This is a genomic window from Candidatus Hydrogenedentota bacterium, assembly GCA_035450225.1.
Classification (GTDB): Bacteria; Hydrogenedentota; Hydrogenedentia; order Hydrogenedentales; family SLHB01; genus DSVR01.
In genome coordinates, this window is record DAOTMJ010000015.1 from 1 (window position 1) to 95785 (window position 95785).

Annotated in this window: 55 protein-coding genes and 1 pseudogene; 36 read left to right on the plus strand and 20 right to left on the minus strand. The window is 59.6% G+C overall.

From position 1 onward, the window contains the following. Positions 1–61 precede the first annotated feature (61 nt). From P5540_10080 to P5540_10145, 14 genes are all read left to right on the plus strand, one after another. Positions 62–610, plus strand: coding sequence for a gamma-glutamylcyclotransferase (locus P5540_10080; protein ID HRT65163.1), 549 nt, complete (start codon positions 62–64; stop codon positions 608–610). A gap of 99 nt (positions 611–709) precedes the next feature. Beyond that, positions 710–922 (plus strand): helix-turn-helix domain-containing protein, encoded by a 213-nt coding sequence (locus P5540_10085; protein ID HRT65164.1) that lies wholly within the window; start codon positions 710–712, stop codon positions 920–922. Next, entirely contained in the window at positions 919–4431 is a 3513-nt protein-coding gene (locus P5540_10090; protein HRT65165.1) for a helicase-related protein, read from the plus strand. Before P5540_10085 ends, P5540_10090 begins: the two co-directional genes overlap by 4 nt. Then, positions 4428–5762, plus strand: a complete 1335-nt coding sequence (locus P5540_10095; protein ID HRT65166.1) for a PDDEXK nuclease domain-containing protein — start codon at positions 4428–4430, stop codon at positions 5760–5762. The genes P5540_10090 and P5540_10095 overlap by 4 nt, the downstream gene beginning before the upstream one ends. Then, complete coding sequence (locus tag P5540_10100; protein HRT65167.1) at positions 5759–6628, plus strand: hypothetical protein; 870 nt, start codon at positions 5759–5761, stop codon at positions 6626–6628. The genes P5540_10095 and P5540_10100 overlap by 4 nt, the downstream gene beginning before the upstream one ends. Next, positions 6625–10164, plus strand: coding sequence for a DUF1156 domain-containing protein (locus P5540_10105; protein HRT65168.1), 3540 nt, complete (start codon positions 6625–6627; stop codon positions 10162–10164). The genes P5540_10100 and P5540_10105 overlap by 4 nt, the downstream gene beginning before the upstream one ends. Next, positions 10161–10631, plus strand: a complete 471-nt coding sequence (locus P5540_10110; protein ID HRT65169.1) for a PIN domain protein — start codon at positions 10161–10163, stop codon at positions 10629–10631. The genes P5540_10105 and P5540_10110 overlap by 4 nt, the downstream gene beginning before the upstream one ends. Then, positions 10615–10875 carry a hypothetical protein gene (locus tag P5540_10115; GenBank protein ID HRT65170.1) on the plus strand — a complete coding sequence of 87 codons (261 nt, stop codon included), beginning with the start codon at positions 10615–10617 and terminating at the stop codon, positions 10873–10875. Before P5540_10110 ends, P5540_10115 begins: the two co-directional genes overlap by 17 nt. Before the next feature lie 108 nt (positions 10876–10983). Continuing rightward, entirely contained in the window at positions 10984–13842 is a 2859-nt protein-coding gene (locus P5540_10120; GenBank protein HRT65171.1) for a DUF499 domain-containing protein, read from the plus strand. Positions 13843–13845: 3 nt separating this feature from the next. Continuing rightward, the gene (locus P5540_10125) at positions 13846–14976 is read left to right on the plus strand and encodes a DUF4338 domain-containing protein (GenBank protein ID HRT65172.1); all 1131 of its coding nucleotides are present in this window, start codon (positions 13846–13848) and stop codon (positions 14974–14976) included. A gap of 23 nt (positions 14977–14999) precedes the next feature. Next, positions 15000–16127 (plus strand): DNA double-strand break repair nuclease NurA, encoded by a 1128-nt coding sequence (locus P5540_10130; GenBank protein ID HRT65173.1) that lies wholly within the window; start codon positions 15000–15002, stop codon positions 16125–16127. Further along, a complete protein-coding gene (locus P5540_10135) occupies positions 16124–17914 on the plus strand; it encodes a DUF87 domain-containing protein (protein ID HRT65174.1) in 1791 nt (596 codons plus the stop codon). Before P5540_10130 ends, P5540_10135 begins: the two co-directional genes overlap by 4 nt. Before the next feature lie 331 nt (positions 17915–18245). Then, on the plus strand, positions 18246–19787 hold the full coding sequence (locus tag P5540_10140; protein HRT65175.1) for an O-antigen ligase family protein: 1542 nt from the start codon (positions 18246–18248) through the stop codon (positions 19785–19787). 353 nt (positions 19788–20140) lie between these two features. Next, positions 20141–22141, plus strand: coding sequence for a two-component regulator propeller domain-containing protein (locus P5540_10145; protein ID HRT65176.1), 2001 nt, complete (start codon positions 20141–20143; stop codon positions 22139–22141). Between the two features lie 172 nt (positions 22142–22313). Here P5540_10145 and P5540_10150 read toward each other — a convergent pair whose 3' ends face one another. The 4 genes from P5540_10150 to P5540_10165 form a co-directional block, all read right to left on the minus strand. Next, entirely contained in the window at positions 22314–22565 is a 252-nt protein-coding gene (locus P5540_10150) for a DUF4143 domain-containing protein (GenBank protein HRT65177.1), read from the minus strand. A 147-nt stretch (positions 22566–22712) separates the two neighbouring features. Beyond that, the gene (locus P5540_10155) at positions 22713–25031 is read right to left on the minus strand and encodes a carbohydrate-binding protein (protein HRT65178.1); all 2319 of its coding nucleotides are present in this window, start codon (positions 25029–25031) and stop codon (positions 22713–22715) included. 29 nt (positions 25032–25060) lie between these two features. Further along, positions 25061–26323: a uroporphyrinogen decarboxylase family protein gene (locus tag P5540_10160; protein ID HRT65179.1), complete on the minus strand. Its 1263-nt coding sequence runs from the start codon at positions 26321–26323 to the stop codon at positions 25061–25063. 107 nt (positions 26324–26430) lie between these two features. Beyond that, positions 26431–27822: a sugar porter family MFS transporter gene (locus P5540_10165; GenBank protein HRT65180.1), complete on the minus strand. Its 1392-nt coding sequence runs from the start codon at positions 27820–27822 to the stop codon at positions 26431–26433. 475 nt (positions 27823–28297) lie between these two features. Here P5540_10165 and P5540_10170 point away from each other — a divergent pair, with 475 nt between their 5' ends. After that, complete coding sequence (locus P5540_10170) at positions 28298–30682, plus strand: sodium-translocating pyrophosphatase (protein HRT65181.1); 2385 nt, start codon at positions 28298–28300, stop codon at positions 30680–30682. A gap of 190 nt (positions 30683–30872) precedes the next feature. After that, positions 30873–31976 (plus strand): GNAT family N-acetyltransferase, encoded by a 1104-nt coding sequence (locus tag P5540_10175; GenBank protein HRT65182.1) that lies wholly within the window; start codon positions 30873–30875, stop codon positions 31974–31976. Positions 31977–32079: 103 nt separating this feature from the next. Here the strand turns inward: P5540_10175 and P5540_10180 are convergent, their stop codons facing one another. After that, positions 32080–34449: a glycoside hydrolase family 127 protein gene (locus P5540_10180; GenBank protein ID HRT65183.1), complete on the minus strand. Its 2370-nt coding sequence runs from the start codon at positions 34447–34449 to the stop codon at positions 32080–32082. Positions 34450–34954: 505 nt separating this feature from the next. Between P5540_10180 and P5540_10185 the strand changes: the two genes are divergently transcribed. The 3 genes from P5540_10185 (at position 34955) to P5540_10195 (ending at position 45868) form a co-directional block, all read left to right on the plus strand. Beyond that, positions 34955–43090, plus strand: a complete 8136-nt coding sequence (locus tag P5540_10185; GenBank protein HRT65184.1) for a carboxypeptidase regulatory-like domain-containing protein — start codon at positions 34955–34957, stop codon at positions 43088–43090. Between the two features lie 129 nt (positions 43091–43219). Next, the gene (locus P5540_10190) at positions 43220–44314 is read left to right on the plus strand and encodes an alpha/beta hydrolase (GenBank protein ID HRT65185.1); all 1095 of its coding nucleotides are present in this window, start codon (positions 43220–43222) and stop codon (positions 44312–44314) included. A gap of 129 nt (positions 44315–44443) precedes the next feature. Continuing rightward, entirely contained in the window at positions 44444–45868 is a 1425-nt protein-coding gene (locus P5540_10195) for an amidohydrolase family protein (protein HRT65186.1), read from the plus strand. Positions 45869–45936: 68 nt separating this feature from the next. Here P5540_10195 and P5540_10200 read toward each other — a convergent pair whose 3' ends face one another. The 3 genes from P5540_10200 to P5540_10210 all read right to left on the minus strand — a co-directional run bounded on the left by P5540_10200 (position 45937) and on the right by P5540_10210 (position 49753). Then, positions 45937–47208, minus strand: a complete 1272-nt coding sequence (locus tag P5540_10200) for an HD domain-containing protein (GenBank protein ID HRT65187.1) — start codon at positions 47206–47208, stop codon at positions 45937–45939. 115 nt (positions 47209–47323) lie between these two features. Continuing rightward, on the minus strand, positions 47324–47902 hold the full coding sequence (locus tag P5540_10205) for a YkgJ family cysteine cluster protein (protein HRT65188.1): 579 nt from the start codon (positions 47900–47902) through the stop codon (positions 47324–47326). A 60-nt stretch (positions 47903–47962) separates the two neighbouring features. Beyond that, positions 47963–49753 carry a pentapeptide repeat-containing protein gene (locus tag P5540_10210; GenBank protein ID HRT65189.1) on the minus strand — a complete coding sequence of 597 codons (1791 nt, stop codon included), beginning with the start codon at positions 49751–49753 and terminating at the stop codon, positions 47963–47965. Between the two features lie 136 nt (positions 49754–49889). On the opposite strand from P5540_10210, the gene aroA reads away from it, so the two are divergent. The 4 genes and pseudogenes from aroA (at position 49890) to P5540_10230 (ending at position 54253) form a co-directional block, all read left to right on the plus strand. Next, positions 49890–51164, plus strand: a complete 1275-nt coding sequence (gene aroA / locus P5540_10215; GenBank protein HRT65190.1) for a 3-phosphoshikimate 1-carboxyvinyltransferase — start codon at positions 49890–49892, stop codon at positions 51162–51164. 105 nt (positions 51165–51269) lie between these two features. Further along, positions 51270–51743 (plus strand): annotated as a pseudogene (locus P5540_10220) (shikimate kinase). 42 nt (positions 51744–51785) lie between these two features. After that, on the plus strand, positions 51786–52883 hold the full coding sequence (gene aroC, locus P5540_10225) for a chorismate synthase (GenBank protein ID HRT65191.1): 1098 nt from the start codon (positions 51786–51788) through the stop codon (positions 52881–52883). A gap of 47 nt (positions 52884–52930) precedes the next feature. Beyond that, positions 52931–54253 (plus strand): chorismate synthase, encoded by a 1323-nt coding sequence (locus tag P5540_10230; GenBank protein ID HRT65192.1) that lies wholly within the window; start codon positions 52931–52933, stop codon positions 54251–54253. Positions 54254–54318: 65 nt separating this feature from the next. On the opposite strand, the gene P5540_10235 is transcribed toward P5540_10230, so the two are convergent. The 5 genes from P5540_10235 to P5540_10255 all read right to left on the minus strand — a co-directional run bounded on the left by P5540_10235 (position 54319) and on the right by P5540_10255 (position 64568). Next, a complete protein-coding gene (locus P5540_10235) occupies positions 54319–54879 on the minus strand; it encodes a LemA family protein (GenBank protein HRT65193.1) in 561 nt (186 codons plus the stop codon). A 35-nt stretch (positions 54880–54914) separates the two neighbouring features. Next, complete coding sequence (locus P5540_10240) at positions 54915–55631, minus strand: hypothetical protein (GenBank protein HRT65194.1); 717 nt, start codon at positions 55629–55631, stop codon at positions 54915–54917. A 141-nt stretch (positions 55632–55772) separates the two neighbouring features. Then, a complete protein-coding gene (locus tag P5540_10245; GenBank protein HRT65195.1) occupies positions 55773–59069 on the minus strand; it encodes a BadF/BadG/BcrA/BcrD ATPase family protein in 3297 nt (1098 codons plus the stop codon). A gap of 43 nt (positions 59070–59112) precedes the next feature. Next, the gene (locus tag P5540_10250; GenBank protein HRT65196.1) at positions 59113–62808 is read right to left on the minus strand and encodes an ankyrin repeat domain-containing protein; all 3696 of its coding nucleotides are present in this window, start codon (positions 62806–62808) and stop codon (positions 59113–59115) included. A gap of 5 nt (positions 62809–62813) precedes the next feature. After that, positions 62814–64568: an activator of (R)-2-hydroxyglutaryl-CoA dehydratase gene (locus tag P5540_10255; GenBank protein ID HRT65197.1), complete on the minus strand. Its 1755-nt coding sequence runs from the start codon at positions 64566–64568 to the stop codon at positions 62814–62816. A 545-nt stretch (positions 64569–65113) separates the two neighbouring features. Between P5540_10255 and P5540_10260 the strand changes: the two genes are divergently transcribed. From P5540_10260 to P5540_10290, 7 genes are all read left to right on the plus strand, one after another. Next, entirely contained in the window at positions 65114–66334 is a 1221-nt protein-coding gene (locus tag P5540_10260; GenBank protein ID HRT65198.1) for a Gfo/Idh/MocA family oxidoreductase, read from the plus strand. Positions 66335–66387: 53 nt separating this feature from the next. After that, on the plus strand, positions 66388–68715 hold the full coding sequence (locus tag P5540_10265; GenBank protein ID HRT65199.1) for an acetate/propionate family kinase: 2328 nt from the start codon (positions 66388–66390) through the stop codon (positions 68713–68715). Between the two features lie 130 nt (positions 68716–68845). Further along, positions 68846–70066: a nucleoside permease gene (locus P5540_10270; protein ID HRT65200.1), complete on the plus strand. Its 1221-nt coding sequence runs from the start codon at positions 68846–68848 to the stop codon at positions 70064–70066. Positions 70067–70227: 161 nt separating this feature from the next. Beyond that, the gene (locus P5540_10275; GenBank protein ID HRT65201.1) at positions 70228–71043 is read left to right on the plus strand and encodes a sugar phosphate isomerase/epimerase family protein; all 816 of its coding nucleotides are present in this window, start codon (positions 70228–70230) and stop codon (positions 71041–71043) included. Positions 71044–71156: 113 nt separating this feature from the next. Further along, positions 71157–72134, plus strand: a complete 978-nt coding sequence (locus P5540_10280; GenBank protein HRT65202.1) for a Gfo/Idh/MocA family oxidoreductase — start codon at positions 71157–71159, stop codon at positions 72132–72134. Between the two features lie 13 nt (positions 72135–72147). After that, positions 72148–73128, plus strand: a complete 981-nt coding sequence (locus P5540_10285) for a Gfo/Idh/MocA family oxidoreductase (protein ID HRT65203.1) — start codon at positions 72148–72150, stop codon at positions 73126–73128. A 25-nt stretch (positions 73129–73153) separates the two neighbouring features. Next, a complete protein-coding gene (locus P5540_10290; GenBank protein HRT65204.1) occupies positions 73154–73333 on the plus strand; it encodes a hypothetical protein in 180 nt (59 codons plus the stop codon). Positions 73334–73463: 130 nt separating this feature from the next. Here P5540_10290 and clpX read toward each other — a convergent pair whose 3' ends face one another. Beyond that, complete coding sequence (clpX, locus tag P5540_10295; protein HRT65205.1) at positions 73464–74735, minus strand: ATP-dependent Clp protease ATP-binding subunit ClpX; 1272 nt, start codon at positions 74733–74735, stop codon at positions 73464–73466. A 476-nt stretch (positions 74736–75211) separates the two neighbouring features. Here clpX and P5540_10300 point away from each other — a divergent pair, with 476 nt between their 5' ends. Continuing rightward, positions 75212–76204 carry a thymidylate synthase gene (locus P5540_10300; protein HRT65206.1) on the plus strand — a complete coding sequence of 331 codons (993 nt, stop codon included), beginning with the start codon at positions 75212–75214 and terminating at the stop codon, positions 76202–76204. A gap of 70 nt (positions 76205–76274) precedes the next feature. Here P5540_10300 and P5540_10305 read toward each other — a convergent pair whose 3' ends face one another. Next, positions 76275–77357 (minus strand): glycosyltransferase family 2 protein, encoded by a 1083-nt coding sequence (locus P5540_10305; protein HRT65207.1) that lies wholly within the window; start codon positions 77355–77357, stop codon positions 76275–76277. Positions 77358–77480: 123 nt separating this feature from the next. Continuing rightward, the gene (locus tag P5540_10310) at positions 77481–79829 is read right to left on the minus strand and encodes a glycosyltransferase family 39 protein (GenBank protein ID HRT65208.1); all 2349 of its coding nucleotides are present in this window, start codon (positions 79827–79829) and stop codon (positions 77481–77483) included. Positions 79830–80081: 252 nt separating this feature from the next. Here P5540_10310 and P5540_10315 point away from each other — a divergent pair, with 252 nt between their 5' ends. The 5 genes from P5540_10315 (at position 80082) to P5540_10335 (ending at position 89566) form a co-directional block, all read left to right on the plus strand. Next, entirely contained in the window at positions 80082–83660 is a 3579-nt protein-coding gene (locus P5540_10315; protein ID HRT65209.1) for a hypothetical protein, read from the plus strand. Positions 83661–83738: 78 nt separating this feature from the next. Continuing rightward, a complete protein-coding gene (locus tag P5540_10320) occupies positions 83739–84575 on the plus strand; it encodes an endonuclease/exonuclease/phosphatase family protein (GenBank protein HRT65210.1) in 837 nt (278 codons plus the stop codon). Further along, positions 84572–87133: a cation-translocating P-type ATPase gene (locus P5540_10325; GenBank protein ID HRT65211.1), complete on the plus strand. Its 2562-nt coding sequence runs from the start codon at positions 84572–84574 to the stop codon at positions 87131–87133. The genes P5540_10320 and P5540_10325 overlap by 4 nt, the downstream gene beginning before the upstream one ends. 25 nt (positions 87134–87158) lie before the next feature. After that, positions 87159–87923: a phosphatase PAP2-related protein gene (locus P5540_10330; GenBank protein HRT65212.1), complete on the plus strand. Its 765-nt coding sequence runs from the start codon at positions 87159–87161 to the stop codon at positions 87921–87923. Further along, positions 87923–89566 carry a galactokinase family protein gene (locus P5540_10335; GenBank protein HRT65213.1) on the plus strand — a complete coding sequence of 548 codons (1644 nt, stop codon included), beginning with the start codon at positions 87923–87925 and terminating at the stop codon, positions 89564–89566. Before P5540_10330 ends, P5540_10335 begins: the two co-directional genes overlap by 1 nt. Positions 89567–89625: 59 nt before the next feature. Here P5540_10335 and P5540_10340 read toward each other — a convergent pair whose 3' ends face one another. The 4 genes from P5540_10340 to P5540_10355 form a co-directional block, all read right to left on the minus strand. After that, a complete protein-coding gene (locus P5540_10340) occupies positions 89626–91335 on the minus strand; it encodes a sulfatase-like hydrolase/transferase (protein ID HRT65214.1) in 1710 nt (569 codons plus the stop codon). Beyond that, positions 91332–93155 (minus strand): aldehyde ferredoxin oxidoreductase family protein, encoded by a 1824-nt coding sequence (locus tag P5540_10345; protein HRT65215.1) that lies wholly within the window; start codon positions 93153–93155, stop codon positions 91332–91334. Before P5540_10345 ends, P5540_10340 begins: the two co-directional genes overlap by 4 nt. Further along, complete coding sequence (locus P5540_10350) at positions 93152–93685, minus strand: 4Fe-4S dicluster domain-containing protein (GenBank protein ID HRT65216.1); 534 nt, start codon at positions 93683–93685, stop codon at positions 93152–93154. Before P5540_10350 ends, P5540_10345 begins: the two co-directional genes overlap by 4 nt. A 210-nt stretch (positions 93686–93895) precedes the next feature. Continuing rightward, complete coding sequence (locus tag P5540_10355; protein ID HRT65217.1) at positions 93896–95674, minus strand: DUF4091 domain-containing protein; 1779 nt, start codon at positions 95672–95674, stop codon at positions 93896–93898. Between the last annotated feature and the right edge of the window lie 111 nt (positions 95675–95785).

Here is a 95785-nt window from a genome sequence, read left to right on the forward strand (position 1 = left end):
TCGCGGGTGACTTTTCGTTCACGCCGCAGGCAAGGGTCAGGGAACCGCAGGAGACTGAGCAATGACGAACCAGGACGGCGCGAAGCCGAACACGCCAGGCCTATTGCGGGTTCTGGTCTACGGCACGCTGAAGCGCGGCATGTGGAACCATGAGCGGTTCTGCGCCGGGGCGGTCTCCATCGAGGAGGCCGTGGTGCGCGGGCGGCTTTACGAGATAGACTGCGGGCTGCCGGTGCTGCAGGTGCCAGGGGCGGATATCCTCGCCCACGGATCCGCCGACCCGTGTGCCGACGTGGCGGCACAGACGCGCTTCGAAGCGGGGTCGGCCCAACACCCCGACCAGGGCACCAAAGGCCGCACACGGCGCGGCTGGGGGCTTGTTCGCGGGGAACTCATGACCTTCGACGACCCCGAGGAACGCCTCCCGCGCTTGGACCGCTTGGAGGGCTACCGCCCCGGTAGTCCCAGCCTCTACAACCGAGTCTTGGTGTCAGTCTTCTCGGACGGCGCACCTGCGGCAGCATGGGCCTATGTTGGCGGGGAAGATTTCGACAAAATGCCGCTTCGTCTGCTCTGCGTCCCCTCCTGGAGTGCAGGCCGCCCTTCCTGAAACCGCTGGTAGCAATCAATTGACATTGCTCATAACTCGCGGATATTCTCTTTGCCGTAATACTTGACTCGTGGCCAAGGGAAAACGAGGGAACGCTTGATGGACGAAAGCCCAGAGACAATCATGACCCTTGATGAGGTCGTTGCGTACTTGAGGTTGCCGAAGTCCACGGTCTATAGGCTCGTTCAGTCCGGAAAGATCCCCGGCCAGAAGGCGGGGCGCCAATGGCGCTTTCACAGGGACGCGATTGACGCTTGGCTGAGTGCGGGACCTGCGAAGAAGCCCAAGGTTGTACGCGGAAAGCACAGATGAATACGGAAGCCGCATTTCCTCTCGGACAACGGATAAGCCTGCCGGGACATTTTCCCGAGCCGGTGGTGCTGGAGTCTGTGCGGTCTCTCGGTTCGGGATACGAGTGCCGAGTACGTTTGTCGGACGGCACGCCGGATGAAGCCATCCTATCGGAACAGGAAGCGCAAGCCCTCTTCGGGCAGTCAGAGGAACGGGCTTCCAGAGTCACCACGAATGACCCCGAAAGAACACGCCTTCTGATTGAGTCCGCTCGTATTCGCCTTGCATACGCCCACGACCGTCAGTTTGCCGTCAGTCTATCGGGCATTCGCACCTTGCCGCACCAAATAGAAGCGGTCTACCTCAAGATGCTGCCGCAACCTCGGCTCCGTTTCCTGCTTGCCGACGATCCCGGCGCGGGCAAGACCATCATGGCCGGGCTGCTCATCAAGGAACTGAAGTTGCGCCAGGCTATCGAACGCATCCTGATACTCTGCCCGGCCCCGCTCACCATCCAGTGGCAGGACGAATTGCTGCGATGGTTTGGCGAGCCGTTCGACATGATCTTCGCTGCCGTGGACCAGCAGCAACTGGTCAACCCGTGGCAGCGGTCAACGCAGGTCGTAGCCTCGCTTGACTACGCCAAGCAGGACGATGTCCGCGAGAGAATCTGGCAACAGCGCTGGGACATGGTGGTCATCGACGAGGCCCACAAGTGCAGCGCCTACACCAAACACTCTTCCTCGCGCGGCGATGAAGCGGAGAAGACGAAGCGCTATCAGCTTGCTGAACGCTTGGCCGCGCAGGCCGATCACTTGCTCCTGTTGACCGCCACCCCGCACCACGGTGACGACGACCGCTTCGCCCATTTCGTCCGTCTCATTGATCCCGACCTGTTCCCCGAACCGCACCGCGTGCCCAACCGGGCCGGAGAAATCCGTCGTGAGATCCTTCGCCTGGGACCCGAATGCCCGTGGGCGTTGCGTCGCCTGAAGGAAGACCTGAAGGACATGAACGGGCGGCGGCTGTTCCCCGACCGGCGCGCGCATACGGTCACATTCCTTCTGAACCACGATGAATACGACCTGTACAAAGAGGTCACCGCCTTCATCAACCGCTTTCTGCCGCAAGCGTCAGGACGGAAGAAGGCGAGCGTGGCTTTGGCTCGCACCGTGTTGCAGCGGCGTCTCGCCAGTTCGACCTATGCCATTTGCGAGTCGATCCGCAGGCGTCTGGAACGCCAACAGGCGCTTCTCAAGGAGTTGGAGGACTTGTCACCCAGCCAGCGGGCCAAGCGTCTGGCCTATCTTCAGGGCTGTATCGCAGATGCCGAGCAAGACGAGGATGATCTCGACGACGACGAGCGCGATCAGCTTGTGGATGAGGTGACGGCCGCAGTCGAGCTCGATCAGTTGCGCGCCGAAATCGCGGCCCTCCAAGATCTGTATGCTCAAACCAAGCGCGTGCGTGACTCCGCCCGCGACTCGAAACTCGCCGCGCTCAAGGAATGCCTGGAAAAGGCGGAGTTCAATGAATTGTCCGACGGGCGCGGAAAGTTGCTCATCTTCACCGAGCATCGCGACACACTTACGTACCTCTCCGACCACCTGAAGCGCTGGGGCTACTCCATCTGCAACATTCACGGCGGCATGAATCCGCATGAACGCAAGCGCGCCCAGGAGCAATTCCGCACGGCTTGCCAGATCTGTGTCGCCACGGAAGCAGCGGGCGAAGGCATCAACCTCCAGTTCTGCCACCTCATGATCAACTACGACCTGCCGTGGAATCCCACGCGCCTCGAACAGCGCCTGGGCCGCATCCATCGAATCGGGCAGGAACGCGAGGTGGATGCGTTCAACTTCGTGGCCAGCGATTCCGAGGAGGGCCAGCCGATCATCGAGGGCCGCATCCTCCAGCGGCTGTTGCTGAAGTTGGAACAGATGCGCGCCGTGTTGGCAGACCGGGTCTTTGACGTGATCGGCGAGGTTCTGTCCCTCAACGATGTCAACCTGCCGGAAATGCTGCGTGAAGTTGCCCACGACCCGCGACGACTGGACGAATACCTCGACAAGATCGAACGGATCGACCCGGCCCGGCTGCAGCAATACGAGATCGCCACCGGCATCGCCCTTGCGCGCGCTAACGTGGACTTCTCTTCCTTTCAGCGCGCCAACGCGGAATCCGAAGAACGCCGGCTGATGCCCAAGTATGTCGAGAAGCACTTCATTGAAGCCGCGCGAGAGGTCGGCCTGCGAGTCGAACCGCGTGCGGATGGCCTCTGGCGCATTGAGCACGTTCTCTCCGACCTCCGCTCCGAGCGCCTAAATGCCGTGCGCCGACTCGGCAAGGCCGAATCCGTCTACCGGAAGGTCACCTTCCACAAAGAGCATCTGGACCTCGACCAACACATAGACGCTGTCCTTTTAGGTCCCGGCCATCCTCTTTACGCGGCTGTGGATGAGCGCCTCAACGAGGTGCTGGCCGGACTTGTTGGCGGCGTTGCGGTGTACGTGGACCCGGTGGCGGTCGCGCCCTATCGCCTCCATTTCTTCGAGATGTCCATTCGAGGACAGAAGGTCAACGGCGACATAGATACACTCTTTGCCGAAGTGGTCGCAATCAAAGAAGACCCGAACGCACCCGCTGCCGAGCATTTCGCTGTTGTTCCAGCGGACAGCCTATTGGACCTCCCCGCACACCCGCATCCGCCTGTTGACATGGATTCGCTGGACTCTAGCGCGGCGGCCGATTTCCTCAAGATCACCTATCAGATGGAAGTGCGGACGCGGTGCCAAGTGGAACGACAGCATTTTGTGCAAGTTTGCCGCGACTATCTCGAACGCTCATTCGATGCCCGCGTTCGCGCCGCGCAGGACCGCGTGATGAACCTGCGCGCTCGCGAGGCGGGTTCACCAGAGGTTGCCATCGCTCGTCAACGGGCCGAGAATGATCTCGCTGATCTGCAACGCACGCGTAAGGAGCGCATGGAGGGTTTGCAACGGCTCGATCTCGCCCGCCATGGCCCTGTGCGCCACATCGCGACAGCATTGGTGTTCCCGCCGGGCGCGGACGCGTGCGAGTTGATGCTCGACGAGGCCGACCCCGAGATACGGCGTCGTTCTGAATTGGCGGCGGAAGATGTGGTTATTGCTTACGAACAGGCTCGCGGCTGGGAGTGTGAGCGAGTCGGACATCTCAAGATCGGCTTCGACATCCGCAGCCTTGGCCCCGCCGACCCGCAGACCGGATACCGGGATCCGGTCACCGGACTTCGCCGCATTGAGGTTAAGGGGCGCCAGCGCGGAATGCCCATCCGCCTGACCACCAACGAATGGTACAAGGCCGCCCAACTCGGCGATTCCTACTGGCTCTACGTGGTCTGGGACCCGCTGAACAACCCGGACCCCGAACCGGTCCGCATTCAGAATCCCGTCAAGCACCTCGACCACGCCAAAAAGGAAGTTGTGGCGGCGCGGTACTTCGACATTCCGGCACAGGCCGTCGAGCAAGCGGCGAGGGAGAATCCATGACGAACAAGGTCAGGAAACGCGATACCGGCCCGGACGCTTACAATTCGGTCCTTGTCGATGTCTCCACCGTCATCGAGGCCGCCAGACGGTCGGCGGCCCGTTCGGTGAACTGCATGATGACGGCCGCATACTGGCTCATTGGGCGGCGGATCGTCGAGTTCGAGCAGGCCGGAGCAGCGCGAGCAGAATATGGCGAAGAACTCATTGAACGCTTGGCCGCCGATTTGACTGCTCGATATGGACGCGGTTTTTCGGTCCGAAACGTCTGGCTGATGAAAGCATTTTATCTCTCATGGCAGATTCTGCAGATCCCGTCTGCAGAATCTGAACACCTAGGAATTCTGCAGACAGTGTCTGCACAATTGCCTCCGGACGTGGCAGGCGCGCTGAGAGAGCCGATCTTCCAGACGGCGTCTGGAATTTCCGCGACAGTGTCGCGGATTTCTCAGGACGTTCGCGTTCCTGAGATTCGCCCGACAGTGTCTGGCGAATTAAAAGAGCAGACACTGTCTGCCAAATTCGACCTGGCTGGCCTTGCGTCATGTTTCCCCCTCCCGTGGTCGGCCTATGTACGCTTGCTCAGCGTCAAGAACGAACTCGCCCGCAAGTTCTATGAGACCGAAGCCCTGCGCAACGGCTGGTCGGTCCGCCAACTCGACCGGCAGATTGACGCCCAGTTTTACGAACGGACAGCCCTCTCCCGCAACAAGGCGGCCATGCTGCGCAAGGGCGAGAAGCCGCTTCCCGAAGACCGCGTGACCCCTGAAGAGGCAATAAAGGATCCGTTCATTCTCGAGTTCCTTGGCCTCAAGGATGAGTACTCTGAAAACGACCTTGAAGAAGCGCTCATCCGCCACCTCGAAGCGTTTCTCCTGGAACTCGGGGACGACTTCTGCTTCGTCGGTCGGCAGAAACGTCTGCGTATCGGCGATGAGTGGTACAAGGTGGACCTGCTCTTCTTCCATCGTCGCCTGCGGTGTCTAGTCGTCATTGACTTGAAAATAGGCAAGTTTACCCATGCCGACGCCGGCCAGATGCATCTTTACCTCAACTACGCCCGGGAGCACTGGGTGCGCGAGGGCGAAAACCCACCGGTAGGCCTCATCCTTTGCGCCCGGAAGGACGAGGCCGTCGCGCGCTACGCTCTCGAAGGGCTTCCAAACAAGGTCATGGCGTCAGAGTATCGCACCGCCCTTCCGGACGAAAAGGAACTCACCGCCGAAATCGAACGAACCCAAGCCCTGCTGCAAGAACGCAAGAGACTGGCCGTCCCTATGAAGCGTGGCCGGCAGAAGCCGCAAGGGGACAGAAAGGGGACAAAAGAGACATGAGCGCGCAAGAGACCTCAGCCACGCTCAACTCCAAGGCAATCGCGGCGATCAGGCGTCTCGTTGACGCATATTCGTCAAGGGACGAGTTGAAACAATTCCTCTTGGATGCCGGAGCGAACGCGAATCGTGTTCTTGCCATCCAAGTGACGGGCAGTATGAAATCGCCCTGCTATAAGTCCAAGTCAACGATAATGAACGAGGGGTTCGACACAATCTACCAGGATTTCGACAAAGCGGAAGCAGACGGAATCCTGCTGGAACTCGTTCGCGTGGTGTTCAGTCGCAAAGCGGTGCAAGATGATGACAGGGCATCGCTTGAACAGGCCTTGCAGGAAAGCGGCGTGGCGCTCAGCGAGATCTTGGAGGCCGGCGGCGCGCACGACTACGTGCGGAGTGCGGAAACCACGATGGAATCGGCGAATCTTCAGGAAGCCCGCGAATTACTTGGCAAAGCGGTGTTGCGCATGAGCACCGATCCCCCCGGCGCCATCACGGCGGCCGTCTCCGCCGCCGAATCAGTGTGCCGCGAGGCATTGTCCAGACTCGGTATCGCCGAGCCAAACACAAAACAGCTGCCCAACTATCTGGTCGAATTACGCCGACAGACGAATCTTGAGGACTTGGCGACCGTGGCCAATATTGGCGACAGAGCCATCAAGGCATTCTCAAGCCTCGCGGAGAATGCGTATCAGGCTGCTCATGAGACAGGAGATCGACATGCACACGGAGATCGGGCAACGGCCACCCCGCCACTGGTTGCGGACATGCTGATAACAAGCGCATGTTCGGTCGCCGTAGTGTTGGCAGGTGCTTTGCGCCGAAACGAAATCGCGTTGAGAAATCCGACCGGGGGCCAGTTGCCATGATAGATGACAAGCGCCTGATTGAGGACTACCTGCCGATTGAGGCGATTAGCGCGGAGGCGTCGCGGGAGAAGAGCGTCCGGAAGGGGCATATCTCGACGCTGCATCTGTGGTGGGCGCGGCGGCCGCTGGTGGCGTGCCGGGCGGCGGTGTACGGGGCGCTGGTGCCCGCGTCGCAGTTTGTGCCGGAGAATGGACCGGACAACAAGAAGCAAAGTCTGGGCCGGGCGAATGCGGCGAAGTTCGTCGAACGGCTGTGCAAGTATCCCGGTGATCCGCGCGTGATCGCCGAGGCCCAGCGGCATATCCTGGATGCGCATGCGGACCGCCTGACAGCGGAACTTGCTGACGCGCGGGCCAGAGGTCAGTGGCCGGGCTGGGTCGAGGAGTTCAAGTGGCCGAAGGAGAACGCCCAGGTGACGCGCGAGGACATCGAAGCAGGCCGCGCGCCGCGTCCCCGCGTGCTCGATCCCTTTGCGGGCGGCGGGGCCATTCCGCTCGAAGCGCTCCGGCTCGGCTGCGAGGCGTATGCCAATGACCTGAATCCTGTTGCCCACATCATCGAATTGTGTACGCTGGTCTATCCGCAGAAGTACGGCAAGCCCGACCCCAATGTGCGCGGAATGACCGGCCCGAAGAACGCCAAAGGCGAGACGACCTGGGGCGGCTTGGCCGAGGAAGTCCGCTACTGGGGCAATTGGGTGCTTGAAAAGGTTAGGGCGGAAATCGGCGACCTGTATCCGCCCTTGCCGGATGATGATTTCTGGAATGTGGGCCAGGCTGCCAGCCTGGCTCCCTCTCAGCCTGAATTCTTCTCTCTTCACCAAGGTGTTGCCAAGACCCGCCGCAAACTCCCCCACTGGGAAAAGGAAGGCGCCTGCTACTTCATCACCTACCGTGTCGGTAGCGGCATCACCCTCTCCCCTGACGCCCGCACCATTGTCCTTGACAACCTCAAGCACTGGTCCGGCCAAAGATACGACCTCTGGCAGGCAGTTGTCATGCCGGACCACGTCCATGCCTTGTTGAGCCCATTGTCCAAGGAAGACGGCTCTTATTGGACCTTGACTGAAATCTTGCACACGGCCAAGAGTTGGACCGCCAACCAGATCAACAAACTCATGGGCTGTTCCGGTACCCTCTGGCAGGACGAACGTTTCGATCATATCATCCGAAACCCCGCTTCTTTTGAAGAAAAATGGTGCTATATCCGACAGAATCCCTGCAAAGCCGGACTGGCAGTCCGGCCCACAGACTATCCTTGGTTGTATGAAGATGCCGGGCTGGCAGCCCGGCCCACTCTTACCCCTGTGGCTTATCTCTGGACCCGCACCGTCAAGTGCAAGAACCCTGCTTGCCAAATGGTAGTTCCACTCATTCGCCAAACTTGGCTTTGCAAGACTACAGGAAGATTTGTGGCCATGAAGATCATGACCACGAATAACGAGAGGTGCGTTCGCTTCGACGTGGTAGAAGCAACATCAGAGCGTGGCTTGGGATTTGATCCTGCTCTGGGATCAAGAGGTGGGAACTCAACTTGTCCAGCTTGTGGAACCGTGGCTGATGTGGATTACATTAAGGAAGAGGGTTGGGCTGGAAGGCTTGGCGTTCAGTTTATGGCCGCAATATGCACGCATCCGCATCGGCAAGGGAAGATCTATCTTCCGGAGAGTATGTGTAGGGATAGTATCCCTCCGGATGATCTCATTCAGCAACGCATTGATCTTGTGGTTGAGCGAAGCGGCCTCTCCCTTCCCACTGAGCCGATTGCCAACCTCCCGGATACGTCCAAAGACAATACTCTTGGCATCACCGTAAGACCTTATGGATTCAGGACGTTTGCCGACCTATTTCTTTCCCGACAACTCCTTTCGATGCTTACGTTCACTTGGTGCATCCGCCAAGCTTTGGAAAGCCTTGGCGATCTAGGGTGCCAAGAACATGCAAGAGCCATAGCCACGTATCTTGCTTGCATACTTGACCGACTTGCTGATTTCAACTCCTCGCTGTGCGTTCATAATTACTTCGGCAGCAGCAGAATTGCGCATGCGTTCGGTCGGCAGACAATAAACATGGTGTGGGATTGCGCCGAGGCCAACCCTTTCAATGATGGCAGCGGTGGCTGGGGCGTGGATGCTATTACTGAAGCGCTGAAATCTGGTGATGCAGTGGCACCTATTCCTAGCAGGGTAATACGTGGCTCCGCAACCAACGACTTGTTGCCGCCAGAGTTCTTAGATGCGGTTATTACAGATCCACCATACTATGATAACGTGCCATATGCAGATATTTCTGACTATTTCTATGTATGGCTGAAGCGTTCAATTGGATTTCTATACCCGGAACACTTTGCCACACCGTGTACACCCAAGAAGTCCGAAGCTATCGCAGATGCTGGGCGTCATACGGGTAACTGGGATAAAGCTAAGAACGCCTATGAGTGCATGATGCGAGAAAGTTTCGCCCGTGCCCATAGTGCGCTCAAACGCAGTGGGCTACTTTCTATCGTCTATGCACACAAGACTACGCTGGGTTGGGCCACCCTGGTTGATGCTCTTCGCAACGCGGGTTTTACGGTCGAAGAGGCTTGGCCATTGGATACTGAGAAACCTGGACGCCTCCGTGCACAAGAATCTGCCGCTCTTGCCTCTAGCATCTTTCTCATTGCGCGCAAACGCGACAGTTCAGGTGCTGGCTCCTACGAGGCTCATGTTCATCCAGAACTAAACGAGATTGTTCACGAGCGAGTGGATTCCCTCTGGAAGATGGGTGTTAGTGGCGCCGATTTGGTGATTTCGTGTGTTGGGGCGGGGCTGCGTTCCTTCACTCGCCATGCTCGCGTCGAGTACGCGAATGGCGAGGAAGTGCCCGCCGAACGGTTCCTCGCTGAGGTAGAGACAGTCGTACTGGAAGAAATCCTGAACCGCCTATCGAAAGAGGTGGGCGGAAATGGCAGCCGCCAAACCAGCCTTGCCGGAGTAGACTCGCCGACACGCTTCTACTTGCTCTGGCGCTATACGTATCGCTGGGCGGAACTTGATGCGGGCGAGGCCATCGTATTTGCCAACGGGACGCATGTGGAATTGGACGGAACAGGGGGCCTTTCTGTGGGCCGGGCTGCCAGCCCGGCATTGGTCGCCAAGAACAAGAGCAAGTACCGGCTCCGGGATTTTCTCGAGCGGGGCAACGATGAGAAGCTGGGGCTGCCGGATCAGCAGGCTGGGCAGCCTGCTCCACTGATAGACGCGCTGCACCGTACGCTGTGGCTGATGGAGAAGCGCCCGCGCGAATTGCCGGAGTTCCTGCGTGAGTCCCGCGTGAACCGCGAGCAGATGCGGCTCGTGGCGCAGGCCCTCGCCGGACCCGCCCTCAAAGGCGGCGAACTCGGCGATGTCTCGCCTACGGCGGAACTCGCCGCGCTCGCCAAGCTCACCGCCAACTGGCGCAGCGTAATCGAGGATGCAGAACTCGCCCCGACCCAACGGGAAGATCGCCGGAAGGCGCAAGAACAACTGGATCTTGAAGGAGATCATCAATGAAACGCCTGCTGATCTATGTGGACGCCTCCGTGGTCGGTGGTTGTGAGGATGAAGAATTCGCGGAGGGAAGCCTGGCATTGTGGCGATGCTTTCAGGAAGGCCGCTATGAAATGGCGCTGTCCGATCTGACCTTAAAGGAGCTCGAGCCAGCCCCGGAACGGGTGCGAAAGAGGATTGATGAAATACCGACGAGTCTTGTTGTGCGAGTTCCTGCTTCGACCGAGGCCTCAGAACTGGCGGAAGAGTATCTCCGGCACGGTGTAGTCGGACCCGGTTCACGAGCCGATGCAAATCACGTCGCCTTGGCAACCATTGCTAATGCGGATATACTTGTAAGTTGGAATTTCAAACACATTGTGAACGTTGGCCGCATTCGTCAGTTTCAAGTGGTAAATCTGATATCGGGGTACCGTACGCCCGACATAAGGACGCCTTTGGAGGTATTGGACTATGGAAAAGAGCTTTGACGCGGTCGGCTTCATGCGCCGGCGTAGAATCGAGATTGACCAGGAAACGGAAGGGCTTTCCTGGGCGGAGCGCAATCAATATATCCTCGAGTCCCTCAGGGGTGATCCGCTTTGGGAGCGGCTCAAAGATCGAACCATCGCGCCCGCGCCGTATACTTCGCCGGATCATGCGACAATGGCGAGCGAGGCGCCGGGCCGCTACGGGGAAGGCGCTGGAACACCCGCCGAGAGGGAAGAACGCTAAGCCGCGCGTCTCGGCAAAATATTGAAAAGGACGTGTCCCCGTTTTGAGAAAGAAAGGACACGTTCTCAGGCCATGTCCCCAACGGGGACATATGATCGGAGGGATATTGTGGCCACATTGAAGCCTTGGATCGAGGTCGTATCGTTGCACGCGGATGTGCTATCCGACGACTTCTCGGAGGATGTCTTTGCGCTGGACCTTGGGCCATTGGCGGATGGCAATCCGAATGTGCCCGTGGTGTACCGCGACCCGGAGCATTTCTTCCGAGCGTCCTACCTTACGACGGGCTTGAAGTCATTGCTGAAGGATGTCTTGTCGAGGATGGGCGGCGGCGCGGGCAGCCGGGTACTAAAGCTGATCACACCGTTCGGTGGAGGTAAATCGCATACCTTGGCGGCCCTCTTTCACGCGGCAAAGCACCGCGACGCGCTGGACGCAATCCCCGAAGGCAAGGACTTGCCGTGTCCTCCAGAGGCGCGAGTGGCGGTCTTTGACGGCCAATTCTTCGATGCCGTGAATGGCAAGAAATTACCCGGTACCAAAGACCACGCCCGGACGATGTGGGGCTGGATCGCGTGGTGCCTGGGCGGCCCTGAAGGGTACGCCCTGCTGCGGGACCAGGACCAGGCGCGCGTCGCCCCCGGCAACGATGAACTGCTGAGGCTTTTCGAAACGGGACCGAACCTCATCCTGCTGGATGAGGTCTTGAATTACCTGATCAGCGCAGGCGGTGTGAAGGTCGAGAAGACGACGCTGCGGGATGAGACACTGAACTTCCTCCAGCGGCTGACCGTGGCCGTGAGTAACACGAAGACGACAGCGCTGGTGTTCACGCTGCAATCGAGCAAGCGCGAATCGCTGGAATACGTCAATCTGCTGCAGACGGTGGACCATCTGGCCGCACGCAAGGACCAGCGCCGTGAGCCGGTCGAAGGCAATGAGGTGATGTCCGTCATCCAGCGGCGGCTGTTGGCCAAGATGCCCGCGCCGGAGGATGCCTCGCCCGCGGCCACAGCGTACCAGGACATCTTCACGCAGATGCGCAAAGCCTACGCGCAAAGCGCTGCTGAGGCGAAGCAGGCCGAAGAGGAAGGCTTGGTGCTCCGGGACCGCGTGCGCGCGGCATATCCATTCCATCCGGCCTTGATAGACCTGATGCGCGAGCGTTGGGCGGCCATACCGGACTTCCAACGGACGCGGGGGGCGTTGCGGTTTTTGGCGTCCTGCCTGCGAGCCTGCCACCGCGAGGCCAGAAGCCGGATTGTCTTGGGACCGGGCGACGTGCCGATGCACGACGCGGAGGTCCGGCTGGCCTTCTTCAAAGAGGTTGGCCAGCAGTCGGATTTTCAGGCGGTACTCGAGCACGACCTTGTCGGCGCGAACGCGCGCGCGAAACGGATTGACGACCGGCGCGCCAAGGAAAACCCCGCCGAAGCCGCACGGCGTCCTGCAACGCGACTGGCCACGGCGATTTTGATGTATTCCTTCGGGGGTCTGAAACGCGAAGGTGACGGTCAGACGCTGCCGCCTGGTATCAACGAGCAGGAACTGCTTGCGGTGTGCGTCGGGCCGGACCTGGACAGCACGACGGCGTTGGCCTGTCTGAAGGAGCTCAAGGAGCAGTGCCTGTACCTCCATTTCGACGGCGTCCGCTACTGCTTCAAGAAGGACCCGAACGTGACGCTCCTGGTCGAGCAGGAGGCCGACTCCGTGGCCCGCGACGAGGGCCGTGTTCGCAGCAAGATTAAAGAGATGCTTGAGGCGCGCCTGGCCGGGCATCATGAGGCCATCGTATGGCCGGATAAGACCACGGAGGTTCCACACGACGACGCGCGATTCCTGGTCGCATATATGCCGCTGGAGTTCGTGGGGCCGTCCAAGAAAGACCAGGAAGCCAATGCGTGCGAGTTCTTCGAGCGGTATGGCGACCGGCCCCGCCGGTTCCGCAACGGCCTGGGGTTGGCCATCCCCTCGGAAGACCAGATCGAAATCCTGCGACGATCTGTCCGGTATCTTCTCGCCATCGAACAAGTGCGCACCAAGGGCAAACAACTCAACCTCACAGATGAACAGAAGAGCCAGTTGAAGGAGCGTGAGGCTACCGAGAGGGCCGCCGCTGAATCGGCGTTCCTCAATCTCTACGTCGAGGTGTGGCTGCCGCGCGCGGAATCCGGCAGTATCGTGGTAGAGACGGTCGCGGTCGGAGGACGCCCGCTGCAAACGACGCTGAACGATCACAAAGAGGCAGCCATTCACGCGCGGATACTCGAGTTGATTACCCAGGTGCAACCGCGCGTCTTTAGCACTCTGGCGCCTACAAAGATCGTGGACCTGTTCAAACTCGGCGAGGGGACGCCGCCGCGAATGGGCGTCAAGGTCGGCGAAGTGGTCGAGGGTTTCTACTCGTTCCTCGGTTTCACGCGCCTGACCTCGAAGGCGGTCGTCCAGAAATCCGTCGCGCGCGGCATCCGCGAGAGTATCTTCGGGTACTGCTCCGGCGCGACACCCGTGCTCGGCGGTGACGGCAAGTTCCAGGTGGCCCTGGACAAGTTGCGCTTCGGCGCGACAGTGGCTGATGATGAGATCGACTTGGATTCCGGGTTCATCATGCTGCCAGCGGCCATTCCACAAGCCCAACCCGTTGCCCCACCTTCGCAGCCGGACGGAACGACCACAACGACGACTCCCTATCCGCCTTCGACCGAGGGCTACAGCGGGACGCCAAAGGCAGCAGAGACGCCAACAGAAACCACTCCTTCTGGCGGGGCCGCGCAAAGAACTGTTGACATTTCGTTTTCCGCAGACCGGAATGCGTTGTTCACGGCCTGGAACGCCATGGCGAATTTGGCGGATATGGCCGGGACAGTGAAAGTGACCGTCCACGCTGAGTCTCCAGAGGGATTCGACAAGAGCAAGCTCCAGAACGGCGTGCTGGAACCCCTACGCGAAAGCGATTTGATTGAGTGATGCATGGATATCGTTGAGCCAGAGGAACTGAAGCAGGCCATAGTAACGGCCCTGAAGCGGCAAGGATTCCGCATCAGGAAAGGTGTCGTCTCGCTACCGAAGAATCCCACGAAGGACGTCTTTCGGAAGATGAACGAGTTGGCCGTTGCTAAGAAGCGTGAAGTCGCCTCCAAGGGGCTCAAACGGCATGAAGCGGACCTCATCCAATACATAGCCAACGGAAGCGAGGTGACGCCGCACTCCGTTCACCCCAAGATAGTTCTCGTCAAACCTGATTCGGAATATGAACTTCTGTTCCGCTACGCCTGCCTGCATTGGAGTATCCCGGTCTCATCCGGGTACGGTAGGCGGCTACGCTTTCTCGTTCTCGACGAGAGCAACAATAAGCTGATAGGAGTGCTCGGTCTGGGCGACCCCGTCTTTGCGCTGAAGGCACGAGATACTTGGATTGGCTGGGACAGCGCAGCGAAACGGGAGAACCTCTATCATGTGATGGACGCCTATGCTCTCGGCGCCGTTCCGCCGTATTCCAGTCTGATCTGTGGCAAACTAGTCGCTATGTTGGCGTGCAGCAACGAGGTGCGAAAGGCTTTTCGCGCCAAGTACTCCGGTCAGGAGTCCCTGATCCGCAAGGAAGTACGGAAGCCGTATCTTGCCTTGCTTACGACCACGTCCGCGTTAGGACGCTCCTCCATCTACAACCGACTTCGCATTGGCGATCATGCCTACTGGAGCAGCGTTGGTTTTACTCAAGGGTCTGGCGACTTTCATTTTTCGAACGGCGTCTACGGATCCATGCGCACGTATGTGGAGACTAACTGCGATGCCACCGCAAAGCACTCGGACTGGGGCGAAGGGTTTCGTAACCGAAGGGAGGTAATCAGGAAGTGCCTGTCATCCCTCGATCTCTCCGCAGATTGGATATATCACGGCATTCGGAGGGAAGTCTTCGTAGCCCCGCTTGGACGGGATACGCTGCGTTTCCTGTGCGGCGATGTCTCGCGTCCGGTCTTCTATGATTGGCCAGCGGCAACGCTTACGGAGATGTTCCTGAAGCGATGGCTGATTCCGAGGGCGGAGCGTATCCCCGAGTATCGTGAATTTGACAGGGAACAATACAGGCTTTGGCCTTGAGGGGGTGATGCAAGAGAAGACGCATGGATACCTTTGCTGATTTGCCAGACGCACTGGTCCGCGACCTCTTGGCGGCCGCCATACCCGTGGCGGAAAGTGTATCTTCGGACTTGGCGGCGTTGCGTGCAGCCAAGGCTAGAATGTGCCAAGAGGCCGCTGCATGCGGCCTCATTCGGAGAAAGGCGGACTTGGATGTCTCGCGGGAACCCTCCGTGGTGGGGATTGATGGTTCCTACCAGATTCATCGCCTAACATCCCTTGACCTGTGTGCCGCCGCTGCTGTGGCCGTGGAAGGAACTTCGAAGGAAGCAAAACGTCACTGGCCGGAGCCCTACCATGAGATGTGGGTCCATGGTCTCCCGCATTGTGTGGACACGGTTGGCGTCTTGCGCGGGATGATGGTGTCGATGGAAATGGCGTTGGCCGAACAAGCGCCTCATGATCTCGTCCTGCTGGACGGCTCGTTCTCCTCATTGATCATCTATCTGAATCAGGGGTTGACCAAAGTCGGCGATTGCGCGCCGGCGTTGGCAGATGAATTCCTGCGCCGCTGGGAAGGAGGGGTTCTTGGCCAAGTCCGGCGTTTGCTTCGAAGTGAGCGGACAGTGGCCGTTCCGAAGTTCACCTCTCGCAACGAGTTGCTTCATGACAACAGGATTACTACGCCGGTTTCAGTTGACGGAAAGGCTCTCGCCACGATGATCCTTAACCCTGGCGAATACACATTGCCTTTACCGATTCACACTGATGACCAACCCGATAGTATGCGTGTCGATCACTTGCCGGAGAAGTTCTGCCCGCGCCCAGAGATGGAGGACATCGTTGCGGCTCTGGGCGCTCTTCGCGTGATCTACTTCAGGCCGTATGGCTGGCTTCCGGCATTGCGTCTGGAAATGTCAACGGCCATTGCGTCGAGTAGTGCCCGTCTGTCCTTGGTACTTGAAGGGATCATGAGGCAGTTTTTCACGCCGGCGGTGATCGAGCCGTATCCACTTTTCCTGGCAGACAGAATGGTCAAGAGCCTTGGCTCTGGGGTGGCCGTAATTGAACAGACAGTTGCGCAGCATGTCGCGGGGGACAGCCCCAACGTGGAAGACACGTTGCTCTTTCTGCAGAACTACCGAACCGAAGGAGGACGAGGAGGCGTATGACTTCTGAAAATCGCAACCAGGACGTTGCCGTGGTTGGTAGCCCGTCAACAAACACCGAACTTACCTTGGACCTTCTGCAGGAAGCAACCGAGGAACGCCTTGTGGGCGCTCTAACCGCGTTTCAGGCTGTCCAGAACGGCAACCCGATAACCTCGGTGGGCCAGATTGTCGGAATTGAATTGAGGAATCGATGGCATGAGGACTCCGTCTTCCGAAATCTCGTGAAGCGCACGGGGGAGATTCCCCCGATCACCAACCGGCAGGATACGCGGATCGCAGACTTGGTCGTGGGGGCGACTTTCAAGCAGACAGCCAATGGTTTCGAACCAGAAGTTCTCGGCATGGTTCCGGCCACGGGCACCAGAGTGTCTCGAATTGACCAACCGCTGTTGGACCGCCTGTTACAGTCTTACCAGTCAGAGATTTTCTACTTGGGCCAGGCGTATGCCAACGAAATCCTTTTCCCAATGTGGTTTAAGCATTTTGGAAGCAACGATCAGGGACCTGGCGGCGCTGGAGAGGCTTATCATATCGGCGTCTTCGGAAAGACTGGGTCTGGCAAATCAGGCTTGGCAAAAATGATGCTCTGTGCCTACGCCAGACACCCAAGCCTTGGCATCTTGGTCATTGATCCGCAAGGTGAGTTTACTCTGGAACTCTCGGGATCTCGCGTGGGCAACCAAGGACTTCCTCTGGACGCAATCATCCGAGAACAAGGCAGGGCTATTAACGTTTACCGAATCGCCGACATCCAGCTGGATGACTGGACGACCTTTGAAGAGATGCTGGTCACACTTGGCTTCTGTGAGGAACTCACAATCACGCATTCAAGCAACACGGTTCGGGCGGCAGAAGTTGTCCGAAACGCCCTTGAGCGTGCCACGCAAGGAGGACGGCAGCAGTTCCAGATTTCCAACTTGGGAAGTCTTGATGCCTTACGAGCGGCGCTCAATGCCATTATCGATCCGCAGAACATTCAGTACATCTTCCCAAGCCGCGACCCGCGCACACGCCTTCAGAATCGAGTCCAAGACATCTTGGCCAATCGTTTGAACGAAGTGTTCAATGACAAGTGGGTCCCGCTGTGCAATCTCTTCGCTGCAGGTCCAGGTAGACGGCGCCTGTATGGGATTGTGGCTGACCTGATGGGTACGGCCAATGCGACCGAGGCACGGCCCGTTGTTGTCATTGACTTGTCGGCAAGAGGTAATCAGAACCGTTTCTGGACAGAAGAGCTTGAGCGACGGTTGTTGGGAAAGCTACTGAATGTTCTGATCGTTCAGTCGACATCCAGCCTTTCGACTCGCCAAAGCGCGAACGTCCTCGTCCTTCTTGACGAGGCCCACAGGCATGCTCCAAGCGGTCGACTCGAGCAAGACACCGAGGCTGAACGCCTGCGCGTGCTTCTTCGGCGTGCGGTACGGGAGACTCGAAAATACGGGCTGGGCTGGTTCTTTATCAGTCAGACTCTTGGCGGGCTTGACTCAGAGATCCTTCAGCAGCTGCGCATACTTGCGTTTGGATTCGGACTCGCCATGGGATCCGAGTTTGACCGACTACGCGAGTTCGTTGGCGGCGATAAACGCTCGCTGGAACTTTACCAGTCGTTTCGTGATCCGCAAAGCTTCCCTGCTCGAAGCCTTCAGGAGTTCCCGTTCATGGCGGTAGGCCCCGTCTCGCCGCTGGCGTTCAGCGGGAAGCCTCTGTTCCTTAATGCGTTTACATCGCCACAGGATTTCATGGCCGCCAATAGGCTTGTCACGGGCGAGTTGCCGTTTTCTGGATAAGATGGACGTCATGTTTTGAGGCGTGCAATGCGGGAAGTCTGCGTTCAGGATTCAAGTCAAGGTGCATGAAAGCAGTCTCTGCGGCTTCGTGTTGGAGACTTCATGCGCTCGGTTGCGTTTCCTCCACCATTCTATCTTTCCCTCTGAGTTTCTCGCGTCATCCCGGGCGGGAGACCCCTCTCCCGGACCCCGCGAATCGAGCCCTTTCGCCGAGAATCTGAGAATTTGGCACAGTCATGAACACACTTGAGGAAATGGCCCAAGTCTTGTGGCCGGTTGGACTGTTGCCTGTCGCGTTGGCTAGACTGCCGTCAAGGAGCAGGAATTGCGGATGGCGGATGAAACCCTTGTCGGGCCGAAGATCGGCCGTGGGCCGTTGCGCGTGGCCCGTGATCATTTCGAGCGGATCGTCCAGGCGGCGATCTTCCCCAAATCGCGGGTGTTGTTGATTGCCGAAGAGGCCGCCATCGCACTCTTGGCCGCGTATTTCGTTTATGCGCGCGGCGCGATGATGGGCGCAGCGGCGGCCTTTGCGATCCTGTTCGGCCTGTTGTTCGCTTTCGGGCCGTCGCGTTTTCCGCTGGCGCTTTTTCTGGGGTATATGGCGGCCTCGCACCAGTTCCGGTCGGTGGCCACGAAACAGTTCGGCGGTATTGAATGGCATCCTCGCGAAGTGCTGCTGTTCATGCTGCTGTTTCATTGGGGCGCGAAACTGTTGCAGCGAAAAGCGTCGTGGCGACACGACCTGGCCGATATTCCCATGCTGCTCTACGGCGCTTTTTTCGTCGAGATTGCGGTGTGCGGGCTGTTGAGGGAAACCGATCTGCACCGCTGGATTTCCGAATGCCGTTATCCCGTGTTTCTCGCTTCCTATGTGGCCTTTGCGGGACTCGTGCGGGACAAGCGGACGCTCTACCATGGATTTTGGTTTCTGTTCACGCTGGGCGGGGCGATTGCCGGTCTCGCGATCCTGTTTTTTCTTTACACGTTGGCGACGGGCAGCGTCATCAATACACAAAACGCGTTCGGCGAATATGTGCCGCGCCAAATCGGCCCGTTGCTTCTCCAATCTGTGCGCCCGAACGGCCATATGATGTTCGAGATCCTGCTGACGGTTCTGGCGGCGCTATTCTTCTGTCCGGCGCTGTCGCGGCTTCAGCGGATTGGCTGTGCGCTGGGCATGGGACTGTTCGGGGCGGCCATTGGCATCGGGATGATGCGAACGGCCTATGTAACGGTGTTGTTGTCGCTCGTCTTGGCCGGTTATTTCCTGATTCCGTCGCGCGCGGCGAGGAGAAGCGTCCTGGCCGTTGCGATTATCGGCGGGGTAACGGCGGCGCTGTTTTCGGCGGCGGCGCTTTATACCTTCCTGGCCGGTATTGTGCCGGTTTTGGGCGAATCCATTCGCGGCCGTTTCGAGGAAATCAGGGGCGCGTGGAGCCTCTTTTTGCAATATCCCCTGCTGGGGGCCGGCATGGGGAGTACCTTCGAGGCGATGGGCTTCGTTTCCAAGACCAGCACGTTGGCCTACGGCCAGGCGGAGTATCAAACCGTCCATAACGTCTGGATCTACTTCCTGTCGAAAGGGGGGATCATCGGATTTTCCATGGCCGCGGCTGCACTGGCCGGCTTGTACGGGCGCGGCGTGTCGCTCATTGCCCATGCACGGAACCCGGTTGATCGTTACTTGTTGATCGGCCTTGCCGCCTCGTTCGGCGGTCAACTCGTCGCGTCGCTGGCCATGCCGAGGCTGACTTATCCGAATGGGCATGTATACATCGCGATTATGGCCGCCTGCTGGGGCGTGTTCGCCCACGATTTACGCGGGAACAACAGCGCGGACTATCCGCCGCAACCTCAGGGGCTTGCTTGAAACCGTGCGGGAAGGAGCCAAGTCCTATTCTATTGCGAATTGACATAAGAACTTTGAGAGTACCGAGTTCTTGCGACTTAAGGATGAGAAGTTCCACGAAGATTGGCATTTTCGGGCAATTTCATGTCTGATCAGGCAACGAGATCTTGCGGTGAAATTAAAAATGGCCGCCTTGTAGCGCCGATTTCCAAATCGGCATGTCGTTTTTCAGTAAGCCGATTTGGAAATCGGCGTTACATTCCGAGGCCTTCACGACTCCGAGAACACGGTACTCTCAAGAAAAACAGGCGGAACAACCCGAAAATAATGGCCGTTTTTTTGTCCTTCGACCCAACTGACAGGAGTTACGGATCATGCTTTCTTCTTTGGTTGTATTGGGCGCAGCGGCCCTGCATCTGTTGAATGCCCCGGAAGATGATGCCCGCGGATCTTGGCTGCCCGAGGGATTCCGGCTGCCGAATATCGTGCATCCGTTTATGCCGACGTTGGGCAAGCGGACGTTACCGGTTCAGGTGGCGCCCTTCTTTGTGCATGTCCGGGGGGCATGCTCGGAAATATTGTCCGAAAAGGCCGTCGGGATACGCTTTGGCGAACAAGGTAAATTGGAAGCGATAACGGAACGTGCGCGGATATCCGGTTTGGAAATGGCCGTCAATGCCTCGGTGAAAGTCGGGGAAGGCGTTTATCACGCCACCGACGCTGGGCTTTATGTGCAGGAAACGGCTTCCCAACCGGCGAAACGTCATGAATCCTACGGCGTTGACGGTCCGCCGGCCACGCGGATCACGTCGCTTGCGGTGGATTCGCGCGGGACGTTGTGGGCCGGGACACCCGCCGGTCTTGGCCGCCGGACGCCGGATGGCGAATGGACTACGATTCGCGGACGGGATGGCCTGCCCTGTGAAAATGTGACGGCGATCGCCGTGGATTCGCGCGATTGCCTCTGGATTGGAACGGATCATGGCGCCGTCTTTTACAAACCTTATGAGGAAGGGCGGCAATGGTTTTACCGGGCCGGGAAACGATATCTGCCCGGTAATCGGGTGAAGGCCGTTGCGGTGCATCCGTCTGGAACGCCCGCGTATTTCCTGACGGACGCCGGATTGGGCCGTATTGACACGGTTCAGACGACGTTGCTCGAAAAGGCCGAAACCATCGAGAAGCGGATCAACGAGCGCCATCGCCGCCTGGGACTCGTCGCGGAGTGCATGCTCGACAACGCGGAAAACCCAACCTCGCATACCATCGGCGACAATGACAACGACGGCCTGTGGACCGCCTACCATGTCGCGGCCATGTCATTGTGTTACGGGGCGACGAAAGACGAATCGGCGCGGGCGTCGGCGCAAACGGGCATGAAGGCGCTTTATATGCTTCAAGACGCGTCGGGCACGCCGGGCCTTGTGGCGCGCAGCATGTTGCCTGCGGCCGAGGGCAAACTCAAAGGCCCGCAATGGCGGCCCACGCCGGATGACGCGATGTACTGGAAAAGCGACACGTCGAGCGACGAAATTGACGGGCATTATCTCGCGTTCTACACCTATTTCGAGCACATCGCGCGGCACGACCCCGAGGAGAGGGAAACGGCCGTCCGCCACGTTCGGGCATTGACCGACTACATCGTGGACAACGGCTACCGGCTCATTGACTGGAACGGCAAGCGGACCCGCTGGGGATTCTGGGATCCGAAAACGTTGAACGACAGCCTGTTCGAATATGTGGAAGCGGGCCTGAACAGCCTGCAGATGCTGTCGTTTCTGAAAGTCGCGCATTACATGACCGGCGACCGCAAATACGAGGATCATTACCGATCGCTCATCGTGGATCACCATTATCTGGCGAATGTGCTGTTGACCAAGAAGACCTTTCCGGACAGCGTCAATCACAGTGACGATCAACTGGCATTCGTGGCGTGGTATCCCATCCTTCAACTCGAAAAGGATCCCAAGGTGCGCCGGGCCTTGTGCATGGGCGTTCAGCGGCACATCCAGATTGTCCAGTGCGAACAGCCCAGTTTTTACACGTTTGTCTATGCCACCGTGGATCCCCAAGGCGCGGACATCGAAGGCGCCGTCGAAAATCTGCGGCAAATTCCGGCGGACCGCCGTCATTGGGACATGATGAACAGCCACCGGGCCGACGTGTCCTTTTCCCCGTTGCCGAACCGGTTCGGACAACAGGTGCTCACACGGGTTCTGCCCGCCGACGAACGCGAGTTCGCCAAGTGGAATGCCGATCCGTATATCCCCGACTATCCCGGCGACGGTCGCCACGAAGACGACGGCGCCGCTTACCTGCTTCCATACTGGATGGGACGGTACCACGGATTCATTGAGGAACAATCCGCCGGCTGAATTCGGGCATCAAACGCTGCGCGGGTTCCTGTGTATTGTCCGGAATAGCGCGGCCGAGGTCAAAACAACCGGTCCAATTCCTGGACCAAGTCACTGAGACCGATGGCTTCCACTCCGGATGCGATCCGATAGCGGTTTTGGCAGGAATATTCGACGAAAGACCTGTCCGTTTTCAGATCTTCCCGTGCATGATGGAACCCCTTTTCACGCTTGGGAGAAGAACCCGTTTGATTTTTTTGGCCCAGAGACCGTTTCCCGGCAGTTCCAGTAGCAAATCAATTTCCGCGCCCGCCGCCGTCCGATAGAAACTTGCATGGGCGCGGCCAGGGGCAACCGCCAACTGGTTTTCGACGACAAATCCTTCCCGAATCGCGCCCTCGACCGGATGCCCGAAAAGAGCACGGCAATCATTCCAATTCGGCACGGGCACGTTCAGCCGAATCGGAATTCGGCGTTACATGTCGTTGTACTGAATGGGGGCAGGGGATCATAAGGGACTTATTCCGCGAGGATGCTGTCGTATGCCTTGAAAGCCTTGCCTTTGCGGTTGTTTTCAGCCGGGGACCTTCGTTTACCGGAGGTTTGCGGAAGGAATCGGGTCCACTGGAGCGACCGGCCATATTTTGATCGTCGTTTTTCCACCTTGTGACACTTCAAAGGGGCCAGGGAAGGGATGGTATTCATTTCGCTGGTTTCCGAAGTAATCCGTTCCGATACGGATTGGCGATCCATCCCGGTTTTCGTAGGGGAGGCCGGGAATGCTTGCCTTACCGAGTAGATCCGTGGTGACGATCGGCCGTGTCCGTTCGGCTACCCATGCCGTATCGAACATGCCTTCGAGATAGAAGCCGTCCGCCCGTTCGGACAGCGTGAATTCCGCTCCGTGCCCTGGGTCCAGCAGGGGATCCGTTTCATGCTTCGGCGGCTTGGAATCGTTCAGGTAGACATTGCCCTTCATAATCACCGGAAGCGCCGCCTTGTCGTAATCCTTCAATCCGCCGCATCGCGCGAACAGATTGTTGACGAGGCGGTCATCGCCGATCGGATTGTTGTGCATGCCCGCGAGTTCGGTGGAATGGGCCTTGTGGAACGGGGTCATCCGTCCGTCGAAGCCCAGCAGGTGGATGTTGCCGGCAATCAGGTTGTGGGCATAGGCGCCGCCCTGCGAAATGGAAAGCACGGCTTTTTTCGACAGGAACAGGTTGTTGTCCACGAGAAACGGTCCGTGATTGACTTCAACGAACAGATCCTGGTGCGCGTTGTCGTGAAACAGGTTTCGCGACACCCGAGCGCCTTGGGCCATCCAGTCCAGCCAAAGTCCCATGACGCAACGGTAAATGTGATTGCCGGCGATAACGGTGTCAATGGCGCCATGAAACTTGATGCCCGCCATTTCCGCGCCGGTAAACAATTGCCGGACGTGAATGTCGTGAATGGTGTTTCCGGTGACGGTGCTGAAGGCGGCGCCCATGCTGCCGACGATACCCGCCTGTTCGCAATGGGCGATGGTGTTTCCACGGACGATGTGCCCGCCGATGGTTTCCTTGTTCCATCCGTTTTCCAAGGCGCGCTCGATAGTCTTGACGTATCCTTCGGCGGTGTCGGCGGAAGTGTTGTCCCATTGATCGCCGTATTTCCCCAGCGAGATGCCGGTACAGACCGAGTAGCGGATGTCGTTGTTTTCGATAATCCAGCCCTTGCTCCAATGGACGCCGATTGCGCCGGTCTGTTCCGCCGTCGGGGGCGCCCATTGCGTGGCGGCATGGCGGATGAAGAAGCCTCTGACGGTAATGTAGTTTACAAACGGTTTTTCGGGATAGAAGATGGTTTTACGCACATTGATTTCGACAAGGCGCTCATTGGGGTTTATTCCTTTGAATTGCGCCCATATCGTCGTATGGGTTTCGCCTGCCTCGGCATACCACAAGCGGATATCTTCCTGTACTGGACTTGAGTTGCGGGACTTGAAGACAAGGCACAAGGTCCGCTTTCCGCTTACCGGCTTGATGGCGGCCTTGAAACTGGCCCAGGATTGCCATCCGCCTGTAAAGGGGATCGGACACGTTCCCACTAGATCGCCATCCGGCGCATCCAGGCGGATTTCGATGTTCCCGCCATTGCTTGCCGCAGCGGCGCGGATCTCCAGTTCCTCGGTATTTTCCCTGAAATCAACGTCCTCGTACTTGACCCAGTGGCCGTTCAAAATAAATCCAATGCATTGTCCGCCTTCCGAGCATTCGGCATTGGCCGTGCCGTTCTTCGCCGTGAAATGCGTGGCTTCGATGCGGGGGGTGTCCGCCGCGCGATTCAGGGGCCTCATCCATGCCACATTCAGCAAGTACCCATGCCCGTCCTGGCCGAACCAGGAAGGAACCGTGCCCGCGGGCGCCATGACTTCGTCCCGGTTGGCCGCCTCGACCAGCCAGTGCCCGTCCAGATAAACGGCCCCGGTGTGATGGTTCCGTCCCTTGGGATTGAACCAATCGCCCCGGATGCGTTCGCCATAGGGATTGTACTTGCCGAAAAACGTATTGGGCAGAACGACCTTCCACGTGTCGTGTTGCACCTTTTCCCAGCCCCTAATGACTTCGGAACCCTTGATCTCGACATGTTCCCCCGGAGCCGCTTGGTAGACGATCCGCTTTTCGTCGGATTCCCCGCCACGCGGAGGCGCAACGGATTCACGATACACGCCCTCGTGAACCGTGATGACGTCACCGGGCTGCGCCAAGCGGGCCGCGGCGGCGATCGTCTTCAGCATCCGGGCGGGCGAACCGTCGTTGGCATCGTCGCCTTGCGGGGAAACATGAAACTCGGCGGCGCCGGCCATCGGCATGATCAAACATGCCAAAGCGAGAAGGGTTGCGCAATGGGCGAATCGGTCTTTCATGATCTGTTTCCTCTCTTTTTCGTTTCCCGCTACTCTTGCGAGCGGCTGTCCCTGACGGCCTGCGCCATGGCTAGGATGTTCTCTTCGGGCAGCGTGGCCTGCAGATTGTGAACGGCGTTGAACACGAAACCGCCGCCCTCGTTGAATATCGCGATACGTTCCCGAACTTCCTTGTACACTTGTTCGGGCGACCCAAACGGCATGGTCTTCTGGGTGTCCACGCCGCCTCCCCAAAAGACAAGATCCTTGCCGTACTCCCGTTTCAACGTCCGGGCGTCCATGCCCGCCGCCGAACACTGCACCGGATTCAGAATGTCGAAACCCGCCTCGATGAAATCCGGTATCAATTCGACAACGCTTCCGCAAGAGTGAATGAACGACTTCCAGTTCGTGCGCGAGTGGATGAAATCGTTGATGGCCCTGTGAAAAGGCCGATACAGGTCGCGGTAGGTCTCACGGGCGATGAACAACCCCTGTTGCGTGCCGAAGTCGGTCCCCGTGACAAAGGCCGCCTGCACCGTGTCGCCCAGCGCCGCAGCCAGCCGGGCCAGGTTTTCGAGCGCAATGGCGCATTGACGCTCGAACACTTCGTACACATAGTCGCGATGCGCGAGTGTCGCCATGTACCATTCCTCGACGCCCCGGATGCCGCGCGGATGCTTCATCCACATGGCCGGAACCAGTGCAATGTCGCCGAAACCCGTTCCCGGACAGGTCAATATCGCGCCTTTCCCCTTTTCCGCGGCCCTCGTGGCCTGCGCGGCGAAATGGACGATGTCTTCCTGTGAAAGCGGGGCGAATTCCTCCAGGTTCTCACGGGGATCCAGCCGATTTTCGTGAATGGGGCCTTGCCGGTTCATGGCGTCGAAATAATAGCCCCCATGCGGCATGTGTCCGCTCGGCGGAACGCTGGTGTCGCCTTCCGGATAGAGATACCAACCGCCCGCGCCGTCCGGTGTCACGTTGAAGTTTCCCGGTACGAGCACCTCCGTGCCATCGAATAGCCTGAACGGTTTCCAGTCCTTGTTTTCAAAGCCGAAAAGGGTTTTGCGGGGCATTACCGGCGCCACGTCAACGCCCAGCGCGTCCATGAGGGCGTCGTCCACTTCGCCCAGCATCTGGTACGGTTCAATGACTTTGACGGGCGGTGAATCCCGGCCCAGCAAGGCCTTGCGCAGTTTTGCGACGGCGGATGCCGCGATTCCGGTTACGGCCGTGGATCCGAAATCCACGCACACACAGTCCGGCTGTTGATGGTTCAGCGTGGCGTTCAGCCGTTCAAGCGATTGCATGTTGGCAAAGCCTCCCTATGACCTTTGGTGTCTCCGATGACGACCATGAGGGCGATGACACCGTTGACGGCATTACGGCCGGATGCGCTTTTAGGCATTTCGCAAACTTAGGGTCGGATGCCGTCGCCAATCCACATTCGTTCGATTTCTTCCAATGACTTGCCTTTCGTTTCCGGAACCGCCCGGAGGACGAAGAGAATGGACACCACGCAAAACGCGCCGTAAATCCAGAACGGGAATCCGCCGTGGAAGGCCGCATCGAGGTGTTTGTTTTCCGCCATCATTGGGTAGGTCTGCGAAACCACGTAATTGGCGCTCCACAGGCAGAATGTCGCAACGGACATGGCCCGCCCGCGTATTTTTGTCGGGAAGATTTCGGACAGGATGACCCACGTGACCGGCCCGACCGACAAGGCGAAACAAGCAATATAGCCCAGCACGAAAACCAGCATCCATGCCTCCACCTTTTGGATGTACGCCAAAAATCCCATGGCAAAGAGCGAAAGTCCCATGCCCGAAAAGCCGATAAGCATGAGCGGCTTCCGTCCGGTCTTGTCCACCGTGTAAATGGCCACGAGCGTGAAGAGCATGTTCACAAAACCGACCACGATCGTTTGCAGGAGGGCGGAATCCGTGCCGGTTCCGAGTTTCTTGAAAATCTCGGGAGCGAAATACAGAAACACGTTGATGCCCGTAACCTGTTGCAACACAGCCAGGACGACTCCCGCGAGCACGATGCCGCGGATGCCCGGCCGGAACATTTCCCGCCACGAACCGCCTTCCATTTCGAGCGTCCGCTCGATTTCGGCAATCTCGGCATGGGCGCACTCTTTTCCTCCGATTCTCTCCAGAATAGTCAAGGCGGCGCGCCGATCCCCCTGCTTCATGAGAAAACGCGGGGTCTCCGGCACGAAAAGCATGAACACGAGAAGCGCCAACGCCGGCAAGGCTTCCGAACCAAACATCCACCGCCAACCAACGGTCTCGTTCCATGTTTGATCGCCTTGGAGCGCAATGAAGTAATTGACGAAATAAACGACAAACATGCCGAACACGATGGCCAGTTGGTTCAGTGAAACCATGCGCCCGCGGATTCGAGCCGGCGAGACCTCCGCGATGTACATGGGCGAGGTCATCGAGGCGATTCCGACGCCGACGCCGCCTATCATGCGGAAGAGGATGAATTCCGTAAAGTTTCGCGGCAAGGCGGTGCCCACCGCCGACACGAAAAACAGCACCGCCGCGAGGATCAGCGCGCGCTTGCGGCCAAGCCGGTCGGCCATTTCGCCGGCCATGGCCACGCCGACAATGCAGCCGACAAGGGCGGAGGCGGCCGCCCAGCCGGTGGCCGCGGGACCCAGGCCGAACCGTGCGGCGAGCGGGCCTATCGCGCCGGAGATGACCGCCGTGTCGTAGCCAAAGAGGAGTCCGCCCAGCGTCGCGACCACGCTGATGCCGGCCATGTACAACGTGCTGCCGGTTTCTTTCGAATCACGCATGCCCTTCTCCCGCGGCCATGATTTTCCCGCGTCGTGCCGTGAAGACTCTACGCCGGCGGGAAGGGCGAATCAAGCAGCGTACAATACAAAAAGACGATTCGAGGAAAAGAACGCGGCACGCGCCATGCGAAGGTTGGGCGGATTCTTGAATCAGGTGTTTTCCCGGATATATAATTCCATTCGATCATGGAGCGAGAGAATCCGGCTCCGATGGGGTTCCTGGGAGTTCCCGCGTTGTTGCGGTGTGTCTTCGCAACAGTGCATGGGGACAGGGATCCGTGGTGGTGTCATGGCGGTCCAGGTGGTCGTTCCGCGTGTGGTGCGCGGTACAGCCCGATGGCAATAGGAGGAGAATGACCTTATGTTGGCACTTGTGGTAGGCGTCAGTCTGTACGGACTGCTTACTGCCGGCCGGCCGGTCCGTTCGGCGCGGACCCGGTTTGTAGGCAGGGAGCGGACAGGCAAGCGGGCGGCGATGTGCGCGCTCGCACTTGTGATGATGTTGTTCGCGGGCACGGCGGGTGCCAGCGAGGCGGATCTCGTAATCCCCGATTTGTCCAGCGTGAGTTTTGCCGGAATCAACGGGCACAACCTGCTGTTGTTCGGATTGATCATCTGCGTTGGAGGCTCGCTGTTCGGTCTGGTGCAGTTCGTGCGGATTCGCAATCTTCCCGTGCACAAGGCGATGCTGGAGATTTCGGATCTCATCTACGAAACCTGCAAGACCTATCTGATCACCCAGGGCAAATTCCTTGCCCTGCTGTGGGGGTTCATCGCCGTCATCATCGTCGTGTACTTCGGCATGCTGCTGCATTTCACGATTGCCAAAGTCGTCACGATTGTCTTCTTCAGCATCGTAGGTATCCTGGGCAGCTACGGCGTGGCATGGTTCGGCATCCGAATCAACACGCTGGCCAATTCGCGCACGGCGTTTGCCAGCCTCGGCGGGAAACCGTTCCCGACGATGGCGATTCCGCTGCAGGCCGGCATGAGCATCGGCATGCTGCTGATCTCGGTCGAACTCGTAATCATGCTATTCATCCTGTTGTTCGTGCCCGGCGACTGGGCAGGCCCCTGCTTCATCGGCTTCGCCATCGGCGAATCGCTGGGCGCGGCGGCGTTGCGCATCGCGGGCGGCATCTTCACGAAGATTGCCGATATCGGGTCCGATCTCATGAAAATCGTCTTCAAAATCAAGGAAGACGATGCGCGCAACCCGGGCGTCATCGCGGACTGCACCGGCGACAACGCGGGCGACTCGGTCGGCCCGACGGCGGACGGATTCGAAACCTACGGGGTCACGGGGGTGGCGCTCATCACCTTCATTCTGCTGGCGGTGACGGGCGCGGCGGTTCAGGTCCAATTGCTTGTGTGGATTTTTGTGATGCGTGTTGGCATGATTGTGACCAGCGGCCTGTCGTACTTCATCAACGACGCGTGGGCCAAGGCCAAGTACGGCCATGCGCAGAAGTTCAACTTCGAGATTCCGCTGACCACGCTGGTGTGGCTTACCTCGTTCATCTCCATCGCGATGACCTATGTGCTCTCGTTTGTCCTTATCAAGGATCTTGGCGACGGTACGCTGTGGTGGAAACTCTCCACCATCATCACCTGCGGCACCATCGCGGGCGCCTTGATTCCCGAATTGGTCAAGGTGTTCACGTCGGTGAATTCGCGCCATGTGCGTGAAATCGTGACCGCTTCGCGCGAAGGCGGCGCGAGCCTCAATATCATCAGCGGTTTCGTGGCCGGCAATTTCAGCGCCTATTGGATGGGCATGGCCATTGTGTTGCTGATGGGTATCGCATACGTCGTCAGCACGCTCGGTCTGGCTTCGATCATGGCCGCGCCGGCCATCTTCGCGTTCGGTCTCGTGGCGTTCGGATTCCTGGGCATGGGACCGGTCACCATCGCGGTGGATTCCTACGGTCCGGTGACGGACAACGCCCAGTCCGTGTATGAGTTGTCCACCATTGAAACCATCCCGAATATTTCCAAGGACATCGAGAAGACCTTCGGATTCAAGCCGGATTTCGAGCGAAGCAAGGATTTCCTGGAAGAAAACGACGGCGCCGGCAACACCTTCAAGGCCACGGCCAAGCCGGTGTTGATCGGTACGGCGGTGGTGGGCGCGACGACACTCATCTTCTCCATCATCCAACTGCTGAAAGCCCGGTTTGGCGATGCCGACGTGGCCCACGGTTTGTCCATTCAGAATCCGATGTTCCTGCTTGGCCTGATTACGGGTGGCGCGATGATCTTCTGGTTTGCGGGCGCGGCGACGCAGGCCGTGGCCACCGGCGCCTACAAGGCCGTCGAGTTCATCAAGCGCAACATCAAACTGGAAGGCGGTGGGGAAAAGGCTTCCGTCGAAGACTCCAAGAAAGTCGTGGCCATCTGCACGCAGTACGCGCAGAAGGGCATGTTCAACATCTTCCTGGCCGTCTTCTTCGGCACCCTGGCCTTTGCCTGTCTCAACCATTACTTCTTCATCGGCTACCTGATTTCGATTGCCATTTTCGGCTTGTACGAGGCCATCTTCATGGCCAACGCCGGCGGCGCATGGGACAATGCCAAGAAAATCGTGGAAACCGAACTCAAGGCCAAGGGCACCGAACTGCACGATGCGTGTGTCGTCGGTGACACGGTCGGCGACCCCTTCAAGGATACCTCGTCCGTGGCCATGAACCCGGTCATCAAGTTCACGACCCTGTTCGGCCTTCTGGCCGTCGAACTTGCCATCGAACTCAGCCGCTCCATCAGTCTTACGGCGGCGGTGCTGTTCTTCATCTGTTCGGCCGTGTTCGTGTACCGGTCGTTCTACAGCATGCGCATTCCGGAACGCGTGGGCGACAAATAAGAAGTACGCAACAGCCTTAACCCGGGGTTTTGCCTTGAGCGAAGCCCCGGGTTTTCCATCTTCCGGCGCCGGGGTTCATTGTGTTCAGAATGTTTTTTTGAATGGCAATGGTTTTGATATCTTCAGCAAAACACGATGGATTCCGGTCTGAATTGCTTCGTTGGCCGGAAAAGAAGAAGGAGCAACAGCCTTGGAAGGACCCCGTCCCATCCGCGTGGATGAATTGCCGTCGTTGGCCCGGCTGGTGGATACCGTGTTCATGAAGGGCCGCGAAGGGGCAATGTTCGGCCATTTCCCCGCGCTGTTTGGTGGGCACAATGCCCGAAATTGCCTGGTTTTCGTGGACAAGGGCCGTGTCGTCAGCCATTTCGGCATGATTCAACGCTGGGCGTGTATTGACGGCTGCACGGTGCGCGTGGCGTGTGTTGGCGCCGTGAGCACCCATGAGGCGTATCGCGGCCGGCGGCTTGCCACGCGGCTTTTCAGCGCCGCACGGCAACAGGCCCTTGAAGACGGCGTGGATTTCATGCTCATTTCCGGCGATCGGGACTTGTACCGGCAGGCGGGGGCCGTGCCGGTTGGAATCGATTGGACGGCGCGCATTAACCGTGAGCAGGCGGAAGCATGGCGGCTGCCCGGCATTGAGATTGGCGCCTTCCGCCGCGAGGATATTCCGGCGTGCGCCGCGCTTTACGGCCAGCGCACGGCACGATTTGTGCGCCCGCCGGAAGACTGGCACAACCTGCTCGTCCATGGCCGCGCGGATGCGCGGGAGGTGATTACTATCGTTGTGCGGAGATATGGAGTTGTTTGCGGTTATTTTGTCCTGCCGGAAACGACCATCGAAACGGTCACCGATGCCATCGAGTTTGCCGGCGAACCGCTGGCGCTGCGCGCGGCGATGGCGCCCCTGATGGACAACCGGGGATTCAACGAATTCTTTTTGCGCCTGCAACAGGGCGACACGGTCCTGCGGGGCCTGTTTGCGCGGGAGGGCGTCTCGCTCGAACCCGTCAAAACGGGCGGCACACTGCTGATTTTGAATTTCAATCAACTCGTGCAACGGCTCCGTCCGGTCATTGAGGCGCGGACGGACACGGCACGATCGGCACAAATCAATATCAGGGAAGACGACGGCGTGTTTCGGTTCCAATCGTCCGACGCGGAGTTTTCAACCGACCGTTCCGGCGCCGCGCGGGCCCTGTTCGGCTACCCCGGAGATCCCCCTCTTCCGGGATCGCTGGGAAGCATCCTTCCGCTCCCAACATTGTGGTACGGCATCAATTACACATAGCTGACTTTTTGAATCGTGGCCGTTCTCCATTTTATGGCCATCCCGGTGATTGCCTGGGCGTACAGGAACGTTCGAAATCAATTGGGGCACGGCGCGGATCCCTTCACTCCACACGCCATTCAAGAATGCCGCCGGAGAAACCGGGCTGGAGTTCGACTTCGATACGGAGTGCGTCGGTCTTGACAGGATTGAAGGTGGTGCGGTTGTACGTGTTCAGGTGCAGGGTGTACGCGGAGGGCTGATCGACCTCTTTCCATTGGCCCTTGTCAGCATGGAGAATGCGCCATGATTTCGGCACGCGGCATTGGCCTGTTCCGGTGTCGTCAAACCAGTAGACCTCGACCGCTTTCACCTGCTGTGCTTCCTTGAATGTGTACTGTATCCATTCGCGCGTGCCGAGGTGGTCCCACCAAGTCATGCGGGGGATGGAGTGGTCATTGGACGATTTCGGCTCGATTCTATCCTTGACGGCAAGGATCGAATCGCGGTTCTGGAATGAGGCCGTGACTTTACTTTCGGAGGCCATGGTGGGTGGGGGAACGGCCTGCGCAAGTTCGATGGTTTCCGGCAGCCAGACGGCCATAGGGCCCTGTTCCCGGTTGTCCCACGCATAATAGGGAACGGCTTGAAACGAAACCGACGCAGCGCCCGATTCGGTGCGCGCCTGGGCCTTGCCGACGATCGTCATGACGCCGTTGAGCAGGTCAGGCCGCCATTCGGCGTTCAGCGGCGCATCGGCGGGCAGCGCCAGTTGGCGGACGTCGCCGCCGTGATCAATGCCTTCGACGCAATACACGATCGGTCCACGCTGAAGCGCGACACGCCCGACATCGGCCTTGACGTTCGGGTGTGCCTTCATGCGCATGATCGGCATGGGCAACGACAACTCGATGGTGTCGCCCGGTTTCCATTTCCGCGCGATGCGGGCGTAGCCATTGTCCATTGCGAGCGGCGTATCCTGGCCGTTGATCTTGAGGATGGCGGGTGGCTCGTGGCTGGGGATAGATGGAACCGGGGTATAGAGATCGCCGGGAACGGGCGGTCGGCGCCAGCCGGGGATGCGCAGGCGAAGCGTCCAATCGCCGGATCCTTTCGGTTCGATCGTCAGGCGGATATCGCCGTCCCACGGGTATTTCGTGGCCATTGAGAGGGTCAGTTCGTTTTCGCCGTCACGAATCGTTGCACGGCCCGGCATAAATTGATTGACAAAGATTTCGCGGCCGCGATGGGCATAGGCGTAACCGGCGATCGAGGGGAGAAACCGCACGATATTCGTCGGACAACAGGCGCAGCCGTGCCACGGCGCGCGGTGGTGTTGTCCGGCGCTGGCGAGCGGGTTCACGTAAAAGAAGTGACGGCCGTCGAGTGAAACGCCCGACAACGCGCCATTGTACATCGCCCGTTCGACGATGTCGGCGAACCGGGACTCGCCCGCGATCAGGCCCATGCGGTGATTCATGAACACGAACGCGATGGCGGCGCAGGTTTCGCAGTAGGCGCTCTCGTTCGGCAGGTCGTAACCACCCGTGAACCCTTCATGGCGCGCGGTCGAACCGAGTCCGCCGGTAATGTACATCTTGCGCTGTGTCGTGTTCGTCCAAATCCGTTCGAGCGCATCGCGAAAGCCGGCATCGCCTGTTATGGCCGCGAGATCCGCCACCCCGGAAAAGAGATACATCGCGCGGACGGCATGTCCAACGATTTCGGATTGTTCCCGGACAGGTTTGTGGTCCTGGCAGGTCTCGCCCCATGATCGCGGCTTTCCATCGGGACCGGTGCGGCGTGTGTCCATCCGCCCGCGCTCCTCAACGAAGAACTGCGCGAGTTTCAGGTAACGATCCTCGTTGGTGATCCTCCACAGTTTGACCAGGGCCAGTTCGATTTCTTCGTGCTGGGGCACGTCAACGAGTTTTCCGGGGCCGAACACGGAGTCAATATGATCCGCGAACCGGATCGCAACATCGAGCAGGTCTCGCTTGCCGGTGGCCTGGAAATAGGCGATGCCCGCCTCGATGAGATGACCGGCGCAATACGTCTCGTGTGCGCTGTCGTCGGTCCAACGCTTCTCGATGCCCCGGAGTTGGAAATGCGTGTGAAGATAACCGTCGGGACGCTGCGCCGCGGCAATCTTTTCGATGAGATCGTCCGCAGTCTTTTCAATTGTCGGATCGCGCTCGAACGCAAGGCAATACGCCGCGCCTTCAAGCACCTTGTACACGTCCGAATCTTCCCACGGCGCGCCTTCATGTTCGCCTTGCAGACGTCCCGCCGCCTTGAGGAAATTATTTATCTTTCCCGCCTTCTCGCATTGATCAAAGCAGTGTGGCAGTACGTGAGTCCGGTTGAGTTCAATCCAGGCGGTCCAGAAACCGCCGTCCAGTTTCACGCTTGTAAACGGCGTCGGCGCCAGCGGTTCCGCAGCCGCAAAGGAAAACAATACCGGCAAGGCCGATAGCCCCAGCAATATGCTCATGGACAATGTCCCTCTCAACCGTAGATAAACGTTGTTTCCGGTGCGTTATGAAAAACAGACTTTCTCGGCGACTCATAATACTTCTTAGGTTTCTCAATCTCCAGCAATATTTAGTTGGACTTTACAAATCTTGGATGAGGTCTGCGGATATCGTCAAGAAAAAATGTTAATGCCAAGAAATGAAATCCAATTATAATAATAATTTTGCGATATGCAAAGAAAACGATATATTGCATAATAAAGTGATAGAATAGCAAACCGCTTGACAAATCGGGCTGATCATGGGATAATGAAACCAGATTATTTTGGGGAACATTGGAATTGACGATTGGTTTGAGGTTGAAGGCTGCCAGGTGTGGGCGTTTTTTTAGGTGGCTTTATTTCCAGAGTTCCTGATTGGTTTGAGTGAGGCGCCGGAATTATTTTGTGACAGTGCGGGAGTCGCGTTTCGTTGTGATTGACAACCACCAGTAGCAGGGAAAGACCTAAGAAAGGGGTAACAACGATGAAGACGAAGAAATGGCAATGGCGGAGTTTTCTTGCGGCGGCGCTGATGTTTGCCGTGTGCGGTGCGGCGATGGCGGACGGCGCATACATACCGCGTCCCTATCCGCCGGACTTCGACCCTTCGTTCATTCCGCCGGGTGAACCCATCGCGGAGAAGGCGGCGCCGAAGGTTCTGCCGTTCGTGGACGACATGGAATCCGGAACGAATGGGTGGACAGCCACGGGTTTTTGGCGGCTAATCGCGAATCCGGAAAACATCGGGATCAGCAACGAGATCAACCCCCGGCTGGTCCGGTTGCCCGATAGCGGACAACTCCCCTCTTCCTATAGCGGCAACGGCTGCTGGTGGTACGGCGAGGACGTCAACGGGACGTTTATCGGGGCGGATTTCCAGCGCGAACAGCCGAATTTGACGGGCGGCACGTCGCGCAAGGCCAACAGCGGATCGCTGGTTTCGCCATTGCTCGACCTGACCGGTGTGCAGAATCCGCGATTGTCGTTCTGGACATGGTACGAAGTGGAAGGCGTGGACGTGGACCGGTACGACATGATGTACGTCGAGGTTTCGACAGACGGCGGAACGACGTATACCAAAGCCGGCGCGGGCCACATCAATCCGGCCAACGACGTGGACGGGGCGCATTGGCAGCCCTACGCGTCGCGCGCGGTGGACGGGACCGGCCTCGGTCAAGTTGGTCAGTGGATTCATGTGACCTTTGACCTGTCGCAGTTTGCGAACAGCAACAACGTCCGCATCCGTTTCCGTTTCAACACGGTGGATGAACTGTATAACGGTTTTCGCGGCTGGCTCATTGACGATGTGCGCTTGGACGGTCAAGTCACGCCGCAGCCGCCGCGGATTACCGAGATCAACCCCAATGCGGGATACAAGAACACGTTGGTGAACATTCGCGGTTCTGGTTTCGTGAACGGCGCGGTGGTATCGCTGACGGGACCGCAGGGCGGCGCGGCGCCACAGTCCTATGCCCTAACCACGGTTGTCGTTGGATCGGAAATGGCCACGGCCACGGTCGGCAACCTGCCTGTCGGACGGTACAATGTCAAAATCAAGAATCCGGACGATCTCGAAAGTTCCGAGCCGGTAACGTATGACGTGACACAGGAGCCGGCGCCGGATATTACCGGCATTCTTCCAAATTCCGGTCTGGACACCGAAGAAACGCCGATATCCATCAGCGGAACGAATTTCAAGACGGGCGCCACCGTGACCATTGACGACACGGTTCCGCTTACGGACGTGACGGTCGTTTCTTCGACCCTGATTCGCGGCAAGGTGCCCGCTGGATTGGCCCCGGGGTATCGCAACGTCACCGTCACCAACCCCGACAGCCAGTACGACCGGCTGATCCTCGGGTTCCTTGTCATTCATCGCTCGACCCTGACCATCAATGTCATCGGCGGGGGCACGACAAATCCCTCGGCAGGTGTTCATGCCTACGATGCGGGCACGGTTGTCCCCGTGACGGCCATGGCAAACAACGGCTGGACGTTTATCCGCTGGCTGGGCGACATGGGCGAAAGCACCGATCCGACTTTGTATACCAGCGTGTACAACGACACGACCATAACGGCCCTGTTCGGCGCCAATCTGACTATTTCGACCGTTGGCCAGGGCACGACGGATCCGGTTCCGGGCGTTCATCCCATCACGGATCAATCGGTCACGCTCAACGCCTATCCCGCCGAAGGGTGGCGGTTCGACCGCTGGGAAGGCGACGCGAGCGGCTCGGCCAATCCGCTTACGCTTCCGATGGACGGTCCGAAGTCCGTCCGCGCCGTGTTCATGCAGGAATTCGATTTGACCGTCGAGGTCGTCGGACAAGGCACGACGGATCCTGGCGAGGGCACGCACACCTATCCCGTCTACACCCAAGTGGCCTTGTCGGCCACGCCCGCGCCCGGCTGGCGTTTCGACCATTGGGAAGGCGATTTGAATGCCGCGGGCGGCTTGGTCATGGACAGCAACAAACTGGTGCGCGCCGTATTCGTCGAGCAGGTTACGCTTACGCTGGCCAAGACCGGCGAAGGTTCGACGTATCCCGAATTGGGCACGCACGTGTATGACGCCGGCAGTTACGTCTATCTGAGCGCCATGCCCGCGAACGGCTGGCGCTTCGATCATTGGGAAGGTGATCTGACGGGCAACAACAACCCGGTCATGGTCATCATGGACGTCAGCAAGACCATTACGGCGGTCTTCGTGCAGCAGCATGCCGTGACTGTCCGCGTGATTGGCGGCGGCGCGACCGATCCGCAGGTGGGGACGTACATCGTAGACGCCGGAACGACATTCGATGTGGACGCACTGACCGTCGAGGGTTGGCGGTTCAACCGCTGGATCGAAAACCAGTCCACCGAGCCGTCGCTTTCGCTTACGGTCAACGGCGACACGACCGTGACGGCCGAATACATCCAGCAGTTCCCGCTGGAGATTGCCGTTATCGGTTCGGGCAGCACGGAACCGGCCGTCGGCACGCATCTCTATGATGCGGGCGTAGGGGTGGATATCGCCGCGACCGCGGACGCGGGCCATCGCTTCGACCGGTGGGTGGGCGATGTCGAAGGCACGGCCAATCCCGTTTCGGTGACCATGAACGGTCCCGTTTCCGTAACGGCGGAATTCGTCGAGGAACCGAAATTGACCATCCTCGTTGAAGGCGACGGCACGACGAGCCCGGCCGAAGGGACCCACACCTACGCGATCGGCACTCAGGTCGCCATAAGCGCCACCCCTGAAGACGAGTGGCGATTCGACCACTGGGAAGGCGATCTGAACAGCCTCAATGCGTCGGACGTGGTTGTCCTGGATAGAGACAAGACCGTCAAGGCGGTATTCATTCGCCAGTACGTGCTGGAGATGGAAGTCGAAGGCAACGGCACGACCGATCCGCCGGTCGGCACGCACAAGTTCGATGCCGGCACGGTGGTGAATGTGGCGGCCTTCGCGGAAAAAGTGCCGGGCACGGCCGGCTATCAGTTCGACCACTGGGAAGGCGATCTGACCGGTTCGGACAATCCGGCGACCATTACGTTGGATGACGACAAGGAATTGACGGCCTTCTTCACGGCGGCGCCGCCGGAAAAGGTCTCGCTGACCATTGCCGTCAATGGCGGCGGGTGGACGGATCCGCCGGTTGGCACGCTGATGGTTGACGGACCGACCGTTGAAAATCCGAACCCGACCACGACGGTCATGGCGACGGCAAATGAGGGTTGGCAGTTCCAGTATTGGAGCGGCGACATTCCCGATCCGAACAGTCCGGAAACCAATCCAATTGATGTCTTGAACGACGACAACAAGGCCGTGACGGCCACCTTCTACCCGGTATTGAACATCACCGTCGAAGGCAATGGCACGACCGAACCGCCGGCGGGAACTCCCGTTGTCACGGCCACGGGCGATACGGTTGAACTGTTTGCAACGCCCGCCGAGGGTTGGCGTTTCGATCACTGGGAAGGCAGCATCACCAGCACGTCCGATGAGACTTCCGTGATTATGGATGCTCCGAAGGACGTCAAGGCCGTGTTTGTGCGGCAATATACGCTGACCGTGGCGAAAACCGGGGAAGGCGCGACGACGCCGACCGTGGGCGAATATACATACGACACCGGCCAGACGGTCAGCGTGGCGGCAAGCCCGGCGGAGGGTTGGCGTTTCGATCACTGGACTTTACAGGGCGCCGACGCGGGCACGTCCAACCCGATAGCCGTGGTGGTTGACGGCGACAAGGACATTACGGCGGTGTTCGTGCGGCAGCACAAGCTGACCATCGCGGTTAGCGGCAGCGGAAGCACGGATCCGGCGGCTGGCGTATACGTTCGCGACACCGGTGCGACTGTCCAGGTTACACCGACGGCGGACAGTGGTTGGCGCTTCAAGGAATGGCAGGGAGCGGCCACGGGATCGGCGATTCCGGCTTCCGTGACGGTTGACGCCGACAAGACCCTGACGGCGGTATTTGTACAACAATTCCCGCTGAATATCACGGTCGAGGGCGAAGGCACGACCGATCCGGCGGCCGGCACGCCCCACCTGTACGATAGCGGCGCGCAAGTGCCTCTTGTCGCAACGCCGGCGAACGGCTGGCGTTTCGATCGCTGGGAAGGCGATGTGACCGGAACCAGTAGCGCCGCATCGGTCACGATGAACGCCGAAAAGAACGTGAAAGCGATCTTCGTCCAGCAGTTTACTTTGACCGTGGCCGTGAACGGAAACGGTTCGACGAGCCCCGCTGTGGGCACGCATGTCTACGACACGGGCGCGCGCGTTACGTTGGCGGCCACCGCGGCGGCCGGTTCGCGCTTTGTCCGTTGGACGGGCGATGCCTCGGGCAGCGACAGCAGCGTGACGATAACCATGGACGGCAACAAGTCCGTTACGGCCGAGTTTGTCGCGCAGTTTGCGCTGACCGTTGACATTCAGGGCGAAGGGACCCTGACGCCCGCGCCCGGCGTACATGTGCGCGATGCCGGCACGGTCGTTGACCTCATGGCCTCGCCCGCGTCCGGCTGGCGCTTCGACCGCTGGGAAGGCGATGTGTCGAGCTCCACTCCGTCCGCGTCTGTCACGCTGGATGCCAACAAGGCGGTCAGGGCGGTATTTGTCCAGCAGTTTGCGCTGACCATCGAGGTAAGCGGCGAAGGGACGACCGAGCCGCCGGCCGGCGTGCATGTCTATGACGTGGGCACGCAGGTTTCGATTACAGCCACGCCCGCCGACGGCTGGTTGTTCGACCGTTGGGAAGGCGATGCGACCGGTTCGGAGCCGTCCGCTTCCGTGGTCATGGACGCGGCGCGAACGGTTACGGCCGTCTTTGCCGAGAAACCACTACTGGCGGTCAACCCGACAGCCATGGGCGTGGATTATCCGGCGGGCGCGGTGGCGTTCAACGTCCGCAACGTCCGGACCACCGGCGCGGTGATGCCGTATTTTGCGGCGGTCGTTCAGGGCGGCGAATGGCTGACCCTCGACACGGGCGTCCAAGGCATAGATGCGGGCACGGTCCGCGCCTCCTACACCCAAAACACCGCATACGAGAGCCGTACGGGCGTGATTCTCATCACGGCGCCGAATGCCGTCAATGGACCGCTGAGCGTGACCATCGTTCAGGCGCGCGCGCCGTATCCCGCGCAACTGCGGGTGATTCCGAGAAGCCAGTCCGTGGGCGCAGCGGAAGGCACGACATCCTTCACGGTGTCGAACGGCGGCGAACTGGATCTGACGTATACCGCCGTGGCCGTTTCCGGGACGGACTGGATGTCCATCACGGGTGGCGCGGTCGGAACGAATTCGGGCGTGATTACGGTTGCGTTTGCCGCGAATCCGTCGGTCGGTGAACGTATCGGCCAGATCGAGGTCACGGCGCCCGGCGCCGACGGCAGCCCCGCGACCGCGACGGTGTTCCAGGCCGGGCGCGAAGGCGACGGCATCGTCGAGGGCACGGTGACGAACAGCATCACGGGTGCGCCGGTCGAGGGCGCGGTGGTCGCATTGACCGCTCCATCGTTCGAAGGGAGCCTTCAGGCCGTTTCGGGCGGCGACGGCAAGTACATCTTCTCGCAATTGACCGTCGCGGATCCGTATGAACTGGCCTTTGAGGCTTTCGGTTACGAGCCGGCCACGATGACGGGCGTCTACCAGACGCACAACGCCGACATCGCGCTCGATCCGATCGCGATAACGCGGCCCGAACGGCCCAAGGCCATCAGCGGACCGCGCAGCGTATTCGTCGAATGGGCGCCGAATCCCGAATTCGATGTCAAGGGCTACAACCTCTATCGGACGCGGGTCTACGGCGCAACCGATCCTACGCCGATGGAAACGCCCGTCAAGATCAACGGGAGCGATCCCAACGACGTTTATGAAGGGTTGATTACGGGCACGCAGTTCCGCGACGAGACCGTGTTGCCGGGCGTGTACTACGTCTACCAGATTCAGGCGATCAGCGGACAGGACAGGCCGAGCGATTATTCAGACCCGTCCTATCCGCCGGTGAAAGGCCAGTGGCTGACGATCTACTTCCCCGAGATTTTCCTGAACAACGCGGGATTGTATCTGTGGGAGCAGGCCCAGGGCACGCTGCCGAATCCGGAAGTGGTCATGCCGGTGTCCTTCGACTGCGCCTATGAAGTGTCGGCGACCGGCATGCAGCTTGTCGCCCGGATTCCGCAGGCCCTGTTCGAGGTCATCGATCCGCTGGCCGATATCACCATCGAGCCCACCGGCGTCACCGCCGGCATGCTCTTCGAGTCGAACGTGCTCGTCGGCCCCGACGACAAGTGGGAAGTCTTTATGATTTCCTCGGACATCACAGGCCGCTCGCTCTACGGCAACGGCGCGCTGTTCTACATCAAGGCGAAGACGATCGACGATACCGGCTGCGGCCCGCTGGAGTTGATCCCATTCATCCCGGGCGATTATCCGGGCGGACCGCAGACGATCGGCTATCCCGGCCAGCAGGGCGTGAGACTGTACGACGACGCCCCGTGGCCGAAGGCGATCGATTTGGATCTCGTGAACGGGTTGCTGTGCACCAACGGCGGCTGTCTCCACGGCGATGTGAACAACGACGGCGTCGTCAATGGCGATGATGCCTCGTTTATCCTCAAGTTGTGGACCCGGAAGGTCGATCCGAACGAGTGCTCGATGTCCGCCGGCGACATCAACCTGGACGGCTATGTGGATTCGGCCGACTCGACGCTCATCCTCCGCTGGCTGGCGGGCATGAACATCGCGCCCGCGAAGGCCGGCACGAAGGCGGCGGAAGGCCTTGCCGAGGTGTCGTTTGCCGCGGCGGCCATTGAAAAGACCGATCCGGAGCCTCCGTCGGTGGCCGTGGGAACGGTCACGGCGACCGGCGCCTCGGTGGCGGTGCCTATCACGATAACCAACGCCGGACAAATGGCGGGCTGCACCCTGGTGGCGACATTCCCGTCGGGCGGCGCCGGCCTCGGATTCGCCTCCGCGCAACTGGGAGCGTCCTTCGCCTCCCAAGGATTCCTGATGGAGTCCAACTTCACGGATGCCGACGGTTTCGGAACGGTGCGCATTGCAATCACAAGTCCCGGTTCGGCGGGCAAGGCGGATGCAATTACGCTTGTCACGTTGAACCTAACGGTCGGCGCGGATGCGCCGGGCAACACGACGCTGCCGGTCAACATCGCCGCGTTCACGTTGTCCGACCAGTACGCGTTCGCTCCCAAGTTCAATGCGCCGCTGGCGCCGGTTGTCGCCAACGGAGGCGTCAAACTGCTCGGCGGTTCGCTGACGGTTACGATTACGCCGGCGGAAGCGGTCGCGGCAGGCGCCCAGTGGTCTATTGACGGCGGCACGACGTGGCGCAACAGCGGCGAAACCGTCGCGGATTTGCCGGTCGGGACGAAGACCATCACGTTCAAGACAATTGCCGGCTGGCAAAAACCGTCCGATGTTGACGTCGAGATCGTGGCCGATCAAACCGCGACGGTGTTCGGTGGGTACATCTCCACCGTGACGACAGGCGGGTTGACCGTCTTGATTACGCCGGCGGAAGCGGTCGCGGCGGGCGCTCAATGGTCCATTGACGGTGGCGTCACATGGAATAACAGCGGCGCAACCCTCCCCGGCCTACCGGCCGGTTCCGTGACCGTGACGTTCAAGGACGTGGCCAACTGGCAGAAACCGGCCGACGTGCAGGTCCTGATTGAAGTGGGGCAGACCAAGCCGGCCAACGGCGTGTACGTCCTGTTGCTGGGCAGCGTTCGGATCGTGATCGAGCCCGAAGGCGCGCGGAATGCCGGCGCCGGTTGGACCGTGGATGACGATGCCACGGTGCATGCCAGCGGACAGACCGTCGGCAACCTGACCCCGGGCAACCACACGATTCACTTCGTGGACGCGACCCCGACCGAAGGCGGCTGCTTCAAGCCGGGTGTGACGTGGGTGACGCCTTCTGACCGTGTCGTGACCGTGACGGGCGGCGGGTTGGTCGAAGAGATCGTTACCTATGAAACCGGTGAGAAATCGCTTGCGGCCGGCGCCTCCGGCAACGGCGACTGGATACTGCTGTCGCTTGTGAGCGCGGCGTTGCTCGCAGGCGGCCTGCGGCGTTCGCGGCGTCAACCCGCGGCCTAACGCGGAGCCAATAGCGCAAGAACAAGCCCCGCGCGGTTCCATGTGGATCGCGCGGGGCTTTCAGTTTGTTGGACGGCGGTTGTGCTATACTCCGCCGGTGTTTTGCGGTGTTTTGGAGAGGAAAAAACGATGTGGAAGAAACTGTTGAAAATAGCCGCCGGTGTCCTGGTGGCGCTGATTGTGCTGCTTTGGGCGCGCAAAGCCTATGAGGACGCGCACTATTTCGACAATTACGATCCCGGTGCGCCGTTGAACGTTTCCGTGCCGGACACCACCGAAGTGAACAAGGATGCTCCTGAAAAAGGCTACTCGATCGCCAAGTTCACCTTCGACGGGTACAAGGGCGAGAAAGTGCCGACCTTGATGTCCATGCCGCTGAAACGAACCGGCAAAAAACTTCCGGTCGTCATCTTTCTTCACGGCATCGGGCAGAATAAAAATTTTCTCAAAGAAATCACGGCCCCGTTCAATCAAACCGGATTCGCCTTTGTGAGTTTCGATCAGTACATGCAGGGGGAACGGAAACTGCCGAAGGGTTCGGGCGGCCTGGCCTATCTCAAGGCGTTTGCCGAACGCCCCGCCAAGACGGTCAATGAAACACGCCGGCTTATTGATTATCTAGTCGCCCATCCCGACATCGATCCGCAACGCATCTACCTTGTCGGCGCGAGTTACGGCGCCATTACGGGAAGCACCGTCATGGCCAGGGACAAGCGGATCCGCGCAGGCATCTTGGTCTATGGCGGCGGCGATTTCGGCAAACTGCTCGATTCCTATGCCAATCATCTGGGGGTGGCGATCGCGTTGCGGCTGATAGACGGCAAAAATGTCAATCCGGAAAAACCGCCCCTGCCCAAGCTGACCGCGTCGCAGGAGCGCAAAGTGGGCGTGGTCATCGCCTGCATCGTGCCGCTTGCGCGCTACTTCATGGGCGTGGCCGATCCGATTCACTACGTGGGGCAAATTTCCCCGACGCCCGTCTATTTTCAAAATGGCAAGTACGACGTGCTGGTTCCCGCTGCGGCCGGCAAGGCCCTGCAAGACGCCGCCCGGGAACCCAAGAAGATCACCTGGTACGAATCCGACCACGTGGGCATCAATCTTGAAGACACCAAACGCGTGCTGAGTGACGGCCTGAAATGGCTCCTTGAACAGGACGATTCGTTTCGCGCGCCGGAGGAAAAAGTGACGGAACTGCCGTCCTTCGACATTGAAAAGACCTGATGGTGGGTTTCAAACGCCAAGTCGCGTTTTCTTGCGAAAACCGGGACAGCGGGATATGCTGGTTTACGGAAGGATCAAGAATATCGGCGGCCGGGCGAATGGATCCATACGGCGAAGGGAGGGTGGAACATGGATGACGTGACGCGCAGGACGTTTCTGGGAACGGCCGGGGTCGCGGCGGCAATCGGTTCCGCGGCCGAAGCGAAGGAATCGGGCGAACGAAAACGAAAGAAAGGCACAGCCATGTCGTTTCGGCGGGATATCGCGGCGCTGGTGGACAAAACGCCGCTGGTGGATACCCATGAGCATGTTTGGGAAGAAGCGAACCGGCTGAAATCGAAAAAGGGGCCGTCGCCTTTCCCTGCACCCGACGTGGGGATTTTGTTCACGCACTATACCGACTCGGATTTGCAGGTATCGGGCATGCCGCCGGAGAACTGCGCCAAAATCCGTGCGTACAATGTCGCACCACGTGACAAGTGGAAACTGATTGCGCCTTATTACGAACGGTGCCGTCACACCGGCTACCAACAGGTCGTCCGCGAATCCGTCCGGATGCTCTTCGGGGAAGACGACGTGCGGGACGACACATGCGAGGCGATCTCGCGCAAATTGTTCGACGCGATGAAGCCCGGCTACTACAAACACGTCTTGCGCGATGTCGCCAACATCGAATATTGCCAGGTAAACAACCTCGAAACGCCCGTGTTCATGGAAACCGCCCAGCCGGACCTGCTCGCGCAGGACATCAGCACGGTGGCGCTGGGTTCGGGGCTGAACGTCGAGCCTGTCCTGAAACTGGCCAAGCGCGACGCGTCCACGCTCAAGGATTGGCACGAGGTTATAGACTGGTGCTTTGCGACATTCGGGCCGCGCGCCATCGCCACGAAAAACCAAAGCGCCTACGGGCGGCGGCTCGATTACGCGCAAGTAAGCGCATCGGACGCCGCGCCCTTGTTCGAGCGTTTCCGGAAAGATGAAAAGAGCCTCGCGCCCGCGGAAATGAAGGCGCTTCAAGACCACCTGTTCCACTACTGCATCGAAAAGGCCGTGGAATACAACCTGCCGGTCAAACTGCATACCGGCTACTACGCCGGTTGCGGCGGCATGCCGCTCGAGCGGCTTCGGAAGAACGCCTCGGATCTGTGCCCCGTCATGTTTGCGCATCCCAAGGCGAAATTCGTCCTGATGCACATTGACTACCCGTACCAGGACGAGGTCATCGCGCTGGCGAAACATTATCCGAACGCCTATGTGGACATGTGCTGGGCATGGATCATCAATCCCGCGGCCAGTGTGCGATTCGTCAAGGAATTCCTGATGGCCGCGCCGGTGTGCAAACTGCTCACCTTCGGCGGCGATTACTGTCCCGTCGAACTGGTCCCCGGCCATGCGCGCGTCGCCCGAAAGGGACTTGCCCAGGCCGTCGCCGAACTGGCCGAATCGGGCTGGCTCGAAGACGGAGACGTTCCCGGTGTTGTGGAGCGCATCATGCGCGGCAACGCTCGCGAAATCTTCGACTACGAGCGGGCCTTGAAAAACTGGAAACGATAATCCGGGTTGACGGAACTTATTCCGAATATAATCCGGATGGCGTTGTTGCGCGCGTGGGGGAGAGGGGGCTATGCCGCGAGGGCGGCTTGAAAATCTTGGTACTCCTTGAGGGCTTTGGTCTGCGCGGCGATGCGAAGGGTGTTGATTTCCTCGAAATGGCGCAGGAGCATTTCGACGAGAGGGGCGTCGAGTTTGTCGTGATCGGCCATGTCGCGCAAGATGCGGACCGCCTCGTCCTTGTCGCGTCCGGCATGATAGGGCCGGTTTTCAGTGATGCTCGTGAACACGTCGGCAATGGCCATGACCCGCGCGCCGAGCGGCAAATCCGCCGCCGTGTACTTGAAGGGATAGCCGCTGCCGTCAAGCCGTTCCTGGTGCAGCGCCGCCCATGGGGTAATGTCGCCGAACGGCTCGATGGATTCGAGAATGTGATAGGTGTAATACACGTGGCTTCGCATGATATGCCACTCCTCGGGCGTCAATTTGCCGGGTTTTTCCAGGATTTCCGAGGGGATGGCTAATTTGCCCAAGTCGTGCAAATAGGCCGCGATTTCGATTTTCGCGCACTCCTGATCCGAAAAACCGATCCGGCGGGCCAGCGACACCGCCGTCGCCGCGACGCCGCTCGAATGCGTGGCCGTGAACTCGCTCTTGAAATCAATGATATTGCAGATGAGCCGCGCCAGACCGAGCAGTTCACCCATCTGCACAATTTGAATGTGCTGTCCCACCCGTTTCCGTAGGATGGCCTCGACGAATTTGCTTGCGGCTTCGAGCCAGATATAATCCTTTTCCGAAAACCGCATCAGGGCGCCGACATGCTTGGGCGCAAACACTTTTCCCTCGGCCTGGGCGACCGCCTCGCAGATCTCCTGCACCTGGGACAGGGGAAACACGTCGCGGCGCAACATGACCGCCACGCGGTCGGCCAGATGCAGGATATGCGCGGTTTCCGGCACGGCCTTGTCCTGATGCGAAAGGCCTTGCCCGTGGTTCCACGGCAAATGGTGATGCAGAATGATGGGTCCGATGTCCGCGAAGGGCTTGAAGCCGTTCAGGAGCAAATAACCGGCCTTGCAATGGGGGTGCGTGTAATGATCCTCGAAGGCCAACAGGTCGAGCCGGTTTTTTACCGAGAATGCGCCGATATCGTGCAGCGCGCCGGCAATCACCAGTTCGTGGATCGTTTGCTGTGGAAAGCCCAGTTCCTCGCCAATCCGCATGGCCAAATAGGCCACCCGCATGTGATGTTCCGCCAATGCCGGCGCCATCATGTCAACCGTGCGCGAGATCGGCGAGACAAGATCCCAAAGGCTGAGACGAACATCATCGAGATTCATGCCGTGATTCCTTTGCCTGCCCGTGGAGCCGTCGAATCAACGGATATACAATACGCCTTCCATTGCCGTGTCGCAATATCCTGGCGGTCGCGCGGCAAGATTTTGGCGGTGGGGGTTATTCGGAATCGGTGGAGTCGTTTGGCCGTGCGATGCCGGCGATGAACAGGGCCAGAAAATCGGCGGGGCGTTTGTCCGGGGACTTGTCGCGATTGAAGACTTGGACCAGATCCATGTAATCCTCCTGGTGGTCCCGATCGCTGAGGTAGAGTTCATAGAGGGGATCTGTGTGGATGATGCCGTCGCGGTGGCGCGGACACCCCACGTTTCTGTGCAGCGAAAAGGCCTTGAACTCGCCCTGCCGCGATTCGTGTAATTTCTTCGGATATAACCGGCAGAGAAGAGGGCGTGCTTCATAGACCGTGCAATGCCGGGTTTTCTCGTGCAGGAAATAGCAGCCGTGTTTGTTGCGCCGAAGCGCCATCATGTGGCGCTTGCCGTTGCAGCGCAGCCATGTCGGATCTGATTTCGGCACTTCAGAGATGTCTTCCGGTCCTACAAACTCGATGAATTCGTACGGGTTCGCGCCCGTCTCGCGCACGAGACGAATCACATCCCACGGGGTCGGCAGACAGATCACATCGCGGCAACAGTGGCCGCAATGATGGCATTTGAACCGAACGAAATATTTTCCCATGGCCGCATAACGTACATGGTTCCGATCGAAAACGCAAGTTCGTGAAGGCTTCTTTTTGAACTAACGCCTGTTTCCAGCGATCCATCGGGAAAGACGATGGCGCACAGGCAGCGCGGCGCCCTCGCAATCGGCGCCTTTCAGCACTGCGTCGTCGAGGTTTGCTCCCTTGAGATTGGCGCATGTCAGCAAGGCGTCGGTAAGGTTGGCCCGCTGCAGGCTGGCATTCGTGAGATCGGCGCCGGAGAGATCGGCTTCCGTGAAATCCAATACATCCAGATTCAGCCCGGCGAGATTGGCGCGGGCCAGATCCGCCGAGCGGAAATGGGCGCCTTCCAGCGTCGCGCCGCGCAAGTCCGCCTCGGTGAGATCAGCGCCTTGAAAATCAACCCGCGTAAGATCCAAACCCGTCAGCACGGCCTTCATCAGATTGGCGCCGCACAGATATGCCCCACGCAGCCGGACGGTTCGCAAATCGGCCCCGCGCAAATCGCATTTTTCAAGGCTGGCATCCCGAAGGTCGAGGTTTGCAATACGGGCGCCGTACAGTTTCGCTTCGCGCAGATTGGCCCGCTGAAGGTTTGCGCCTTCCAGATTGGCGCCATGCAGGTTGACGCCCGCGAGATTGCATCCGGTCATGTCAATATCGTGAAGATCCGCGTTCAGTAAATCGGCCCATGACAAGTCGCATCCCTGGAAATTCAGCGGCAGACCGGGATGCTCCCGCCGCCACGCGTTCCAGACACCCACGCCCTGCCGAAGAATGGTTGCCGGGCCTTCCAGAATAGCCCCTTGTTTTTTGGCCAATGCCCGCAATTCGGCGGGTGGCCGGATGGCGCCGGTAAGATTGGCTTCCCGCACGCAGGCGGATTCCCATCCGAAGGAGTCTTGCAGCATGGCCGCCACCAGGTTTGCTTTCGTCAGGTTGGCCCGCTTGATTTTGGCGTGGGTCAGGTCCGCGGCGGGCAAGTCCGCGCCTTCCAGATTCGCGCCGGTCATCAGCGCATGGCCCAATTGGGCGCGGGGCATCCGCGCCCCGCTTAAATCGGCCTCTTTCAGATTGCTGTTGGCCAGGTTCGCCTCCGTCAGATCCGCGCCGTGCAGATGCGCGCCGGCCAGGTTGGCTTCATCGAAATGGCATCCCGCAAGCGCCTGTTTTTCCATCCGTGCGCCGCGCAGGTCGGCCTTGTTGAAGCGGGCTTTTCGCAGAAGGGTCTGGCGCAGGTCCAAGCCCTGCATTCCGGCCAGATCGAGTATGGCGCCCGAAAGATCAGCATCAATAAGGTTTGCCCCTTCAAGGTTTGCGCCCGTCAGGTCCGCGCCTTCCAGTTTTGCGCCCACCAGAATGGCCCCGCGCAGGTCCGCGCCCTGAAAACCGGATCGAATGAGCGTGGCCCGCCGTAGTTCGGCGTGGCGTAAATCCGCGCCCCGGAAACTGGTGCTCGTCGTCATCGCCCCGTTGAGATTCGCCGCGCGAAGATCCGTTCCGGCAAACGATACGCCGCCGAGCCGTGCCTCGCGGAAATCGGCCTCGTCGAGTTTTGCGCCGGTGACGACGACATCCCGAAAATCGGCATATTCCAAATTTGCCCGCGAAAGGACCGCATCGGTCAGATCGGCCCCGGTCAGGATCGTCTTGCGCAGATCCGCCCCTTTGAGAATGGCGCCGCGGAGGTTGGCGCCCGCCAATCGCGCCATCAAGAGATTCGCCCCTTCGAGATTGACACCGCACAGAATCATCCGATCAAGATTCGCCTCGGACAGATCCACACGGGTATATCCGCTGGGTCCCCGCCACGCATTCCACGCGTGAGGACCCTGCCGCAACACTCTCAGGCATTCCGGATCGGCCATCTACCGTTTCTCCCCGCGTTTCCCCGATTATACAAAGGCAAGCCCTTGGCGACAAGACCGGGTATTTTGTCGGGCCTTGCTGGACAGGAAAGTCTGAAATACCCTATGATCGTTTGAATTTGGCGGAGAGATGGGTATGGACTGGATTTGCGAAGCGGCAACCTTGCGGGGATCGGTGGAGATCCCCGGATCGAAATCGCACACGATCCGCGCGGTGGCGATTGCCTCGCTGGCGGAGGGTGAGAGTGTGATTCGGCAGCCGCTCGACTCGCAGGATGCGCGTTCGGCCGTTGCGGCTTATCGGGCGTTGGGCGCGGCCATCGAAACGGGCGCGGACGCGTGGCATGTCAAGGGCTTTGCCGGAAAACCGCGGGTTCCGGACGATGTGATTGATGTCGGAAATTCCGGCACTACGCTCAATATCGTGATGGGAACCTGCGCGTTGATTGAAGAAGGCGCCGCGGTGCTGACCGGTGATGCACAAATCCGGCGACGGCCTTCCGGGCCTCTCGCGGCTTCCCTGAACGATCTGGGCGCTTCCGTTCGTTCGACGAGGAACAACGGCTGCCCGCCATTTGTGGTGGCGGGGCCTTGGCGCGGGGGCGATACGGCCATCGAGGCCGTCAGCAGCCAGTATCTTACGAGCCTTCTGTTGAATGCGCCGTTGGCACAAGGCGAAACGCGCATTGATGTGGCGCTCTTGCATGAGAAACCGTATGTGGAAATGACGCTTGATTGGCTTCGCCATGAGGGTATCGTTTGGCATGCGAACGGGTTTGCGGCATTTACCGTGCCGGGCGGCCAGCGCTATCGCGCATTCGACCGGAGGATACCGGGCGATTTTTCGTCGGCGACGTTCTTCTTGGCTGCGGGCGCGTTGCCCGGCAACGATGTCTCCTGCGCCGGGCTTGACATGAACGATACCCAGGGCGACAGGGCGGTCGTCGAATATCTCCGGCGCATGGGCGCCGACATCGAAACCGGTTCGGAGACGATTCGAGTCCGGGGCAACACGTTGAAGGGCTGCGATCTGGATCTGAATGCGACGCCGGATGCGTTGCCGATGATGGCCGTCATGGGTTGTTTCGCCGAGGGCGAGACGCGCCTGCTCAATGTTCCGCAGGCGCGCATCAAGGAAACGGACCGCATTGCCGTAATGGGACGCGAGTTGGCCAAAATGGGCGCGCATATCGAGGAATTGCCGGACGGCTTGATCGTTCATGGCGGCGCGTTGCGCGGGGCCGAAGTGCAGGGACATGGCGATCACCGCGTTATCATGGCGCTGGCCGTCGCGGCCAGCCGCGCGACGGGTGTGACGCGCATTCATGGCGCGGATGCGGTGGCCGTGACTTTTCCGGCCTTCGCCGCATCGCTGTCGGCCATCGGTGGAATTGTGGAATTCCAGACATGATCCTTTTTCCCGACATGCGGCCGATGGGTTCTACTTTGTTTCCCCGGGAGTGAATTCGCGCAAAGCGCCGGAAAAGAAAGGTATATCGCCGTGAAGATTGTCATCATGGGTCCCAAAGGCGCTGGAAAATCGTCCATCGGCCGGGTCCTTTCGGCCAACACGGGACTGCAAACCATAGATACGGACCGCATGATCGAAGATCTGCACGAAAAACGGGACGGGCATCGCCTAACCTGCCGCGAGATCTTCGCCGAACATGGAGAATCCTATTTTCGAGAGTTGGAATGCGACGTGGCAAAGGACGCGAACGCCTATGATTGGCATCTGATAATTACCGGCGGATCCATCATGCTGAATCCGGATTCGCGCCGCCTGTTGCGTCACGACGCCTTGCTGATCTATCTGATTGCGTCCCCGGAAGTCTTGTGGGAACGCGCAACGGCCCATGGGACGCCGCCGTGGCTGGAAGGGCCGGAGGGCCGGGAACGATTCACGCGGGAAGTCGCGTTTCGCGATGAAGTGCTGCGACCGTTCGCGGACGTGGTGCTGGATACGACCGAAGGCACGCCGGAGGAACTGGCGGAAGAGGCCGGCGCCCTTATCAACGAGGAACTGGCCATTCTGAGCCGATCCGCGAACACCTTCGGTGAAATTATCCGCCTGACGACTTTTGGCGAAAGCCATGGACCGGCGATTGGCGCCGTGCTCGACGGCATTCGACCCGGCATCGAGATTTCAGAGGAAACGATTCAGCGCGAACTCGACCGGCGGCGGCCGGGGCAAAGCAAGGTCGTTACCTACCGGAAGGAATCCGACACGGTTCATATCCTGTCGGGTGTGTTCGAGGGTAAAACCACCGGCGCGCCGATCGCCATGATCATTTACAACCAGGATCAGCGTTCCGAAAATTACGATGATCTCAAGGACGTGTTCCGGCCCGGCCACGCGGACTTTACGTTCTACCGCAAGTACGGCCTCCGGGACCATCGGGGCGGCGGACGTTCATCCGGGCGCGAAACGGCGTGCCGAGTGGCCGGCGGGGCCGTCGCCAAGGAACTTTTGGCAAGGCGCGGCGTTCGTATCGTGGCGCATACCGTGGAATTGGCCGGCATCCGCGCGCAAACGTGCGACTATGATGCCATCGAGGGCAATCCGGTGCGTTGCGCCGATCCCGAGGCGGCCAAGGCGATGGAAGAAGCCGTTTTGGCCGCGCGCAAGGACTGCGATTCGGTCGGCGGCATCGTGCAGTTGGAAATCCTTGGCGTGCCGCCGGGACTGGGCGATCCCGTCTTCGGCAAACTCGATGCGCGCCTCACAAGCGCCATCATGACCATGGGCGCGGTGAAAGGCGTCGAAGTCGGCCTGGGTTTTGCCCTGGCGCGGATGCACGGCAGCGAGTCGAACGATCCCATGGCCGGCGGAACTTTTGTCAGTAACCATTGCGGCGGTATTTTGGGCGGCATTTCGACCGGCGAGCCCATCGTGATGCGCGTGGCGGTCAAGCCGACCTCCTCGATAGCCAAGCCGCAGCGCACGTTAAACATTTCAGGCGAGGACTGTACGATCAAGGTGAAAGGACGCCACGATCCGTGTATAGTTCCGCGTGCGGTGCCCGTTATAGAAAGCATGGCCGCGCTGGCCATTCTGGATTTATGGGAAGTTCAGGCGCGGCTGCGGCCCGAATGGGGGCGCCAATGGGAATCGGACAGCGTTGCCTGATGCGGCCGCGCCGGCAATGCGAAGCGAACAACCAAGGAGAATAAAACATGTTTGGATGCACGTACGGCACATTGTTTCAGACCACCGTGGCAGGCGGCAGTTACCAGGAAGGGCTGACAGTTCACTTGCAGGGCGTGCCGCCCGGCTTGCTCATCACCGAAGCGGAAATCTATGAAGCCCTGCTGACGCGCAAGCCCGGACAAAGCGAACTGGCCTCGCCCCGGCGCGAACCCGACGTCCCGGTGATCTACAGCGGCGTGAACGCAGCGGACACAATGCCGGGTTTCAGCAACAAAGGCTGCACCAACGGCACGCCGATGGTGATCCTCATTCCGAACCTCGACCGGCATTTCGAGCACATCGAACAATACCAGGTCACCAATCGCACACCAAGACCCGGCCACGCATCGTATGCCTCCTTCATCAAGTACGGCGAATGGGACGACGCCATCGGCGCGGGGTTCTTCAGCGGACGATACACCTCGACCATCGTGGCGGCGGGGGCGGTTGCGCGGCGAATCCTCAAACAACACGGCATCGAGGTGTTCGCGTATGTCAAAGAGGCCGCGGGCGTGCGCGCCGCCGACGTGCCGCATGAGGCGGCGCGCGCGAAGGTGGACACGTTCCGCGCGGTTCGCAAAGCCTATGATCCGATTTACGATTGGGTGTACACATCAGGCCGGATCACGCCCGATATGCGTTTCCTGCATAAGATGTCCGTGCTGGCGGAACTCGAACGCGACTTGATCACCATTCAAAGCGCGGCCAAGCCCATGGACGCCCAAGCCATTCGCAGGGAACACGGCATTCATCCGACGATGAACTGTCCCGACACGGATGCGGCATTCGAAATGGAAAAGCGGATACTCGCCATTCGCGACGAGGGCGATTCAAGCGGCGGGCTGGTCGAGGTGGTTGCGACAGGCGTGCCGGCGGGCATGGGCGAGCCGGTGTTTCGCAAACTCGACGGCGAACTGGGCCGCATGATGAGCATCGGCACCATCAAGGCCGTCGAGGTCGGCGCGGGGTATGCCGTGAAGGACATGCGCGGTTCGGAATGCAACGACGCCATCCGCGCCAAGGACGGCAACGTCTACTTCGAATCGAACAACGCCGGCGGCATTACGGGCGGTCTGGCGACGGGACAGCCCATCGTGGTCCGGCTGGCCGTAAAGCCGACCCCGACCATCGCCAAGGATCAGAAAACGATCGACAAGGTTTCCCGTGAAAATGCCGTCCTGAGCGCCGTCACGCGCCGCGATCCGACGATTGTCGCGCGCGTGTGGCCGGTGGCGGAGGCGTTTACCGCGATGATCCTCCTCGACCATTACATGCAGCACCGGGCCTACCGGGCGTTGTGGGCAAAATAAAAACCGGGTTGAACAGCCTTCGGATGTCTTCGCGGCGCGGACGGGTCCCGTCCGCGCCGGCCTCTTCAAAGTTTGAATTGCGGGGCATTGCGGAGGCCGATATCTTCCAACTCGAAAAACTCCCGTGTGCTGAATCCGAATGCGCGGGCCACGATGGAGGCGGGAAGACTCTCCAGCGCGTTGTTCAGTTCCCGGACGTTGCCGTTGTAGAAACGCCGCGCGGCGCCGATGCGATCCTCGGTGTTTGCCAGTTCGTTCTGCAGCGCAAGAAAAGGGGCGCTCGCCTTCAAGTCCGGGTAGTTTTCCACGCGCGCCAGCAGCCGGCGCATCGCGCCCACCAGTTGGTTTTCGAGAAACGCCTGCCTGGATGGCGCGCCCGTTTCCGCGACGCAAAACTGGCGCAGGCGCGTTACCTCTTCCAGAACGCCCCGTTCATGCCTTGCGTATCCCTGAACCGTCCGAACCAGATTCGGGATCAACTCGTACCGGCGTTTCAGTTCGGCGTCAATGTTCGACCATGCCTCGATGCAATGATTGTTCAGCCGAATGAAACGGTTGTACATCGCCAGTAGCCACAAAAGCGGCGCCGCCGCAAGGAAGGCCAACACCATGCCGATATGTCCCATGCCTGTTTCCATTGTCCGGCCACCCCCAAAAATGCTCAACCGGTTTGACCGGCGAACAGATAGTTGGGCATCAATGCCCGCATTTCAACCAGTTGATCCAGAAACGGAATAACCGTCTGTGGCCGGCTTCGTTCCCGGCGCCAGGCACACATCCATTCCCGATCGATTTCCAGCATGGTTTCGCGATGGCGCAGCAGGTACTCCATCATGCGTGGATGACAGAAATCGTAGGCGAATTTCCGATCGGCCGCACGCACGGTAAATGCCCGCGAAAACTCGATGGACTCGAAATCAATGTCCTCGAATCCCAACTTTTGTCCGAGTTTCGACCAAAGGGTTTCGGGATAAATGCGGAGTTCGGGGAAGGAACGCTCCAATTGAAGCATAAAGACGCTCATAAAGTGCTGTTCCTTGTCTTCGCCGCTGCCGGTCGTATAATTATATTCAAATGACAACACCATCCGTCCCTCGTAGATCCCTTCCAGGATGTTGACGGCCTGGCGATCTTCGCCCTGGCGCAATACATTCATGAAGTCGAATTGGCGCGGCAGGCTTCCGCTTCTGCGGCGATAGGCGAACCCATATTGGCGGGCCAGAACACGGAACGCTTCGCTCCGCCGGCGTTCATACACCAGGTAAACGACCACGCCAAGAGCCGCCGTGGCGAAAATCGCCCACGGGATTAGGGAAAACACATTGTGCGAGATCAGGGAAAACACGCCATGCGGGATCGGGGAGAATGGGGTGTCCATGACTCGCTTTTTCCTATGATTTGCGCCGGGCGGTCCGGATCAACGATTGACGAAGACGGTTCGGCCGCAATGCCTCAATCAAGGGCATGATTTCTTGGTCCGCAATTTTCATGCACCATACAAAAAAGTTGCGGCACATGCCTAATTGTCGGCGCAGCGTTGTGTTTTGTCAAGGAACAGGGCGGGCCATGAATGCCCGGCAAGCCGCCGGGCGTACTGTTCGAGGCAGTAGGCGAATGTTTCGATACGGAGGGCGAGGGAGCCGGGGGAATGGTTTTCGTCCATGTCGCGGAATGTGAAGAAGGGTTTGTCCGCGCATCGGAGAATGGCTTCGAGAACGGCGGACAGGGGCGCGTCCATACCGCAGCGAAAACTGGACCATTCGACTCCAATCAGGCGGGGATGGCGCGCGATGTATTTCGCGGCCCATAATTTGCGGTTGCTGTATTCGGAAAAACTGGGCCGCCAGACATCGCTTATGCCGAGCGCGTCGGGATCGTTTCCGAATAACCCGCGCAGGGCTTCGTCCCCGATGGGCAGCGATTCGATGGTGAGAATGGGATAGCCCAGCCGGTGAAGGGCATCCCACACGCCGTGGGAGATCCCCGGATCCACGTGGTACGGCCTGCCGAGCATGACCAATGCGATGCCCCGGCCGGGCTCGAGCGAATCAATCACGGCGCGTCCCTTTGATCGCCATGCCTCTTGGAAATCTTCCCATGCGGCGAATGCCGCCTCGGCGGCGCGCAGCGATTCGCGGCGGGTCATGCCCAAATCGTCGCGCCAATCCTCCCACAGTTGCCGCGCGGCCAGGTGCGGATCGCCGATATCCACAAAGGTCTTTCTCAGTTGGATGCCGCGTTCCGCGAAAAGGTCGCGATCGCGCCTGAACGCGGCGGTGGCGGCTTCGACCGCTCCGGTGCAGGCGGGGCAGGCCCGGGTGGCGACGACACCGCGCAGCCATGTGGGGAAGGTGTCCATGATGGGAAAGAAGACGTGGGTCAATGGGGTTTTCTCATGGATGCGGGCGATCAGATCGTGAAGGTGCGCGATGGCCAGTTTACTCGGATAACACGGATCGATACAGCCGCGTTTCGCACCTTCGCGGTACATTTTTTCGTTGCTGTAACCGGACCAGATCAGGCGGTCTTCGGGCACGCCCAGCGCGCGGAAATAGCCGAGGAAAAACGGAGCCGCGGCATACATATTCAGTACGCGGGGCATTCCGATTCGTAGTCTCTCGCGCTGTTGGATAACCCACTGTCCCAGCCGTCCGGATCGCGGTACGGCAAGGGGGAGGCCGGGCGATCGGAACGTTTCGCGCGCGGACAACGCGGCCAAATTCAAACCGGCGTCACTATTGTGCGCCCGGGGAGGTTCCGGGCGGTGTCCCGATGCGCCTTTCTCGCAGGGAGCGATGATGGCCTGGCGTTTGCTCCCGTTCACGCGCATTTCGAGGATGGTGCGGATACACGCATTCCCGCAGCCGGCGCAGCGCGTGGAGTCGTCGTGCCTCGCATCGCACTGGATCGTTTCCAACGCATCGAACCCGATAAAGGTCGAAGTCCGATGTTGGGCTTCCATCCATCGCCGTGTTTCCATGGCGCACCCGAGGGCGCCGGCTTCGCCGCAATGTTCATGAATGCGGATCACGGGTTCGATTCCCGATTCCCGAAACTGACCCCGAATGAAATCCACCTGCGCCTTGACGGCCGCCAGATTGCGCTGGACGCCGCCCTGCAGCACAAAGACACGACCCAGTTGGGGCAGGTTGTGCCGCTGGCACACATACAGCCAGATGTTTTTCGGTAGGACCGCGGCAAGCCCCGCGAGAATTTCGCCGGGCGTCCAGCCGTGCCGTTGCACATCCACAATTCCGGATTGCAGAAACACGGCGCATCCGTGGGGAAAATCGGGCATGTGGCGGGCCGAAAAAGCCGCGTCGGCATAGCGATCGACGGAAATGCCCAGCATTGCGGCGGTGGCCTGAAGATAGAAGCCGTTGCCGGCCGAACATTGGGTGTTGAGGCGGAAATCCCGCACGGCCCCCCGTTGCAGGAAAACGATCTTGATGTCCTGCCCGCCGATGTCGCAAATCACGTCCGCGTCGGGATGCGCGCAAAGTCCCGCGCGCATGTGGGCGACCGTTTCGACGATGGCCGTGTCGGCCTGCATGACATGCCGCAGGATTTCCTTTGCATAGCCGGTTACGCCTGCGCCGAGAATCCGCAATCGAGCGCCGGCGGTTTCGACACCTTGGCGCAACTCGCTTGCGACATGCCGCAGGTCTTCGACGGGATTGCCCCCCGAAAGCCGGTAGGCCTTGGCGATGATGCTGCCTTGGGGAGTCATCAGGACCGCTTTCGTGCTGGTCGAACCCGCATCAACGCCCAGATAGGCCTCGACGTCCGCTTGCGGCAGGAGAGGAGGCGGACTCCACGCCGGGGGCGCGTAATCGCGCATAAAGGCTTCCCGTTCGGCATCATCGCGGACCAGTCCAGCCTGTCCTTGCGGCACGCGGCGTTCCTCCATGATCCGGCGGAGCGGTTCCGTTCCGCGGTACCGGCCAATGGAAGGATGGGCTGCGATCAAGGCTTGTCCGCAACACACGGCGCCGATTGCGCCGAAAAACAACGCATGATCCGGCACGATAATCAACCGTCCGTCCGGCTCGCCGTCCGGAACGAAAACACCATGGTCGCGCCAGCGACGCGGCAGATGGTGACGCCAACGCTCGGCCAGACCCGGCATGAATACATGCGGCCCGCCCAGCAGGAGAACCGTGGGCGGCAAGGCCTCGCCGCGGGCAAGCACGGCAAGGTTTTGAAGAACGATGGAATCGAACAGGGACGCCATGAGTTCGTCCGACGGTGTTCCCCGTTTTTGCAGGCTGATGACGTCGGTTTCCGCAAACACGCCACATTTGCCCGCAACGGGATGGATTCGGACCGTTGCCCAATTTACAGCCTGTAAATTGTTGATGCACAGACCGGTTTTTACCGCGATACGATCAATGATCGCTCCCGTTCCGCCGGCGCATTTGTCGTTCATTGACACGGTCTTGCGCCGGCCGCCGTGCGGGGTGGTGTCGTGAAAGACAACTATTTTGGCGTCTTCGCCGCCCAGTTCGATGATCGTGCGCGTCTCCGGATGCAGGATCTCGGCAGCCCGGCATAGGGCGCTGGTTTCCGGCACGAAATGGGCGCCAATCGCTTCGGCGACGGCCGTGCCTCCGCTTCCGGTGACGAAGACATGGAATTCATGCCGGGGGATTTCCGGAAAGGCCGCTTCGATATCGTTCAGAAAATCATGGCATACCGACGCTTGGCGCATTTCATGGCGGCGATACGCGGACCATGCCACGTCGCGGCTTTTCGCCATCATGACGATTGCCTTGACGGTTGTGCTGCCGACGTCGAGGCCTATGGTTGGAGACACGGTCGTGTCCCCGTTTGTTAGGCGTTGTGCCGCACGGGACATTTTATTGAATGCCCATATAGCGCTTGATAACGGCGACGGTCTCCGTGTGACCGTTCATTTCGGCAATTTCCAAGGGGATTTTTCCCGACGAGTTCTTTACGTAAGTGTCCGCGCCCCGGGCCAGCAGCAATTCGGCGATTTCCGAGTAGCCGTTCCGTGCGGCCTCGTGCAGCGCCGTGAAACCGGCCTCATTGCGAAACGTGATGTCGGCATTCTTTTCCAGAAGCAATTTGACCATGTCGGTAAAACCGAGTGTGCATGACAGAAACAGCGGGGTTTTGCCGAGATAGAGCGTGTTCACGATACCGGGGTGTTCGTCCAAGAGACGGCGAACTTCGTCAATCTTGTTTCCAAACACGTTCGACATCAGGGCATTGTTCAACGCGGCGTGCGTGCGACCCGTTTCTTCCTCCTTGGCCTGCAGGTTATCCAACTGGTCAATCGTTCCCCGGACGATGCCGACATTGCTCTTGGCGCCCTTCGATCGCAGGAACTCGACGACTTCCGATCGGTTTTTCGAGAGGGCGCGATCCAGTGGAGTCTTGCCGCGGCGATCGGATGCGTTGATATCGGCGCCGAGCACCAGCAAGAGTTCGACGACATCCTTGTGCCCGCAGTATGCCGCCTCGTGGAGGGCGGTCATGCCCTCGAAATTTTTCTCGGTCGCGGCAATGTCCGCGCCGTGGCCAAGAAGCAATTCAACGATGACGCGCCGCCCCTGCCGGGCGGCGATGTGCAACGGCGCAAGACCCTGTTCGCGCATGTTGGCCAGATCGGGACAATCTTCAAGAAATCGCTTGACGCCGGCCACGTCCCCGCTGTTGAGGGCGGCGCTGAAGGCGCTTTCGGTGGCCGGACGCAACAATGCGGCCACTTCATCGTTGTTCGAGTCCTGTGCGATTTTCAAGGGCGTGCGCCCCTCGCTGTTGCGCAGGTTGACATTGGCGCCCCGGGACATCAGCAGTTTGACCATGCGCACATGACCCTGTTCCGCCGCAATATGCAAGGGCGTGAATCCGTTGATGTCTGCGGCGTTGATATCGGCGCCTTCGCCGATGAACACCTGCACGGGGCCCCAATGGCCGTCCCAGGCCGCCGCGTGAATCGGAGAACGCCCGTTGCGATCTTTGGCGTTGATGTCGGCGCCGTTGGCCACCAGCAACTTAACCAATTGCACGTCTCCGCGTTGCGCGGCGATGTGAAGCGGCGTTCGTTGTGAAATGTCGGCTGCGGTGGGATTGGCCCCGTGTGCCAGCAGGAGTTCGCCGATGCCGAGACATCCCTTTTCCGCGGCCGAATGCAGCGGAGTCCATTGGTTTTGATCGATCGCATTGGGATCGGCGCCCTTGTTGAGCAGAATATCCACAAGATCCGGGTGCATGGCTTGGGCGGCCACATGCAGCGGAATCTGGCCGATGTTGTCTTTGGCATGGATGGATGCATTTCGTTCGAGCAAGACTTTTACCGCGCGGCTTTGATCCTTTTCGAAAGCGCTGAAAAGCGGGGTGCGCTCGTTGCCGTCACGGGCTTCGATGTCGGCCCCCTTGTCCAACAGAAGGGTCACGAGATAATCCTGACCTGCGGCCGCGGCTACGTGGAGTGCGGTCGTTCCGTACTTGGTTTTTCCTTCCAGGACGGCCCCTTTTTCCAAGAGATATTCCACCACGGCAATACGATCGGGATTCGGTTCCGGTTCGACTTTTTGCACCCGGCTTTGATTCCAGATGTGGCGCGGCTTGATCCGGTCCTCCATGACGGCAGTATGCAGCGGGCTTTCGCCCCGCTTGTTTCGGGCATTGACGTCGGCGCCGCGTTCAACGAGCCGGGCCACGGCGTCCTTTCGGGCCTCGCGGGCCGCGACATGCAGCGCCGTCCATCCCAGTTTGTCGCCGTTTTCGACCGTCGCGCCCGTGTCGCACAAAAGTTCCACCATGTCGGCGAGTCCCGCTTCCGCGGCCACATGGAGGGGGGTGCGGCCCTTGTTGTCCGTCGAGAAGACGACCGCCCCGTTGTCAATCAAAAAGGCGGCCATGTCCTTTTGGGCGGCCTGTACCGCCACATGGAGCGGCGTGAATCCGTCTTTTCGCTTGGCGTTGATGTCGGCGCCCAGCGAAAGCAACAAGGGGACAAGTTCGCGGTCGCCGTTTTTCGCCTTGATATGAAGGATACTGTCGCCGGTGGCAAAAATTCGCTGGCCGATGTCGGCTCCCCGTTCGACAAACAGTTTCACCACTTCGCCGTGATTGTGCAGCGCCGCGATGAAGAGCGGGGAATTTCCTTCCACGTCCACCTGGGCGGGATCGACGCCCGCGTCGAGCAGGTATTCGGCGATTTCCTTATGGCCGAACATGGCGGCGGTATGGAGCGGGGTGCGTTTGATGGCGTTTTGTTCCGTGGCGGCGGACGGCTTGTTTCCGACGATTTCTTTCAGCGCGGCGAGATCACCGTAGGCGGCGGCGGCTTCGGCGGAAACATCCGCCCCGAATTCGCGCAGCAGTTTTGCCGCATCGTATTGCTTGGCCTGCATGGCGATCATGACCGGCAGCGACAGCTTGTTTTCGTCCGCGTCGAGATCCAATCGAGCACCGTAGTCCAGCAACAGTTCAAGCATGGGCAGATTGCCGGCCTCCGCTGCGCAATGAACCGCCGTATATCCTCGCGGATCCCGTCCGTCCAAGTCTTCCAGACGCAAAATATGGTTTTCGGCATCCGCCAAATCGCCTGCCTTTACCGCCTCGACCAACGTAGGATATTTGGGAGGCGGCAAATTGTCCGGAGGGGTGGCCGGCCGTGTTTTGGATGGCATGCGTGGTGGTTTTGTGAGCAGGGTCGGCGTGGGAAGCGCAAGCCCTTCGTCGCCGGATTCCGTAGGGGCGGGCGCTTGTGGTTGAAAAGGCGTCTGTACCGGATTGAAGAACTCCGGCAGCGTGCCCGTCGCCGGAGTTGCTCCCAAGGGAAGAAGGCCCGTTGTGGGGCCCTGGGGACCCGAGAGAGGGGCGGTCGGCGGTTGGGCAGCGCCGGCTGCGCCTAGCGGAATGAAGACGGAGCCGTCTCCACCGCCCGGGAATTGAATATCCTTGACCCAGTTCATGTTTGCCGGCGGGGTAGACGAGCCGGTCGGTGGCGTTATGGATGGAAAGGCCGGCGCGGGTGGCGCAGGCGCAAGGGGAATCGGGGACTCCGGGAGAGTGGCTGGGGGCGCGCTCGTAACGGGGGCCGGTTCCGCTTGCGCGGGTTCGGGAAGGGCCGGCGATGTTTCCACGGGATTTTCGGGCGCGGATTCCGCTGGCGTTTCCGTGATTTTCGGTTCAGAAAGGGGCGCAGGGGCAGCTTCTGTCCGGATCTCCGAAAATGGTTCGGGTACAGATTCGACAGCCGGAGCAGGCGCGGGAGTTTCGGCCGCCGGGGGAACCCGCGTTTCCGCAGGCGCCGGTGTGGGATGAATGGGCGGCGATTCCGGCGTTTCCGTGGGCAAAGGTTCTTCGCCGACACGGACTTGCAACACCTGGATGCTGGTCAATGCGCCGGGAGCGCCGGGAATTTGGATATCCTTCAACCAATCCATCGGTTGTTGCGTGGATTGCTCCGTCTGGTCTGTCTGCGCGAAGAGGAGGGGGGGTAATAGGATCCCCGCACATCCCAGCGCAAGAAGCGCAGACAGCCGCCGGGATTTCCAAAAGGCGCTTCGTGCCTTCATGCCAATCATCCTTGTGCCTCCGTGGCGTCGTGCCATATCGGTGATTTCTTTGGTCCGCTTTGTGCGGACAAATGGTTTCCCATCAGGGTAACGAATTGCGCGGCCCGTCCGGCGACATGAGAGGCCGAAGGCCGGCTCCAACTTGACAAATCATTTTGGTTTTCCTGTCCCACGCAATACAGCGGACGGCGAAAGGCGGGGTTTTTCCTGCAATAAGCACGGATGGATTCCAGCGAAGCGCCGGATCCGGCTAATGCCTCCTCGAATTCCCGTTCGCAGACCTGTCTGGCCTCGTCAAGCGCCGATTGCAGGCGACTGTAGGCATGTACGGCGCCATCGCCCGATGTTTCTATCGAAACGAAGTGAACCGAACGGCCCTGCCGGGCGCAGTAGGCCGCGACGGCCGGTTGCACGCCGTCGGATTGGGTCGAGGGAAGGCATCCGAAAGGTTTTACACTTATGACCAGATGGGCTTTCCGGTACAAGGCGCAATAGAGGGTCTTGCCGATTTCCATGTGGCCCTCGCCTCCGACAATGTGCGTGTTGAAAAAGGGCCTTGCCAGTTTACGCAGCATTGCCTGCGGAATTTGAGGATGCGGGACGCCTCGCAGCGCTCGGCGCATCCGTTCGTAGTCGCGGTTCAACAGCCATGCCGTCAGACGCAAAACGGCCACGCCTTTCCAGTCGGCCGCGCGCGACCGTGCCGCGGTGTCCCTGGTCTGCTTGGTCGTGCCGCCGCGTCCATGGCGAAAACGTTGCGCCGCGACGTCAATCAGGTAATTGACCCATGTCATGACCGGTTCGGCGGCCACTTCCGCGCCTTCGGATTCGAGAAACTCGAACAGGCGGTAATTGCCGTCGCCTTCGGTAAGTTGCGCCCAAAACTCGCCGGTGACTTTGCAAAGGGGCTTCGGGCGCGTGAAATCCACTTCGATTTCGCGATCAATCAATTCCGCGCAGCGTGCGAGCGCACTTACAAGCGTGTCGTCGAACAACCGGTGCGCAATACATCGCGCCGAATCGCGATCCAGCCCCGGGATTCGGCGACACAGCGCGCCTCCTATCAGCGCCGTCAGCCAGCGCCCGCGTGTTGGCGCGGCCATGGTCTGCCTGCGAAGCGCATCGCATACGATTTTCATCACTTTCCCAAACGTGCGTTCCGTTTGTCCGGGGACGATTTCATACGGACGGATGCGCATGGCAAGGTCGTTGAGCAGATCCCCCACCATGAGGCATGTGATGAAGCGTTCAGCGAACCGGGCGTTGAGCGGAATCGCGTCCTCCTCGCCGGACTGTTTCAGGCCGCCTTTCTCTTGGAACAAAATGACCCGGAATCCTTCGAATCCGCTGTTGCGCAGTGCAAGCCCGAATTCCTCCTCGTACATGCCAAACCGGCACGGGCCGCACGATCCCGCCGTGACGAATACATAGGCATCGTTGATTTCGCGCGGCGTAAGACCGGTTTCGTCCCGCAACCGGCGCAAGCGGTTTACCAGTGCGCCAATGGTGAAATAGGCCGGGTTGCACATGCCCGGGTTGCCCAGTTCGCGCCCGGTTCGATAATCCGCATTCGTCGGCGTGGGCAGGGCTTCCGATCGGTAGCCGAGCGGCGCGAACGCCGCGCCCAGCAACACGCCGTGCCGCTCCGTCAACCCGCCGTACAAGACGGTGACGCGATCCCGTTCCGCGCGCGTGAAAGGACGGCATTCGCTCCTTCGGTAATGTGCAGCATGTGTTTGATTTGCTTGCCCTTCCATCATGCGGGAATGATGCCATATTGCCCCGTTTCGGAACAATGACGCCATATCCCCTTGTCTTCTTTTCCTGGCCTCATTGCTGTCCAAAAGAATTGTAAAAAACCACAAAACCGCAAGGAGCCACGTTTTACCTTTTTATTCCGTTCATCGGTTCGATATCTGCGACTATCTGCGTCATCTGCGGAAAATCACATGATCCACAGATGACGCAGATATACGCAGATGGAAAACAGGGCACGGATATTCGGGCCAGGCGATTCCGAACTCAAATCCGCATGTCAGAGCGGCCCAAAATACGATTGATCGGGAACACTTCTTCTTCATCGCGAAGAAAAGGTGTCCCAAGAACGCTTTCCCGGAAAAAACGTTGTCTATTTACTCAAAATGGCTTTCTGCAAGCCGACATTTGGACAGAGATGTCCTGGCCGAAAAAAGCACGCCTAATCCGGAAAAATCTTTTATTGCCGCCGGACGGGCCTTTTCAAGTATGATGAGGGTGTGCGCGGCATGCGCGAATGATTCGGCCACAAACGGAGGGAGAGTTCGATATGAACAAGACACCGGTATCACGCAGGGATTTTTTGGCGGCGTCAAGCCTGGCGCTGGGCGCGGGAGCGATGTGGCACGGTTCGGCCATGGGCGCCAACGACCGTATCAACATCGGCATGATCGGTACGGGCGAACGCGCCGGGTCGCACATCGGCGATCTGGGCAAATTGCAGGAATCGCACAATGTGCGCATCACGGCGGTTTGCGACGTGTGGCGGCTCAACCGGGAAGCCGCGGCGGCGAGGGTCAAGAAATTGTTTGGCAAGAAGCCCTTCGAGACGTCGCGCTTTGGCGAAGTGCTCGCGCGGAGCGACGTGGATGCGGTGGTCATCTCGACGCCGGATTTTGGGCATACGCCGATTATGATCGAGGCGTTGAAGGCCGGCAAGGATGTATACGTTGAAAAGCCCATGTCGCTGACGATCGAGGAAGCGAATGAAGCGTTGGATCTCGCGCGGAAAAACGACCGGGTCGTCCAGGCGGGCACGCAGCGCCGCAGCGAGGGCTGCTGGAAGGCCGCGCGCGCCTTTATCGCGTCGGGCAAACTCGGCCAAGTCACGCGAATCTCAGCGGCGAACAATGTGAACGAGCCGCGCTGGGCGCGCAAGTTCGACGATTGCAAGGAAGAAGATGTGGATTGGGACGCCTATTTGTTCAACCGGCCCAAGGTCCCGTTCGATCCGCGCCTGTTGCGCCGCTGGCACTTGTACAAGATGTGCACAAACGGGATTTCAGGTCTTTGGATGAGCCATCTCGTGGATGCCGCCGCAATCCTTATGAATGCGTCCTATCCGAACAGCGCCGTCGCGCTGGGCGGTCTCTACATGTGGAAAGACGGCCGGGAGCATACGGATGTCTTCCATGCTTTGCTCGATTATCCGGAAGGATTCTTGTTCGATTGGTGCATGGGCCTGACGAATTCAGCGGGGAATCATTACACCGTTCACGGTCGTAACGGCACGCTGGAGCCGGAGAAACTGGCTTATTCCGGAGACGGCGGGGCCGGTGATCAAAAACTCGGGGAGGGCAAACTCGACCCCGTGCCGAATGAAGACCATGTGGCCAACTGGGTTGACTGCATGCGCTCGCGAAAACGGCCCAATGCGGACATTGAATTTGGCCATCAGCATGCCGCCGCGACGATCATGGCCGCCAACGCGCTCGAGACCGGCCAACGGATGCGGTATGACCGCGAAAAGCGAACGATTTATCCCGGTTGACAAACCGGACAAGCCGTAACGGGAACGGGCAGGATTCGGAATCGGGAGGCGGCATGGAAACGCAGGCAGCGGTGCGGTTTCTTCAGGAACGCGTGGCGCTTTTCGATGGCTTTGACGCCGGGCGCTTGGGCGCGCTTGTCGAAAATTCACGTTTTGTTTCCTTTGAAGAGAACGAATCAATCATCGAATTCGGCGAGGAAGGACGCTTCCTTGGCATTCTATTCGACGGCGAGGCCGAAATATCGGTCATGAACGATGCGGGCGACCGTCGCACGCTGGCCCTGCTCGAGCCGGGTAATCTGTTCGGCGAGATATCGCTCATGACCGGGGGCAAAACCATTGCCGATGTCATTGGCAAGACCCGTTGCCGGGCACTGCTCGTCCCGCAGGAGGCGTTCGCGCGGCTTATCGCCGTCAGTCCGTCCGCCATTCAATACTTGTCGCGGCTTATTATTGATCGTACCCGCGCATCGGCCTACGAGGAGCAGAAGTCGCAGCTGAATGCTGCCGCGTTGCGCCGCAGCGAAGATCCCTATGGCCTGCGTCTTGCCACGGACAAGCCGATGAAACTCCTTGTGGTCAACTGCGGTAGTTCGTCGCTTAAGTACAATCTGTTCGACACAACGGACGAGGCGGGCAATGCACATGGCGTCATCGAGCGCATTGGCCAGGAAGGCACGCGGCATCGCCGTCATTCCGCGCGGGGCGACGACGAGACGGCGTTGCGGGCCGCCGGTCACGGGGAAGCCTTTGCAGCCATGATCGAAGCGCTCACCGCGCCGGATACGGGCGTGCTCAAGTCGCTCGACGAAGTGTCGGCGGTGGGCCATCGCGTCGTTCACGGCGGCGGACGGTACAGCCATCAGGAAATCATCACGGACGAGGTTCTCGCCGAAATCGAGAAGGCGTCCGCGCTCGCGCCGCTGCACAATCCCGTCAACCTGATCGGCATTCGCGAAGCGATGCGCCTTTTCCCAAATATCCCGCATGTGGCGGTTTTCGACACCGCCTTCCATCTCACCATGCCGCCCTATGCCTTCCTGTACGGCCTTCCCTACGAGTATTTCGAGACGAAGGGCATTCGCCGTTACGGTTTTCATGGCGCCTCGCACAAATACGTCGCCATGAAGGCCGCCGAATTTCTCAAGCGGCCGTTCAATGAACTCGAAACCATCGTGTGCCACCTCGGAAACGGCGCATCGGTGTGCGCGGTGGATCACGGGCGATCGGTGGACACTTCGATGGGCATGACGCCCGCCGAGGGATTGATCATGGGCACCCGTTGCGGCGACATTGATCCCGCCGTCCTGATTCACCTCATGAAAACCGAGGGCCTTGACGCGGCCGGTCTTGAAAGCCTGATTACCCGGGAAGGCGGTCTCAAGGGCCTTTCGGGCATCTCGAATGACATGCGCGAGATCGAAGCGGCCGCCGATCAGGGCGATCACCGCGCCCTGCTCGCTCTCAGAACCTTCAGTTATCGCGTGCGCAAATATATCGGTGCGTACGCGGCGGCCATGGGCGGACTTGACGCGCTTGTCTTCACGGGCGGCATCGGACAAGGCAGCGTTGGTGTGCGAAGCCTTGCCTGCCAACATCTTGCCGGTATGGGCATCCGCATTGACGAGCGGAAAAACCGGGAAGCCGACGGATTCACGCGTGTCTGCGACATCGGCGCAGACGATTCACGTGTCCGGATTCTGGTCATTCCAACCGATGAAGAACGCATGATCGCACGGGAAACCCTGCGCGCCATCGAACGCCGGTACGTTACCGAAATCATCCGGGCCCAGAGGCCCATGCCGGTCCCCATCGAGGTTTCGGCCCACCACGTACATCTCGCCGGGGAACATGTCGAGGCGCTGTTCGGCCAAGGCCGCACCCTTACGCCGAAAAGCGATCTATCGCAGCCCGGACAATTCGCGTGCGAGGAACGTGTGGATCTCGTGGGACCCAAGGGCCGCGTGGCGGGCGTGCGTGTGCTGGGTCCTGTCCGTTCCGAAACCCAAGTCGAAATCGCCCTGACCGAGCAATTCAAACTCGGCATTGACGCGCCCATTCGCGAATCCGGGGATTTGCGCGGAAGCCCGGGTGTGAAACTGGAGGGTCCCAACGGATCCGTTGAACTGGAGCAGGGCGTCATCTGTGCGCTACGGCACATCCACATGACCCCCGAAGACGCCTTACGCATGGGATTACGCGACAAGGACGTGGTCTGCGTGCGCGTGGAGGGCAAACGTGAACTCGTCTTTGGCGATGTGCTCGTCCGCGTTAGCCCGAATTACCGCCTTGCGATGCACATAGACACCGACGAGGCCAACGCGGCCCACATCGGCGCCGGTGCGACGGGGTTCGTGGACGCCATCCAGAGCAGGCGATGACGCAGTGGCGGGCGCGTGTTTTACGGCCTTGAACCCCAAGACGACATGGCCTATCATAAGCGTGTAAACCGGTGGCATGGGATCCAAAAAAGCCGGGCGCGTGCGCCCGATGCTGGGGAGTAGCCGATCGATGAGTCAGAAAATTCGTATCGAATTATCCATCATGATGTTCATCCAGTTCTTCATCTGGGGCGCGTGGGCCGTCACGATGGGAACCTACCTCGGCAAGATCGGCTTTACGGGCGCGGACATTGGCAAGGCGTACAGCACGACGGCGTGGGCGGCCGTGTTGTCTCCGTTTTTCATTGGGATGGTCGCCGACCGTTTTTTCCCGGCGCAAATCGTGCTGGGCGTGATGCACCTGCTTGGCGCGGGGTTGATGTTCTGGGCCTCCACCGTCACGACGCCCGGCCTGTTCTTTTGGGTGCTGCTCGGCTATGCGTTGTGCTACATGCCGACGCTGGCATTGGTCAATGCGATTTCATTCCATCAGATGACCGATCCCGCCAAGGAATTTCCCTCGGTTCGCGTGCTTGGCACACTTGGCTGGATTGCCGTGGGGTGGGTGATCAGCCTGATGAAGGTCGAAGACACGGCACTGCCGCTGCAAATCGCGGCGGGCGCTTCCTTGCTGATGGGCCTGTATTCCTTCGCGTTGCCCCATACGCCGCCGAAGTCCGCCGGAAAGAAAATTTCCGTCAGCCAGATTCTGGGTTTGCCGGCGCTCAAACTGATGAAGGAGCCGTCCTTTGCGGTGTTCGTCGTCAGTTCGTTGCTTATCTGCATTCCGCTTGCTTTTTATTATAGTTTCTGCAATCCGTTCCTGAACGAAAAGGGCATGCCGTATCCGGCGCTCAACCAGTCGCTGGGCCAGGTGTCCGAGGTCCTCTTCATGATCGTCATGCCATTCTTCTTTGTCCGGCTGGGCGTCAAGAAAATGTTGCTGATCGGCATGCTGGCATGGGCGGTCCGTTACGCGTGTTTTGCCTATGGCGCGGCGACGATGCCGTTGATGGGCCTTTATTACATCGGCATCATTCTGCACGGCATCTGCTACGACTTCTTCTTTGTGACCGGCCAACTTTATGTGGACAAGAAAGCGCCGGAGGAAATCCGCGCGAACGCGCAGGGTTTCATTGCGCTGGTAACGTATGGCGCGGGCATGATTATCGGATCGAATCTTTCAGGCATGATTGTGGACAAGTTTACGACGTTGGATGCGGCCGGAACGCTGGTGGCGCGCAATTGGCAGTCCATTTGGCTGATTCCGGGCGGCATGGCGCTGGTCATCGTGGTGTTGTTTGCCCTGCTCTTCCATGAGCGGAACGGCGCCAAGGCGGAGAAGGCGTAAAGCTGAGTTGGCGAGAGCAAAGGACGAAAAGGACACAAAGGACACAAAGGGCTTTCGTTGTCGGTGAGGAGTCCTTTTGGTCCCTTTCGTCCCTTTCGTCCTTGGGCGTCCGGCCTTGAAGGCGCCCGTTCCAGCGAGAACGGCAGGGAAGGAATGGTCTTATGAAAGCGGCAATCAACCAATGGGCATTTCCGAATGACATGCCCGCGCAGGAAGCGCTGGATCGTGTGAAGCGCGCGGGGTTCGATGCGTTCGAGATCTGCGGCGGGCCCGGCGGGCCGGTCAAACTCGATGCGACCGAGGCCGAAATGGCCGCGATTCGGCGACATGCGGATTCGATTGGCATTGGGTTGACCAGCGTCGCGTCGGGCGTCGGCTGGGACTATTCGCTGTCGTCGCCCGATCCGGCGATGCGGGAAAAGGGCAAGGAAGCGATTGCCCGGCTGCTTCAAATCGCGAAATGGCTGGGTGTGGATACCCTCCTGACGGTGCCGGGCGCAGTAACGCCGGACATATCGTATGACGCGGCAATCGAAAACGCGCTCGATGCCATCCAAGGTCTCGTACCCGTGGCGGAGCGCCTCGGCGTGTGCATCGCCATCGAAAACGTTTGGAACAAGTTCTTGTTGAGTCCCGTCGAGATGCGCGATTTCATAGACCAATTCCAGAGCCCACAGGTCGGCGCGTATTTCGACACGGGAAACATCGTGGCATACGGCTATCCGGAGCAGTGGATACGCATTTTGGGCGATCGGATTCGGATGGTTCACGCGAAAGACTTTCGGGCCTCGACCGGCAACATGGACGGCTTTGTGATGTTGCTTGAAGGAAACGTGAATTGGCCGGCTGTGATGGCGGCGTTTCGCGAAATCGGTTACGACAAGGCGCTCGTCGCGGAATACGGCCCATACTCGCATTCGCTCGACGCGATGCTCGCGCATGTACGCACAAGCCTTGGGACGATTATCGAACTTTGAAACAGCCGTGACCCGAAGGGCATAAAGGCCAAAAGGACCTGAAGGATTAGGAAGACACTGCAGGGTGGGTGACGCGAAGCGGAACCCACCAAATGATTGGGGAGTCGTGAGAAATGAATGTGGCGATAGTCGGATGCAACGGAATGGGCCGTCATCACGCACGGATGGCGGCGAATTGCGGGTTGCGCATCGTGGTGTGCGCGGACGTCCAGAAGCCCATTGCACGGGCGCTGGCGGATGCCCATGGGGCGGATTCGATGACCGATTGCCTCGCGGCGGTGGAGCGGCGCGACGTGGACATTGTCGCCGTCACGACCCCAACCCCGACGCATACGTTTTACGTCGCGGCCGCCGCGAGGGCCGGCAAGCACATTTTCTGCGAAAAACCGTTCGGGCGCACGGTCGAACAATGCCGGGAGGCCATGGCCGCCGTGCAAAAGGCCGGCGTCAAACTGTTCGTCGGGCATGTGGTGCGGTATTTCCAGGAATTCGAGGCGATGCGCGCACAAGTCGAGGCCGGTAAGGTCGGCAAGCCCGGTTTCGTGAAATTGTACCGGGGCGGAATCTTTCCGACGGGCGTAAACGGCTGGTTTCGCGATTATTCCCAGAGCGGCGGCGTCGCGTTCGACAGCATGATTCATGACCTCGATTGGCTGCGCTACGTTTTCGGCGAGCCGGAACGTATCTTCTGCCAGGCCATCCAGCGCAGCACGCCGGAACATCTTGACTATGCCATGGCGACCGTTCGCATGAAGAGCGGGCTGATCGCGAAAGTCATCGGAACATGGGCCCATCCATCCGGTTTCCGTGTCGAGGCGGAAATATGCGGCGACAAGGGCATGATTCAGTTCAATAGCGACGAGGCGCCGTTGTTTGTGGCGCGACGCAACACGGGAGGGGGCGGGCCGGGCATGATCGTGCCGGCCAGCCCGGTGCCGGTCAGTCCCTACGAACTCGAGTGGCGTGATTTTCTGTCATGGATTGAAGGCAAGTCCGCCGCGCGCGTGACGCCGGAAGACGGACTCGCGGCCGTCCGGATGGCCGCCGCCGCGCTCAAGTCAGTCGAATCCGGCAAACCGGTCAATCTCTAGGGAGGATGCCGTCATGGCCAAAGTCGGAATTATGAGTTTCGCCCACATGCACGCCTATAGTTACGCGGCGTGTCTAAATGAACTTCCCGAAGCGGCGCTCGTAGCCGTCTGGGACGATGACACGAAGCGCGGGCGCGCCGCCGCCCGCCAGTTTGGCGCGGCGTTTGTCGCAAACATGGACGCGTTTCTCGCGTCGGACATTGATGCGGTGATTGTGACGTCCGAGAACGTGCGGCATCGCGAAATGGTCGAAAAGGCCGCCGCCGCGGGCAAATGGATTTTGAGCGAAAAGCCGCTTTCGCCGGACGTTTCGGATTGCCGCGCGATGATCGCCGCGTGCAAGAAGGCGAAAGTGGGTCTTGGTACGGCGTTCCCCTGCCGGTATTCGCCGCCGCTCATGGAAGTGAAGCGAATGGTATCCTCGGGAGACTACGGCGCCATCTATGCGGTGTCCTGCACGAACAACGGACAATTTCCCGGCGGCTGGTTTGCGAGGCAGGCCATGGCCGGCGGGGGTGCGACGATGGATCACACAGTGCACGTTGCCGATGCCCTGCGCTGGATTACCGGAAAGGAGTTCACGAAGGTCTATTGCGAAAACGGTAATCTGCTGCGCGAAGGCATTGACACCGACGACATCGGCAGCCTTCACATGGAGATGGAAGGCGGAATTCAAGTTTCGCATATCGCGTCATGGAATCGCTCGAAAAGTTTTCCGACATGGGGTGACGTGACGCTTGAAATTGTCGCCGAAAAAGGTATCATCCGCGTGGACGCGTTCAATCAGAAGATCAACGTCTATAATGACGAGGCCGTGCGGGCGGAATGGGCCTACTGGGGCGGCAATCCCGATTTGGGACTTGTACGCGACTTCGTCGTGGCCTGTGACGAACGCCGCGAACCCGCTGTCACGGGTCTCGATGGCCTGCGCGCGGTCGAAGTGACCGTCGCGGCCTACAAGAGCGCGGCATCCAATCGCGTGGCCGCCGTGTGAGGCGGACAGGAGCACAGGAGATCGGATGATGAAACATATACAACGGGTTACGATTCCGCGGATGGCTGTCGAATACAAGGCCGAGGTCTACAAACAGGACTCGTTTTTCGCGCCGTTTGTCGCGGCCGGCAAACTGGTGGCGCTTGTCGCGGGGGCGGTCTTCGGCCTTTCGTCGCTGCTTTCCGGATTCCGAACCGAATTGTAACGCCCTTGCCCGAATATAAAGGAAATGGCCGGAAGAAATCGGATCTTCCGGCCCATTTCTCAGCGACCTCTTGCGCCATTGAGATCACAAAAAATGATGGCAGCCCGCTGGGCGCGGGGCATTGCCGGCGTCAGGCCAAGGCGGATTTTCCCGAGGATGCCTTGTCGCGGTGATCGCTTTCATACACCAGCAGCGGGTCTTCGTGATTGAGTATCACTCCGGGCGTGATGACGCATTCGCGCACGTCGTTGCGCGAGGGCACGTCGAACATGACGTCGAGCATGATTTCTTCCAGAATGGATCGCAATCCGCGGGCGCCGGTGTTCTTGGCAATGGCGACATCCGCGATGGCCTCGATGGTCTCATCCGGAAAACGAAGTTTGACCTTTTCGAGTTCGAGCAGTTTTTCGTACTGCTTGACAAGGGCGTTTTTGGGTTCGACCAGAATGCGGATCAGGTCGTTTCGATTGAGTTCGTGCAAGGTTGCCACCACCGGCAGACGTCCGATGAATTCGGGGATCAGACCGTATTTGATGAGATCTTCCGGTTCGACCTGCTCGAGCAGTTCGCCGATGTTGCGCTCGTTTTTCGGACGAATATCGGCGTTGAAACCGATTACGTTGGTGCGGGTCCGCCGTTCGATCACCTTGTCCAGTCCGTTGAACGCGCCCCCGCAGATAAAAAGGATGTTTTGGGTGTTGACCGAGATGCATTCCTGCTGCGGGTGCTTGCGGCCGCCCTGCGGGGGAACGTTGGCGACGGTGCCTTCGAGGATTTTGAGCAGCGCCTGTTGCACCCCTTCACCGGAAACATCGCGTGTAATCGAGGGACTGTCGCTCTTGCGGGCGATTTTGTCTATCTCGTCAATGTAGACGATGCCGGTCTCGGCGCGGGTCGGATCGAATTCCGACGCCTGCAAGAGTTTGAGAATGACATTTTCGACGTCGTCGCCCACATAGCCGGCCTCGGTCAGCGTGGTCGCGTCCACGATCGCGAACGGCACATCGAGCATCCGGGCCAGACTCTCCGCCAACAACGTCTTGCCGCAGCCCGAGGGGCCGATCAACATGAGATTCGACTTCTGAATCTCGACCCCGCCGATGACGCCCCCCGCCGCAATGCGCTTGTAATGATTGTGCACGGCCACCGAAAGAATGCGTTTTGCGTGTTCCTGACCGATCACATACTGATCGAGAAACGACTTAATCTCACCGGGCGTCGGCACCTTTACCGAACGCTTGACCTTGCGCTGGTTGCGTTCCTCGGCCACAATCTCCGAGCAGAGATTGACGCATTCGTCGCAGATGTTTACATCGGGACCCGCGATGAGCTTATTGACTTCGTCGTGGCGCTTGCCACAAAAAGAACATGCGGGAATCTCGTTGCGCCGATTTGGAGGCATTCGATTCTCCTTCTACCAATGGAACTATCGGTCATGGTATAGCACTTTTCGGCGTTTTTGTCAAGAGTTTTCTTTCCGCCGATTACCGTAACCGCCTATATTGTGCCAGCCGACGGGGTTGCCCGTCAAGAAAGATTCGGGCATCCACAATCTGCACGCTACGGGAAGTCGGCATCCTTGCCGACCGGTATTTACGCAAAGCCCCTCTGATTTTGCCGGTCAACCCGAAGTGGCGCGCGAGGACATGCGCCACTCCCAACCATCAAGAGCCTCGCGATCATGTCTCTTCTACTGAAACGCGGCCGGTACGGCATGAAACGCACACAGACGCATCTTACGTGCGGACCGCGGACAATCCCGCTTTCCATGAAATGGGATCCCCGCCGTGGGCGAGAAGTTGCATCAATTTGACACGTCCAGTTCGTTCCGCAAATACTGCTGCCTCAATCAGGCAACCGGCAAGGAGGAATGGCGCCATGACGGATTTCACGAATGGCAATGGACGCGTACCCACGCTTCATGTGGTGGGTGATTCAATTCCGCAGGCCTATTTTCGGGCCATGAAAGCCGTTTGGGAAAACGGTTTGGCCATCCGGACGGAATACGACCGCAAGGACAATTCCGGTTCGTATATTGATCCGCCGAGCCGCGATGCCCGCGTTTTGATTGAAGTGAAGGATCCGTTTGCGCAACCGCGTTTTCCTCCGATTTCGTTTTGCGAAATTGGCGTATATATCGCCGAAATCATGGGACTCAAGGATTACCGGGTCGTTCCGTTCGACAAGCTTCGCGAGGCGGTTCATGGGGAATTGTCGGCGCAGGAATGGCCGTACACCTATCATCAGCGACTTTTCGCGCATCCCTGCTCGGATGGTTCGACGCTTGATCAGATGGCCTTGGCGATCGAACGCGTTGTAAAGACCCCTCATTCCCGCCGGGCGGTTGCCTCGACCGCCGTGCCGACAGTGGACCCGTTTTTACGGGAGGATATCCCATGCCTTCGCGAGGTCCAATTGCGTTGCCCGGAAGACGCGGACGGACGTCTTGTATTGAATATGAACACGATGTGGCGATCCCGCGATCTCTACAAGGCATGGGGGGACAACGTCATTGCGATTACTTTCCTGCAGCAGACGATTGCGCGGACAATCGCGGCGGCTTCCGGGCGGGAGGTTCGCGTGGGCAGTTATGCGGACTACAGCGGCGCGCTTCACATCTACGGTCAGGATTTCGGCGCGGTCGGGGGCGACGCGGAGCGCGGCCTGCACAGTTTCTTCGAGACTTTCGACGAGGAGGCATTCATCGCGCGATCGCTGACCAGCGAGATGGCCCGCGACATGCTTGTGCTACCGCAACTTCAAAACCTGCTGACGGATCGTCAGCGGGAACAATGGGGATTTCCTCCTGAATCCATTGCGCTGCTCGAATCGCTGATTCGCGACATCGAAAACGGCGATTGCATGGTGTAGCGGCAGGCAATTGAAACAGTGGATGGTTCCAGACGGGGTTGTTGCGTTCAAGGGCGGTTGATATCGCGATTCAGACGTCGTTTGGGTGGCTTTTCGCGAAAACGATGTAGCGGCTGGCGAAAAAATTGAAGATGAGACCGGCCAGGATGCCCATAATCGAAGCGATCTGCGGAATGAGGGCGGGCCAGAGCGACAACGCGCCGAGCGTTACGCCGTAATTGACCACGGCGCCGACCGAGCTGGCCGCGATAAAGCCGAACATTTGCCGCCAAAACGGCCCGCGGCCGGCATAGGAAAACGTGAAGCGGCGGTTGAGCAGGAAATTCGTGATCATCGAAACAAGGATGGCCACGGCCACGGCCGCCTTGAGGGGAACCCCGGCCCATAACTCTACGGTGAGCACGGCCAGGTTGACGACCGTGCCGGAAAGACCGACCAGCCCGAATTGAACGAAATGCGACCAGTTGCCATAACGGTAGGTATAGAGCCGCCGGACGTGTTCGAGATAGCGCAATTGTTCCTTGAACGAAAGTTTGCTTTCACCGTGGGCGCGCTTGCTGAAATGGATGGGCACCTCGCAAACGTTTTTGCATCCGCACTTGATCAACAGTTCCAGGGCGATTTTGTATCCGACGGGATTCAGGGCGTCCGCCCGATCGAAGGTCTCGCGGCGTATCGCGAAAAATCCGCTCATCGGGTCCCGCACGGAGGTCAGCGGCAGGGCGAACCATGTCGCCACCCGGCTGTTTATCCAGCGAAACAGGCCCCATTGGTCGTCCGTCGAACCGCCGGGGACGTAACGCGAACCGAGCGCGAAATCATGGCCGGCATCGAGCGCCGCGATCATTTCCGGAATCTTTTCGGGCGGGTGGCTCAGGTCCGCATCCATCACAAGCAGCGTGTCGCCGCGCGCTTCGCGGAATCCGTCGAGCACCGCCGGACTGAGTCCACGATTCGCCGTCCGAACGACAACCCGGACCCAGGGTTTGTTCAGCGCGGCGACGGCCTCGACGATGCCGTCACGGCTGTCGTCGTCCATGAAAACGACTTCCAAATCAAGCGCGCAGGTCTCGCGAACGCGTTCGATACGCGCGATCAATTCCGGCACGTTGGCCGCTTCATGATACGTCGGCACGATGACGGAGAGAGTCATGGATATCCCTTGGCAGGCTGTGGTTTGAAGACTCTAGGCGGATCGACATGGAGGAAGCGGATAGGGCGGCGCGCATCATCTCTTGCCTTTCAGCCGTATCATTCACCCTTCATCCTTCTCGTCTTAGCGGTCGCGCCCGGATTCGGCCCTGAGCCTTTCGACAAACGGTGTTGAAACGGAACCGCCCGCGGCTTCGATACGGTGCAGTTCATGCCATGCCGCATTGTAATCCTTTGTATCGAATAACGCCACCATGAAGGGGCGCCATGCGCCAAGAAAAACAGGATCCGCCGCAAAGGCCTTTTCGAGATGGGCGCGGCACTCCGGAATTTTGTTCTCGATGAGATCCACAATGGCAAGGCATAGATGGGAAAGCGCATATTGGGGATCCAATCGCGCGCATTCCTCGAACGTTTTTCTCGCTTCGTCGTTCCGGCCCGAACCGAGTTGTCCGAGACCTGAAAGAAACAGATCCATTGCCTTCCGGGTCGGGGCGGGATCGCCCTTTTCCGCAAGCACTTGGGCGAGCCGCCCATAACGTATGCCCAGATCCGGATTCAACTCGCCGGCACGCCGAAGCGGCGCGACCGCCGTATCGAAATCATGGGCATCGGCCAACGCCATGCCCCATTCTGAATAGGCGATCGCATAGCCGGGATCATGGCGCGTGGCCTTCTCGAAAGATTCCGCGGCGGCGCGCAACTGGTTGTTCTGGCGATAGCCATAACCGTCCAGCAAGGCCCGGATCGCCGCGGCGGGTCCGGATATCTCGTTGCCCGATTCGATGGCGCGCAAGAGATTTCCATAGATGTCGCGGGTAGGCGATCCGGCCGATCCGATGCCCGGAATGCGGTGGAGGGCCTGTCGCGCCGTGTCGCGATCGCCGTGTTCGGCCAGCGCCACGGCAAGATTGCCATATCCTTCCATGAAATCCTTCGGATCGGGCGGGCTTTTGCCGTCCACGACCGGCTTGCCGGTGGCCGTGATCGCGTAGGCCAGGACATGTTCGATACCCTGAAATTCCTTTACCCTGTACCGCAGATTTCGCGCGGCCAACAGCGCGTCGAGTTGTTTGTGTGGTCCCGAATCGAAATAGTCCAACACGACCACCATCCAGACCGTCCGCTCGCAAGGACGCGACGCGTCGCCGCAACCGTAACTATTCAGCAAAAAAGCCGCCTGATCCACAAGCGTTTCGATGGTTTCGGCGGAAGATACCGGATTGGCGCAGCCTCCCATGTTGAACAGCAACACGTCCTTCCAGATGGAAACTTGCACCAAAATCGGTTCGCCGGGCTTGGCCTCGTGTTTGAGAAATCGGCCCGCCGACAGCCAGTCGGTGCGCTGAGGTCCTGGAAAAAGCATTGCGGTCTGGCAGGCCATCAGGGCCGCACACGCAATCGTTCCCGTTGTGCGCATCCAATTCCGGGGCAGCGCCGCTATCGCGCCTCCGATCAGCACGTAAAGCCCCAGCGAACTATAGACCGTGTACCGGGGAAAAATGCACGGACGCCATGCAAGGCTTGCCGCATACAGGATGATCGGCGGAAGCAGCAGGAACAGGATAAACAACAGTGTTGTCCGATCGCGCGGCATGCGTCTCGCGCCCCAGGCCAGCGCCGCGCCCGCGATCGCAAGCCATGCCAGATCGAACAACGGATGGAGCCGCGCCCATGCGCGCATTTGCGCGGAGGGGCGCATTTGGTAAGTCAGATGGATCGCATCGTCCGCAAAAACATCACCCAGGAATTCAAGAAATCCGGGTGTCTTTTGCCAGGAAGCCGTCTGTTCGGGCGACCAGAATTGGATCCCTGCGACGTATAACAGGAGCGGCGCCACCATGATCGCATGCAGGCCGCACCATACGAACAGGCGGTTGATCGGCTGCCGGTGGGCGAGCAGGAGATAAACGCCTTCGGCAAACGGCGCCAGTAATCCGAAGGTATGGCTCCACATCAGCAGGATGTTCAGGAGCACATGCGCCGCCCACCAAGGCCACTGTCCCCCGCGCAAAATTCGAAGCAGGGTGTAGAGCGAAGCGGAGGCCAGCAACGCCACCAGTCCGTACATGTGGATTTCCTGTGAAAAATGCCGATGAATCGGAGACAATGCCACGAGGGCCGCCGCCAACAGCCCCGCAACCGGGCCAAAGGCCAGCGATCCAATCGCGTACATGACCGCAATCGTCGCAATGCCGAAAGCCACCGATGCCAGGCGCAGTCCGATCGGCAAAGGACTTATGAACCGGCCCCAAAGGTATTCGAAGGCGTCGTAAACGGGCATGGTCGCCGGGTCGAGTGTATGGTTGATGCGCAAAAATGCGGGCAGGCTTGGCGCGTCGAGATACTTCAGGCTCGTGTATTCGTCCCACCACACCGATTCCGCGCGAATGCCGTACAGGCGCAATGCCAACCCGCCCAGCAGAATAATCGCCAGGATCAGGCCTGTGTGCCTTCGGGACGTTTGTTCCATGTCGCCAAGATCCGTGTTTGCCGGACAGTATAGGATATTCGGGGGCGGACAACGAATTCGGCGGGCCGGGGATGCCTCGACTCGAATGCGACATTCAGCCCCATTTCGTGCGCGAGCAAGACGAAACGCACTTACGGTCTATACAGGTTTTGAGATTTCCGGCACAACACCGGACGCAATCCCCCTGATCCCTATACGTGGCGTGTTGATGCAGCGCGGCATTCAAAGTATTATGAATTGCGGAAGATAACCATGGATTCTAAAATCAAAATCGTGATCCTTGTATGTGTACTCGTTCTTGCGGCGGTGATTGACGAAACGGGGCATGCGGAAGAAGGCGACGCCGGAAAAGCGCCGATGGCGCTTTGGACGTTCGAGGAGCCGGTGGAAGCGCTTCAGTTCCATGGCGCACCGGATAAGACGGTCTGGACGGCCAGGACCGATCAGGCGATCGTGCGCCGCGGAGGCGTGCGGGGCCATGCGCTGGATTTGCGAGGCAATCACGCAATCTGGGCCGGTGCTTTCGATCGGTCCCGGATGTCCGCTCTCTCCATCATGGTATGGGTTCGCCCGTTGGACCTTACGGGTTTCCGCGAAATTTTCCGGCAGGAGAGCGACGACCGTGTGCTGTTTTCGTTTCAAGATAGCGGAAACATCCTGTCGCTGGGCTTGAATGTAAACGGTTATGTGGAATGCGACGCACGCATCGCTCCAAAACAGATCCTCGACGGCACATGGCATCACTGCGCCGGAACCTTCGACGGCCACACCATGCGCGTCTTTCTCGACGGGAAGGAAATCGGCGCCCTCGAACGGCCGGGATCGATCGCGTTGTCGCCCGGTTTGCCGGCGTTCATTGGTTCAATGGGCGGAACAAACGAGCATTTTCAGGGCGGCCTGGACGAGTTGCGCCTCTATGACGTCGCGCTGGGCGCGGAAGAAATCATGGGGCTTTTCCGTCAAGGGCTGGCGTCCATTTCGGAAAATTCCAAACGGCTGGACATTGCCGCCGGGAAACTCTACGTGGAGGCGCCGTCCTTTTCCGAAACCGTGGCCAACACGCGCAAGAACCTCCGCATGCGCGGTCCCGCGGCAGATCCGGACTTGACGGATGCGCTGGAGGCGAGATTGCGCACCGCATTTCCGGACGAATGCGCCGCCTTTTTCGAGTGGACCGGCACAACCGCCGGCGCGCTTCTGTCCCAGGACGAATCGTTGAACGAAGCGCAGGCACGGCGGCTTATCGAACTCATGCTCGAATATAAACCGCTGACGGAATATCAGAAGCAAAAGCAGTCGCCGGAAGATCGCGCGAAATGGGACGAGGCGGAGCGTATCCGCGATCGGTTTGAACGTTTGACGGCACAGGGCGAGCCGGCCCAAAGTTCCCCGGAATGGTTCGATCTGATGTTCGACGCCGGGCGTCGAATCGCATTTCGTCCCCGCGTGTACGAGCCCGTCGCACCCTATGTAAAACCCGAAACGCCCGAAACGCGAAACTTGACCGAAGACGAGGCCCGGGTCGCAATCGAAAGCGACTGGATGCACCAGGCCGATCAAAATCCGACACCGGAACGCATTCGCGATGAAATCCGTTGGGCGCGTGAAATGGCTGCGCATATTCAAGTGGACGTTTCCGAACCATTGGCCCGATTGGACATGCTGGCGGAAAAGATTCCGGGGAAAGCCGCCACGGAACTCTGCGATTTATATCTGGCCGTGCGGATGGCAAAACGTGAAATCATGTTCAAGAATCCCGTGCTCGATTTTTCGCGGCTGCTGCTGGTAGACATGCCCTATCCGCAGGGATCCGAATGGCAGCACGAGACGCGCCACCGTCTCGGTTACATGGCCGTGCCCGGCGCGCGGCTGCTGATTCTCGATGGACTGCATCCGGCGGGGAATGTCACGCAACTGATGCCCCAGCCGCCGTTGCATGGATCATTCTGGCGGCCCGACGTGTCTTTTGACGGCAAAAAAGTCCTGTTCTGTTTCAAACCGCACAATGAAAAGTCGTTTCACATTTATGAAATCAACTGCGACGGGTCCGGCCTCGTGCAGTTGACCGATGGGGTCTACGATGACGTGGATCCGATCTATCTGCCGGACGGCCATATCATGTTTGCGACGACGCGCGGACATAATTACGTCCGGTGCATGCCACCCACCAATTCGTTCCAACTTGCACGGGCCGACGCGGACGGCGGGAACATTTATCTGGTTTCGTACAGCAACGAACCCGACTACCTGCCGTCCGTAATGGACGATGGGCGTGTCGTCTATACCCGTTGGGAGTACACGGACAAGCCCCTGTGGCGCGCGCAGAAATTGTGGACCACCCATCCCGACGGCACGCAGGTGGCCACGTTCTGGGGCAATCAGAGCGTCTGGCCGGATGTCATGAAAGACGCGCGCAATATTCCGGGCAGTCGCCGCGTGATGTTCACCGGCAGCGCCCATCACGATTGGTTTGCGGGGTCCGTGGGCATTATCGATCCCGACAAGGGCCTCAATTTTCCCAACGGATTGACCAAGGTCACCGCCGATGTCGAGTGGCCCGAGTGCTACAACGGCCCCGTCGATCCCGTCGAGTCGCCAAGTTACCACGTCTCGGGCAAGTATCCGGCGTACTACTCGCCCTACCCGCTGAGCGAGCGTGATTTTCTTGTATCGGCGCAACGCGACGGAAAGTTCCGGCTCTATCTGATGGATGTGGACGGCAACCGCGAATTGATCTATGAGGGTGTCCACAATATTTTTCATGCGATGCCGCTCAAGCCGCGCGCGAAACCGCATGAGATCGTGGACCGCGTGGCGTGGCCGTCCCGCGGGGAGCGCGATAATCCCGCGCCGGGTGTGCTGTTCAGCAACGATGTCTACAAAAATGCGCCGGAAGAACTGCGCGGCAAGGCGCGGTATCTCCGCATCTGGCAGATAGACGCCAAAACGTACACCTACTGGCACAAGCGCCCGTACATCTCGACCGGCCCCGTGGTGTCCGCCGTGCAGTCCGAAGGCGTGAAACGCCTCATCGGCACCGTGCCCGTCGAAAGCGACGGATCCGTCTCATTTACGGCTCCGTCGGGGCAGGCTTTGCACTTTCAATTGCTGGACGGGCATTTTCGGGCCTTGCAGACGATGCGCAGTTTCGTCGGCGTGATGCCCGGCGAGAGCCGGGGGTGTCTGGGTTGCCATGAATCGCACAGCCGCGCACCGGGACTCGGTGAAAAATCCATCGCGGGCAGCGCGCCGCCGCGCGCGATTGAACCGCCGCCGTGGCCGGACACCACCGTCAGTTATGCGCGTTATGTCCGGCCCGTGCTGGACCGGTACTGCTCCCGCTGCCACGAGGGGGACGGCGAAGGCCGCAAGACCTTTGATATGACCGAACGGCCCAGTCCGCCGGTGTTTTCCGAACCGTACATGACGTTGATCGGGCGTCCGACGTGGGGTGCGCCGTATACGCCGCCGGAAAAGCCCGTGCCGGGCTTCGGCATCGCCGGGGTGCTCATGGTCGAAGCGTTCGATCAGCGCGATCCGAAGGCCTATGTGACGCCGAAACCCATGACGAGCCTTTCGTACAGGAGTCCGTTGATTGAAATGGTGTCCAGCGGGAAACACCATGGCGTCGTTGTGGATGAGACGAGTCGGCAACGGCTCATCGCGTGGGTGGATGCCATGTGCCCCTATCTCGGCGACGAGGAAGTACGGGCCATCCCCGATCCGGAATTCCAGGGCGTGGACTGGCTGGCCATCCGGCCCCGGATCGCAACGGCGCCCGTTGTCGTGCGTCCCGGTCCGGTGGATGAAGACGCCAAACCGCCCGCATGACCGTCGGCATGATGAAAACCCCGTGAGAAGACAACGATTGACGATTACGATAAGCCGGCACGATAAAGGAGGCTGCCCGTGAGTTTGATTATTGGATGTCTGGTATGTGGAATCGGCGGCGCGACGACGCCGCTCGTGGTGGTGTCGTTCAACTTGCGTTACGGCACGGCGCTCGATGGCGAAAACGCATGGCCGAAACGCCGGGAATTGATGGTCGAAACGATCCGGACAATGAATCCGGACATCATGGGAACGCAGGAATGCCTTGAGTTTCAGGCGCAATACCTCGCCGAGGCCATGCCGGAATATGCCTGGATCGGCGTGGGGCGCGAGACGGACGGCAAGGGTGAGATGAGCGCGCTGTTCTACCGGAAAGACGCGTTGACGGCTGAGGAATCGGGCCATTACTGGCTTTCCGAAACGCCCGAAGTGCACGGTTCCCGTTCGTGGAACACGAGTTGCACGCGCATGGTCACATGGGCGCGGTTTCGCCATGCCGGGACAGGGGCGGCTTTCCATGTGCTCAATACGCATTTCGATCACAGAAGCGAAGAGGCCCGCGTCCAATCGGCCCGGCTGATTGTCCAGCGCTTGTTATCGCTGCCGCGGGAAATGCCTGTCATTCTCACGGGCGATTTCAACGCCAACGCCGAAACATCCGCCGCATGGAAAATCCTCGTTGAGGGCGGATTCAAGGATGCGTGTCTCCTGGCCGGGGAACGTCTCGGTCCCGACGTGACGTTTGGCGGATTCAAAGCGCCGCCCGACGTAAAACAGCAGCGCATAGACTGGATTCTTGTCCGAAATGCCGGCAGTGTGCAGCGGTATGAAACCGTCACGTTCAACAAGGATGGGCGCTATCCTTCGGACCATTATCCCGTTTCCGCGGTCATACTCATTCCGGGGACGCCGTGAAACCGCCACAGACAGAAGATTTCCTGCCGCGCGGATTGACCGAAGCGGAAGCCCGGCGGCGTCTTCTCCAGGAAGGCCCCAACGAACTCTCCGCCTCGAAACCCCGCGGACTGGCGACGATCGCGTTCGAGGTGATCCGCGAACCGATGTTTCTGTTGCTGGTCGCATGCGGCGCGATCTATCTGGCGTTGGGCGATATCCGGGAAGCGATGATGCTGTTGGGGTTCGTGTTCGTTATCATGGGCATTACGTTCTACCAGGAACGCAAGACGGAACGAGCCTTGGAGGCCTTGCGCGATTTATCCAGTCCTCGCGCGCTGGTCGTTCGCGACGGCGTTGAAAAGCGCATCGCCGGGCGTGACGTGGTAAGGGGCGACATACTCGTGTTGTCCGAGGGCGATCGCGTGCCCGCCGACGCCGTCGTGCTTTCTTGCAGTTACATGTCGGTGGACGAATCCCTGCTGACGGGCGAATCCGTGCCGGTTCGCAAAGCGCCCTGGCACGAGGCCGCGAAACGGGAATCCGCCGGGACGGACCGGCCGGGCGGCGACGATCAGGCTCTTGTTTATTCCGGAACCTTGGTCGTGCAGGGCAAGGGGCTTGCCGAAGTTTGCGCAATCGGCATGCAGACGGAACTGGGCCGGATTGGCAAGGCGCTGCAATCGGTAACGGTCGAAAAGACCCGCCTGTCCGTCGAAGTCTCACAATTGGTTCGGAATGTGGCCATTCTTGCCGTTTCGTTTTGTGTGGCCGTGGTGTTGATTTATGGATTGACCCGGCAAGATTGGCTTCAAGGGTTTCTCGCCGGCATCACGCTGGCCATGGCGTTGATGCCGGAGGAATTTCCGGTCGTATTGACCATCTTCCTCGCGCTGGGCGCGTGGCGGATTTCCAAAAACAACGTGCTGACGCGGCGCGTGCCGGCGGTTGAAACCCTCGGTGCGGCGACGGCGCTCTGCGTGGACAAGACCGGCACGTTGACACAGAATTGCATGACGGTGCGGCGAATCCTGGCTAACGGCCGCGACTATACGGTGGATTATGCCTCCAAGGAGCCGCTGCCGGAAGCCTTTCACGAAATTGTCGAATACAGTATTTTGGCGTCCCAGATCGATCCGTTTGATCCGATGGAAAAGGCTTTCAAGCAATTGGGGGAACGGTACCTGCACGATACCGAGCATTTGCACGTGAATTGGGTGCTCGAGCAGGAATATCCCCTTTCGCGGGAACTGCTGGCCATGTCGCATGTCTGGCGCGCGCCGGACAGCGACGAATTCGCCACCGCCGCGAAGGGCGCGCCGGAAGCCATCGCTGATTTATGTCATTTCGACGAAGGGCAACAGGCCGCCATGACGGCGGATGTAAAAATACTGGCGCGCGACGGTCTGCGCGTGCTGGGCGTGGCCAAGGCCCATTTCCGGCGAAAGACCATGCCGGGCGAGCAGCACGATTTCGAGTTCGAATATCTCGGCCTGATTGGCTTTGAGGATCCCGTTCGGCCCGCCGTGCCCAATGCGGTCAGGGAATGCCATGCGGCGGGAATTCGCGTGATCATGATCACGGGGGATTATCCGGAAACCGCCCTGTGCATCGCGCGGCAGATTGGGCTTCATTCCGCCGACGAATGCATCACCGGCGCGGAATTGGACAACATGGACGATGCGGCCCTGCGGGAACGCATACGGACGGCCCATATTTTCGCGCGGGTTGTGCCGGAACAGAAACTGCGACTGGTCAATGCGCTCAAGGCCAACGGCGAAATCGTCGCTATGACGGGCGACGGCGTCAATGACGCCCCGGCCCTCAAATCGGCGGACATCGGCATCGCCATGGGCGGGCGCGGCACGGACGTCGCCCGCGAAGCGGCGGGACTGGTCCTGCTCGACGACGACTTTTCATCCATCGTGCAGGCGGTGCGGCTGGGCCGCCGAATCTTCGACAATTTGCGCAAGGCGATGGTCTACATCCTGGCGGTTCACGTGCCTATTGCGGGACTTTCGCTCATTCCTGTTCTCTTCAAATGGCCGCTCGTGCTGTATCCCGTCCATATCGTCTTTCTCGAACTGATCATTGACCCGGCGTGTTCCATCGCCTTCGAGGCGGAACCGGAAGAGGAGGGCGTCATGCGGCGTCCGCCGCGCAACCCATCCGCGCTGTTGTTCGGGCGCGCCAGCGTCGTGTTGGGCCTCATGCAGGGAATCAGTGTGCTTGTCATCGTGCTGGCGGTCTTCGCCGCCGCCCGGTATCGCGGCCACAGCGCCGAGGATGCGCGAACCCTGACGTTTGCGACGCTCATCGTCGGCAATTTGGGCCTGATTCTGACCAATCGGTCATGGTCCCGCACTTTTTTCTCCATGTTTTCGGTGCGCAACAACGCCCTGTGGGGCGTAATCATCGGAGCGCCGCTGTTTCTGGGATTGGTGTTGTATGTGCCGTTTCTCCGCGAACTGTTTCACTTTACACCGCTGCACCTTGTGGACATCGTTTTCGCGCTTGCGGCCGGCGCCGCCAGTATTTTATGGTTTGAAGGCATGAAGGTTCTTCGGCATTCGGCATGAACAAAACAGGCCAGGCAGTGGTTTCATGAGCAAGCGCCGCAAATTCAAAATCGGACAGCGTTCCCCGGACGAGATCAAACGGCTTCGCCGGCGTTTGCTCAGCGGCACGCTCGCCGAAATTCACCAAATCCGCGACGAATGGCACGGCGTCCATTACCGGTGGTGGATCATTACGCTGTCCGGCGTGCTGGCCTTGTTTGTGCTCTCGTATTTCTCCTACACCCAACTGGGCTGGTACGCGGACCAGCGCCCGCTGCCGACGGGCAGCGACTGGCTTCTCCGGCGCATTCCGGCGGTCAATGTGCTGCCCATCCTGTCGTGGGGCTGGTTTGCTCTGCACCTCTATGCGGCGGGCGCGGCCATCGCCTTCCATCCGCGCCGGATCCCGTTCCTGCTGTTCATGCTCAGCGTGTTCCTGTTCATCCGCACGGCGTTCGTGTTTCTTTCCCCCATTGGCCCGCCGGTCGAAATGATTGACATGGGCAAACTCGATTATCTGTTCTCGCGCCTGATGGGAACCTATACCTTCAAAAATGAATTCATCTTTTCCGGCCACACCTGCATCCCATTCCTTTTCTTCCTTTTTTTCGACACAAAAGGCCTCAAACTGCTCATGCTCTGCGGCTCGATCACCATGGCGATATGCGTCCTTCTCTCGCACAACCATTACACCGTGGACGTGATCGCCGCCTACCTTATCGGGTATTCCATCTACGTGCTGTCGGAAAATCTGTTCTATGGATTCATCCGTCCCCTGTTCCAAGTCTTCCCTTCCCAGGCGAGATATTGATGATGAACGTTTCCGCATGGCTCGAACGGCTGGAGCATCCGCCTATTGAATTCAAACGAACCCTGCGCGCGGTCTATGGGGCGGACGAATCCGTCGTCGCGGCGCGCCTGCGCTTGCTGCGGCGGGTTCTGGGACGATTCCGGGAACGCTTCGGCGACGGGCCCGTACGCGTATTTCGCGCGCCGGGACGCATCAATTTGCGCGGCATGCACGTGGACACCCATGGCGGCTACCTCAACTTGATGACCCACCAGCGTGAAGTGCTGGCGGCCGTTCAGTCGCGGGCCGACGCGGATTCTGTTTTCGTCAACACCGATCCGCACTTCGAGGAAACCGTCATTCGGACCGGTGATGCGCGGGCCGGCGAGTCGTTCCGACGATCTTGGACGGAGTACATCCTCTCCCCCGGCGTCCGAAGGGAGGTCGAGGCGCGCCGCGGCCATTGGTCGCATTATCTGGCCGGCGCATGGCTCGGTATCCAGCATCGTTTCCCGGATGTGCCGCTATGCGGCATGAATGCCGCGATCGGGAGCGATTTGCCGCGGGGCGCTTCCTTGAGTTCGTCCGCGGCCCTTTGCGTGGCGGTATGCAGCGCCGTGCTTGCGCTGAACGGGAAGGAACTGGCCCCGCTCGAATTGATCCTCGCGGCGCGCGACGCGGAATGGTACACGGGATCCCGTTGCGGCCTGAGCGACCAGGCTGCGATCATCCTCGGTGGGCAAGGCGAACTAGTCAATTTGGCCCTGTTCGCGCCGGATCTGAACCTGGCGAGTCTCCGGCGCATGGCATTTCCGGAAACGCTGCGCATCTTGGTTGTCAACTCGTACACGGAACGCAGCCTGAGCGGCGCGGCGCTCGTGGCCTATACGCGCAATCGCTTCGCCTATTCGTTGGCGATGGAAATCCTCCGTCAGGAGATGCGGCGACAGGGATTCCCCGAACCTTTCGTCGCCGAAACGGACCGCTTGTCGCGCGTGACCCAAGAACGCATCCCAGACCTTCCGCGCATCCTATGCGCCATGCCGGACGCCCTTTCGTTGGCCGATTTGCGCGCGCGCTATGCCTTGCCGGGACTCGACGAAGCCTACCGGCAATACTTCGGAACCGTTCCCGAGGATCAAAGACCGGACATGATACACTTGCGCGGGCCGCTCCTTTTCGGCATCGCGGAATCCGAACGGGCGCGGCGCTTTGCGGACGCGCTGACGGACGGCGACTGGGGCGGCGCCGGACGACTGATGTCCATCGGGCACGATGGCGACCGGCTCCTCGATGCATCCGGACGGCCGTACCGGTTCGACGTATCCGACGGGACGCTGGCCGAAATGGCCGCCCAACACACGCCCATCGAAATGGCGCCCGGCGCCTACGGTGCGAGCGCGCCCGTGCTCGACGGTATCGTGGACGCCGCGATCGCCGCGGGCGCATTGGGATCATCGCTCACGGGCGCCGGCATGGCCGGGACCGTTCTGGCGCTCTGCCGAGCCGAAGACGAATCGCGGGTCGTGCAGGCCGTCCGCGATTGGCTGGGATCGGACGAATATGTAAAACGAGCCGGGAAGGAACTTGGAAAAGACCAACTGGACGACGCGGTTCACGTCAACGCCGCGCCTGCCGCCGCCGCCGAACTGCATGGCGAATAGCGAGCGATTCGGCGGCAGGCTCCAAAGATCTCCGGCTTATCCAGTGGGCGATAGGGATGTTATGGACGAAAAAGGCCCAAGAAGCGCTTGGTTCCCTTCGCACTCTTCACACTCTTCATCCCCAGCGAAAGCGGCGCTTTCGACAACACCACGATAACCGTCGCGAGCACGAGGAGGGCGATGGGTGATGCGGCGGGAACGCTGTTGGGTGGAAGAACGTTCAGAATGTAGGGCCGGGTGTATTGGATGCTTTTCGCACCGTCATCGAACCGGCATTCGTAGACGCCTGCGTCTTCGGGAACGACCGGGTTCAGGATGATCGTGCGGGTTGTCGCTCCCGTAACGCGGGGCGGGGCATCCACGATATCCGCGCCGTCCTTCTTCCATTGGTAATTCGATCCGTCCGGCGCCGTCAACGACAGGACCATGCCTTCCTCAATCCAACCGCCGGGGTGGGGCGTGATGGCGGTTGTGCGGGTCCGCGCGCGGAGATTGTCTTCGCGATGCGTGTCGAGCAATGCCTGTAGTTCGGCGGCCTGTTCGGGGTATAGCGAAGCGAGGTTGTTCGTTTCGCCGGGATCGTTTTCCACGTTATAAAGCGCTCTTGCGCCGGTCGAGAGGTTGTGAATCAATTTCATCGAACCCCGCCGGACGGTTTCGAGGTTGACCCAGCGCGGCGCGGCGCCGCCCCGCGTGTAGGCAAAGACGGGGCCGTCTGGATCGCGCGTTCCGAACAGATCTTTTCCTTGCCACGCGGGTCGCGGCGGCAATCCGGCCAAGGCGGCCAGCGTGGGCAGCAGGTCAACAGTCGTCACGACGGAAGGGACGGTTGCAGGGGCCAACCCCGGCCCGTTGACGATCAGCGGCACGCGAAAGACCGGCTCGTAGACGGTAAGGCCATGGCCCAAGTGGCCATGCTCGAACATGTGTTCTCCGTGGTCCGCCGTGACCACGAAGATCGTGTCTGGATGCGTTTGCGCAATGGACAGGATCAGCCGCATGACTTCCGTGTCCGTAAACCGGCAGTCGCCGTCGAAAAGGGTCCACACGGCGTCCTTCCCCGTGGCGGACAATTCGGCGTAGGTGCGTGCGGGTATCAGGCCCAGCGTGTAATCAATTTGATCGAACAGGTAACCGTAAAAATTCTCCGCGATGGTCTGTTCCGCCGGGAGCAGCCCCGGGTTGGGATAGCCGAAAAGCGCGCGGTAGGCCTCCGGCGGCCAGAAGGGCAGATGCGGGTCCATGTAATGGACATACAGGAAAAACGGCTGCCCGGCGGTTTCAATGCGCGCGATGGCGTTGTTCGTCAACTCATCGGCGGGCAGGATGGGCGCCGAATCATCGTCATAGATGTCGAAGCCTTGGGCAAACCCATTGGCAAAGGTCAAGTGATTATTGCTCTGAATGCCAATTGTCGCATATCCGGCTTTGTTGAAAAAGGTGGCCATCGTTTCGATGGCGCTTGGCAGCGTGGATGTGCCTGTATAGACCTGATGCGCATCCACGTGCAGCGACGTAAACACCGAAGCCATAGCCGGACGCGTCCATGTGCAGGCCGTGGTTGCGTTGGTGAACCGCACCGAATGTGACGACCAATCGAGCAGGGCGGGCATGACGCCCTGCCCGCCGCGTTCCGCGTCAAGCCGGTCGGCCCTCAACGCATCGAGCACAATCAGAACGATATTGGGCGGGGGGAAGGCCGTCGCTGCGGTGTCCATGGCCAAGAACAGCGCCGCTGAAAGCAGAAAATATTTGATTTTGCTGGTCAAAAAGTTGCTTCAAGCTCGACCGGCGGCACGCCATCCTTGTCCCATCCGCGCTTTTCGTAATACAGCGAGAGCATTTTCTCGAACTCGTGTTCATCGAGTGTTTTCCCCGCGTTGGGGCCGGTCAGCACAGGGGCTTTGGTCACTTTGAACGGGAGCGAATCGGCCTTGCGGGTCGCACCCAGCCGGATGTTTATGCGCCGCGTGAGGTTGTAGACCCGATCGGACAATTCGAGTAATTCCTCGAGCGTCATCGTCTTGCCCGTGACATAGGTGTAAAACTTCTCGTAGTGGCGTTCGTTGAGGCCGAGTTCGATCCAAGGCAAGCGGCAGACGCCGAGCATGTCGAACAGCGGCCGAACGGCTTGGTGGTACATGACAAGGTCCACCTTTTGCTCGGCGGACCACGACGCGCCCTCCTCGATTTCTTTGGCGATGGTCCATGCGCGGGCGTGGTGCGCGCCAATGTCCGACGTGGCGTAGGCCAGCCCCATGGACGTGCCGACCCGGCTGTCGTAGGCTGACTGTTCGAGCCCTTTTACCTGGAGCAGGAGCTTTTCCATTTCGGGCCACTGTTTGATGATGCGCCGCGATCCGTCCGCAAGGATATCGCCCACGCCCTCCCGATGGGCGATGCGGTGCATCAGGTCGAGGATGGCGTCGTCGTCGTTCCATGCGATGCCCTTGCCGTCGAGATCCGCCAGCGAGATGACGCCCTTTTCGTAGCCTTCGATGACGGCGCCGATGATGCTGCCCGTCGAGATGGTGTCCATGCCGAGTTCGTCGCACAATTTGTTGGCCGCCAGGACGGCGTCGAACCGCTCGACGCCGAGGTTCGATCCGAGCATGGCGCAGGATTCGTATTCGGGGCCTTCCGTGACGGTGCCGGCGTATTTGCCGTTCTTTACGAGACAGATGTTGCTGCAGCACATCGGGCACATGAAGCAGGCGCTGTCGCCGATCTTGTAATGTTCGAGCATGGTTTCGCCGTTGATCTTGTCGTGGGCGGCGAAGGTGGTCGCCTTGAAGTTGTACGTCGGCAGGATGCCCTTCGAGTTCGCGTATTCGATGACGTTCATCAGGCCCTGCTGCTGCCACAGCCGGAAATACTTGTGATCCGTCATGTATTTGACGGCCTTTTGCGTTTCCTCCACAAGTCCGTTCATGTCATGGACCGGCAGATCCTTCGTGCCGCGCACGACGATGGCCTTGAGGTTTTTCGATCCCATGATCGCGCCGATGCCTGTACGGCCCGCGTTGCGGCTCCAATCGGAATTGACGCAGGCGAATCGGACGCGGTTCTCGCCCGCGACCCCAATGACGGCGATATGAAGGTTGTGCGAGCCGAGCTTCTCCTTGATGATGCCCTCCGCTTCGAGACAGGTTTTGCCCTTGAGCGCGGGCATGCGGATGATGCTGGTGTGTTCGTCGTCAATGAACAGGATCGAAAGTTCCGGCGCTGCGCCGGCAAGGGCGAGATAATCGTGGCCGGTCTGGCGCAGTTCGACGCCAAACCCGCCGCCAATGGACGAATCGCCGTAAAGGCCTGTTGCCGGAGAAATTGCGACAAATGAATTTTTGCCGGACGACGGCACGTAGCAACCGGTCAACGGCCCGGCCGCCACAACCAGCAGATTCTCCGGACCAAGCGGGTCAATGTGGAAATCATGCGCCTTGAGGTTGTCCCAGACAAGTTTCGCGCCGAACCCGCGCCCGCCGACATAGCGCTCGATGAAATCCCCGGAAAGATCGCGGCGTTCGATGACGCCCGTGGTCAGATTGACGTGCAATCCCTTGAAAAAATAGCCGCCCTTGAGATTCATAACTGCTCCTTTCCAATTTCGGCGTACTGAAGCGTCTTCGTCTCGCCCTTTTCGACGAATTCAATTTCCTTCATCTGGGTGTAGCCCAGGACGTTGTTGAGGCGCTTGCTTTCGCCGAGGGCGTATTCGGGGACGAGCCGAATCGCGTTTTTGGGGCAATGCTTGACACATTCGGGATCGCCGTCGCATAGATCGCACTTGATCGGATATTCGCATTCGTCGTGCGCGTACATCGCGCCGAACGGGCACGATTCGACGCAATGAAAACACGAGATGCAGACGCCCGTATCGAGGCTCACCACGCCGTCCCTGCGGCTGATCGCGTCCACCGGGCACACTTCCTCACACGGTGGCTTTTTGCACTGGCTGCACACAATCGGCATCCGAACCACCGGATGTGGGTAGGTGATGAGCACGCGAATCGCGCTCTTCTTGGGGTTGTTGACGCCGAAATGCTTGATCGCGCACACCAGTTCGCACATCTTGCACCCGGAACATTCCGCGGGAATAACCGCCAGCTTTCGCGACATCCTCTGCCTCCGAGTAGCCCGACTTCACAAGGCAGGAGCCGGAATATTCCGAGTTCCACGCACTGCGAACGACTACGACTTCCGCGATTCCGGCGTGCGGTATCTACAAGCCACGCGCCGTCCATCGCAAACCCCCGGTATACTAAGGCCCGAGCGGCAAGGAATCAAGTGGAAAGCAGCGCCGCTGTGTATCGGCAAGCGGCCCCACCGTTATTTCAGTCTGTAAGGCGTTATGCGACCCAGTAGTTCCCCGATTTCGTCGCGGATATTGAGGAGTTCCGAAGCGTCCTGCGTATGCGCGTTCGGGGCCTTGGCGATTTCGTTTCGGACACGTTCGAGCAGGGCCTTGGCGGTTTGGCGGTCGGCACGGGGCATGCCTTTGGGCGGTCTCTTGGCGAAGGCTTGCAGCATATGGAGGTATTCGAAGTCCTCCATGCCGTTGCGGATGTCTTCCCAGCGCATGCTTGAGCAGATCTTGTCGCGTCCGGGGTACACGATGAACGGATCGCCGGCCGGCAGGGGTTGGCGATCGGCGACGTAGATGCTGCCGCCGGTCGCGTCCATCCACGGCGACACGTCCACCGCCGCCGGGACGGGATCCCACGTCTTCCAATGGCCGTATCCCCAGTGCAGGAAGCCTTTGAGGTCGAGCGACCACGACAGCCAAAACAGGATGCGGTTGCGGATGAGCGGATAATCGAGGAATCGGTTGGGATACTCGCCCTGTGGATACAGGCAGACGTAACTCCACGTGGCCTCTTTGGGATTCTCTTTGCGGCCGGGTTTGATGTGCTGGATTTGCGGGACGCGGATGTCAATGAAGCCGTCAAGCCCTTCGTGCATGATCGCGTCCACGATGGGTACGCCGGGCAGCCACCCGCGCACCTTGCCCGCGCGTTCCGTCCATGATTTCTCGTTGACGGGGATCGGTTCGTCCGCGATGTGCTGAATGTATCGGCCCGCCCAACCCTTTTCCTTTAGGTGCGCCCAGACGCCCTTCAGAAAGGCCTCCATATACGGCTCGAATTCGGCCTCGGACAACGTGCCGGTGTCAAGCGGTTTGCCGTCCGATCCAACGATGTTGAAGCGCGACCAGACAAATTGACTTTCCCACCCGCCGCAGCGCCCCGCGACGTGGCCGCCCTCGATCCACGTGACGCCCGCCTTCTTGAACATTTCGACCCACCGGTCGAGCGCCGTGAAATCGAACGCAAACGCGCCGTCCGCCTGTTGCGTCATGCAGACGAGCATCGTGAAGGGCGTGAGGATCGTATCCTGCCGGTGGCGGCCCATGTCCTGCGCGACGCGATCGATCCACGTCCAGCAGGCGTCGGAAAAGAGCGGAATCCGGTAGTATTCGGCGAGATTGGCGGGGAAGAACCACTCCGTTTGATGCAGCGTCGGTTCGTCGGGCAGCGTGAATGCCCAAACGTGAATGGCAACGGGCACGTTAATGTGCTGCCCGTCGAGGTCTATGCCCAGCGTGCCGGTGTAGTCGCCGGGCGGCGTGTCTTTCGGGACCGTCACGGACACCCACAGCGGCTGCGTCCATTCGTCGCGGATGCGCACGACCGGTTGTTCGAGAAATCCGTCGGGAAAGAATCCCGGCGCGGCGCGCAGGAAGGTTTTCGGATCCTTGTTCGCGGGCGGGTTGTTATGGACGTAGGTATACCATATCCAATGCGCGCCGAGATTTGACTTGGCGATGATCGCGCCGTCCGGCCCTTGTAGATCCGGCAGCGAGAACGACGCCTTCGCGACTGTCAGACCCTTCGGGGTGCGCAGCAGAACCTGCGCGTCTTCGGTATCGTTTCGCGCTGCTTTCAACGCAATCGCTTGCGGCGCGTTTGCCGGCTTCACGGAATCCGGAAACGCCTTGTCCAGTGAATGTGTCGTCCACCAGTCAATGTTTTCCGCGCGCGCGGCGGCGGAACCTATCAGGACCGCGCACACCGTGCAACCCCATAAAAACGTCCCCATCGCATCCATGATCGCATCCTCTTCCGTTGAAACTTTTTAGCGCGTCCAATTCGCTCGCCATCATAATCGAAGGGGCCTGTTCCCTTCGAATAGATATCGAAGGCGTGCCGGAAGCGGTTT

Bases quoted from the DNA above. Each gene is read 5' to 3' on its own strand.
- P5540_10080 (HRT65163.1), top strand. From the start codon at position 62: ATGACGAACCAGGACGGCGCGAAGCCGAACACGCCAGGCCTATTGCGG.
- P5540_10085 (HRT65164.1), top strand. From the start codon at position 710: ATGGACGAAAGCCCAGAGACAATCATGACCCTTGATGAGGTCGTTGCG.
- P5540_10090 (HRT65165.1), top strand. From the start codon at position 919: ATGAATACGGAAGCCGCATTTCCTCTCGGACAACGGATAAGCCTGCCG.
- P5540_10095 (HRT65166.1), top strand. From the start codon at position 4,428: ATGACGAACAAGGTCAGGAAACGCGATACCGGCCCGGACGCTTACAAT.
- P5540_10100 (HRT65167.1), top strand. From the start codon at position 5,759: ATGAGCGCGCAAGAGACCTCAGCCACGCTCAACTCCAAGGCAATCGCG.
- P5540_10105 (HRT65168.1), top strand. From the start codon at position 6,625: ATGATAGATGACAAGCGCCTGATTGAGGACTACCTGCCGATTGAGGCG.
- P5540_10110 (HRT65169.1), top strand. From the start codon at position 10,161: ATGAAACGCCTGCTGATCTATGTGGACGCCTCCGTGGTCGGTGGTTGT.
- P5540_10115 (HRT65170.1), top strand. From the start codon at position 10,615: ATGGAAAAGAGCTTTGACGCGGTCGGCTTCATGCGCCGGCGTAGAATC.
- P5540_10125 (HRT65172.1), top strand. From the start codon at position 13,846: ATGGATATCGTTGAGCCAGAGGAACTGAAGCAGGCCATAGTAACGGCC.
- P5540_10130 (HRT65173.1), top strand. From the start codon at position 15,000: ATGGATACCTTTGCTGATTTGCCAGACGCACTGGTCCGCGACCTCTTG.
- P5540_10135 (HRT65174.1), top strand. From the start codon at position 16,124: ATGACTTCTGAAAATCGCAACCAGGACGTTGCCGTGGTTGGTAGCCCG.
- P5540_10140 (HRT65175.1), top strand. From the start codon at position 18,246: ATGGCGGATGAAACCCTTGTCGGGCCGAAGATCGGCCGTGGGCCGTTG.
- P5540_10145 (HRT65176.1), top strand. From the start codon at position 20,141: ATGCTTTCTTCTTTGGTTGTATTGGGCGCAGCGGCCCTGCATCTGTTG.
- P5540_10155 (HRT65178.1), bottom strand. From the start codon at position 25,031: ATGAAAGACCGATTCGCCCATTGCGCAACCCTTCTCGCTTTGGCATGT.
- P5540_10160 (HRT65179.1), bottom strand. From the start codon at position 26,323: ATGCAATCGCTTGAACGGCTGAACGCCACGCTGAACCATCAACAGCCG.
- P5540_10165 (HRT65180.1), bottom strand. From the start codon at position 27,822: ATGCGTGATTCGAAAGAAACCGGCAGCACGTTGTACATGGCCGGCATC.
- P5540_10170 (HRT65181.1), top strand. From the start codon at position 28,298: ATGTGCGCGCTCGCACTTGTGATGATGTTGTTCGCGGGCACGGCGGGT.
- P5540_10180 (HRT65183.1), bottom strand. From the start codon at position 34,449: ATGAGCATATTGCTGGGGCTATCGGCCTTGCCGGTATTGTTTTCCTTT.
- P5540_10185 (HRT65184.1), top strand. From the start codon at position 34,955: ATGAAGACGAAGAAATGGCAATGGCGGAGTTTTCTTGCGGCGGCGCTG.
- P5540_10190 (HRT65185.1), top strand. From the start codon at position 43,220: ATGTGGAAGAAACTGTTGAAAATAGCCGCCGGTGTCCTGGTGGCGCTG.
- P5540_10195 (HRT65186.1), top strand. From the start codon at position 44,444: ATGGATGACGTGACGCGCAGGACGTTTCTGGGAACGGCCGGGGTCGCG.
- P5540_10200 (HRT65187.1), bottom strand. From the start codon at position 47,208: ATGAATCTCGATGATGTTCGTCTCAGCCTTTGGGATCTTGTCTCGCCG.
- P5540_10205 (HRT65188.1), bottom strand. From the start codon at position 47,902: ATGGGAAAATATTTCGTTCGGTTCAAATGCCATCATTGCGGCCACTGT.
- P5540_10210 (HRT65189.1), bottom strand. From the start codon at position 49,753: ATGGCCGATCCGGAATGCCTGAGAGTGTTGCGGCAGGGTCCTCACGCG.
- aroA (HRT65190.1), top strand. From the start codon at position 49,890: ATGGACTGGATTTGCGAAGCGGCAACCTTGCGGGGATCGGTGGAGATC.
- P5540_10230 (HRT65192.1), top strand. From the start codon at position 52,931: ATGTTTGGATGCACGTACGGCACATTGTTTCAGACCACCGTGGCAGGC.
- P5540_10235 (HRT65193.1), bottom strand. From the start codon at position 54,879: ATGGGACATATCGGCATGGTGTTGGCCTTCCTTGCGGCGGCGCCGCTT.
- P5540_10240 (HRT65194.1), bottom strand. From the start codon at position 55,631: ATGGACACCCCATTCTCCCCGATCCCGCATGGCGTGTTTTCCCTGATC.
- P5540_10250 (HRT65196.1), bottom strand. From the start codon at position 62,808: ATGAAGGCACGAAGCGCCTTTTGGAAATCCCGGCGGCTGTCTGCGCTT.
- P5540_10255 (HRT65197.1), bottom strand. From the start codon at position 64,568: ATGATGGAAGGGCAAGCAAATCAAACACATGCTGCACATTACCGAAGG.
- P5540_10260 (HRT65198.1), top strand. From the start codon at position 65,114: ATGAACAAGACACCGGTATCACGCAGGGATTTTTTGGCGGCGTCAAGC.
- P5540_10265 (HRT65199.1), top strand. From the start codon at position 66,388: ATGGAAACGCAGGCAGCGGTGCGGTTTCTTCAGGAACGCGTGGCGCTT.
- P5540_10270 (HRT65200.1), top strand. From the start codon at position 68,846: ATGAGTCAGAAAATTCGTATCGAATTATCCATCATGATGTTCATCCAG.
- P5540_10275 (HRT65201.1), top strand. From the start codon at position 70,228: ATGAAAGCGGCAATCAACCAATGGGCATTTCCGAATGACATGCCCGCG.
- P5540_10280 (HRT65202.1), top strand. From the start codon at position 71,157: ATGAATGTGGCGATAGTCGGATGCAACGGAATGGGCCGTCATCACGCA.
- P5540_10285 (HRT65203.1), top strand. From the start codon at position 72,148: ATGGCCAAAGTCGGAATTATGAGTTTCGCCCACATGCACGCCTATAGT.
- P5540_10290 (HRT65204.1), top strand. From the start codon at position 73,154: ATGATGAAACATATACAACGGGTTACGATTCCGCGGATGGCTGTCGAA.
- clpX (HRT65205.1), bottom strand. From the start codon at position 74,735: ATGCCTCCAAATCGGCGCAACGAGATTCCCGCATGTTCTTTTTGTGGC.
- P5540_10300 (HRT65206.1), top strand. From the start codon at position 75,212: ATGACGGATTTCACGAATGGCAATGGACGCGTACCCACGCTTCATGTG.
- P5540_10305 (HRT65207.1), bottom strand. From the start codon at position 77,357: ATGACTCTCTCCGTCATCGTGCCGACGTATCATGAAGCGGCCAACGTG.
- P5540_10310 (HRT65208.1), bottom strand. From the start codon at position 79,829: ATGGAACAAACGTCCCGAAGGCACACAGGCCTGATCCTGGCGATTATT.
- P5540_10315 (HRT65209.1), top strand. From the start codon at position 80,082: ATGGATTCTAAAATCAAAATCGTGATCCTTGTATGTGTACTCGTTCTT.
- P5540_10330 (HRT65212.1), top strand. From the start codon at position 87,159: ATGAGCAAGCGCCGCAAATTCAAAATCGGACAGCGTTCCCCGGACGAG.
- P5540_10335 (HRT65213.1), top strand. From the start codon at position 87,923: ATGATGAACGTTTCCGCATGGCTCGAACGGCTGGAGCATCCGCCTATT.
- P5540_10345 (HRT65215.1), bottom strand. From the start codon at position 93,155: ATGAATCTCAAGGGCGGCTATTTTTTCAAGGGATTGCACGTCAATCTG.
- P5540_10350 (HRT65216.1), bottom strand. From the start codon at position 93,685: ATGTCGCGAAAGCTGGCGGTTATTCCCGCGGAATGTTCCGGGTGCAAG.
- P5540_10355 (HRT65217.1), bottom strand. From the start codon at position 95,674: ATGGATGCGATGGGGACGTTTTTATGGGGTTGCACGGTGTGCGCGGTC.